This is a genomic window from Achromobacter sp. SIMBA_011, assembly GCF_046535435.1.
Lineage (GTDB): Bacteria > Pseudomonadota > Gammaproteobacteria > Burkholderiales > Burkholderiaceae_B > Achromobacter > Achromobacter dolens.
The window spans coordinates 55,061-165,162 of record NZ_JAWRWN010000005.1; the positions used below are offsets into that span (position 1 = coordinate 55,061).

At 68.6% G+C, this 110,102-nt stretch carries 110 protein-coding genes (1 of these 110 cut by a window edge); 61 read left to right on the forward strand and 49 right to left on the reverse strand.

Annotated features, from left to right (window positions below; translation table 11 throughout):
* The 3 genes from tgt to SB816_RS18495 all read right to left on the reverse strand — a co-directional run.
* Positions 1-959, reverse strand: the 5' portion of a protein-coding gene (gene tgt, locus SB816_RS18485) for a tRNA guanosine(34) transglycosylase Tgt (protein WP_054417124.1). Its footprint begins 178 nt before the window's first position; 959 of the gene's 1,137 nt are visible here — the first part of the coding sequence; the start codon lies at positions 957-959; the stop codon falls past the left edge of the window.
* Positions 956-2,011 carry a tRNA preQ1(34) S-adenosylmethionine ribosyltransferase-isomerase QueA gene (gene queA, locus SB816_RS18490; RefSeq protein ID WP_006386645.1) on the reverse strand — a complete coding sequence of 352 codons (1,056 nt, stop codon included), beginning with the start codon at positions 2,009-2,011 and terminating at the stop codon, positions 956-958. The genes tgt and queA overlap by 4 nt, the downstream gene beginning before the upstream one ends.
* 238 nt (positions 2,012-2,249) lie before the next feature.
* The gene (locus SB816_RS18495) at positions 2,250-3,083 is read right to left on the reverse strand and encodes an IclR family transcriptional regulator (RefSeq protein ID WP_064528201.1); all 834 of its coding nucleotides are present in this window, start codon (positions 3,081-3,083) and stop codon (positions 2,250-2,252) included.
* 120 nt (positions 3,084-3,203) lie between these two features.
* Here SB816_RS18495 and SB816_RS18500 point away from each other — a divergent pair, with 120 nt between their 5' ends.
* From SB816_RS18500 to upp, 5 genes are all read left to right on the forward strand, one after another.
* Complete coding sequence (locus tag SB816_RS18500; RefSeq protein WP_054500988.1) at positions 3,204-4,217, forward strand: LLM class flavin-dependent oxidoreductase; 1,014 nt, start codon at positions 3,204-3,206, stop codon at positions 4,215-4,217.
* A gap of 23 nt (positions 4,218-4,240) precedes the next feature.
* Positions 4,241-4,744, forward strand: coding sequence for a flavin reductase family protein (locus tag SB816_RS18505; RefSeq protein ID WP_054500989.1), 504 nt, complete (start codon positions 4,241-4,243; stop codon positions 4,742-4,744).
* Between the two features lie 66 nt (positions 4,745-4,810).
* A complete protein-coding gene (locus SB816_RS18510) occupies positions 4,811-5,965 on the forward strand; it encodes an ABC transporter substrate-binding protein (RefSeq protein WP_410547363.1) in 1,155 nt (384 codons plus the stop codon).
* A gap of 109 nt (positions 5,966-6,074) precedes the next feature.
* Positions 6,075-7,523, forward strand: coding sequence for a D-alanyl-D-alanine carboxypeptidase/D-alanyl-D-alanine-endopeptidase (gene dacB, locus SB816_RS18515; RefSeq protein ID WP_049075599.1), 1,449 nt, complete (start codon positions 6,075-6,077; stop codon positions 7,521-7,523).
* Positions 7,524-7,646: 123 nt separating this feature from the next.
* Positions 7,647-8,285 carry a uracil phosphoribosyltransferase gene (gene upp, locus SB816_RS18520; protein ID WP_020926674.1) on the forward strand — a complete coding sequence of 213 codons (639 nt, stop codon included), beginning with the start codon at positions 7,647-7,649 and terminating at the stop codon, positions 8,283-8,285.
* Between the two features lie 49 nt (positions 8,286-8,334).
* On the opposite strand, the gene cysG is transcribed toward upp, so the two are convergent.
* Entirely contained in the window at positions 8,335-9,750 is a 1,416-nt protein-coding gene (gene cysG / locus SB816_RS18525; RefSeq protein ID WP_064528211.1) for a siroheme synthase CysG, read from the reverse strand.
* Between the two features lie 598 nt (positions 9,751-10,348).
* On the opposite strand from cysG, the gene SB816_RS18530 reads away from it, so the two are divergent.
* The 7 genes from SB816_RS18530 (at position 10,349) to SB816_RS18560 (ending at position 15,525) form a co-directional block, all read left to right on the forward strand.
* The gene (locus SB816_RS18530; RefSeq protein ID WP_410547364.1) at positions 10,349-11,644 is read left to right on the forward strand and encodes a CmpA/NrtA family ABC transporter substrate-binding protein; all 1,296 of its coding nucleotides are present in this window, start codon (positions 10,349-10,351) and stop codon (positions 11,642-11,644) included.
* Positions 11,645-11,690: 46 nt separating this feature from the next.
* Positions 11,691-12,542: a nitrate ABC transporter permease gene (gene ntrB / locus SB816_RS18535; protein ID WP_372414776.1), complete on the forward strand. Its 852-nt coding sequence runs from the start codon at positions 11,691-11,693 to the stop codon at positions 12,540-12,542.
* Between the two features lie 4 nt (positions 12,543-12,546).
* Complete coding sequence (locus SB816_RS18540) at positions 12,547-13,416, forward strand: ABC transporter ATP-binding protein (protein ID WP_054500994.1); 870 nt, start codon at positions 12,547-12,549, stop codon at positions 13,414-13,416.
* Positions 13,417-13,570: 154 nt separating this feature from the next.
* Positions 13,571-14,296, forward strand: a complete 726-nt coding sequence (locus SB816_RS18545; RefSeq protein ID WP_054500995.1) for a hypothetical protein — start codon at positions 13,571-13,573, stop codon at positions 14,294-14,296.
* Positions 14,297-14,379: 83 nt separating this feature from the next.
* Entirely contained in the window at positions 14,380-14,697 is a 318-nt protein-coding gene (locus SB816_RS18550) for a YqjD family protein (RefSeq protein ID WP_054428548.1), read from the forward strand.
* 67 nt (positions 14,698-14,764) lie between these two features.
* Entirely contained in the window at positions 14,765-15,181 is a 417-nt protein-coding gene (locus tag SB816_RS18555) for a phage holin family protein (RefSeq protein ID WP_054500996.1), read from the forward strand.
* Positions 15,178-15,525, forward strand: coding sequence for a hypothetical protein (locus SB816_RS18560; protein ID WP_064528217.1), 348 nt, complete (start codon positions 15,178-15,180; stop codon positions 15,523-15,525). Before SB816_RS18555 ends, SB816_RS18560 begins: the two co-directional genes overlap by 4 nt.
* 89 nt (positions 15,526-15,614) lie before the next feature.
* On the opposite strand, the gene SB816_RS18565 is transcribed toward SB816_RS18560, so the two are convergent.
* Positions 15,615-17,159 (reverse strand): UbiD family decarboxylase, encoded by a 1,545-nt coding sequence (locus tag SB816_RS18565; RefSeq protein ID WP_410547365.1) that lies wholly within the window; start codon positions 17,157-17,159, stop codon positions 15,615-15,617.
* Between the two features lie 83 nt (positions 17,160-17,242).
* Here SB816_RS18565 and SB816_RS18570 point away from each other — a divergent pair, with 83 nt between their 5' ends.
* A complete protein-coding gene (locus SB816_RS18570; RefSeq protein WP_054500999.1) occupies positions 17,243-18,061 on the forward strand; it encodes a lytic transglycosylase domain-containing protein in 819 nt (272 codons plus the stop codon).
* Between the two features lie 30 nt (positions 18,062-18,091).
* Here the strand turns inward: SB816_RS18570 and SB816_RS18575 are convergent, their stop codons facing one another.
* A complete protein-coding gene (locus tag SB816_RS18575) occupies positions 18,092-19,201 on the reverse strand; it encodes a hypothetical protein (protein ID WP_064528221.1) in 1,110 nt (369 codons plus the stop codon).
* A gap of 300 nt (positions 19,202-19,501) precedes the next feature.
* Entirely contained in the window at positions 19,502-20,662 is a 1,161-nt protein-coding gene (locus SB816_RS18580) for a pyridoxal phosphate-dependent aminotransferase (protein ID WP_054501001.1), read from the reverse strand.
* Between the two features lie 44 nt (positions 20,663-20,706).
* Between SB816_RS18580 and SB816_RS18585 the strand changes: the two genes are divergently transcribed.
* The 4 genes from SB816_RS18585 (at position 20,707) to SB816_RS18600 (ending at position 25,759) form a co-directional block, all read left to right on the forward strand.
* The gene (locus tag SB816_RS18585) at positions 20,707-21,651 is read left to right on the forward strand and encodes an FAD-binding protein (protein WP_410547366.1); all 945 of its coding nucleotides are present in this window, start codon (positions 20,707-20,709) and stop codon (positions 21,649-21,651) included.
* Between the two features lie 142 nt (positions 21,652-21,793).
* The gene (locus tag SB816_RS18590; protein ID WP_064528227.1) at positions 21,794-24,082 is read left to right on the forward strand and encodes an NADP-dependent malic enzyme; all 2,289 of its coding nucleotides are present in this window, start codon (positions 21,794-21,796) and stop codon (positions 24,080-24,082) included.
* Positions 24,063-25,295 (forward strand): patatin-like phospholipase family protein, encoded by a 1,233-nt coding sequence (locus tag SB816_RS18595; protein ID WP_081273653.1) that lies wholly within the window; start codon positions 24,063-24,065, stop codon positions 25,293-25,295. The genes SB816_RS18590 and SB816_RS18595 overlap by 20 nt, the downstream gene beginning before the upstream one ends.
* Entirely contained in the window at positions 25,292-25,759 is a 468-nt protein-coding gene (locus tag SB816_RS18600; RefSeq protein WP_026385200.1) for a barstar family protein, read from the forward strand. The genes SB816_RS18595 and SB816_RS18600 overlap by 4 nt, the downstream gene beginning before the upstream one ends.
* A 73-nt stretch (positions 25,760-25,832) precedes the next feature.
* Here the strand turns inward: SB816_RS18600 and SB816_RS18605 are convergent, their stop codons facing one another.
* Entirely contained in the window at positions 25,833-26,564 is a 732-nt protein-coding gene (locus tag SB816_RS18605; RefSeq protein ID WP_054501003.1) for a 16S rRNA (uracil(1498)-N(3))-methyltransferase, read from the reverse strand.
* 102 nt (positions 26,565-26,666) lie between these two features.
* Positions 26,667-27,173: a hypothetical protein gene (locus SB816_RS18610; RefSeq protein ID WP_064528230.1), complete on the reverse strand. Its 507-nt coding sequence runs from the start codon at positions 27,171-27,173 to the stop codon at positions 26,667-26,669.
* Positions 27,174-27,433: 260 nt separating this feature from the next.
* Here SB816_RS18610 and tkt point away from each other — a divergent pair, with 260 nt between their 5' ends.
* The 4 genes from tkt to SB816_RS18630 all read left to right on the forward strand — a co-directional run bounded on the left by tkt (position 27,434) and on the right by SB816_RS18630 (position 33,657).
* On the forward strand, positions 27,434-29,470 hold the full coding sequence (gene tkt / locus SB816_RS18615) for a transketolase (RefSeq protein WP_054501005.1): 2,037 nt from the start codon (positions 27,434-27,436) through the stop codon (positions 29,468-29,470).
* Positions 29,471-29,485: 15 nt separating this feature from the next.
* A complete protein-coding gene (gap, locus tag SB816_RS18620) occupies positions 29,486-30,496 on the forward strand; it encodes a type I glyceraldehyde-3-phosphate dehydrogenase (RefSeq protein ID WP_049075573.1) in 1,011 nt (336 codons plus the stop codon).
* Positions 30,497-30,594: 98 nt separating this feature from the next.
* On the forward strand, positions 30,595-31,788 hold the full coding sequence (locus tag SB816_RS18625) for a phosphoglycerate kinase (protein WP_049075572.1): 1,194 nt from the start codon (positions 30,595-30,597) through the stop codon (positions 31,786-31,788).
* Between the two features lie 177 nt (positions 31,789-31,965).
* Positions 31,966-33,657, forward strand: coding sequence for a SulP family inorganic anion transporter (locus tag SB816_RS18630; protein WP_081273654.1), 1,692 nt, complete (start codon positions 31,966-31,968; stop codon positions 33,655-33,657).
* 29 nt (positions 33,658-33,686) lie between these two features.
* Here SB816_RS18630 and fabI read toward each other — a convergent pair whose 3' ends face one another.
* The 8 genes from fabI to SB816_RS18670 form a co-directional block, all read right to left on the reverse strand.
* Positions 33,687-34,460, reverse strand: a complete 774-nt coding sequence (gene fabI, locus SB816_RS18635) for an enoyl-ACP reductase FabI (RefSeq protein WP_269874460.1) — start codon at positions 34,458-34,460, stop codon at positions 33,687-33,689.
* Entirely contained in the window at positions 34,457-35,641 is a 1,185-nt protein-coding gene (locus SB816_RS18640) for an acetate/propionate family kinase (RefSeq protein WP_269874459.1), read from the reverse strand. Before SB816_RS18640 ends, fabI begins: the two co-directional genes overlap by 4 nt.
* 77 nt (positions 35,642-35,718) lie before the next feature.
* On the reverse strand, positions 35,719-36,663 hold the full coding sequence (locus SB816_RS18645; protein ID WP_054501009.1) for a phosphate acetyltransferase: 945 nt from the start codon (positions 36,661-36,663) through the stop codon (positions 35,719-35,721).
* Positions 36,660-39,062: a DUF3141 domain-containing protein gene (locus SB816_RS18650; RefSeq protein ID WP_269874457.1), complete on the reverse strand. Its 2,403-nt coding sequence runs from the start codon at positions 39,060-39,062 to the stop codon at positions 36,660-36,662. Before SB816_RS18650 ends, SB816_RS18645 begins: the two co-directional genes overlap by 4 nt.
* A 185-nt stretch (positions 39,063-39,247) precedes the next feature.
* Entirely contained in the window at positions 39,248-39,649 is a 402-nt protein-coding gene (locus tag SB816_RS18655) for a VOC family protein (RefSeq protein ID WP_054501011.1), read from the reverse strand.
* A gap of 19 nt (positions 39,650-39,668) precedes the next feature.
* Positions 39,669-40,304, reverse strand: coding sequence for a glutathione transferase (gene yfcF, locus SB816_RS18660; protein ID WP_116792896.1), 636 nt, complete (start codon positions 40,302-40,304; stop codon positions 39,669-39,671).
* Positions 40,305-40,389: 85 nt separating this feature from the next.
* Complete coding sequence (locus SB816_RS18665) at positions 40,390-40,719, reverse strand: DHCW motif cupin fold protein (protein ID WP_054501013.1); 330 nt, start codon at positions 40,717-40,719, stop codon at positions 40,390-40,392.
* Between the two features lie 53 nt (positions 40,720-40,772).
* On the reverse strand, positions 40,773-41,258 hold the full coding sequence (locus SB816_RS18670; RefSeq protein WP_054501236.1) for a GNAT family N-acetyltransferase: 486 nt from the start codon (positions 41,256-41,258) through the stop codon (positions 40,773-40,775).
* Positions 41,259-41,447: 189 nt separating this feature from the next.
* Here SB816_RS18670 and SB816_RS18675 point away from each other — a divergent pair, with 189 nt between their 5' ends.
* The 3 genes from SB816_RS18675 (at position 41,448) to SB816_RS18685 (ending at position 43,467) form a co-directional block, all read left to right on the forward strand.
* Positions 41,448-42,395, forward strand: coding sequence for a DnaJ C-terminal domain-containing protein (locus tag SB816_RS18675; protein ID WP_054501014.1), 948 nt, complete (start codon positions 41,448-41,450; stop codon positions 42,393-42,395).
* Positions 42,396-42,397: 2 nt separating this feature from the next.
* On the forward strand, positions 42,398-42,715 hold the full coding sequence (locus SB816_RS18680; protein ID WP_064528244.1) for a chaperone modulator CbpM: 318 nt from the start codon (positions 42,398-42,400) through the stop codon (positions 42,713-42,715).
* 137 nt (positions 42,716-42,852) lie between these two features.
* On the forward strand, positions 42,853-43,467 hold the full coding sequence (locus SB816_RS18685; protein WP_144655338.1) for a glutathione S-transferase family protein: 615 nt from the start codon (positions 42,853-42,855) through the stop codon (positions 43,465-43,467).
* On the opposite strand, the gene SB816_RS18690 is transcribed toward SB816_RS18685, so the two are convergent.
* The 4 genes from SB816_RS18690 to SB816_RS18705 all read right to left on the reverse strand — a co-directional run bounded on the left by SB816_RS18690 (position 43,468) and on the right by SB816_RS18705 (position 47,122).
* Entirely contained in the window at positions 43,468-44,118 is a 651-nt protein-coding gene (locus tag SB816_RS18690; protein ID WP_410547367.1) for a DsbA family protein, read from the reverse strand. It abuts the gene before it with no gap.
* Between the two features lie 101 nt (positions 44,119-44,219).
* The gene (locus tag SB816_RS18695; protein WP_054501018.1) at positions 44,220-45,695 is read right to left on the reverse strand and encodes an inorganic phosphate transporter; all 1,476 of its coding nucleotides are present in this window, start codon (positions 45,693-45,695) and stop codon (positions 44,220-44,222) included.
* Between the two features lie 133 nt (positions 45,696-45,828).
* Complete coding sequence (locus SB816_RS18700; RefSeq protein ID WP_020926707.1) at positions 45,829-45,954, reverse strand: hypothetical protein; 126 nt, start codon at positions 45,952-45,954, stop codon at positions 45,829-45,831.
* A gap of 43 nt (positions 45,955-45,997) precedes the next feature.
* Positions 45,998-47,122 carry a D-alanyl-lipoteichoic acid biosynthesis protein DltD gene (locus SB816_RS18705; protein ID WP_175189424.1) on the reverse strand — a complete coding sequence of 375 codons (1,125 nt, stop codon included), beginning with the start codon at positions 47,120-47,122 and terminating at the stop codon, positions 45,998-46,000.
* 279 nt (positions 47,123-47,401) lie between these two features.
* Here SB816_RS18705 and mog point away from each other — a divergent pair, with 279 nt between their 5' ends.
* Genes mog through SB816_RS18720 form a run of 3 tightly spaced genes read left to right on the forward strand, consistent with a single transcriptional unit; the run spans position 47,402 to position 49,320 of the window.
* The gene (mog, locus tag SB816_RS18710; protein ID WP_054501020.1) at positions 47,402-48,049 is read left to right on the forward strand and encodes a molybdopterin adenylyltransferase; all 648 of its coding nucleotides are present in this window, start codon (positions 47,402-47,404) and stop codon (positions 48,047-48,049) included.
* 39 nt (positions 48,050-48,088) lie between these two features.
* A complete protein-coding gene (locus tag SB816_RS18715) occupies positions 48,089-48,436 on the forward strand; it encodes a hypothetical protein (protein ID WP_054501021.1) in 348 nt (115 codons plus the stop codon).
* Positions 48,436-49,320, forward strand: a complete 885-nt coding sequence (locus SB816_RS18720; RefSeq protein WP_175167517.1) for a peptidoglycan DD-metalloendopeptidase family protein — start codon at positions 48,436-48,438, stop codon at positions 49,318-49,320. The genes SB816_RS18715 and SB816_RS18720 overlap by 1 nt, the downstream gene beginning before the upstream one ends.
* Positions 49,321-49,408: 88 nt before the next feature.
* Here the strand turns inward: SB816_RS18720 and SB816_RS18725 are convergent, their stop codons facing one another.
* The 5 genes from SB816_RS18725 to SB816_RS18745 all read right to left on the reverse strand — a co-directional run bounded on the left by SB816_RS18725 (position 49,409) and on the right by SB816_RS18745 (position 52,160).
* Positions 49,409-49,723 (reverse strand): hypothetical protein, encoded by a 315-nt coding sequence (locus tag SB816_RS18725; RefSeq protein ID WP_269874453.1) that lies wholly within the window; start codon positions 49,721-49,723, stop codon positions 49,409-49,411.
* A gap of 175 nt (positions 49,724-49,898) precedes the next feature.
* Positions 49,899-50,165: a translation initiation factor IF-1 gene (gene infA / locus SB816_RS18730; RefSeq protein ID WP_054501024.1), complete on the reverse strand. Its 267-nt coding sequence runs from the start codon at positions 50,163-50,165 to the stop codon at positions 49,899-49,901.
* A 612-nt stretch (positions 50,166-50,777) separates the two neighbouring features.
* On the reverse strand, positions 50,778-51,317 hold the full coding sequence (locus SB816_RS18735; protein ID WP_054501025.1) for an SRPBCC family protein: 540 nt from the start codon (positions 51,315-51,317) through the stop codon (positions 50,778-50,780).
* Complete coding sequence (locus tag SB816_RS18740; protein WP_064528257.1) at positions 51,310-51,675, reverse strand: ArsR/SmtB family transcription factor; 366 nt, start codon at positions 51,673-51,675, stop codon at positions 51,310-51,312. The genes SB816_RS18735 and SB816_RS18740 overlap by 8 nt, the downstream gene beginning before the upstream one ends.
* A 53-nt stretch (positions 51,676-51,728) precedes the next feature.
* A complete protein-coding gene (locus SB816_RS18745; RefSeq protein ID WP_054501027.1) occupies positions 51,729-52,160 on the reverse strand; it encodes a GFA family protein in 432 nt (143 codons plus the stop codon).
* A gap of 200 nt (positions 52,161-52,360) precedes the next feature.
* Between SB816_RS18745 and phnC the strand changes: the two genes are divergently transcribed.
* The 3 genes from phnC (at position 52,361) to phnE (ending at position 55,084) form a co-directional block, all read left to right on the forward strand.
* Entirely contained in the window at positions 52,361-53,203 is an 843-nt protein-coding gene (phnC, locus tag SB816_RS18750; RefSeq protein ID WP_144655336.1) for a phosphonate ABC transporter ATP-binding protein, read from the forward strand.
* A 29-nt stretch (positions 53,204-53,232) separates the two neighbouring features.
* Positions 53,233-54,213, forward strand: coding sequence for a phosphonate ABC transporter substrate-binding protein (phnD, locus tag SB816_RS18755; RefSeq protein ID WP_144655335.1), 981 nt, complete (start codon positions 53,233-53,235; stop codon positions 54,211-54,213).
* A gap of 76 nt (positions 54,214-54,289) precedes the next feature.
* Positions 54,290-55,084 (forward strand): phosphonate ABC transporter, permease protein PhnE, encoded by a 795-nt coding sequence (gene phnE / locus SB816_RS18760; RefSeq protein WP_020926712.1) that lies wholly within the window; start codon positions 54,290-54,292, stop codon positions 55,082-55,084.
* Positions 55,085-55,116: 32 nt separating this feature from the next.
* Here the strand turns inward: phnE and SB816_RS18765 are convergent, their stop codons facing one another.
* Genes SB816_RS18765 through SB816_RS18775 form a run of 3 tightly spaced genes read right to left on the reverse strand, consistent with a single transcriptional unit; the run spans position 55,117 to position 58,465 of the window.
* Positions 55,117-55,608 carry a GAF domain-containing protein gene (locus SB816_RS18765; protein WP_054501030.1) on the reverse strand — a complete coding sequence of 164 codons (492 nt, stop codon included), beginning with the start codon at positions 55,606-55,608 and terminating at the stop codon, positions 55,117-55,119.
* A complete protein-coding gene (locus SB816_RS18770; protein WP_054417151.1) occupies positions 55,605-56,576 on the reverse strand; it encodes a Bug family tripartite tricarboxylate transporter substrate binding protein in 972 nt (323 codons plus the stop codon). Before SB816_RS18770 ends, SB816_RS18765 begins: the two co-directional genes overlap by 4 nt.
* Before the next feature lie 56 nt (positions 56,577-56,632).
* Entirely contained in the window at positions 56,633-58,465 is a 1,833-nt protein-coding gene (locus SB816_RS18775; RefSeq protein ID WP_410547368.1) for a gamma-glutamyltransferase family protein, read from the reverse strand.
* A 108-nt stretch (positions 58,466-58,573) separates the two neighbouring features.
* Between SB816_RS18775 and SB816_RS18780 the strand changes: the two genes are divergently transcribed.
* Positions 58,574-59,533 (forward strand): LysR family transcriptional regulator, encoded by a 960-nt coding sequence (locus tag SB816_RS18780; RefSeq protein ID WP_054501032.1) that lies wholly within the window; start codon positions 58,574-58,576, stop codon positions 59,531-59,533.
* 61 nt (positions 59,534-59,594) lie between these two features.
* Here the strand turns inward: SB816_RS18780 and phnN are convergent, their stop codons facing one another.
* The 4 genes from phnN to phnF all read right to left on the reverse strand — a co-directional run bounded on the left by phnN (position 59,595) and on the right by phnF (position 62,933).
* Positions 59,595-60,173 (reverse strand): phosphonate metabolism protein/1,5-bisphosphokinase (PRPP-forming) PhnN, encoded by a 579-nt coding sequence (phnN, locus tag SB816_RS18785; protein ID WP_175167521.1) that lies wholly within the window; start codon positions 60,171-60,173, stop codon positions 59,595-59,597.
* Positions 60,170-60,913: a DUF1045 domain-containing protein gene (locus SB816_RS18790; RefSeq protein WP_410547369.1), complete on the reverse strand. Its 744-nt coding sequence runs from the start codon at positions 60,911-60,913 to the stop codon at positions 60,170-60,172. Before SB816_RS18790 ends, phnN begins: the two co-directional genes overlap by 4 nt.
* 2 nt (positions 60,914-60,915) lie before the next feature.
* Positions 60,916-62,112 carry an alpha-D-ribose 1-methylphosphonate 5-triphosphate diphosphatase gene (locus SB816_RS18795; protein WP_054501035.1) on the reverse strand — a complete coding sequence of 399 codons (1,197 nt, stop codon included), beginning with the start codon at positions 62,110-62,112 and terminating at the stop codon, positions 60,916-60,918.
* 98 nt (positions 62,113-62,210) lie between these two features.
* Positions 62,211-62,933 carry a phosphonate metabolism transcriptional regulator PhnF gene (phnF, locus tag SB816_RS18800; protein ID WP_054501036.1) on the reverse strand — a complete coding sequence of 241 codons (723 nt, stop codon included), beginning with the start codon at positions 62,931-62,933 and terminating at the stop codon, positions 62,211-62,213.
* Between the two features lie 184 nt (positions 62,934-63,117).
* Between phnF and phnG the strand changes: the two genes are divergently transcribed.
* From phnG to SB816_RS18840, 8 genes are all read left to right on the forward strand, one after another.
* Complete coding sequence (phnG, locus tag SB816_RS18805) at positions 63,118-63,588, forward strand: phosphonate C-P lyase system protein PhnG (protein ID WP_144655331.1); 471 nt, start codon at positions 63,118-63,120, stop codon at positions 63,586-63,588.
* 1 nt (position 63,589) lies between these two features.
* On the forward strand, positions 63,590-64,207 hold the full coding sequence (gene phnH, locus SB816_RS18810) for a phosphonate C-P lyase system protein PhnH (RefSeq protein ID WP_064528275.1): 618 nt from the start codon (positions 63,590-63,592) through the stop codon (positions 64,205-64,207).
* A 1-nt stretch (position 64,208) separates the two neighbouring features.
* The gene (locus tag SB816_RS18815) at positions 64,209-65,324 is read left to right on the forward strand and encodes a carbon-phosphorus lyase complex subunit PhnI (protein ID WP_410547370.1); all 1,116 of its coding nucleotides are present in this window, start codon (positions 64,209-64,211) and stop codon (positions 65,322-65,324) included.
* Complete coding sequence (locus tag SB816_RS18820; RefSeq protein ID WP_175167524.1) at positions 65,321-66,211, forward strand: alpha-D-ribose 1-methylphosphonate 5-phosphate C-P-lyase PhnJ; 891 nt, start codon at positions 65,321-65,323, stop codon at positions 66,209-66,211. The genes SB816_RS18815 and SB816_RS18820 overlap by 4 nt, the downstream gene beginning before the upstream one ends.
* Positions 66,208-66,984 carry a phosphonate C-P lyase system protein PhnK gene (phnK, locus tag SB816_RS18825; RefSeq protein ID WP_054417160.1) on the forward strand — a complete coding sequence of 259 codons (777 nt, stop codon included), beginning with the start codon at positions 66,208-66,210 and terminating at the stop codon, positions 66,982-66,984. The genes SB816_RS18820 and phnK overlap by 4 nt, the downstream gene beginning before the upstream one ends.
* A 2-nt stretch (positions 66,985-66,986) precedes the next feature.
* The gene (gene phnL / locus SB816_RS18830) at positions 66,987-67,703 is read left to right on the forward strand and encodes a phosphonate C-P lyase system protein PhnL (protein WP_064528281.1); all 717 of its coding nucleotides are present in this window, start codon (positions 66,987-66,989) and stop codon (positions 67,701-67,703) included.
* 2 nt (positions 67,704-67,705) lie between these two features.
* On the forward strand, positions 67,706-68,905 hold the full coding sequence (locus tag SB816_RS18835) for an alpha-D-ribose 1-methylphosphonate 5-triphosphate diphosphatase (RefSeq protein WP_410547371.1): 1,200 nt from the start codon (positions 67,706-67,708) through the stop codon (positions 68,903-68,905).
* A 118-nt stretch (positions 68,906-69,023) separates the two neighbouring features.
* Complete coding sequence (locus SB816_RS18840; RefSeq protein WP_049075499.1) at positions 69,024-69,458, forward strand: hypothetical protein; 435 nt, start codon at positions 69,024-69,026, stop codon at positions 69,456-69,458.
* 111 nt (positions 69,459-69,569) lie between these two features.
* Here the strand turns inward: SB816_RS18840 and SB816_RS18845 are convergent, their stop codons facing one another.
* Positions 69,570-70,877, reverse strand: coding sequence for a dicarboxylate/amino acid:cation symporter (locus SB816_RS18845; RefSeq protein ID WP_054501043.1), 1,308 nt, complete (start codon positions 70,875-70,877; stop codon positions 69,570-69,572).
* 301 nt (positions 70,878-71,178) lie between these two features.
* Between SB816_RS18845 and SB816_RS18850 the strand changes: the two genes are divergently transcribed.
* Together SB816_RS18850 and fba are read left to right on the forward strand one after the other, a co-directional pair.
* The gene (locus SB816_RS18850; RefSeq protein WP_054501044.1) at positions 71,179-72,078 is read left to right on the forward strand and encodes an SMP-30/gluconolactonase/LRE family protein; all 900 of its coding nucleotides are present in this window, start codon (positions 71,179-71,181) and stop codon (positions 72,076-72,078) included.
* A gap of 200 nt (positions 72,079-72,278) precedes the next feature.
* A complete protein-coding gene (gene fba, locus SB816_RS18855; protein ID WP_049075489.1) occupies positions 72,279-73,343 on the forward strand; it encodes a class II fructose-bisphosphate aldolase in 1,065 nt (354 codons plus the stop codon).
* A 90-nt stretch (positions 73,344-73,433) separates the two neighbouring features.
* Here the strand turns inward: fba and SB816_RS18860 are convergent, their stop codons facing one another.
* Positions 73,434-73,889 carry a GFA family protein gene (locus tag SB816_RS18860; protein ID WP_054501045.1) on the reverse strand — a complete coding sequence of 152 codons (456 nt, stop codon included), beginning with the start codon at positions 73,887-73,889 and terminating at the stop codon, positions 73,434-73,436.
* Positions 73,890-74,061: 172 nt separating this feature from the next.
* Between SB816_RS18860 and SB816_RS18865 the strand changes: the two genes are divergently transcribed.
* From SB816_RS18865 to SB816_RS18890, 6 genes are all read left to right on the forward strand, one after another.
* Positions 74,062-74,943: a phosphoribosylaminoimidazolesuccinocarboxamide synthase gene (locus SB816_RS18865; protein WP_049075485.1), complete on the forward strand. Its 882-nt coding sequence runs from the start codon at positions 74,062-74,064 to the stop codon at positions 74,941-74,943.
* 247 nt (positions 74,944-75,190) lie between these two features.
* Positions 75,191-75,349, forward strand: coding sequence for a DUF5993 family protein (locus tag SB816_RS18870; protein ID WP_006390808.1), 159 nt, complete (start codon positions 75,191-75,193; stop codon positions 75,347-75,349).
* Between the two features lie 10 nt (positions 75,350-75,359).
* Positions 75,360-75,932 (forward strand): disulfide bond formation protein B, encoded by a 573-nt coding sequence (locus tag SB816_RS18875; protein WP_054501046.1) that lies wholly within the window; start codon positions 75,360-75,362, stop codon positions 75,930-75,932.
* Positions 75,933-76,006: 74 nt separating this feature from the next.
* Entirely contained in the window at positions 76,007-76,528 is a 522-nt protein-coding gene (purE, locus tag SB816_RS18880; RefSeq protein WP_054501047.1) for a 5-(carboxyamino)imidazole ribonucleotide mutase, read from the forward strand.
* A 5-nt stretch (positions 76,529-76,533) separates the two neighbouring features.
* Positions 76,534-77,724, forward strand: a complete 1,191-nt coding sequence (locus SB816_RS18885) for a 5-(carboxyamino)imidazole ribonucleotide synthase (RefSeq protein WP_054501048.1) — start codon at positions 76,534-76,536, stop codon at positions 77,722-77,724.
* 4 nt (positions 77,725-77,728) lie between these two features.
* Positions 77,729-78,775: an L-threonylcarbamoyladenylate synthase gene (locus SB816_RS18890; protein ID WP_054501049.1), complete on the forward strand. Its 1,047-nt coding sequence runs from the start codon at positions 77,729-77,731 to the stop codon at positions 78,773-78,775.
* Positions 78,776-78,788: 13 nt separating this feature from the next.
* On the opposite strand, the gene SB816_RS18895 is transcribed toward SB816_RS18890, so the two are convergent.
* Genes SB816_RS18895 through SB816_RS18910 form a run of 4 tightly spaced genes read right to left on the reverse strand, consistent with a single transcriptional unit; the run spans position 78,789 to position 82,016 of the window.
* Positions 78,789-79,616, reverse strand: coding sequence for an IclR family transcriptional regulator C-terminal domain-containing protein (locus tag SB816_RS18895; RefSeq protein WP_054501050.1), 828 nt, complete (start codon positions 79,614-79,616; stop codon positions 78,789-78,791).
* Complete coding sequence (locus SB816_RS18900; RefSeq protein WP_144655326.1) at positions 79,616-80,257, reverse strand: 3-oxoacid CoA-transferase subunit B; 642 nt, start codon at positions 80,255-80,257, stop codon at positions 79,616-79,618. The genes SB816_RS18895 and SB816_RS18900 overlap by 1 nt, the downstream gene beginning before the upstream one ends.
* A gap of 10 nt (positions 80,258-80,267) precedes the next feature.
* Complete coding sequence (locus SB816_RS18905; protein WP_064528297.1) at positions 80,268-80,948, reverse strand: 3-oxoacid CoA-transferase subunit A; 681 nt, start codon at positions 80,946-80,948, stop codon at positions 80,268-80,270.
* A 51-nt stretch (positions 80,949-80,999) separates the two neighbouring features.
* Positions 81,000-82,016 carry a Bug family tripartite tricarboxylate transporter substrate binding protein gene (locus SB816_RS18910; RefSeq protein WP_269874448.1) on the reverse strand — a complete coding sequence of 339 codons (1,017 nt, stop codon included), beginning with the start codon at positions 82,014-82,016 and terminating at the stop codon, positions 81,000-81,002.
* A gap of 356 nt (positions 82,017-82,372) precedes the next feature.
* Here SB816_RS18910 and SB816_RS18915 point away from each other — a divergent pair, with 356 nt between their 5' ends.
* From SB816_RS18915 to SB816_RS18945, 7 genes are all read left to right on the forward strand, one after another.
* Positions 82,373-83,395 carry an amino acid ABC transporter substrate-binding protein gene (locus SB816_RS18915; protein WP_006385546.1) on the forward strand — a complete coding sequence of 341 codons (1,023 nt, stop codon included), beginning with the start codon at positions 82,373-82,375 and terminating at the stop codon, positions 83,393-83,395.
* Positions 83,396-83,552: 157 nt separating this feature from the next.
* Positions 83,553-84,413: an IclR family transcriptional regulator gene (locus SB816_RS18920; RefSeq protein WP_054501054.1), complete on the forward strand. Its 861-nt coding sequence runs from the start codon at positions 83,553-83,555 to the stop codon at positions 84,411-84,413.
* 426 nt (positions 84,414-84,839) lie between these two features.
* Positions 84,840-85,748, forward strand: a complete 909-nt coding sequence (locus tag SB816_RS18925; RefSeq protein ID WP_064528353.1) for an arginase family protein — start codon at positions 84,840-84,842, stop codon at positions 85,746-85,748.
* A gap of 41 nt (positions 85,749-85,789) precedes the next feature.
* Positions 85,790-86,581, forward strand: coding sequence for an ABC transporter substrate-binding protein (locus SB816_RS18930; RefSeq protein ID WP_064528307.1), 792 nt, complete (start codon positions 85,790-85,792; stop codon positions 86,579-86,581).
* Positions 86,582-86,625: 44 nt separating this feature from the next.
* Positions 86,626-87,318 (forward strand): amino acid ABC transporter permease, encoded by a 693-nt coding sequence (locus tag SB816_RS18935; protein WP_049075464.1) that lies wholly within the window; start codon positions 86,626-86,628, stop codon positions 87,316-87,318.
* Positions 87,319-87,322: 4 nt separating this feature from the next.
* On the forward strand, positions 87,323-88,075 hold the full coding sequence (locus tag SB816_RS18940) for an amino acid ABC transporter ATP-binding protein (protein ID WP_081273656.1): 753 nt from the start codon (positions 87,323-87,325) through the stop codon (positions 88,073-88,075).
* A 191-nt stretch (positions 88,076-88,266) separates the two neighbouring features.
* A complete protein-coding gene (locus SB816_RS18945) occupies positions 88,267-89,823 on the forward strand; it encodes an acetolactate synthase large subunit (protein ID WP_144655323.1) in 1,557 nt (518 codons plus the stop codon).
* 39 nt (positions 89,824-89,862) lie between these two features.
* Here the strand turns inward: SB816_RS18945 and SB816_RS18950 are convergent, their stop codons facing one another.
* The 8 genes from SB816_RS18950 to SB816_RS18985 all read right to left on the reverse strand — a co-directional run bounded on the left by SB816_RS18950 (position 89,863) and on the right by SB816_RS18985 (position 97,497).
* The gene (locus tag SB816_RS18950; protein ID WP_144655322.1) at positions 89,863-90,573 is read right to left on the reverse strand and encodes an ABC transporter ATP-binding protein; all 711 of its coding nucleotides are present in this window, start codon (positions 90,571-90,573) and stop codon (positions 89,863-89,865) included.
* Positions 90,561-91,334: an ABC transporter ATP-binding protein gene (locus SB816_RS18955; RefSeq protein WP_395501247.1), complete on the reverse strand. Its 774-nt coding sequence runs from the start codon at positions 91,332-91,334 to the stop codon at positions 90,561-90,563. The genes SB816_RS18950 and SB816_RS18955 overlap by 13 nt, the downstream gene beginning before the upstream one ends.
* Positions 91,327-92,379, reverse strand: coding sequence for a branched-chain amino acid ABC transporter permease (locus SB816_RS18960; RefSeq protein WP_410547372.1), 1,053 nt, complete (start codon positions 92,377-92,379; stop codon positions 91,327-91,329). Before SB816_RS18960 ends, SB816_RS18955 begins: the two co-directional genes overlap by 8 nt.
* Positions 92,380-92,381: 2 nt before the next feature.
* Positions 92,382-93,263 carry a branched-chain amino acid ABC transporter permease gene (locus SB816_RS18965; RefSeq protein ID WP_410547373.1) on the reverse strand — a complete coding sequence of 294 codons (882 nt, stop codon included), beginning with the start codon at positions 93,261-93,263 and terminating at the stop codon, positions 92,382-92,384.
* Between the two features lie 13 nt (positions 93,264-93,276).
* Positions 93,277-94,437 carry an ABC transporter substrate-binding protein gene (locus SB816_RS18970; protein WP_020926741.1) on the reverse strand — a complete coding sequence of 387 codons (1,161 nt, stop codon included), beginning with the start codon at positions 94,435-94,437 and terminating at the stop codon, positions 93,277-93,279.
* Positions 94,438-94,456: 19 nt separating this feature from the next.
* A complete protein-coding gene (locus tag SB816_RS18975) occupies positions 94,457-95,302 on the reverse strand; it encodes an alpha/beta fold hydrolase (protein WP_064528319.1) in 846 nt (281 codons plus the stop codon).
* Positions 95,299-96,858 carry a benzoate-CoA ligase family protein gene (locus SB816_RS18980; protein WP_049075451.1) on the reverse strand — a complete coding sequence of 520 codons (1,560 nt, stop codon included), beginning with the start codon at positions 96,856-96,858 and terminating at the stop codon, positions 95,299-95,301. The genes SB816_RS18975 and SB816_RS18980 overlap by 4 nt, the downstream gene beginning before the upstream one ends.
* A gap of 168 nt (positions 96,859-97,026) precedes the next feature.
* Positions 97,027-97,497, reverse strand: a complete 471-nt coding sequence (locus tag SB816_RS18985) for a DUF4863 family protein (protein ID WP_144655319.1) — start codon at positions 97,495-97,497, stop codon at positions 97,027-97,029.
* 178 nt (positions 97,498-97,675) lie between these two features.
* Here SB816_RS18985 and SB816_RS18990 point away from each other — a divergent pair, with 178 nt between their 5' ends.
* The 7 genes from SB816_RS18990 (at position 97,676) to SB816_RS19020 (ending at position 107,531) form a co-directional block, all read left to right on the forward strand.
* Positions 97,676-98,587 carry a helix-turn-helix transcriptional regulator gene (locus SB816_RS18990; protein WP_054501062.1) on the forward strand — a complete coding sequence of 304 codons (912 nt, stop codon included), beginning with the start codon at positions 97,676-97,678 and terminating at the stop codon, positions 98,585-98,587.
* Between the two features lie 238 nt (positions 98,588-98,825).
* On the forward strand, positions 98,826-100,487 hold the full coding sequence (gene boxC / locus SB816_RS18995) for a 2,3-epoxybenzoyl-CoA dihydrolase (protein ID WP_410547374.1): 1,662 nt from the start codon (positions 98,826-98,828) through the stop codon (positions 100,485-100,487).
* Positions 100,488-100,597: 110 nt separating this feature from the next.
* Positions 100,598-102,025: a benzoyl-CoA 2,3-epoxidase subunit BoxB gene (gene boxB / locus SB816_RS19000; protein ID WP_049075447.1), complete on the forward strand. Its 1,428-nt coding sequence runs from the start codon at positions 100,598-100,600 to the stop codon at positions 102,023-102,025.
* Between the two features lie 51 nt (positions 102,026-102,076).
* A complete protein-coding gene (gene boxA / locus SB816_RS19005) occupies positions 102,077-103,324 on the forward strand; it encodes a benzoyl-CoA 2,3-epoxidase subunit BoxA (protein ID WP_144655317.1) in 1,248 nt (415 codons plus the stop codon).
* 60 nt (positions 103,325-103,384) lie between these two features.
* A complete protein-coding gene (locus tag SB816_RS19010; RefSeq protein ID WP_054417183.1) occupies positions 103,385-103,825 on the forward strand; it encodes a MaoC family dehydratase in 441 nt (146 codons plus the stop codon).
* A gap of 294 nt (positions 103,826-104,119) precedes the next feature.
* Complete coding sequence (locus SB816_RS19015; RefSeq protein ID WP_410547375.1) at positions 104,120-105,742, forward strand: phage tail protein; 1,623 nt, start codon at positions 104,120-104,122, stop codon at positions 105,740-105,742.
* A gap of 136 nt (positions 105,743-105,878) precedes the next feature.
* Complete coding sequence (locus SB816_RS19020) at positions 105,879-107,531, forward strand: phage tail protein (protein WP_410547376.1); 1,653 nt, start codon at positions 105,879-105,881, stop codon at positions 107,529-107,531.
* A 52-nt stretch (positions 107,532-107,583) separates the two neighbouring features.
* Here the strand turns inward: SB816_RS19020 and SB816_RS19025 are convergent, their stop codons facing one another.
* Complete coding sequence (locus SB816_RS19025; protein ID WP_049075440.1) at positions 107,584-108,570, reverse strand: TRAP transporter substrate-binding protein; 987 nt, start codon at positions 108,568-108,570, stop codon at positions 107,584-107,586.
* Positions 108,571-108,822: 252 nt separating this feature from the next.
* A complete protein-coding gene (locus SB816_RS19030) occupies positions 108,823-110,016 on the reverse strand; it encodes an acyl-CoA dehydrogenase (protein ID WP_020926750.1) in 1,194 nt (397 codons plus the stop codon).
* Between the last annotated feature and the right edge of the window lie 86 nt (positions 110,017-110,102).

Genomic DNA, 110,102 nt, shown 5'->3' on the forward strand with positions numbered 1-110,102 from the left:
CGCGAGAAGTTGGCGCAGGTGTGGCAGGCGCAGCTCGGGTCCAGCGGGCGGGTGTCGTCTCGGTACTTGGCGTTGCGGATCTTGACGTCGCCGAAGCGGGTGAACAGCCAGCCGTTGCGGGCGTTGCGGGTCGGCATGACGCAGTCGAACATGTCGACGCCGCGGCTCACGCCCTCGACCAGGTCTTCCGGCGTGCCCACGCCCATCAGGTAGCGCGGCGCCTGGGCCGGCAGCTTGGGCGTCACGTGCGCCAGGATGCGCATCATGTCTTCCTTGGGCTCGCCCACCGACAGCCCGCCGATGGCGTAGCCGTGGAAACCGATGTCCTGCAGGCCGGCCAGGGACTCGTCGCGCAGCGATTCGTACATGCCGCCCTGCACGATGCCGAACAGCGCGTTGGGGTTCTGCAGCCGGTCGAATTCCTCGCGCGAGCGGCGCGCCCAGCGCAGCGACATGCGCATCGAGCGGGCCGCTTCCTCGACGGTCGCGGGGCGGCCGTCGATCTCGTAGGGCGTGCACTCGTCGAACACCATGACGATGTCCGAGTTCAGCGAGCGCTGGATGCGCATCGATTCCTCGGGCGTCAGGAACAGGCGGGCGCCGTCGATGGGCGAAGCGAACTTCACGCCTTCCTCGGTGATCTTGCGCATGCCCTGCAGGCTGAACACCTGGAAACCGCCCGAGTCGGTCAGGATCGGCTTGTCCCACTGCATGAAGCCGTGCAGGCCGCCATGCTTTTCCATGATCTCCGTGCCCGGGCGCAGCCACAGGTGGAAGGTGTTGCCCAGCACGATCTGCGAACCGATCTCCTTGAGCTCGTGCGGCATCATGGCCTTGACGCTGCCGTAGGTGCCCACGGGCATGAAGATGGGCGTTTCCACCACGCCGTGGTTGAGCGTGATGCGGCCGCGGCGGGCGCCGCCGTCGGTGGCGAGCAGTTCGAAATTCAGTCCGGTCATGGGGCGGGGGATTCGATGAACATGGCGTCGCCGTAGCTGAAAAAGCGGTAGCGCTGGGCGACGGCGTGGGCGTAGGCGCGGCGGATCGGCTCGACGCCGGCCAGCGCCGAGACCAGCATCAGCAGGGTCGACTGGGGCAGGTGGAAGTTGGTGACCAGCGCGTCGATGACACGGTACTGGTAGCCGGGGGTGATGAACAGGCGCGTGTCGCCTTGGGCGGCGGCCAGCGGCAGGCCGGGGGCGGTGCGGCCCTCCGTCTGGGCGGCGGCCGATTCCAGGGCGCGCACGCTGGTGGTGCCGACCGCGATCACGCGGCCGCCGCGGGCGCGCGTTGCGGCGATGGCGTCCACCGTGGCCTGCGGCACGGTGAACCATTCGGCGTGCATGACGTGGTCGGCCAGGTTGTCCACGCGCACCGGCTGGAAGGTGCCGGCGCCCACGTGCAGCGTGACGAAGGCGCGTTCCACGCCCAGCGCCGCCAGGCGGTCCAGGGTGGGCTGGTCGAAGTGCAGGCCGGCGGTCGGCGCTGCCACGGCACCCGGCTCGCGGGCGTAGACGGTCTGGTAGCGGTCGTCGTCGCCGGCGTCGGCGGCGTGCGTGATGTAGGGCGGCAGCGGCGTCGCGCCGTGCGCGTCCAGCAACTCCAGCACCGGCCCGGGGAAGCGGATGTCGAACAGCTCGCCCTCGCGGCCCAGCACCGTGGCGTCGAAGGCGTCGGCCAGCCGCAGCACCATGCCGGCGCCGGGCGACTTGCTGGCGCGCACGTGCGCCAGGGCGCGGTCGGTGTCGGTGATGCGCTCGACCAGCACCTCGACCTTGCCGCCGGTGATCTTGTGGCCGGCCAGGCGCGCCTTGATGACGCGGGTGTCGTTGAACACCAGCAGGTCGCCGGGGCGCAGCAGTTTTTCCAGGTCGGCGAACTGGCGGTCATGCAGTTGGCTGGCGCCATCCAGGTGCAGCAGGCGGCTGCCCGTGCGCTGGGCGGCGGGCGTCTGCGCGATGAGCTCGGGAGGCAGCTCGTAGTCGAAATCGGAAACGGTAAGGGCTTGCACGCGGGTATCGGTATCAGGGGCGGGCGCGGCCTGGGCCGGCCGCCGGGCCGCCGGATGGGGCGGCGGCAAAAAAGCGAGCCGGACCTGTCGGCTCGGCTCTGGGCAACTGTCTATTGTAAAGGGGCTGGCGAAAAGGGCGGGGCGGCCGGCGATGGTGGCGTCCGCGCCAGCGAGGACGGCAGGACGGGGACGAGCGATTTCCAGGGGAAGGTGCGCCCCCGGGGGCCGGCGCGGCGCCTTAGCGCCCGCCGCGCCAGCCGAGCCGGCGCGAGCAATCGGCCGCGGCCGCCATCAGGGCCCGCAGCGGCGCGCCGTCCGGCGCCAGGTCGAAGCCGCCGTGCAGTCCCAGCCCGGTGATGGCGCCGGCCAACTGGCCCTGGGCGTCCAGCACCGGCAGCGCGGCCGAGTCGATGCCGTGCAGCAGGTGGCCGCTGACGCTGGCGTAGCCGCGCTGGCGCGTGGCCTGCCAGCGCGCCCGCAGCGCGGCGGCGGGGTCGGCCGGGTCGAGCGGCAGGCCGGCGGCGGCGGGATCGTCCAGCAACGCCGCGGCGTCGCCGCCCTGGCGCCGCGCCGTGTCCCATTCGGCCAGCGCGCGCGGCAGCGCCAGCGCCTCCGGCAGCCAGGCCGCGAAGACCCGCCCGGTGGCGCTGTTGAGCAGCGGCAGCACCGAACCCACGCGCACGTTGACCGTGACCGGCAGCCGCGCGTCGCGCCACTGCACGATGGTGGGTCCGTGCTGGCCCCAGACCGAGATGAAGACGGTCTGGCCGATGGCCGCGCTCAGGTCTTCCAGGCAGCCGGCCGCCAGCTTGACGAAATCCACTTCCGCCAGCGCCGCCAGTCCGGTGTGCAGGGCCTGCGGTCCGAGCCGGTAGCGGGCGCTGGCCGGATCCTGTTCGACGTAGCCGCGCCGTTCCAGCGACACCAGGTAGCGGTGCGCCTTGGCGCGCGGCATGTCCAGGCTGCGGCCCAGTTCCGACACCGACACGGCGCCGCCCAGTTCGGCCAGCCGGGTCAGGACGTCCAGGGCGATTTCGGCGGACTGGATCCCGGTGCTGCTATCTGTTGACATCAGTTTGTCTCTTATTAGAATACGTGTATCACTAAAAAATACATCAGCGTGCCGTGGCGGACAACCATTCGGGCCGGAAGACCGGCCCGGTGCGCGAACGGACAAAGACGGAGACAAGCAATGAAGATGTCCATCTTCTCGGTGCAGGACCACTACCCCGACCAGCCCCGCAGCCTGGGCCAGCTCTACGGCCAGGTGCTGGAGCAGGCGCGCCGCGCCGAACAACTGGGCTACGACACCTTCTGGGTGGCCGAGCACCACTTCCATGAATACGGCGCGGTGCCGAATCCGGCGGTGTTCCTGGCGGCGCTGTCGCAGCAGACGACGCGGCTGCGGCTGGGCACCGCGATCTCCATCCTCACCTTCCACAACCCGCTGACTGTGGCGGAAAACTATGCCCTGGTGGACCAGCTTTCGCAAGGCAGGCTGTCGCTGGGCGTGGGGTCGGGCTACCTGAAGCACGAGTTCGAGGGCTACGACGTCGATCCGGCCACCAAGCGCGAGCGCTTCGACGAGAACCTGATGCTGGTCGAGCGCCTGCTGGCCGGCGAGCGCGTCAGCCACGAAGGCAAGTTCAACCGCATCCACGCGGTGCGCCTGAACGTGCAGCCGGTGCAGCAGCCGGTGCCGGTGTACGTGGCGATCCTGCGCCGCGAGGCCGCCTACCACGTCGGCCGCCAGGGCCGCCGCATGCTGTTCGTGCCCTACGCGGCGGTGGACAACTTCGAGGAGATCGGCCTGATGATGCAGGACTACCGCCGCGGCCTGGCCGAGGCCGGCATCGAGGATGCCACCGGCATGGCTGCGGTGGCGCTGCACACCCACGTGGCCGCGACCGACGACGAGGCCCGCGAGCGCGCCGCCCGCGCCTTCGACCTGTATGTGGACACGCGGCTGTATGCGCGCAAGCAGGTGTACGACGACATCATCGCCAGCGGCCTGTCGCTGTTCGGCTCGGCCCGCACCGTGGCCGACAAGCTCGCGCGGCTGGCCGACATGGGCCTGGACCACGTCATGAGCCTGCACAACTTCGGCCTGATGCCGCAGGACCGGGTGCTGGACTCGATGCAGCGGCTGATGGCCGAGGCCCTGCCGCTGTCGGGCGTGCGCCCGGCCAGCACGGTGCCCGCCTGAGCGGCGGCCGCGGGGAAGCCTCCATGCCTGCCAGTGACGATCTCAGCCCACTTCGTCTGCGCCGGGCGCTGGGGCGCTACGCCACCGGCGTCACGGTGGTGACCGCCGCCGGCGCCGACGGGCCGATCGGCCTCACGGTCAACTCCTTCGCGCCCGTCTCGCTGGAGCCGCCGCTGGTGCTGTGGAGCCTGCGCCGCGCCAGCCTCCACTATGCCGACTTCACCACCCGCGGCGGCTTCGCCATCCATGTGCTGGGGGCGCCGCAGCGCGACCTGGCGCGGGTGTTCTCGCAGCCGGTGGCCGACCGCTACGCCGGACTGGACTGGTACGCCACCGAGGACGGCATCCCCGTGTTCGACGAGTGCGCCGCCCGCTTCGAGTGCGCCACCCGCCAGGTGCTGGAGGTGGGCGACCATGCCCTGCTGATCGGCGAGGTGCGCCGCCTGCACACCCCGGACGACCCCGGCGGCGCCCTGGTTTTCCATGATGGGTCATTCCTGTCGCACCTGGGGGATCCCGTCGTATAACGCTTTCCACGCCGTAGCGGATCGGCAAGACGCATAACGATATCCGCGCCCCAAAGGAGATACCGCATGACCCCTCGTAGCACTCTGACGGCCGCGTTGGCGGCCCTGCTGGTGGCGGGCGCCGCGCCCGCGCTGGCGCAGGTGAAGATCGGCGCCACCCTGTCCACCACCGGCCCCCAGGCCTCGCTGGGCATTCCCGAACGCAACACCATCAGCCTGTTGCCCACCGAGATCGGCGGCGTCAAGGTCGAATACGTGGTGCTGGACGATGCCTCCGACACCACCCGCGCGGTCAGCAATTCGCACAAGCTGATCTCGGAAAACCAGGCTGACCTCATCATCGGCTCCTCCACCACCCCCAATACCATGGCCATGCTGGACACGGTGGCCAGCGGCGCCACGCCGGTGATCACGCTGGCCTCGTCGGCGCGCCTGATCGATCCGGTGGACGACAAGCGCCGCTGGGTCTTCAAGACGCCGCATTCCGATTCCCTGATGGCCGAGGGCATCGCCCGCCACGCCGCCGCCAACGGCGTCAGGAAGCTGGCCTTCATCGGCTTCAACAACGCCCTGGGCGAGACTTTCTGGGTGGAAGTGGAAAAGGCCGCCAGGCAACACGGCATCGAGATCGTCGGCAAGGAAAGCTTCGCGCCCACCGACACCTCGGCGGTGGCGCAGACGCTGAAACTGGTCGGCGCCGCTCCGGACGCGGTGGTGGTGGGCGCCTCCGGCACGCCGGCGGCGATGCCGGCGCGGGCGCTGCGCGAACGCGGCTTCAAGGGCAAGATCTACTTCAACCACGGCGTGGCCAACAACGATTTCCTGCGCGTCTGTGGCGCCGCCTGCGACGGCGCCTGGGTGCCGGTGGGGCCGGTGATGGTGGCCGACCTGCTGCCGGACACCCATCCGGTCAAGGCCACGGCCCAGGCCTTCGCCAAAAAGTACGAGGCCGCCAACGGTCCGGGCAGCGTGTCGCTGTTCGCCGCCTACACCTGGGACGTCGGCCTGCTGCTGCAGCAGGCCCTGCCGGTGGCGCTCAAGAAAGCCAAGCCCGGCACCGCGGAATTCCGCGCGGCGCTGCGCGACGCCCTGGAGAACGTCAAGAACCTGCCGACCGCCACCGGCGTGGTCAACATGAGCCCGACCGACCACAACGGCCTGGACGAGCGCGCGCTGGTCATGGCCACCGTGGCCGGCGGCAAGTGGAAACTGCAACAGTAGTCACCTCGCGAGGGCGGCTGGCGCGCTTTCGGCGCGCGCCGCCGCCCGCAACCGTCCCAGGTTTTGTATGCTCACGGTTTTGCAGCACGAGCAACCGGGTGGACAGGGCATGACGGGACTAGGGAAAAAGCGGGTGGGCGGGCCGTGGCAATGGCTGGCCGGCGGACTGCTGGCCCTGGCCGCCAGTGCCGCCTGCGCCCAGGTGCCGGGGCTGCCGCCCAGCGTGGTCAACGCCTGGAAGGCCAGCAAGCTGCCCGACAGTTCGCTGTCGCTGGTGGTGCAGGAGGTCGGCGGCCCGCGGCTGGCGGCCCTGAACGCCAAGGAAGCGCGCAACCCGGCGTCGGTGATGAAGCTGGTCACCACCTGGGCGGCGCTGTCCGAGCTGGGCCCCAACTACGTCTGGCGCACCGCCTTCATGACCGAGCCGGGCGCCCGGCCCGACGCCAAGGGCGCGCTGCCCGGGCCGCTCTACCTGCGCGCCGGCGGCGATCCGCAATTCCTGATGCAGGACCTGTGGGTGCTGCTGCGCGAACTGCGCCTGCGCGGCGTCAAGCAGATCAACGACCTGGTGATCGACCGCAGCATCTTCGGCCAGGTTGCGACCGACCCCGGCGCCTTCGACGGCGCGCCGGACCGCGCCTACAACGCCAGCCCCGATGCCCTGATGGTGGGCTTTGGCGCCGTGCGCATCCTGTTCACCCCCGATCCGGCCGCCAACAAGTGGGTGCCGCTGATCGACCCGCCGCTGCCCGGCCTGAAGATCGAGGGCCGGGTCGAATGGAGCGACGCCCGCTGCCCGGGCGCGCCCGTCGTCAACACCGACCCGGTCATCACCCAGCAGGGCGTGACCCTGCGCGTCAGCGGCAAGGTGGCCGGTTCCTGCGGCGAATTCGACCTGTACCGGCTGGCGCTGTCGCAGACCGACTACGCCACCGAGCTGTTCCGCCTGTTGTGGAAGGAGCTGGGCGGCACCTTCAAGGGCCAGGTGCGCGCCGGCATGGTGCCGGGCGACGCCGTGGTGCTGGCCTCGCACGATTCGCCGACGCTGGCCGAGGTCATCCGCCAGATCAACAAGCGCAGCAACAACGTCATGGCGCGCACGCTGCTGCTGACCCTGGGCGCGGAAAAGGGCCGCCGGCCGGCCACCGTGGCCAGCAGTGGCAGCGTCGCCAAGGACCTGCTGGCCCGCCAGGGCCTGGACATGCCCGAACTGGTGATCGACAACGGCGCCGGCCTGTCGCGCGACGCGCGGGTGTCGGCCGACAGCCTGGCCTCGATGCTGACGCTGGCCTGGAATTCCCCCGTCATGCCGGAGTACATTTCATCCCTCGCGATCGCCGGCGTCGACGGCACGGTGCGCCGCCGCATGAAGGGCGACGGCACCCTCGGCATGGCCCACCTGAAGACCGGGTCGCTGCGCGACGTGCGCGCGATCGCCGGCTACGTGCTGGGCGCCAGCGGCAAGCGCTACGTGGTGGTCAGCATCGTCAACCACGAGCAGGCCGGCGCCGTGCGGGCCTTCGACGACGCCCTGATCGCCTGGCTGGCCGAACAATAAGGTTGACGCGGCCCCCTGCATCCACCCGGTAAACCGATTACGATTCTCGGGCGCGCGCCATGTTTGCGGCGGCGCCTGAGGCGAACCAACCCTGCCTATCAATAATCCTGGAGATTTACGCACATGCCCGTGCACGAAATCCGCCACCCGCTGATCCGCCACAAGCTCGGGATCATGCGCCGCGCCGACCTCAGTACCAAGAGCTTCCGTGAACTGTCGCAGGAAGTGGGCGCGCTGCTCACCTACGAAGCGTCCAAGGACCTGCCGCTCGCGCCCGCCACCGTCGAAGGCTGGTGCGGCCCCGTGCAGGTCGAGAAGATCGCCGGCAAGAAGGTCACCGTGGTGCCCATCCTGCGCGCCGGCATTGGCATGCTGGACGGCGTGCTCAGCCTGATCCCGGGCGCCAAGGTCAGCGTGGTGGGCGTGGCCCGCAACGAAGAGACCCTCGAAGCCCACACCTACCTGGAACGCCTGGTGGGCGAACTGGACCAGCGCCTGGCGCTGATCGTCGACCCGATGCTGGCCACTGGCGGTTCCATGGTCGCCGCGATCGACCTGCTCAAGCGCGCCGGCTGCAAGGAAATCCGCGCGCTGGTGCTGGTGGCCGCGCCGGTCGGCATCGACGCGGTGCTGTCCAAGCACCCGGATGTGCATATCTACACCGCGTCCATCGACGACGGCCTGAACGAGCATGGCTACATCATGCCGGGCCTGGGCGATGCCGGCGACCGCATCTTCGGCACCACCCAGAAGACCGACTGAGTCCTCCCGGGGGGCGGGGCCGGGCGCCTGTGGCAGCCGTCGCCGGCCGCTACGCCGCCAGTCTTTGCGGCGCGCCTTCCAGGTGCTCGCCGAACCAATGCAATGATTGCGCCAGTCCCGCCACCTCGCCCACGATCAGCAGGGCGGGGGAGCGGATGGCGTGCGCCCGCGCCAGACGCGGCAGGTCTTCCAGCGTGCCCGACAGCACCCGCTGCTCGGGCCGGCTGCCGTTCTCGATCAGCGCGAACGGCGTAATCGCGGCGCGGCCATGGCGGATCAGGCGCTGCGTCAGCAGTTCCAATTGGCCCACGCCCATGTAGAACGCCAGCGTCTGGCGTTCGCGCGCCAGCGCCGGCCAGTCCAGGTTGTCCTCGTCTTCGCGGCAGTGCGCGGTCACCAGGCGCACCGATTGCGCGTGCTCGCGATGCGTCAGCGGGATGCCGGCGTAGGCGGCACAGGCCAGCGCGGCCGTGATGCCGGGCACCACCTCATAACGCACGCCATGCGCGCGCAGGTGTTCCAGTTCCTCGCCGCCGCGGCCGAAGATGAAGGCGTCGCCGCCCTTGAGCCGCACCACGCGGCGGCCCAGGCGGGCGTGTTCGACCAGCAGGGCGTGGATGCGCGCCTGGGTGGCGTGATGGTCCTCGCCCGGCAGCTTGCCCACCGCAATGCGTTCGGCGTCGCGGCGCGCCAGCGACATGATGTCGTCGCTGACCAGCCGGTCGTACAGGATCACGTCGGCCTCGTTCAGCGCGCGCAGCGCCTTCAGCGTCAGCAGGCCCGGATCGCCAGGGCCGGCGCCGACCAGCACCACGCTGCCTTCGGCCGGCGCCAGCGGCTGGGCCAGGGCGGCTTCCAGCGCGGCTTGCGCGGCCTCGGGACGTTGTTGGCGCAGCAGGCCGGCCACCGGCCCGTCCAGCAGCCAGTCATAGAAACGGCGGCGCGCGCCCAGGTCGGGGTGGCCGGCGCGAATGCGCGCGCGGTAGCGTTCCGCCAGGCCCGCCAGGCGGCCCAGGCTGTGGTCGAACAGGGATTCGATGCGTTCGCGCAGGCGCCGCGCCAGCACCGGCGCCACGCCGGACGAGGAAATGGCCACGATGACCGGCGAGCGGTCGACGATCGACGGCACCTGGAACGACGACAGTTCGGGATCGTCCACCACGTTGCTGAAGATGCGGCGGGCCCGCGCGGCGTCGGAGACCGCCGCGTTGACGCCGCGGTCGTCAGTGGCGGCCACCGCCAGCCACGCGCCGTCGAGCCAGGCGGGGTCGAAGCGGCCCGCCAGGTGGCGGATGCGGCCCGCCGCCAGCAGGTCCGCCAGCGCTGGCGTCAGCTCGGGCGCGCCAACGGCGACATCGGCATGGGCTTCGAGCAGGGCGAGCGTCTTGCGCTCGGCCACCGCGCCGCCGCCCACGACCAGCACGGGCCGGTCCTTCAGATCGGCAAAAATCGGGAAAAGCTTCATTACGCGGCCTCGGGCGCACCCGGCAGTAGGTCAAACGATCATAGGGACCGGGTCTCATCCCCACAACTTCTGATTTCTTGAATCCATATAGCCACAACTTATTTGGCGCGGGCCGCTTGCGGGGCGCGCCGGCTCAACCATGCAAGTTCCATGCCCGCGCAGCGGCCTTGGCCAAGCCAGGAAAGCCGCGCATCCGGCAGCAGCGGCGAGGGCGAGGATGCCGGGCCGCTGGGGAGACGGAGCGCCGGCAAGGCGCCGCATTCGACGCCGCCTGCGCCGCCCGCACATCGATGGTGCGTTGCCGCATTCGTTTGCGCACCAAGTTGGATCGCCAGGCGCGCCGGCCATCATCGGGGCGGGGCGCCCCGGCCGGCCTTGCGGATCGCCGCAAACCCAATGGGCGCGCGGGTGCGCGCCGGCCGCGACGAGCGCGCCCGGCCACTTGGCACGCCGATTGCTTAACCGTTGATGGACGGTCCGCGCGCGGTCCGGCCACGCCAAGTGCCGCGATCCGCGGCAGGGAACAACGACGTTCCGCAGCGCCAACGGGTTGTCCCCGATCGGCGCGCGGGACGTTTTTTTTTGCCAGGAGCCTCGTATGACGCCAGTGAAACCCCGCCTTCCCGCCGCCACGGGGCCGGATTCGACCACCGACGCCAGCCGCCGCAAGTGGCTGGCCGGCACCGCGCGCGCCGTGGCCGGCGCCGGCCTGCTGTCGCTGGTCGACCCGCTGGTGCGCGCCGGCGCCTGGGCCGCGGGCAGCGACGCGCCCGAGAAGGCCGAGGTCAAGATCGGCTTCATTCCGCTGACCGACTGCGCCTCGGTGGTGATGGCCTCGGTGCTGGGCATCGACAAGAAGTACGGCGTCACCATCACGCCGTCCAAGGAAGCGTCCTGGGCCGCCGTGCGCGACAAGCTGCTCAACGGCGAACTGGACATGGCCCACGTGCTCTACGGCCTGATCTATGGCGTGCAACTGGGCGTGGGCGGGCCGAAGAAGGACATGGCCGTGCTGATGAGCCTGAACCAGAACGGCCAGGCCATCACCCTGTCCAACAAGCTGCTGCAGGCCGGCGCCCGCGACGGCGAATCGCTCGCCAGGGTGATGGCCTCCGAGAAGCGCGAATACACCTTCGCCCAGACCTTCCCGACCGGCACCCACGCCATGTGGCTGTACTACTGGCTGGCCGCCTACGGCATCGACCCGATGAAGGACGCCAAGGTCATCACCGTGCCGCCGCCGCAGATGGTGGCCAACATGCGGGTGGGCAACATGGACGGCTTCTGCGTGGGCGAGCCGTGGGGCGCGCGCGCCATCCTCGACAAGATCGGCTTCACCGCCGTGACCACCCAGGCCATCTGGACCGACCATCCCGAAAAGGTGCTGGGCACCAGCGCCGACTTCGTGGCGCGCAATTCGAACACCGCGCGAGCCGTCACCGCCGCCATTCTGGAGGCGGGCAAGTGGATCGACGCCTCGCCCGAAAACCGCCGCAAGACCGCCGAGACCATCGCCGCCAAGTCGTACGTCAACACCGACGCCAGCGGCATCATCGACCGCATGCTGGGCCAGTACGACGACGGCCTGGGCAAGCGCTGGAGCGACGCGCACGCGATGCGCTTCTCGGGCGACGGCGCGGCCAACTTCCCGTACCTGAGCGACGGCATGTGGTTCCTGACCCAGCACAAGCGCTGGGGCCTGCTCAAGGAGCATCCCGACTACCTGGCCGTCGCGCGCCAGGTCAACCGCATCGACATCTACAAGCAGGCCGCGCAGGCCGCCGGCCTCGCCGTGCCAGGCAGCGAGATGCGCAGTTCCAAACTGGTCGACGGCGTGGTCTGGGACGGCAGCAACCCGGCGGCCTACGCCGACGGTTTCAAGGTCAAGGCCTGAGCGCCGCCACGCATAGGAGAAGCTCGCGATGTCTACCGTAACGAGTATGGAGCGGGCCGCGCCCGTGTCCGCCACCCCCGCCCCGGCGCCGCGGGCCGCCCCCTGGACCGATGCCTGGCGCGAACGGCTGGAAGCGGCGCTGCGCGCCGTGGTCGGCCCGGTGGCCGGTTTCGCGCTGTTCGTGCTGGTGTGGCAGGTGGTCGCCATGCGCATCCCGGAGATTCCCACACCGGGCGTGACGTGGCGCGCGGCGGTGGAACTGTTCTCGGACCCGTTCTACGACAACGGCCCCAACGACAAGGGCATCGGCTGGAACCTTCTGGCCTCGCTGCAGCGGGTCGGCATCGGCTTCGGCCTGGCCGCGCTGGTGGGGATACCGATCGGTTTCGCCATCGGCCGCTACGCGCCGGTGCGGGCGATGTTCTCGCCCATCGTCAGCCTGCTGCGGCCGGTGTCGCCGCTGGCGTGGCTGCCGCTGGGGCTGCTGCTGTTCAAGGCCGCCAACCCGGCCGCGATCTGGGCCATTTTCATCTGTTCGATCTGGCCCATGATCATCAACACGGCGGTCGGCGTGTCGCGCGTGCCGCAGGACTACCTGAACGTGGCGCGGGTGTTGAACCTGTCCGAATGGAAGGTCACCACCAAGGTGCTGCTGCCGGCCGTGCTGCCCTACATGCTGACCGGCGTGCGGCTGTCCATCGGCACCGCCTGGCTGGTGATCGTCGCGGCCGAGATGCTGACCGGCGGCACCGGCATCGGCTTCTGGCTGTGGGACGAGTGGAACAACCTGAAGGTCGAGCACATCGTCATCGCCATTTTCGTGATCGGCATCGTCGGGCTGATCCTGGAAACGCTGCTGGTCGCGCTGGCCCGCCGCTTCACCTACACCGAGGAGTAGCGCCATGAAGAAATTCGTACGCATCGAGCGCGTGGGCCAGACCTTCGCCACCCGCAAGGGCGCCTTCGTCGCGCTGCGCGACATCGACCTGACGGTGGAGCAGGGCGAGTTCATCACCCTGATCGGCCATTCCGGCTGCGGCAAGTCCACCCTGCTGAACCTGATCGCCGGCCTGACCCGCCCGACCAGCGGCGTGCTGCTGTGCGCCGAGCGCGAAATCACCGGGCCCGGCCCGGATCGCGCCGTGGTGTTCCAGAACCACTCGCTGCTGCCCTGGCTGACCTGCTTCCAGAACGTGCACCTGGCGGTGGAACGGGTTTTCGGCGCGTCGGAAAAGCGCGCCCAACTGGCCGAGCGCACCCGCGCCGCGCTCGATCTTGTCGGCCTGCTGCCGGCGCAGAACAAACTGCCGCGCGAGATCTCCGGCGGCATGAAGCAGCGCGTCGGCATCGCCCGCGCGCTGGCGATCGAGCCGGGCGTGCTGCTGATGGACGAGCCGTTCGGCGCGCTCGACGCGCTGACCCGCGCGCACCTGCAGGACGAATTGCTCAAGATCGTCGCCAAGACCCGCACCACCACCATCATGGTCACGCACGACGTGGACGAGGCCGTGCTGTTGTCCGACCGCATCGTCATGCTGACCAATGGGCCGGCCGCGACCATCGGCGAGATCCTGCCGGTCCCGCTGGCGCGGCCGCGCGACCGGGTGCGGCTGGCCAATGATCCGGTCTACCTGTCGTGCCGCGCCGCCGTGGTGGACTTCCTGCACCGGCGTCACGGCAATCCCGAACGGACGCCGGCGCCCGTGGCGTTGGCGGCGCTGCCCGATGCCGAGGACGAGCCGGTGGCGGCCGGGGCGCGCGCCGTGGCCTGACGCGGGGAGCCGACGCCCGCCGGCCGGCGCGGCAACGCGTCCGTCGCGCGGCTGACACGTTCCGTCATGCGTGTGATTTGCCAACCGGTGTAGTATCAAGCCAGCCGGGCGCGCAGCGCCGGCGTGTCCTGGATTTCTGGAGTGGCTTGTGGCATTGCGAAAATTGGCATCCCTGGTTTTGGTGACCGGCGCGCTGGGCGCGGCCGGCGTGGCGCAGGCCGGTGTCTGCGATGCGAAGTTCATGCACGAGGGCGGCGCGGTGCAACTGACCGGCTCGGGCAATATCGCCCTGGGCGCCGACCTGGCCTTCACCGAGGTTACGAAAAGCAATGGCGACAACTGCCGCGCCCGCGTGCAGGGCGTGGCCCGCTTCAGCTATGCGGGCCTGCCGCCGGGCAAGTCCAAGCTCGATTACCTGATGACCGTCAAGGGCGGCCAGGCCACCTTCCTCAAGTACGCCTCCGCCGGCGAGGCGCCACAGCCGTCCGAGGGCCAGTTCGACCTGCGCATGCTCGGCCTGTTCGCCTACGACGGCAAGCTCAACCCCGGGCAGAAGCTGCCGGGCTCGTCGTTCCGCCTGAAGATCGGCAAGGAAGCGCCGGTCGGCGGCCAGCCCAGCACCACGGTGCGCATCGGCGAGAAGACCGTCGGCCGCTCCACCAGCATCGGCACCGCGCTGGGCCAGCAGGCCTGCCATCCCGTCACCTACACGCGCAATTCCGATCCCACCATGGCCACCTTCCAGGGGTTGACCATCCCGATTCCCGGCATGAACACCACCGTCACCGACTGGTACTGCCCGGCGGTCAACCTGGTCATGAAGCAGGATATCGACCAGGGCGGCGTGAAGTCCGCCGTTGAGATTACGCAAATCAAGTAGCACACGGTAGCAAGCCGGCCTGGACCCTTGCGGAGCGGCTGGTATGATGGTTTTGTCATAGACACACTACAGGAGCTCAAAAAATGGCCACGAGAAAATCCGAAGACGTCGCAAAAGAAAAACTCATCGACAGTGTCAAGACCAGCCTGAATGACGCTGAAAGCCTGTTGCGCGAAGCCGCCAGCAGCACCGGCGACAAGGCCGCCGAACTGCGCGAACGGGCCATGACCTCGCTCAAGCGCACCCGCGAAGCCCTGTACGAAGCCCAGGACGCGGTGCTCGAACGCGGTCGCAAGGCGGCGCGCGCCACCGATGACTACGTGCACGACAATCCCTGGCAAGCCATCGGCATCGCAGGCGTGACCGGCCTGCTGCTCGGCTTGCTGATCAGCCGCCGCTGACAAGGCAGGACTTCCGGGCGGGCGGCGCCGGCCTCTGGCCGGCTCGCCCGCCCGGCGTCCTTTGGCCATGGGTCTACGCAAATCTGTATTTGGCGTGGCGTCCAGCCTGGTCGGGCTGATGCGCACGCGCCTGGAACTGCTGGCATTGGAAGCGGCGGGCGAAAAGGCGCGCCTGCTCAAGCTGCTGGGCATGGCGTTCGCCGCCTTGCTGTTCCTGACGCTGGCGGTGCTGGTGTTCACCATCACGATCGCGGTGGCCTTCTGGCCCACCGAAGACCGCTATCTGGCCCTGGGCCTGCTGGCGGCCTTGTACCTGGTGGTCGGCGTGGTGCTGCTGCTGGTGGTGCGCCATGGCCTGGTCTACGGGCCGCCGCCATTCGCGGCCACGCTGGAAGAACTGGGCCGTGACGCCGAGCTGCTCGAACGGGTGCGCGACGCGCAGGACGATGACCGCGCGCAGCGGCGCCAGGAGGACTTGTCATGACGAAAAGGTCTCCCACCGTCGACCGCGCCGTGCGCATCGAGCTGCTGCGCGCCCGCGCCGCGATCGAGCGCGAGTCGCTGGCCCAGGGCATCGTGTCCACGGGGCGCAGGCTCGAGCCGGCCGCGCTGCTCAAGAGCTTCGTGCCGGGTCTCGCGTCCGGCGGCGCCTCGCGCTGGGCCATGCAGGCCATCGGCCTGGCGCGGCGCTATCCCATCATCAGCTCGTCGCTGTCGGCGATGTTCATGCGCGGCGGCGGCAAGTCCAAGCTGCTCAAGCTGGCTGGCGGCGCGCTGGTGGGCTGGCAGTTGTTCAAGCTGTGGCGCGATTCGCGCGACGACCGCTGATTCCGGTCTGCGCGCCCGCCCAGATGAAAAACCCCGCCGTATCCGGCGGGGTTTTTCATGGGCCGGGCGGCTTGCCGCGCCACCGCGGGCTACAGTCCCAATTGCCCCCAGATGTCATCCACCCGCTTCTTGACGTCGGCATCCATGGTGATGGGCGTGCCCCATTCGCGCTGGGTTTCGCCCGGCCATTTGTTGGTGGCGTCCAGGCCCATCTTGCCGCCCAGGCCGGACACCGGCGAGGCGAAGTCCAGGTAGTCGATGGGCGTGTTCTCGACCAGCAGCGTGTCGCGCACCGGATCCATGCGCGTGGTCATGGCCCACACCACTTCCTTCCAGTCGCGCGGATTGATGTCCTCGTCGACCACCACGATGAACTTGGTGTACATGAACTGGCGTAGGATGCTCCACAACCCGAACATGACGCGCTTGGCGTGGCCCGCGTACTGCTTGCGGATCGACACCACCGCCAGGCGGTAGCTGCAGCCCTCGGGCGGCAGGTAGAAGTCGACGATCTCGGGCAGTTGGCGCCGCAGCAGCGGCACGAACACCTCGTTGAGCGCCACGCCCAGCACCGCGGGTTCATCGGGCGGCTTGCCGGTGTAGGTGGAGTGATAGAGGGGATTGCGGCGCATGGTGATGCGCTCGACCGTGAACACCGGGAACCAGTCCTGCTCGTTGTAGTAACCGGTGTGGTCGCCGTAGGGGCCTTCCAGCGCCATCTCGTAGTCGCTGTTGGGCGGCGGGTTGACGCCGTCGGGCACCGCCGGCGCTATCGCGCGCGGGTCGGATGACGGCAGCAGGTGGCCTTCCAGCACGATCTCGGCCCAGGCTGGCACCGACAGGTTGCTGCCCAGCGCCTGCGCCACCTCGGTGCGCGAGCCGCGCAGCAGGCCGGCGAACTGGTATTCGGACAGGCTGTCCGGCACCGGCGTGACCGCGCCCAGCGTGGTGGCCGGGTCGGCGCCCAGCGCCACGGCGATGGGGAAGGGCGTGCCGGGATGCGCCAACGCGTGGTCGCGGAAATCGAGCGCGCCGCCGCGGTGCGAGAGCCAGCGCATGATGAGCTTGTTTGGGCCCAGCAACTGCTGGCGGTAGATACCCAGGTTCTGGCGGCGGGCGTTGGGGCCGCGCGTGATCACCAGGCCCCAGGTCAACAGCGGCGCCACGTCGCCCGGCCAGCAGGTCTGGATCGGCAGGCGCGTCAGGTCCACGTCCTTGCCTTCCCAGACGATCTCCTGGCAGGCCGGGCTCTTGACGTTCTTGGGGCTCATGTCCCACAGCGCCGACTTCAGCATCGACACCTTGGCCAGCGCGTCGCGCAGGCCCTTGGGCGCTTCGGGCTCGCGCAGCGAGGCCAGCAGTTCGCCGATGTCGCGCAGCGCGCTGACGTCGTCGGCGCCCATGCCGCGCGCCACCCGCGAGGGCGTGCCGAACAGGTTGGCCAGCACCGGCATCCCGGCCGGCGTGCCGTCGTGCTGCGCTTTCTCGAACAGCAGGGCAGGGCCCTCGGCGCGCAGCACGCGGTCGGAAATCTCGGTCATTTCCAGGCGCGTCGAGACCGGCGCGGCGATGCGTTTGAGCTCGCCCATGCGTTCGAGTTGAGCGAGGAAGTCTCTAAGGTCGCGGTATTTCACTACAGATCCCGGCTATTTGGTTACATCTTGGGGAGGAAGAGAGGTTAACATTGACTCCCTCTTTTTTAACGCAGGAGGTTTTCATGCCCGATGCGTCAGTGGCCAGCCTGTTCAGGAACATGGCCCAAGGAGTGCACCAATATCTTGCCGAATCGCTGCGCATCTGCTCCGTATACCTGGGCATCGCGGTGATCGTGACGGTAAGCATGGGATTCGCCCTGCCTGGTTTGCGCGACCAGGCATTGCAAGTGCACAAAGCCTTGTTGACCGCCCTCGCGCCTTCATCCATGCAGACCGGCGTCGAATCCGAAGCCGGGTCCGAATTCGGCGCCGATTCCTCGTCGGCGATTGCCATGGCCGTACCCACCGCGCCGTCCAGCAATGCGACCGGCATGTTGGGGCCTGCCCGCGCCGCGCCCGCGACGCCCAAGAAGCCTGCCATGGTCGCCACCGGGCCGCAGGCCGAAGCCTTGCGCAATTACATTTCGCGCAAATACAAGGTCGCCTATGACGCGACCGGTCCGCTCTTGAACACGGTGTACAAGGTGGGCCGCGAGAAACAGTTGGATCCGTTGCTGCTGCTGGCCGTCATTGCCATCGAATCGCGCTACAACCCGCTGGCCGAGAGCCACGTCGGCGCGCAGGGGCTGATGCAGGTGATGACCAGCGTGCACCAGGATAAGTTCGATGCCGTTGGCAAGAATCCGCTGGACCCGGGCGCCAACATCGCCGTGGGCGCCACCATCCTGAAGGACTGCATCAACCGGCGCGGCTCGGTCGATGGCGGCCTGGCCTGCTATGTCGGCTCGACCGGGCCGGACGACAATGGTTACGGCGCCAAAGTGCAGGCCGAGCGCCGGCGCCTGGCGCTGGCCTCGGGTATCGCGCTGGCCCGCGATTGAGCCCGCTGATCCCCGGGGCGGAACCGGGGATCAGCGGAAGGTCACGAGTATCGTGACTTGCTGGTTGAACGCCCCCGGCACCACCGCCGTGCCGGTCTTCACCAGTTCCGCCGAGTAATTCAGGCTCCTGGGACGCAGCGTGGTGGTCAGTGACTCGGCCACCGGGCGCCATTGATTGAAGGCGATCGGAATGGCGCCGTTTTCGTTGACCCGCAACGCAAGGCCGTTCGGCGTGCCATCGGTGTTTTTCAACTCGATGTTCCGGTCGCTGGACGTCAGCACCGGGCTGCCTTCGGGCTGGAACTTGATCTGCAGAGGAACCACTATGCTGCCCAGGTCGGCGATCTGGAAGCCGCCATCGCAGGCTTCGTTGAAATCCGCGACGATGGTGAATGGCGTCGGCGGCGGCAGCGGCAGATTGCCCAGGCTGTATGCCCTGCCCAGGTAGACCGAAGCGGGCGTCGAGATTTTCGCGATGCAGGTCGGAATCAGGCTTACGGCCGTTGCGTTGCTGGAGCCGATCGCGATGTGATTTGTATTGATGAATGCGTAATGCATCCTGACCAGGTCGTTGTACGCGGGGAAGAAGGCCCTGACAGGTCTGGTCGGAGGCGTTACGGTGACCAGTTGCAGCTTGCCGAGCAGCACCCCTGTCGCCGTGAGCGTGGGGTCGGTCGCGGACTTGGGGGCGTAATGCTCGGCGCTCAAGCGGAATCGGTCATCGGTGGTGCTGCCCGTAGGTTCCCAGGCCGGGTAACCATTGATCTGGATGACGAGTTTCAGGCCGACCCTGCGCAGCTCGTTCAGTACCGAGGCCATGTTGCCCCCGGACACCAGGAAAGGCGCCATGCTCGCGCTGTTGCTGACACACACCCAAGGCACCGGCGGCAAGGGGGCATCGTAGACGACCGTGCCTGGCGGATTGGATTTGTCCAGCGTCAGGAGCGGTGGCGCGAATTGCCCGGGCGCCGCTTGCGCCCCCATGTCCTGTGTGTAGTTGCCGGCCCGCGTCGGGTCGAGTTGGCATCCCGGGCCCAGCGCGTGGGCCGCCAGAGGAAGCAGACAGGCGGTGAGCCATCCCGCCACCGCCAGCGCGCCACGCCCCGGGCGGCGGACCCTTGCCGCGATCCGCTTGATCATGAATTGACTCCTGGATAGGCGCGATCCGGCCGCGCGGCCGCCCGCCCCCGACCTTGGTCGGGGAGCGGAAAAGACTCCAGGGAATATAGGTGCGCGGGCTCGGCAAATGGCGCTTCACCATAGGCTCGGCTATTGTGTCCGGGCGATTTCGGCGGCCGGGAATGTCCGGCCATGGTTGTGGCTTCACAGCGGCGCCTAGCGCGGGAATGCGTGGCGCCGGCGGGTGGCCCGGGCGCCAGCCCGGCAGTCCGTGGCTGGGCCCCTTTGCGTGGCCGCGCCAGGGCGGTGTGGGGGCGCGCCTCAGCGGCCCAGCAGCCTGCCCAGGCGGGCCACCGCTTCTTCCAGCCGGTCCAGGCCCGTGGCGTAGGAAAAGCGCATGGTGTGATGGCCGTGGGCAGGGCCGAAGTCCAGCCCGGGAACGGCCGCGATGCCGGCTTCCAGCAGCAGGCGTTGCGAGAAGGCGGCGCTGTCGCTCGCCAGGTCGCTGATGTCGGCGTAGATGTAGAACGCGCCATCCGGCTTGACCGGCACCTTCAGGCCCAGGCGTTCGAACTCGGGCAGCAGGTAGTCGCGGCGCTGCCTGAAGGCTTCGCGGCGGTGTTCGAAGGTGCGCAGGGCGTCGGGCGTGAAGCAGGCCAGGGCGGCGTGCTGCGCCAGGGTCGGCGCGCAGATGGCCAGGCTGCCGGCGATCTTCTCGACGGGGGCCACCATGGCCTCGGGCACGATCATCCAGCCCAGGCGCCAGCCGGTCATGTGGAAGTACTTCGAGAAGCTGTTGATGACGATGATGTCGTCGTCCAGCGTGAGCGCGGAGCGCGGCCGGCCTTCGTAGGACAGGCCCAGGTAGATTTCGTCGACGATGGCGAAGCCGTGGCGGGCGCGCACCTCGGCCAGCAGCCTGGACAGTTCGTCGTGGTCGATGGAGGTGCCGGTGGGGTTGCTGGGCGACGCCACCAGTACGCCCTGGGTGGCCTCGGTCCAGTGCCGGGCCACGTCCTGCGCGGAAAGCTGGAAGCGCTTTTCCGCGGAACTGGGGATCAGGCGCGGCTGGCCGCCGGCGGCGAGGACGAAGTTGCTGTTGGCGGGATACGAGGGGTCCGGCATCAGCACTTGCGCGCCCGGGTTGACCAGGGCGGCGCAGGCCAGGGTCAGGGCGCCCGAGGCCCCGGCCGTGACGATGACGCGGCGCGGATCGATCACGGCGCCGAACTGTTCGTGGTAGAACCGGGCGATGGCCTCGCGCAGCGGCATCAGGCCGGCGGGCGCGCTGTAGCCGCTCTGGCCGGCCTGGGCCGCGCGCTGCAGCGCTTCCACGACCTGGGGCGGCGCGGTAAAGTCCGGTTCGCCGATGCCCAGGCTGATGATGTCCTTGCCCGCCGCCTGCAGCGCTTGCGCCTGCTTGAACAGTTCAACCACCTGGAAGGTCAGGAAATCGTTGGTACGGGCGGCAAGGCGGGGCATCGGAATCTCGAAGGCTACTTGAAGCGGAAAAAGGAATTGTAGTCATGCAGCCATCGCGGCGCGCTTTCCTCCTTGGCCGACGGCCGGTCCAGACCCCCTGGGCCACCTTCCTGCAACGGCTGGGGCTGTTGTGCCAGGGGACGGTGCGCGACCTGGGCGCGACGGCGGACGGACAGGCGCGGGCGGTGCTGACGCCGCTGCGAGAGGGCGATGTGGCGCATGCGCGCGCGCTATGCGCCGAATACGGGGTGGTGTTGGCGCTGGACGATGCCGACGGGCCGTTCGCGCCGGTCGACGGCCCGCTGCTGGCGGTCGATCCCGGCCGCCTGGCGGGACTGGCGCGCCTGGCCGGACCCGCGCCGCGCTGGCGCGCCCAGCCTGGCGTGCCGCTGGCGGCGCTGGCGCGGGCCGGGCTGCGGCAGTTCGCGGGCCTGCCGCAAGCGATGACGCTGGCTCAATGGCTGGCCGCGCCGGCCGCATGGCCGGCGGGGGGCTGCGCGGCGTCGGGCGTGCTGGCCGTGGACCTGCTGCTGGCGGACGGCGTCGAGGAAACCCTGGGACCCTTCGGCGCCGACGACCTGCAACCGTTGCGGTCGGCGACGGTGCAGCGGCTGGTGCCGGCGCTGTTCCAACTGGTGAACGGGGATCTGGCCGCCGCCTGCCGCGACGGGGACGCGTGGCTGGCGCGCTACCGGCTCGACGCCCTGGCGCCGCGGGCGCCGGCGACGGTCAACCTGGCGCATCTCATGCTGGGGCAGGGCGGCACCCTGGGATGGGTGCAGGGGGTGACGCTGGCGGACAGTCCGCCCGTCGCCGATGTCGGGGCCGCTGGCGCGTCTCGGGCAGACGGACCGGCGCCGCGCGATGTCGGCCCGACAACTGCTGCGCCGCGGCAGGCTGCCGCCCTGCAGGCGCGCATCAAGACGCTGTTCGACCCGTATGGGCGTTTTCCCGCATTCGCCCCGTCGCCGAATAGCGACAGTTTGTAAGGCGGGGGTAAGATGGGCGGCGCCCGCGGCCTGGCCGGGGATGCGCGTCCCGGGGGGCCGCGCAGGGAACGTTTCGCGCGGTCCGCCATCGGAATAGAATTGCCCCCTTTCGTGTTCCTCACTCCAGCCAGTAGCCGCCCCTATGGATGCCAACCTCCGCAAAGCCGCCCTTGAATACCACGAGCACGGCCGTCCCGGCAAAATCTCGGTCACCCCGACCAAGCAGCTCACCAACCAACGCGACCTGGCCCTGGCGTACTCGCCCGGCGTGGCGGCGGCCTGTGAGGAAATCGTGGCGGACCCGGCCAACGTGTTCCGCTACACCGCGCGCGGCAACCTGGTCGGCGTGATCACCAACGGCACCGCGGTGCTGGGCCTGGGCAACATCGGCGCGCTGGCATCCAAGCCGGTGATGGAAGGCAAGGCGGTGCTGTTCAAGAAGTTCGCCGGCCTGGACGTGTTCGACATCGAGATCAACGAAACCGACCCGGACAAGCTGGTCGAGATCATCGCCGGCCTGGAAGCCACCTTCGGCGGCATCAACCTGGAAGACATCAAGGCGCCGGAATGCTTCACCGTCGAGCGCAAGCTGCGCGAACGCATGAAGATCCCCGTCTTCCACGACGACCAGCACGGCACCGCCATCTGCGTGTCGGCGGCCTTCATCAATGGCCTGAAGGTGGTGGGCAAGCAGATCGACAAGGTCAAGGTGGTCACGTCCGGCGCCGGCGCGGCCGCGCTGGCCTGCCTGGACCTGATGGTGGACCTGGGCCTGCCGCTGGAGAACATCTGGGTCACCGACATCGAGGGCGTGGTCTACGAAGGCCGCACCACCCTGATGGATCCGGACAAGGCGCGTTTCGCGCAGAAGACCGACGCCCGCAAGCTGGCCGAGGTGATCGAGGGCGCGGACGTGTTCCTGGGCCTGTCGGCCGGCGGCGTGCTCAAGCCCGAGATGGTCGCCAAGATGGGCCCGCGCCCGCTGATCCTGGCGCTGGCCAATCCCACGCCGGAAATCCTGCCCGAACTCGCCCATTCCGTGCGCGACGACGTGGTGATGGCAACGGGCCGTTCGGACTACCCGAACCAGGTCAACAACGTGCTGTGTTTCCCGTACATCTTCCGCGGCGCGCTGGACGTGGGCGCCACCACCATCACCCGTGAAATGGAAAAGGCGGCGGTGTACGCCATCGCCGAGCTGGCCGAGGAAGAGCAGAACGAAGTGGTGGCGGCCGCCTATGGCACCTTCGACATCTCGTTCGGCCCTGAGTACCTGATTCCCAAGCCGTTCGATCCGCGCCTGATCGTGCGCATCGCGCCGGCGGTGGCCAAGGCCGCCATGGAAGGCGGCGTGGCCACGCGTCCGCTGGCCGACCTGGAAGCCTACGAAGAGCAGTTGCAGCAGTTCGTGTACCACTCCGGCGCCTTCATGAAGCCGCTGTTCTCGGCGGCCAAGCGCATCGTGCGCGAAGGCGGTCCGGCCCGCATCGTGTTCGCCGAGGGCGAAGACGAGCGCGTGCTGCGCGCGGTGCAGGTGGTGGTGGACGAAGGCCTGGCCCGTCCCATCCTGGTGGGCCGTCCGTCGGTGCTGCTGACCCGCATCGAGAAGCTGGGCCTGCGGCTGCGCCTGGGCGAGGACGTCGAGGTCACCAACCCCGAATACGACGAGCGCTTCCACCAGTACTGGACCACGTACTGGGAACGCATGTGCCGACGTGGCATCACCAAGGAAATGGCGCGCGTGGAAATGCGCCGCCGCATGACCTTGATCGGCGCGATGATGGTGCACCTGGGCGATGCCGACGGCATGGTCTGCGGTTCGGTCGGCGCGTACCATGATCACCTGCGCTTCATCGACGAAGTGATCGGCCGCCGGCCGGGCCGCAACGTCTACGCCGCCATGAACATCCTGCTGCTCAACGAGCGCACGGTGGTGCTGGTGGATACGCACGTCAACGACGAACCCACCGCCGAGCAGATCGCCGAATTCACCATCGCCGCGGCCAAGGAAATGCAGCGCATGTTCCTGGCGCCCAAGGTGGCGCTGCTGTCGCGCTCGAACTTCGGTTCGGGCAGCTCGGCCTCGGGCGCCAAGATGCGGCGCGCGCTGGAACTGGTGCGCCAAGCCGAGCCGGAGCTGGAGATCGACGGCGAGATGCACGGCGACTGCGCGCTGGACGAGGCGCTGCGCCTGCGGATCCTGCCGTCCTCCACGCTCAAGGGCGAGGCCAACCTGCTGGTGTGCCCGAACGTGGACGCCGGCAACATCGCCTACAACCTGCTCAAGACGGCGGCCGGCGGCAACGTGGCGGTGGGCCCGTTCCTGCTGGGCGCCAATGCGCCGGTGCACATCCTGACCTCCAGCTCGACCGTGCGCCGCATCGTCAATATGACCGCGATGACGGTGGTCGATGCCAATACCCCGCGTTGAAGTCACCAATGGCGGTCCGGCGTGCCCGCGCACGCCGACCGGCCTGGTCCTGACCGGGGGCGGCGCCCGCGCCGCCTACCAGGTTGGCGTGCTCAGCGCCATCATGGAGCTGCTGGACCCCGACTGGCATTCGCGTTTCAAGAATCCCTTCGACATCATCTGCGGCACGTCCGCCGGCGCCATCAATGCCGCCGCGCTGGCATGCCGGGCCGAGCGGCCGCACCTGGGGGTGCGCCGCATCCGCCGCCTGTGGTCGTCGCTCAATACCGACATGATCTACCGGGCCGACGCGCCGGGTTTGATCCGCACCGGCGTGCGCTGGCTGGGCCTGCTGTCGCTGGGATGGATGTATTCCGGCCTGACGCGCAAGCGGCCGCAGTCGCTGCTGGACAACAGCCCGATGCAGGAGCTGCTGGGCCGGGTGCTGGATTTTGGTCACCTGCAGGCGAATCTGGAGAGCGGTGCGCTGTCGGCGCTGGCGATCACGGCCTCCGGCTACACCAGTGGCGAGCACCTGACGTTCTATCAGGCGCACGCGCCCATCGAGCCCTGGCACCGCTACCTGCGGCTGGCCATTCCCACGCCGATCACGGTCGACCACCTGATGGCTTCGTCCGCCATTCCCTTCGTTTTTCCGGCCCGGCAGATCACGGTGCACGGCAAGGGCGAGTGGTGCGGCGATGGCTCCATGCGGCAGTTGGCGCCGATCAGCCCGGCCATCCACCTGGGCGCGCACCGGGTGCTGGTGATCGGCACCGGGTTCCGCGACGACACCCACCCCGAGCACCGGGAGGCGGCGCCGCCGTACCCCTCGCTGGCCCAGGTGGGCGGCCATGCCCTGTCCAGCATCTTCCTGGACGGCCTGTCAATGGACGTCGAGCGCCTGGAGCGGATGAACTACCTGGTCGACCACGCCGCGCCGCCAGAGGGCGACGAGGTCACCGTGCGCCGTATCGAGGTGCTGACGATCACCCCCAGCCGCTCCCTGGACTCCCTGGCGCTGGAACACCTGGGCGACATGCCGGCGCAGGCCCGTGCCCTTTTTCGCGTACTCGGTGTATCGTCCGATCCAGGCCGCCCCGGGGGCGGCGCGCTGATGTCCTACCTGTTGTTCGAGTCCAGCTACACCAAGCGATTGATCGAACTGGGTTATGCCGATACGATGCAGCGTAACGATGAAGTGATCGCCTTTTTCAAGGAGGCACAGGCATGACGCGCAATGCCCAATCTACCCTGCACAAGCAGTTGAAGCGAGGTGGAGCGCTGGCCCATGACGGGCTGGACAAAAAGGCCGTGGTCGACGCCGCGCATGAGCTCGGCCTGGCACTGTTTGTGGCCAATTGCGACCCGGCGCGCAGCCGCTCCGCGGTGCTGCGCGCCATCGTCAAGGCAGTGGACTTCCCCGAGTATTTCGGCGGCAACCTCGACGCGTTGTACGACTGTCTGTGCGATACCGTGCTGGATCACAAGACCGGCGTGGTGCTGTGGCTGTACAAGCTGCATTCGGGGGACCCGGCGCTGGAAGAGGACGCCGCCCGCATCGAGTCGGTCTGCGCCGACGCCGCCGAATTCGCCCACGAGAATGGCCGCACGTTTGCGTATGTGGTGGAGCACGCCGGCAAGCACCCCGATCCGGAACCGGGCGTGGCCGCCGCGCCCTACGGCGACAACGACTGAAGACCCGGGCTGGGGCGCTCGCGCCGCCGGCCGGTGGGGCAATGGCCTGTCATGTCCCGGGGCGGGACGCCGATCACCAGCCGAGCAAGGCGCCGGCCGCTGAAATCAAGGCCAATCCCGCCGTTTCCGTGCGCAGCACGCGCGGGCCGAACCTGACGGCCTGGACCCCCGCTTCGCGCGCCTGCGCCAGTTCCTTTTCCGACCAGCCCCCTTCGGGGCCGACCAGCAGCGTCAACGATTGCAGGCCCGGCGTCGCGTCGAGCCGGCCGGCCAGGTCGGCGTTGGCGTCCGGATGACACAGCAGGCGCAGGCCGTCGGCCGGCAGGGCCAGCCAGTCGGCCAGCGTCACGGGGGCGTCGACCGCCATCAGCCGGTTGCGGCCGCATTGCTCGGCCGCCGATTGGGCGATGCGCTGCCAGTGCGCCACCCTTTTTTCCAGCCGCGGCCCGGACAACTGCAGCACGCTACGCTGCGCGGCGATGGGGCAGACCCGGGCGGCGCCCAGCTCCACGGCTTTTTCCACCACCCAGTCCATCTTGTCGCCGGCGGGCAGGCCCTGTACCAGCGTGATGCGGCCGGCCAGCTCGGCTTCGCGCGGATCGAACGCCCCCAACTGGGCGAAACCGGCCTTGCCCTCGATTTCCAGCGCCGCCGGGTATTCGCCGCCGTGGCCGTTGAACAGCACCATGGGTTCCCCCGCGCGCAGTCGCAGCACGCGGATGGCGTGGTGAGCCAGGGCCTCCGGCAGGGCGATGCGGGCGCCGGGGGACAGGGGAGCGTCGCAGAAGAAGCGGGGAGCGGACATGGGTAACGCGGTGGCGGACGGAAAGCGAACGTGGGGCCGGGCGCAGACCCGGGGCGCGGCGCCGGGCAAGCGGCCCGGCTCAGGGGCGGGCCCGTGGCCCGGTCACCTGAGCGCGTAGCCTACCACCTTGATGCCCCAGTCGATCAGGTTGGGGGCGCTGGACGCCAGTTGCAGCGTCAGCAGGGTCAGGAAACCCACCGTCATTTTCTTGTCCAGGCGCATGAGGTCGTGACGCACCTCGGCCAGGTCTTCGTGGGTGGCGAAACGCTTGAGTTCCTCGCGAGTGGGCAGTTGCGCGACGACTTCGACGAGTTTGTCGAATTGTTCCTGGGCGGCGCGCGTGGCGATTTCGCGTTCGAGTGCGGCGCGTTCGCGGGCGATGTCGCGTTCGAGCTCGGCGCGTTCGCGGGCGAAGTCGACGCGTGACAGGGCATAGGCCTGGAGCTCGGCGCGCGCCTCGTCCTGCGAGCGCTTGAGCAGGTCGGCCTCGCCCTGCAGGCGGGCGTGTTCCAGCGCCTGCGCCACCGCGATGGCGCGTTCCTCGCCGAGCGCGTTGCGCAGGGCCAGGATGCCGGCGGCGGGAATGGTGAAGCTCAACATGGCAAGCATGATACGGAATCCGACATAGGGCTAAGCCAGGCCATCATGAATCTCGGACCGCCCCGCCGCAATTGTGGCAACTACGCCATGACATGGCTGTCCTCCCCTGGGGACAATCACGATTCTGCCGCGGGCCATCGTCCATCTGGCGGACCCCGCTACCCGGCGTCGGCCGGGTCATCCCCAGGTGTTAAAATCGTCTGCTTCGCAACCTACTCAACTGGCCCCCATTTCCTGCGTGGGCGCGCCAGCCACAAAGAGCCTTCCGAATGAGCAATCCGACCGCCCCTAAACTTGCCTTGGCGGATGCCATCCGCGCCCTCGCGATGGATGCCGTGCAACAAGCGAACTCCGGGCACCCGGGCGCTCCCATGGGCATGGCGGAAATCGCCCAGGCCCTCTGGATCGGCAACCTGCGCCACAACCCCAAGGATCCCGCCTGGGCCAACCGCGACCGCTTCGTGCTGTCCAACGGCCACGGCTCGATGCTGATCTACGCGCTGCTGCACCTGACCGGCTACGACCTGCCGATCGAAGAACTGAAGAACTTCCGCCAACTGCATTCCAAGACGCCGGGCCACCCCGAAGTGGGCATCACCCCGGGCGTGGAAACCACCACCGGCCCGCTGGGCCAGGGCCTGGGCAATGCCGTCGGCATGGCGCTGGCCGAAGCGCTGCTGGCCGCCGAGTTCAACAAGCCCGGCCACACCATCGTCGACCACCACACCTATGCCTTCACCGGCGACGGCTGCCTGATGGAAGGCATCTCGCACGAAGTGTGCTCGCTGGCCGGCACGCTCAAGCTGTCCAAGCTGGTGGTGCTGTATGACGACAACGGCATCTCGATCGACGGCCACGTCGAGCACTGGTTCGCCGACGACACCGCCAAGCGCTTCGAGGGCTACGGCTGGAACGTCATCCGCGGCATCGACGGCCACGACGCCGCCGCCGTGGACGCCGCCATCAAGGCCGCCCGCGCGCAATCGGAAAAGCCCACGCTGATCGTCTGCCGCACCGTCATCGGCAAGGGTTCGCCCAACATGGCCGGCACCCACAACGTGCACGGCGCCCCGCTGGGCAAGGACGAGATCGCCGCCACCCGCGCCGCGCTGGGCTGGTCGGCCGAGCCGTTCCAGATCCCGCAGGACGTCTACGACGGCTGGGATGGCCGCAAGACCGGCGCCGCCGCGCAGGCCGAATGGCAATCGGCCTTCGACGCCTACGCCGCCGAATTCCCGGCCGAGGCGGCCGAGTTCACGCGCCGCATGAAGGGCGAGCTGCCCGCCGGCTACGCCGACCAATTCAAGGCGTTCCTGAACGCCACGCTGGAAAAGGCCGAAACCGTCGCCACCCGCAAGGCCTCGCAGTTCGCGATCACGGCGCTGGCCGCCGCACTGCCGGAAATGCTGGGCGGCTCGGCCGACCTGACCGGCTCCAATTTCACCGACTGGAAGGGCGTGGGCGCGGTGCGCGCCGGCGACAAGGGCATCCAGTTCGGCCGCCACATCAACTACGGCGTGCGCGAATTCGGCATGGCCGCCATCATGAACGGCGTGGCGCTGCATGGCGGCTACCTGCCGTTCGGCGGCACCTTCCTGACGTTCTCCGACTACTCGCGCAACGCCATCCGCATGGCCGCGCTGATGAAGCAGCGCGTGGTGCACGTGTTCACGCACGACTCCATCGGCCTGGGCGAAGACGGCCCGACCCACCAGTCCATCGAACACGCCGCCAGCCTGCGCCTGATCCCCAACCTGTCGCTCTGGCGTCCCTGCGACACGGCCGAAACCGCCGTGGCCTGGAACGCCGCCGTGACGCGCCCGGCCAGCATCGGCATGGACGTGCATGACGGCGGCCCGACGGCCCTGCTGCTGTCGCGCCAGAACCTGCCGTTCGTGCAACGCGACGCCGCCACCGTGGACGCCATCGCCCGCGGCGGCTACGTGCTGCGCGACGCCGACGGCGCCCGCGCCGTGATTATCGCCACCGGTTCCGAAGTCGCCATCGCCCTGGACGCGCAAGCCCAACTGGCCAAGGAAGGCATCGCGGTGCGCGTGGTGTCCATGCCGAGCACCGACGTGTTCGACAAGCAGGACGCCGCCTGGAAGCAATCGGTGCTGCCCAAGGGGCTGCCGCGCGTGGCCGTCGAGGCCGGCGTGACCGCCTTCTGGCATAAGTACGTGGGCCTGGAAGGCGCCGTGGTCGGCATCGACCGCTACGGCGAATCGGCCCCCGCGGGCGCGCTGTTCAAGTTCTTCGGGCTGACCGCCGACAAGGTGGCCGAGACCGTCAAGCAAGTTCTGTAAAAAAGGAGCCTAGTCATGACCATTCGCGTCGCCATCAACGGTTACGGTCGCATCGGCCGCAACATCCTGCGTGCCCACTATGAAGGTGGCAAGAAGCACGATATCGAAATCGTCGCCATCAACGATCTGGGCGATCCCAAGACCAACGCCCACCTGACCCGCTACGACACCGCCCACGGCAAGTTCCCGGGCACCGTCGAAGTCGACGGCGAGTACATGGTCGTCAACGGCGACAAGATCCGCGTGCTGGCCAACCGCAACCCGGCCGAACTGCCGTGGGGCGAGCTGAAGGTCGACGTGGTGCTGGAATGCACGGGCTTTTTCACGACCAAGGAAAAGGCCGGCGCGCACATCAAGGGCGGCGCCAAGAAGGTCATCATCTCGGCCCCGGGCGGCAAGGACGTTGACGCCACCGTCGTCTACGGCGTCAACCACGGCGTGCTGAAGTCGACCGACACCGTCATCTCGAACGCGTCGTGCACCACCAACTGCCTGGCCCCGCTGGTCAAGCCGCTGAACGACAAGCTGGGCCTGGAAAACGGTCTGATGACGACCGTCCACGCCTACACCAACGACCAGGTCCTGACCGACGTCTACCACGAAGACCTGCGCCGCGCCCGTTCGGCCACCATGAGCATGATCCCGACCAAGACCGGCGCCGCCGCCGCGGTCGGCCTGGTGCTGCCGGAACTGAACGGCAAGCTGGACGGCTACGCCATCCGCGTCCCGACCATCAACGTGTCGATCGTCGACCTGTCCTTCGTGGCCAAGCGCGACACCACCGTCGAGGAAGTGAACAGCATCCTGAAGGCCGCCTCGGAAGGCGAGCTCAAGGGCATCCTGGACTACAACACCGAACCCCTGGTCTCGGTGGACTACAACCACAACCCGGCCTCCAGCACCGTTGACGCGTCGCTGACCAAGGTCTCGGGCCGCCTGGTCAAGGTTTCGTCCTGGTACGACAACGAGTGGGGCTTCTCGAACCGCATGCTCGACACCACCGTCGCGCTGATGTCGGCCAAGTAAGCATCGCTGTCGAACCGAAGGGGACGAACAGGTTTTCCGCCACGGCGGAAAGCGGGTTCGTCCCCTTCGTTCGCCAACTCTAGGAGACGCAAAGCATTATGTCCAAGGTCAATACCCTGTCCGCGCTGGCCAAGGCCGGCGCCCTGTCCGGCAAGCGCGTGTTCATCCGCGCCGATCTGAACGTGCCGTTCGATGACGCCGGCCGCATTTCCGAAGACACCCGCATCCGCGCCTCGGTGCCCGGCATCCGCCTGGCGCTGGACGCCGGCGCCGCGGTGATGGTCACCTCGCACCTGGGCCGCCCGAAAGAGGGCGTGCTGACCGAGGCCGATTCGCTGGCCAAGGTTGGCCAGCGCCTGTCCGAGCTGTTGGGCATGCCCGTGCCGCTGGTGCGCGACTGGGTCGACGGCGTCAAGGTCGAGCCGGGCCTGGTGGTGCTGCTGGAAAACTGCCGCGTCAACGTCGGCGAGAAGAAAGACGACGAGGCGCTGTCGCGCAAGATGGCGGCGCTGTGCGACGTCTACGTCAACGATGCCTTCGGCACGGCGCACCGCGCCGAGGCCACCACGCACGGCATCGCGCGCTTCGCGCCGGTGGCCTGCGCCGGTCCGCTGCTGGAAGCCGAGCTGGACGCGCTGGGCCGCGCGCTGCACGAGCCGAAGCGTCCGCTGGTCGCGATTGTCGGCGGCTCCAAGGTGTCGACCAAGCTGTCGATCCTGCAATCGCTGGCCGACAAGGTCGACCAGTTGGTGGTGGGCGGCGGCATCGCCAACACCTTCATGCTGGCCGCCGGGCTGCCGATTGGCAAGTCGCTGGCCGAGCCGGACCAGGTGGAGCAGGCGCGCGCCGTGATCGAGCTGATGAAGCAGCGCGGCGCGGATGTGCCGATCCCGGTGGACGTGGTGTGCGCCAAGGCGTTCGGCGCGGACGCCGAGGCCACCGTGAAGGCGGCCGATGAAGTCGCCGCCGACGACATGATCCTGGACATCGGCCCGCAGACCGCGCAGCAATTGGCCGAGATCCTCAAGCAGGCCGGCACCATCGTCTGGAACGGCCCGGTCGGCGTGTTCGAGTTCGACCAGTTCGCCAACGGCACCAAGGTGGTGGCGCAGGCGATCGCGGATTCCGAGGGCTTCTCGATCGCGGGCGGCGGCGACACGCTGGCCGCGATCGCCAAGTACGGCATCGGCGAACAGGTCGGCTACATCTCGACCGGCGGCGGCGCGTTCCTGGAGTTCCTGGAAGGCAAGACCCTGCCGGCGGTGGCCGTGCTGCAAGAGCGGGCCAAGTAGTCTTTCCGCCCGGGCGATCCGAAGCCGCTCCTTCCGGGGCGGCTTTTTTTCATCGGCCCGAGCTGGGTGGCTGCCGTCGGCTGGGGCGCTTGGCGCTTATTCCATAGACTGGTGTAGGCTTGACGCTCGCCCGCTTCCCGCGGTTTCCTTTCCCCGTTTCCTCCGCTTCGCCGCCCCATGAACCTACGATTTCTTCCTGGCCTGAACAACTTCCGGGGCATCACCCGGGAGTCCGCCGGCCGCGATATCGCCGCGGGATTGAGCGTGGCCGCGGTGGCGTTGCCGGTAGGGCTGGCCTATGCGGCGATGATGGGAGTGCCGCCGGTTGCCGGGCTGTGGGCGGCGATCGCCGGCATGTTGGGTTACGCGCTGTTCGGTTCCTCGCGCACGCTGATCGTGGGGCCGGACACGGCCACTTGCACGCTGATCGCGGCGACGCTGACGGGCATGGCGCTGACCTCGCCCGAGGACCGGCTGGTGGCCGCCACCGGGATCGCGCTGACGGTCGGGCTGGGTTGCCTGATCGCGCGGGTGCTGCGCCTGGGCGTGCTGGCCAACCTGCTGTCGCGGCCGGTGCTGATCGGCTACATGGCGGGGGTGGCGGTGACGCTGGCGCTGTCGCAATTGAGTGGCCTGACCGGCGTGGGGCTGCGCAACAGCGGGCTGGTGCATCCCTTCCTGGAGTTGTCGCGGCGCGTGTCGGAGATCCGCATTCCCACGCTCTGCCTGGGGCTGGCGTCGTGCCTGCTGCTGGTGGCGATCAAGCGCTGGAGGCCGAATTGGCCGGGGCCGATCATGCTGGTGGTGGGCGCCTGCCTGCTGTCTTGGCTGTTCGATTTTCCCAGCCTCGGCATCGCCGTGGTGGGCGAGGTGCCGGCGGGCCTGCCGGCGCTGCGCGTGCCGGTGCGGCTCGAGGGCCTGGACAACATCCTGCTGGGCGCGGCGGGCGTGCTGGTAGTGAGCTTTTCCAGCGGCATCGTGACGGCGCGCAGCTTTGCCGCGCGCACCGGCGAGCACGTGGATCCGAACCGTGAACTGGTCGGCTTCGGCGCGGCCAATGTCGCGGCCGGGCTGTTCCAGGGCTTCGTGGTGACCGGGGCCGATTCGCGCACGGCGGTGGGACTGGCGGCGGGCGGCTCTTCGCCGCTGGTCGGCGTCAGCGCGGCGGCGGCGCTCGCGCTGGTGGTGGGCCTGCTCAGCGCGCCGCTGTATTGGCTGCCGCAGGCGGTGCTGTCGGCAATCCTGCTGCTGGCGGCCGCCAGCCTGTTCGACGGCCAGGCCTTCCTGCGGCTGGCGCGCATTTCGCGCATCGAGCTGGCCTTCGGCATCCTGGCCGCGGTCGGCGTGGTGGGTTTCGGCGTGCTGCAGGGCGTGGCGGTGTCGGTTGGCGCCACGCTGCTGTACGCCATGTACGTGTCCGGCAATCCGCGCGATGCCCTGCTGGGCCGTCTGCCGGGCGAATCGGTGCTGGGCAAGATGCATCTGAACCCGCAGGCGCAGCCGGTGCCGGGCGCGGTGATCTGGCTGTTCGAGTCGTCGGTGTGGTTCTTCAACGCCGACGCGTTCCGGCGGCGCGCCCGCGAGATCATCGAGCAGGCGGGCGACATCACCTGGTTCGTACTGGATGCCGAGGCCATGACGCAGGCCGACGCCGACGCCATCGAAGCCTTGTACGAACTGCGGCGCGAGCTGCGCGACCGCGGCATGGTGCTGCTGGTGGCGGGCGGCCACGGCCAGTTCCGCATGGCGCTGGAGCGCTCTGGCCTGGCCGACCGCATCGGCCGCGACAAGATCTTCCCCTCGCCCGAACAGGCGGTCGAGGCGATCGAGCGCTGGCGCCAGGGGCCGGCGCCGGCCACGCTTTCCTGATACTTGGCGCGGGCCGTGGCGCCCGCGCCTCAATCGATGATGTGATAGCCGCCGTCGATGTACAGCGTCTGCCCGGTCATGCGGCGGGCGGCGTCGGTGGCGAGCCAGGCGGTGGCCTCGCCGACGTCGTCGATGGAGACCAGGCTGCGCGCCGGGGCCTTGGCCTGGGCGCGGTCGAGCAGCGCGTCGAATTCGGCGATGCCCGAGGCCGCGCGGGTCTTGAGCGGCCCGGGTGAAATCGCGTGCACGCGGATGCCCTGCGGGCCGAGTTCGGCCGCCAGGTAGCGGGTGGCCGATTCCAGCGCGGCCTTCACCGGACCCATCATGTTGTAGTGCTCGACCACCATCTGCGAGCCGTAGTAGCTCATGCAGAACAGCGCGCCCCCGCCGGGCATCAGCGGCTCTGCCAGCTTGGCCATGCGGATGAACGACCAGCACGACACATCCATGGCCGTCAGGAAGCCGGCGCGCGAGCAGTCCGTGACGCGGCCGTGCAGATCGTCGCGCGGGGCGTAGGCGATGGAATGCAGCACGAAGTCCAGGCTGCCCCATTCGGCGGCGATGCGCTCGAACACCGCCTCCAGCTCGCCCTCGCGCAGCAGGTCCAGCGGCATCAGCAGCGACGCGTCCACCTGGCGCGCCAGCGGCTCGACGTGCGGGCGCGCCTTGTCGTTCAGGTAGGTCACGGCCAGTTCCGCGCCCATGGCGCGGAACGCCTTGGCGCAGCCCCAGGCGATGGAGTCGGCGTTGGCGATGCCCGTGACCAGGCCGCGCTTGCCGGCAAGAGGGAGGGCGGCGCTCATCGTTGTTTCACCAGGGCCAGCGTGTGCTGCGCGATGATCAGTTCTTCATTGGTGCGCACCACGTACACGCCTATGCGGCTGTCGTCGCTGGAAATGCGCGGCCCGTGATGCGCATTGCGCTCGGGATCCAGCTTGATGCCGAGCCAGCCCCAATGCTCGCTGATGGCCTGGCGGATCTCGGCCGAGTTTTCGCCGACGCCAGCGGTGAAGACGATGCCGTCGATGCCGTTCATGGCGCAGCCCAGGCCGATCATGCCTTCGGCCACGCGCCAGGCGAAGTACTTCAGCGCCAGCCTGGCCGACGGCGCGTCGCTGGCCAGCAACTCGCGCATGTCGTTGCTGATGCCCGACAGGCCCTTCATGCCGCAGTCGTGGTACAGCACGTGCTCGATGTCGTCGTGCGACATGCCCTGTTCCATCATCCACAGCACCACGCCGGCATCCAGCCGGCCCGGCCGCGTGCCCATCGGCAGGCCTTCGAGCGCGGTGAAGCCCATGGTGCTGTCGACGCTCTTGCCCTGGTGCATGGCGCAGGCCGACACGCCCGAACCCAGGTGCGCCGCGATGATCCTGCCCATGGCGATCTCGGGCAGCGCCTGGCGCAGCCGCTGCGCGATGTATTCGTACGACAGGCCGTGAAAGCCATAGCGCCGCACGCCCTGCTGGTACAGATGCTCGGGCAGGGCGTAGCGGTCGGCCACGTCCGAATGGCTGCGGTGGAACGCGGTGTCGAAGCAGGCCACCTGCGGAATCCACGGTCGCCGCTCGCGGATCACGCGGATCGGCGCCAGGTTGTTGGGCTGGTGCAGCGGCGCCAGCGGCGTGAAGGTGTCCAGTGTGGCGAGGATGGCGTCGTCGATCAGCACCGGCTCGGCCAGGTCGGGGCCGCCGTGCACCACGCGATGGCCCACCGCCAGCGGCGCGCCGCCCAGGTGGCCGCTGAGCCAGGTGCCGACCACCTCCTGGCCGTTGGGCACATCGGGCGCGTGGCTGGGCGCGATGTCGCGTTCCACCAGCGTCTGGCCGGCGGCGTCGCGCACCCGCAGGCGCGGATGGCTGGTGCCGATGCCTTCGAGCTGGCCGCCCAGGCGCGGCGCCAGCGCCTGTTTGGCGTCGATGTCGTACAGGTAGAACTTGATGCTGGAACTGCCGGCGTTGATGACGAGAATGGTGTCGGACATGGAGTCGATCGCCTCTTGATGCAAGGGACAAGGCAGGGCCGGGGCCCCGCCGCTCATTCACGGCCTGTCGGCCGGCCCTAGGCCAGCGGACGCGCCTGCTGCGTGGCCAGGTGGTGCGCGTAGATCGCCGCCACCGCGCACGACGCCAGGCGCGAGCGCGGGCTGTCGGCGCGGCTGGTCAGGATGATGGGCACGCGCGCGCCCAGCACGATGCCTGCGGCCTCGGCGTTGGCCAGGAAGGTCAGGTTCTTGGCCAGCATGTTGCCGGCTTCCAGATCGGGCACCACCAGCACCTGGGCGACGCCCGCCACCAGCGAGCGGATGCCCTTGATGCGGGCGGCATCGGGGCTGATGGCGTTGTCCAGCGCCAACGGGCCGTCCAGCACGCCGCCGGCGATCTGGCCGCGGTCGGCCATCTTGCACAGCGCGGCCGCCTCGATGGTGCTGGGAATGCTGGGCGTGACCTGCTCGACCGCCGACAGGATCGCCACGCGCGGCTCGCCCAGGCCCAGGCCGTGGTGCAGGTCGATCACGTTGCGGATGATGTCGGCCTTGGTTTCCAGGTCCGGAAAGATGTTGATGGCCGCGTCGGTGATGAACAGCGGCTCGGCGTAGGTCGGCACTTCCATGATGAACACATGGCTGATGCGGCGGCCGCTGCGCAGCCCGGTGGCGCGCGCCACCACTTCGTGCATCAGCTCGTCGGTGTGCAGGCTGCCCTTCATCAGCAGCGAGGCCTCGCCGCCGCGCACCAGCGCCACGGCGGTCTCGGCCGCGGCGTGGCTGTGCGGCGCATCGACGATGCGGGCATCGCCCAGGTTCAGCCTGTGCTGCGCGGCCGTGTCGCGGATCTTGTGTTCCGGGCCCACCAGGATGGGTCGCAGCAGGCCCAGGTCGCGCGCTTCCAGCGCGGCCGACAGCGACGGCTCGTCGCAGGGATGGGCGATGGCGCAGGCCGCGGGCGCCAGGGTCTGGGCGCGCGCGATCAGTTTGTCGTAGTGCGTGGAGGTGGGCAGGCTCATTCCGGTTTGGCCTTGGCGGTGGCGGGTTTGCGGACGCGCGCGGGCGCGGCTTCCTTCTTGCGGGCGGCGGCCTTGACCGCGGCCTGCGGCGTGGACTTGGCGGCGGCCGCCGTGGCGGCGCGGCGCGCACGGGCGGCGGGCGGCGCCGGGGGCGACGGTTGCAGTTTCGCGGTGGCGGCGCGCACGGCCTTGCGCGCGCCCGGCGCCGGCTCATGCTTTTGCGCGCGGCGCGCGGCGGTTTCGAAGATCTGCTCCATCTCGGCCAGGCTGGCGCGCGCGGCGGGACTCAGCGGCTCGGCCGCTTCCAGCACGTGCTTCATCGCTGCCAGCGCCTCGCGGATGGCGGCCGGCGACGAGCCTTCCAGCAGCTTCGGCATCGTCTGCAGCACGGCGGTCGAGTCCAGCCGCATCATCATGGCCTGGTCGCGGGTGATGTCCTTGAATTCCTGCAGCGTCATGGCGTTGCCGGCCTCGGCGCGCATCTTGCGGATCAGCGCGAAGCTGCGCTCGTCCAGGCCGCCCTCGGCGCCGGCCACGTACAGCAGCATGCGGATGGCGGCCACGCGCAGGCCGCCTTCCTGCAGCAGCGAGCGCAGTTCGGCGGCGCGCTCTTCCATGAAGCGGCGGTGTTCCGGCGACACGCCGGGGTGGCGGCGCGGCTGGCCGTCCTTGCCGCCCAGGCCGGCCAGGTCCTGCACCAGCGGCGAGCCATAGACGCTCATGAAGGTGCGCTCGTCGGCCGAATCGCGCAGTTCCTGGAAGATGTTCAGGCTGGTCTCGACCAGCTTCGAAAACATCTCCTGGGCCAGCAGGAACGGGTTGTCGGGCGATACGGGCTGCCGATGCTCCCGCACCTGCTCGGCCACCTGCGCGATCGGCGCGATCAGCGGATTGCGGTCGGACACCAGCTCATACGGCAGGCGCAGCGGGTGCAGGCGCTGGCTCCATTCGGCCGATTGCGGCGTCACCAGGGCGCGCACCCACGGCTGCACGAAGCTGCGGTACATGCCCAGGTTGATGTCGGAGATGCGGGCCACGGCGGCAAAGCGCAGGTCGTCGTCTTCCTTGCGCTCGACGATGGCGCGCACGTCGTCCATGCGGCGCTGCTCGAACGACAGCACGTAGTTGCCGTAGGCCAGGTCGGCGTTGGGCGTGTCCGGCGTCTTGTCGGTGATCTCGGCCTGGTAGATGCCGGGCGGCAGCACATCGATCATGTCGATGTTGGAGGTGAATTCCTGGTGTTCCTTGCGCGCCACGCTGCCGGACACGAAGATGCCCAGGTGGCCGATGCTCTCATGCACGGCATAGACGATGGTCTGGTCGTGCGCCAGCACCTCGGCGTCGTCCTGGTACAGGTCCGGGATCCAGCCCAGCGCCTGCGGCGGCGGGGTGATGTTGTCGCCCTTGGAGCAGAACACCACGATCGGCGAGCGGATGTTGCGCAGGTCGATGCGGATGCCGTCGGAAGTGACCAGCCCGGCGGTCGACAGGCGGTTGCCGACGAACAGGTTGTCGACGATGTACTGGATTTCCGGCCCGTTCAGGAACACGTGGCCGCCCCACCATTTCTCGAAGCTGAGGTAACGGCCGGCCTCGGTGTCGACCTTGGAGTACAGGTTGTACTGCTTGGACCAGAGCGTGTTGGCGGGGTTGAGGTTCTCGAAGTTCTGCACCAGCCAGGCGCCGTCGAACTTGCCGTCGCCCAGGTCGCTGGTCAGGGCGGTGAGCCAACTGCCGCCGAGCAGGCCGCCGGCGTAGCGCATCGGGTTCATGCCGCGCCAGCCGGCCCAGTAGGACAGCGGCGCGCCGGCGATGATGATGGGGCCGAACAGCTCGGGACGCACGGCGGCGGTCATCATGATCTGCCAGCCGGCCTGGCAGTTGGCCACCACCACCGGCTTGCCCTCGGCGTCGGGATGGCGCGCGATGATCGCTTCCAGGAAATGGGCCTCGGCCTTCATCACGTCTTCGACGGTCTGGGTGGGCACGGGCTGCGGCAGGAAGGTGGCGAAGTAGCAGGGATGGCCGGCGCGCACCGCCACGCCGATCTCGCTCTCGGGCTTGAAGCCGCCGATGCCGGGGCCGTGGCCGGCGCGTGGGTCGACCACCAGGAAGGGGCGCTTGATCGGATCGACCGCCACGCCCTCGGGCGGCTTGATGCGCAGCAGGCCGTAGTTGACCGGGCGCGGCAGTTCGCGGCCGTCCAGCACCAGTTCGTACTCCATGCTGAGCACGTTGGGGGCCCGCTTGGCCATATGCTCGTGGTACTGGTTGCCGCGCTGGCGCATGACGTCGGCGTACAGCACGCCGCGCTGCCAGGCGTCCACGGCGTATTCATAGGCGGCCGTCCAGGGGTTGAAGGACGGGGCGGGGACGCGATCGTTGCCGGATCCGGCCATGGCGATCTCCTATAGGTAGCACCCGGCAGCGGGTGCTACCGGACCGGTTCCTCGAATGGAACCAGTTGACTTGACCCCCCCATTACACCCGAATGGATGTTGCATCGCAACATGGGGACGGTTGATGCAAGTCAAACGCCCGGAATTATCTGTCCCTTCTTGATTGTCCGGTCCCGTGCCACCCTTCAGGGCGCGTTGTGGCACACGGCTTCGATGCGGTTGCCCGACGGGTCGGACAGGAAGGCGGCGTAGTAATGCGGATGATAGTGCGGCCGTGTCCCCGGCGCGCCCGCGTCGCCTCCGCCATGGGCCAGGCCGGCGGCATGGAAGGCGTCCACCGCGGCGCGGCTGGAGGCCTTGAAGCACCAGTGGCGGCGCGCCGGCGGAGTCGGTGACGCCGCGGGATCGGCCTGGATGCTGACGTAGGTATGGCCAGCGTCGCCGGGGCGGCAGCGCTCGCCGTAGCCGAGGGCGTCGGCATGGTCGTAGACCTTGGCCGCGCCCAGGGCCGCCATGACGGCGTCGTAGAACGGCCGGGCGCTATCGAGCCCGGCGACGCTGATGGAGACGTGATCCAGCAATTGCATGGCGGCTCCGGGGCGGGGGTCAGGCGCGCGCCGCCGCGTTGTGTTCCAGCCATTTGCGCACCGAGGGGCGCTGCCACTGGGCCTCGGCATAGTCGCGCAGCGGATCGGGCAGGCCGTCCAGCCACAGGCGGCGCAGTGCCACCGCCAGGTCCAGGTCGGCCAGGCACCATTGCTCGAACAGGGTCGACTGGCCCGCGCCGATCAGTGCGCCGGCCACGTGGATCAGTTTGGCCGCGGCCGAATGGCCGGCGTCCGACAGCGGTTCGCCGGCCCGGTCGTGGAAGACCGTTTCGGTGGGGCGTTCCTGGCGCAGGGCGCCCAGGTCACTGCGCAGCCAGGCCTGCAGTTGGCGGGCGCGGGCGCGCTCGCGCGGCTGGGCGGGGTACAGCGCGGTACAGGCGGGCGCCGGATACAGGTCTTCCAGGTACTCCGCGATCGCGGTGGATTCGGTCAGGTTGAAGTCGCCGTGGGTCAGGGCCGGCACGCGCGCGGTCAGGGCGCGGCATTGGTACGGCTGCATGCGCTGTTCGCCCGCGTCGAGGTCAATCATGCGGACCTCGAACGGCAACTGTTTCTCGGTCAGCGCCACATAGGCCGACATGGCGTAGGGGCTGAGGAACTGGGAATCGACGAACAGCGTAAACGGGGCGCCCAAGTGCATCTCCGGTCAGGCGGTGGATAAAAGGGGTCTATGACGCAAAGCGTAACGCAATTGAAATTTCGCGTGTCGCGCCGATGCGTCAGTCGACGATGAAGAGCTTGGCGCCGATGGCAGTGGACGAGCGGTGCGGCTCGGCCTGGTCGGCCACCTGGTAGCTCATGCCGGGGGTCAGCACGAAGGTGCGGCCGTCTTCCAGCTCGGTGTGCAGCTCGCCCTCCAGGCAGAACAGGATGTGGCCCTTGCTGCACCAGTGGTCGGCCAGGTAGCCGGGCGTGTACTCGACCATGCGCACGCGCAGATCGCCGAACTGGCGGGTGCGCCAGTAGGCCTTGCCGGTGTCGCCCGGATGCTCGGTGGGTTCGACCTCGGACCAGTCGGTGGTGCCGAAGGGGATGTTGCTCATCTTCATGTTGGTTCTTCCCTTGGGGTGTGCGTCCGCCACGCCGCGAAAAAGCGCTGTATTCAGGCGGCCAGCTTCTTCTGCCAGAACATGGCGCGGCCGGTGTCCTCGTCCAGCGAGTAGCCTTCGTAGCCCAGCTTGCGGTACAGGCCCTGGGCCACGTCGTTGCCTTCCAGCACTTCCAGCGTGATCTTGCAGCAGCCGAGCTGGCGGGCGCGGTCTTCCAGCGCGGCCAGCAACTGCTTGCCCACGCCCTGGCCCTGGAAGCGCGGCGACACGGCCAGGTCGTGCAGGTTCACCAGCGGACGGCAGGCAAAGGTCGAGAAGCCCTCGAGGTAGATGGCCACGCCGGCGGCCGCGCCGTCGATGCGCGCCAGCAGGGCGCGCGCCGTGGGCCGCTTGGCCAGTTCCGCGATCAGGTTGCGCTGCGCGTACTCGGGCAGGGGCGTGCTGCCGCCCATGGGGCCGCTGGCGTATTCGTTGAGCATGGCCAGCACCTGGCGGCCGTGTTCCGGGTTGTTGAAGTCGACGTCGATGATTTCCAGCACGATCGGTTCCTGTTCATGGGCGGCCCCGCCTTTGGCGGCGGGTGGCGCGACCGTCAATTATGCGCGAAGCCGCGCAACGGGTCGAAGCGCATTGAAAAATCGCGCAATAGCCCCTATCTTCTTTCTGTTCAGGGCCGAATCCGGCGCGAGCCGCCGCCTTTGGCTGCAACCCTCACCATGGGCTGGAAAATGGAGTTCAAGGACTACTACAGCATTCTTGGGGTGGAGCGCGGCGCCTCCGAAGACGAGATCCGGCGCTCCTACCGCAAACTCGCCCGCAAGTATCACCCCGACGTCAGCAAGGAAAGCGACGCCGAGGCCCGCATGCGCGACGTCAACGAAGCCTACGACGTGTTGCGCGACAAGGAAAAGCGCGAGGCCTACGACAACCTCGCCGCCGGCGTCTCGCCCGGGGGCGGCTTCCAGCCGCCGCCTGGCTGGGACGAAGGGTTCGAGTTCCATCGCGGCGCCGCCTCGGGCGAGGAGGCGCAATTCAGCGAGTTCTTCTCGTCGCTGTTCGGCGGCCGCGGCCGCCGCGCGCAGGGCGCGGGGCGCGAGCAGGAATTCCGCGCCCGCGGCGACGACCACCACGCGGCCATCGAGGTCGATCTCGAGGACGCGCTGCAAGGCGCCACCCGCGACATCAGCCTGCGCTCGATGACGGTCGACGACCAGGGGCGCCCGCAGGTGCAGACGCGCACGCTGAGCGTGCGGATCCCGCCGGGCGTGCGCGAGGGCCAGTTCATCCGCCTGGCCGGGCAGGGCATGCCGGGCTACGGCGGCGGCGAGAACGGCGACCTGTACCTGGAGGTGCGCTTCAAGCCCCACGCGCGCTATCGCGTCGAGGGACGCGACCTGTATATGACGCTGCCGGTGGCGCCCTGGGAGGCGGCGTTGGGCGCCAAGGTCAATGCGCCGACCCCGGGCGGCACGGTGGAGGTCTCGATACCCGCCGGTTCGGGCAACGGCCGCAAGCTGCGGCTGCGCGGCCGCGGTATTCCGGGCGACCCGCCCGGCGACCTGTATCTGGTGCTGGAGCTGGCGCTGCCGCCGGCCGACAGCGACGCGGCCAAGGCGGCCTACCGCAAGATGCAGCAAGACCTGCCGTTCAATCCGCGGCGCCACCTGGGGGTCTGATCATGAAAAAAGTCGTCATCAGCAGCGCCACCGTGGTGGGCAAATCGCAACCGCTCAGTGCCGACGATCTGGCGCGAGCCTGCGGCGCCGGGGTCGAATGGGTCGCGCAATTGGTCGAGGTCGGCATCGTCGACGCCAGCGGGTCGCGCCCGGCCGAATGGCGCTTCTACAGCATGGACCTGCAACGCGCGTTGCACGCGCGCCGGCTGGAGCGTGATTTCGGCGCCGGCCTCGATGCCGTGGCGCTGATCCTGGACCTGAGCCAGGAGGTGCGCCGCCTGAAGGCGCAATTGCGCGCGCTGGGCGCGACCGACGCGTAGCGCGGCGGCCCGCCCCGACCGGCTCGCGGGGCGTGGGCCGCATCAGCGACCGGGGCGGTCGGGGACGGTGCTGGCTCCGGCGGGGGCGCCTGCGGCACAATGGCCGCAGGGTCCGCCCCGGATCCAGGAGACAGACCATGTTGACCCTTTATCACGCGCCGCGCTCGCGTTCGTTCCGGATTCTCTGGTTACTGGAAGAGCTGGGCGTGCCCTATGACACCGAGATGGTGTCGATCCGCCGCCGCGACGGATCCGGCCATATCGCTCCCGACTACATCGACATCCACCCGCACGGCAAGGTGCCGGCACTGGTGCACGACGGCGTGCCGGTGTTCGAGACCCCGGCCATCGCGCTGTACCTGACCGACCTCTATCCCGAGGCTGGCCTGGGGCCCGTCGTGGGCGATCGGCAGCGCGGCCCCTACCTGACCTGGCTGGCGTATTCCACCGGCGTGTTCGAGCCGGCGATGACCGAGCGCGCCTTCAAGACGCCGCACCAGAGCGGCACGATGGGCTGGGGCTCGGCCGACGAGGTCGAGCAGGTCGTGACCCGCGTGCTGCAATCGCGCCCGTATTTCCTGGGCGAGCATTTCAGCGCGGTCGACATCGTGCTGGGCGGGACATTGCAGTTCATGATGCAGGTCAAGCTGATTCCCGAGAACCCGGTGTTCTCGGGCTATGCCGAGCGGTTGGCGGCGCGTCCGGCGATGCACCGCGCGCTGCAGCGCGACGGCGACATCGGCGAGCCCTGATTACCCCAGGCGTGCGCGCAGGTCCGCTTGCCACTGTGACGGTCGGCCCAGGTAGCGGCCCGGGTCGAGCACCGTGAAGGCGCCGTCGCGCTCGAGCGCCAGCGTCGGGAAGCCCGAGCCTCGCAGGCGCTCCAGCAGCGCGCGGCTTTGCGCGATGTGGCGATCGGTGGCGTCGCCAACCGTGGCGTCATAGGCGGCCTGGAAGGCCGCGCCATCCAGGCCGATGTCCTCGGCCAGGCGGCGCAGTTCAGCCGGGTCGGCAATGCGGCGGCCTTGGACGTAGTGGGCGCGTTGCAGGCGCTGCAGCATGTCCAGGCCGCGTCGGTCCAGGGCCTGGGCGGCCAGGATGGCGGTGGTGGGCGGGGCCGAGTCGAATACCGCGCCGCTGTCGCGCAGCAGGCCGTCGATGTAGTCCGGACCGAACACCTGGCCGGTCAGGCTCGCGATGCGTTCATCGTGCGGGATGACATAGCGCCGCAGCGCGTCGGTGACCGGCTGGCGGTTGCCGCCGGTCATCATGCCGCCGCCGTGCAGTGCGATGACCAGGCCATCGATGCCGCGGGCGGCCTGCAGCAGTGGCGCGGCGCCGTAGCACCAGCCGCACAGCGGGTCGTAGATGTAATGCAGGGAGGGAAGGGAAGAGGTAGCCATGGCGCCATGGTAGAGGCGCGCGCGCGCCGGACATAGCCCGGCGCGGTAGCCACAGTGTTGCGCCGCCCGTGCAGATGATCCGCGCGGCCGGCGCGCGGGCGTCAGCCCGCGATCTGCACGCCGATCCAGAACAGGCCGGCCGCCAGCAGCATGGAGGCGGGCAGGGTCAGGATCCAGGCCAGCAGGATGTTGCGCACCGTGCCGCCCTGCAGGCCGCTTTTGTTGGCGATCATGGTGCCGGCCACGCCGGACGACAGCACGTGGGTGGTCGACACCGGCAGGCTGAAGACGTTGGCCAGGCCGATGGCGCCGACCGCCGTCAACTGCGCCGACATGCCCTGGGCGTAGGTCATGCCCTGCTTGCCGATTTTCTCGCCCACCGTCAGCACCACGCGGCGCCAGCCGACCATGGTGCCGGCGCCCAGCGCCAGCGCCACCGCCACGATCACCCAGAAGGGCGCGTATTCGGTGGTGGCGGTCAGGTCGGCGCGCAGGCGCTGCAGGTCGGTGCGCTCGCGCGCCGGCAGGCCTTCGATGCGGGCCACCTTCTTGGCGGTGTCATCCAGGCACAGCAGGTAGCGGCGCACGTCGATGCGCTTGGCCGCCGACAGGTCGGCGTAGTTGCTGACGCCGTGCAGGTCGGCCTGCAGCGCGTCGATGGTGGGCAGGGTCAGTTCGGGATCGCAGCGGAAGGTGCGCGGCAGGTCCGAGGCCGAGCCGGCGCGCTTGAGCGCCAGGAAGTCGCCCAGCATGGCTTCGTTGCGCTGGTAGAACGCGCTCAGGTGGGTGGCTGCATCGCGCGTGCGCTCGATCTGGTAAGTGGTGCTGTTGGTGTCCAGCACGAAGTTGGCCGGCACGATGCCGATCAGCACCAGCATGATCAGGCCGATGCCTTTCTGGCCATCGTTCGAGCCGTGCACGAAGCTCACGCCCATGGCCGACAGCACCAGCACCAGGCGGTTCCAGAACGGCGGGTGTTTCTTGTTGTCGATGGCGCGGCGCTGCTCGGGCGTCTTGTGCATCTTCGACAGCGGCAGCCAGCGCTTGAGCGCCAGCAGCAGGCCGCCCGCGACCAGGAAGCCGGCCACCGGCGACACCACCAGCGAGGCGCCGATGTCGATCGCCTTGCCCCAGTTCACGCCCTCGGCCAGCGGCAGGTCGGTGATCAGCGCGTTGGCCAGGCCCACGCCCAGGATCGAGCCGATCAGCGTGTGCGAGCTGGAGGCCGGGATGCCGAAATACCAGGTGCCCAGGTTCCAGGCGATGGCCGCGGCCAGCATGGCGAACACCATGGCCAGCCCGCGTCCGGTATCGACGTTGATCAGCAGTTCCACCGGCAGCAGGTGGACGATGGCGTAGGCCACGCCGACGCCGCCCAGCAGCACGCCGAGGAAGTTGAAGATGCCGGAGAGCACCACCGCCAGGTGCGGCGGCATGGCCTTGGTGTAGATGACCGTCGCGACGGCGTTCGCCGTGTCGTGGAAGCCGTTGATGAATTCGAAGGCCAGGACGAACGTCAGGGCCAGTGCAAGGCTGAGGCCAACCCAGAGGTCTAGGCCATGAAAGAGGGTGGGCATGGAGGCGGGGGAGGTTCCGGCGGAGGCCCAGATTATTGCAGATTTGTGACCTGTCCCTGGTTGCTTCAGGCAACTCTCGCCGTTCCCCGGGTCCGGCAAACCGCTCGCGCGCCGTCGCCGTCGGCGCGGCCCGCTAGAACTTCTGGTACTGGAACTCGATCTCCAGGGGCTTGCCCAGGTTGGCCGAGGTGTCGGCCTGGATCATCATGACCGCCAGCAGGCCCAGGTAGAGCAGGCACAGCCACAGGGTTTTTCTCATCGCGCGGTGTCCTTGACGGCGTTCGGCGGGGGGGAGGGCGATTTCATGGGCGGAAGACCTCGGCGATGCGCTGGTTGACCCGCAGCCAGCCCAGTTCGCCCAGGTGCTGCACGTCGCGCAGGGTGCCGATCTCGTAGGGCGCATCGTACATGTCCATGCAGGCCATGGCGTAGCGCGCGCACAGCGCGTCGACCTGACGTTGCACGGGCGTGAAGCGGTCCAGGTCCCTGAAGACCATCGGGTGCAGCGGCTGCATCACGAACAGGGCATTGACGCCGTGGTTGCGCAGCAGCCGCATCAGCGCTTCCAGCTCGCGCAGTTCGTCCTTGCCGGTCAGCGGCTGGGGCTGGAAGGCGGTCTTGCCGCCGGCCGCGACCGTTTGCAGGTATTTGTCGAAGAAATCGTCGCGCACGGCGTAGCGGTTGCGCGTCATCTGCGCCTGTTCGGCTTCCTGGGCCTCGCGCGCCAGGGCGTCCCAGTCCACCACCCGGGCCGCCGCCGTCGGGCCGGCGGCTTCCTGCTCGGGCGCGGGGGCGGCGTGCGCGGGCGTCCACAGTCCGATCAGCCGCTGGCGGAAGACGTAGGCCTGCTCGGCCGCCATCGACCACGCCACCCGGGCGTCGCCCTTGTCGCGCAGCCAGCGCGCCACCTGTTCGCGGCCCTCGGGCTGGCGCAGCAGGCGCGGCAGCAGGGGATTGGCATGCTCGCGGAATTCATCCGGGCCCAGCCCGCCGTCGCCGTCGAACCAACCCGGCGACACCATGATGACGACGCGCGAGGCGGACGACAGGTCGTCGGCCAGCGCCGCCAGCACCAGTTGCATGCCCAGCGACTGGAAGCCGGAATGGCCGTAGGCCATGACCGGCATGCGCAGCTCGTCGGCCAGGAAGCGGTAGGGCACGAAGCGCAGGTCGGTGCTGGTCAACTCGGACGACCCCAGCACCACCAGCCGGTCGCCGGTGCGCAGCGCCTGGCTCAGCCGCGACAGGTTGCGGGTCTGGTCTTCCAGGGTGTTGCCGAGGTTATGGATGTAGACCCCGGTCGCCGCTTCGGCGCACGGGCCGGTGCGCAGGGCCAGCCAGTGCCAGGCGCCCCAGCCCGCGGCCAGCGCCACCGACAAGGCCAGCGCCGCCGCCAGCGCATGCTGCCCGAGGGTGCGTGTGAACATGAGGAACCAGGAAGGCGCGGAGCGCGGATCGGGGTGAAAGAGAGGATTGTGAGCGGATGTTATCCAGCCCCCATGACCGAGACAAGGGCGCAAACCCGCGGGTGCCCGCGGATTCCCCTTTTTGCCACAGGGGGACCGGCGCCCCCGGCCGGCCGCCGGGCGGAGAATGCGATAGCATCCCTGTCTGGCGGGGTCCTGGATTTCCAGGATTGACCGCGCCCCGGCCCGCCGGCGGCGCCCGTGCCCCGCGCCTTCCGTCCACCCCACGCCCGATCGCCCATGACCGCCCCTACCCGTATCGCCCGCCGCCATCCCGACGAACTGATCATCGGCCTGGTGTCGATTTCCGACCGCGCGTCGGCCGGCGCCTACCAGGACGAGGGCCTGCCGTCCCTGCGCGCCTGGCTGGGCGGTGCGCTGGCCTCGCCGTGGCAGGCGGTGGACCGGCTGATCCCCGACGAGGCGGCCCGCATCTCCGAGACGCTGATCGAGCTGGTCGACACCTGCGGCTGCGATCTGGTCCTGACCACCGGCGGCACCGGTCCGGCGCGGCGCGACGTCACGCCCGAGGCCACGCTGGCGGTCGGCACCAAGGAAATGCCGGGCTTCGGCGAGCAGATGCGCCAGATCAGCCTGCGCTTTGTGCCCACCGCGATCCTGTCGCGGCAGGTCGCCGTGGTCCGTGAACGGCCGGCGCATGCCGCCCTGATCGTGAACCTGCCGGGCCAGCCCAAGGCGATCCGCGAGACCCTCGAGGGCCTGAAGGCCGACGATGGCTCGACGCTGGTGCCGGGCATCTTCGCCGCCATTCCCTATTGCATCGACCTGATCGGCGGGCCCTATGCCGAGACCCGTCCCGAGGTCATCGCCGCATTCCGCCCCAAGTCGGCGCGCCGCCCGCAGCCGTCGCCGGACGCTGCGGTATAGTTGGCCGCCTCTTTCCATTCCTTGCCAGAGAGTCCCGATATGAAGGTCCGTACCGCCTTGTCCCTCACCGCCGTCGTGCTCGCCGTGTCCGCCTGCGCCAACGTCAAAGACGTCCGCGACCGCGATCCGGTGTTCTACGGCTCGACCCCGCGCACGGCCGAGGACTACACCAACTGCGTTGCCGCGGCCTGGAAGGACCAGGGCGTGCGCTTCGAGCGCAAGGCGGTGCGCAACGGCTTCGAGCTGATCCAGTCGGACAGCCTGGGCGTCGAGGCGGTGCTGACCACCACCACCTGGAAGGGCAAGACCGAGGCGCGCCTGTCGACCCGCATCGCGCGGCGCGACCAGACCCTGATCGAACCCGCCAACCTGTGCCTGCAACAGTGATGCCGCGACGCCGAGACATGCTGCGGCTGGGCCTGGCCGCGGCCGCGGTGGGCCTGGCCCTGCCGGTGCGCGCCAAGCAAGCGCCGGCCGCGCAGCAGGGCGGCTTCATCAGCCGCAAGCTCAATGCGCCGGTGCCGGGCGGCGTCGCCGTGCTGGCGCTGGGCGACGCGGCGACGGCGCCCGAGGTCACCTACCGCGACCGCCGCGTGCTGGTGGTGCGCGAAGATGGCAAGCAGTGGATCGCCGTGGTCGGCATCCCGCTGGCGGTCAAGCCGGGCCCACAGGAAATCTCCGTGCGCGACGGCGCCGGCACGCGCCAACTGCCGTTCACCGTGCGCGCCAAGGAATACGTGGCGCAGCACATCACGCTGAAGAATCCGCGCCAGGTCAATCCCGATCCTGAAGACATGAAGCGCATCGAGCGCGAGATGACCGAGCAGAGCGCCGCCAATCGCGCCTATCGCGCCGGCGTCACGCCCAGCAACCTGCTGCTGGACCGTCCGGTCAGCGGCGGCCGCCTGTCCAGTCCGTTCGGCCTGCGCCGCTTCTTCAACGGCGAGGAACGCAATCCGCACTCCGGCCTGGATTTCGCCGTGCCGGCTGGCACGCCGATCAAGGCGCCGGCCGCCGGCGTGGTGTCGTTGGTGGGGGATTATTTCTTCAACGGCAAGACCGTCTTCCTGGACCATGGCCAGGGCTTCGTCAGCATGTTCTGCCACATGTCGGCCATTGACGTGAAGGTCGGCGATGTCGTGCCGCGCGGCGGGGTGGTCGGCAAGGTCGGCGCGACCGGCCGGGCGACGGGCCCCCACTTGCATTGGAACGTCAGCCTGAACGATGCGCGGGTCGACCCCGCGATCTTCATCGGCGCCTTCAAGCCCTGACCCGGCTCGGATCCGTCGGCGCGGCAAGGCCGCGCCGGGCGCGGGCGCCGCTTGAAACCCGGAAGGCCTGGGAAAGGGCCGGCCGCCCTCAGGCGGTGGCCGCCTGCGGCGCGGGCGCGTCCTGCGCTTGTTGCAGGGAGATGCGGTGCAGGATGTACTGATGCATGCGCTCGGCGTACATCATCTTGTCCAGCATGCCGTGCAACTGCACTTCCTGTTCATCCAGGCAGTTGTCGTATTTGGTCTTGGCCTCGGCATAGGTCAGGCCGGTGTTGCGCAGGCTGTTGATGAACGATTCCCGCGATTGATGCAGCAGGCGCAGGCCTTCTTCCCCCTTGGCGAATCGTCTTCGCGCCAGGGAGAGCTGGTCGGCCGCTTCTTTCAATTCCTGTGTCAGATCCATCTTGCTGCTTCATGCGTGTTCCGCCGGGCCTGGCGCCGGGGGAGCGCCATTCTTTCACGAACCGGGGTCTTGCGCATTACTACGGCAGGGCGTGCGCGAGTTTAAGGTCACGGGGCAACCCGCGGCGGCGCGCCCGCCGTGGCGGCAGGCCGGCGCGAACGCCGGCCACCGCGGCTCAGCGGCGGTGGTGCTGGGGGCGGCTCGCCGGGGCCGGGCCGCGCTCATCCTTGTGACGGAAGTTGATGCGGCCCTTGGTCAGATCGTACGGCGACATTTCAAGCGTGACGCGGTCGCCGGCCAGGATGCGGATGCGGTGCTTGCGGATGCGGCCGGAGGCGTAGGCGCCCACTTCGATGCCGTTGTCCAGGGTGACGCGGTAGCGGCTATCGGGCAGCACTTCGTCGACGATGCCGTCCAGTTCGATGAGTTCTTCTTTAGCCATTCTCTACTCCTTGATCAATACGCGCCGCCATGCCGTCGGCATGGCGCGCCACCCGGGGATGGCGAGCGCGTCGGACTCTGTTGGCCAGGTCCAGCGGTTGAACGTAAAACGTCCGGGCAAGCGCGGGTATGGGCCACGGCATCCCAAGCGGATGTCTGAAATGACGGATACTCGCGCCGCGAGGGCAGGGTGCGCGTGATGCGCAGCTTGGTCGCGGGTCGGCGCTTGTGGCGCGTCGCCGGAAGAAGCGGGTTGGAGTGTCTGCTGCGATGCCGGGCGACGCGGGTCGCGCCACGGGGCAAGGGCAGGTTTCACCCAAGAAAACCGGTTGCAGCGTTGCGGGAATGCCGGGCGTAAGTCCGGCCAGACCCGCCACTGCGGGTAGGTACTCAGACTGCCACCGTGGGTTGGCACTCAATGTTGTGAACGAAGCCCGGTTTTTGCGGAAAAATCACGGACTTATGTTACTGCAAAGCGCAATGATTAGCCAGTTTTTATCCGGCCTGGCGGCGTGATAGTTGCTATTGAACGACTGCGCCGCGCCCGATCCGGGCATTGGAAAGGCGGGCGGCGCTCGCCCCGCGCCGCCGGAGGCGGGGCGGAGGGCGTCCCTCATTGCGCCGCGATGCGCGCCTGGTAGTCCGTTTCCCAGCGCTGCAGCGCCGACCAGAACGGGCCTGGCGCGCGGCCGGCCTGGCGCGCCGCCAGCACGCCCAGGTGCGCATGCCAGCCGGCGGCCACGTCGATCATGTCGGCACGCGAGGCCAGCTTGCGGTGTGTCAGCACCAGGCGTGTGCCTTCGCCTTGCGGCGACAGCTCGAACGTGACTTCAGACGGCTGGCCCTGCGAGCCGCCCCAGGTGAACGCAAGCAGCCTGGGCGGTTCGCAGCGGGTGATGATGCCGTGGGTGGTGACGCCGTTCTCATAGGGCTTGTAGGGCGCCGGCGTGGGCTCGGCCACGGATGACAGATCGGCGTGCACGAAGCGCAGCGTGACGCCGCCGCCTTCGCGCAGCTCCATGTCGCCGCTCGCCAGCCACAGCCCGCGCTTGTCGGATTCGGTCAGGAAGGCCCAGACCTGTTCCACGCTGCCGGGCAGGACGCGGGTGAAGCAAAGGGAGGTGGGGCTGGTGACGACAGCGTAATCACTCATGTTGGCTCTCCGAAGATGCGGTCGGGGGCGCATGGGCGGCCAGCGCGGCTTCGAGCGCGTCCAGCCTGCCCGACCAGAAGTGTTCATAAAAGCGCAGCCATTGCATGGCTTCGGCCATCGGGGCCGGATTCAGGCTGCATACATGGCTGCGGCCGTTGACGGTCCGCCGCAGCAGGCCGGCCCGTTCCAGCGCCTGCACGTGTTTGGAGGCGCCGGCAAAACTCATGCGCAGGGGCGCGGCCAGTTCACCGATGGTCCTGTCTCCGCCGGCCAGGCGCCGCAGCATGTCGCGGCGCGTGGGATCGGCCAGCGCGCGAAAGACGGCATCGAGGGATGGAGGAGGCAGTGGTTCAACCATGAGGTTGAATATAGCCGTGCTTCTCGTCCAAGCTCAACTGTATGGTTGAATTTTTATGTAACGGCGTGGGGCAACGCCGTTTCCGCGTCCTCGTAGGCCTCGGAATACTGCGGCAAGGTATCGGTGATGTCGAACCAGGGCGCCTTGCTGGCGACGTGGCAATGCGCGCCGGGCTTGACGCCGGGGTCGTCGTCCAGCGCGCCCAGGGGCAGGCCGTAGATGTCGGGCGTCTGGTCGAAGCGGCTGAGCAGCGGCGTGCCGCAGGCTTCGCAGAAGCCGCGGTAGTTGCCCGGCGACGAGCAGTACCAGGTGACGTGGTTTTCCCCTTTGGTCCAGGCGAAGTCCTTGGCCTGCACGGTGGCTCGGCTGCGGAAGGCGGCGCCGTGCGACTTGCGACACATGGCGCAATGGCAGTTCAGGGCGTCGGTGAGCGGCCCGGTGATCTGGTAGGTAACGCGGCCGCAGAGGCAGGAACCGTTGAGCATGATGACCGCCTGTCGGAAGGGGGGGCGAGACTTTGAATATACCCGCCGCCCGCGACCGTGGCGCGGGCCTATATGACGGATGTCTTTCAGTCGGTTGCCGTGACCCCTATTTTCAGCCAAATGATTCGATCGCCAGGTCATCGCGCTGTCATGCCGCGAAAACAGAATGCGCGAATGAACCAATCCAAGGGGATTCAACGATGACCTACGCCATCGAAGTACAGGGGCTGAGCAAGTCCTTCCATCCCGGCGCCCGTGCGCTGGACAACGTCGACCTGCGCGTGGCGGACGGCGAGATGGTGGCGCTGCTGGGCGCCTCGGGCTCGGGCAAGTCGACGCTGCTGCGCCATCTGGCAGGCTTTGTGGTCGGCGACGCGGGGCAGGGCAGCGTCACGGTCAACGGCCAACTGATCCAGCGACATGGCCGCCTGTCGCGCCAGGTGCGCGGCGCGCGCGCCAGCATCGGCTTCGTGTTCCAGCAATTCAACCTGGTGGGCCGCCTGCCGGTCATCACCAATGTGCTGACCGGCCTGTTGCCGCGGGTGCCGCTGTGGCGCAGCCTGACGCGCGTGTTCCTGCGCGACGAAGTGCGCCAGGGGCTCGACGCGCTTGCCCAGGTTGGTATAGACGACTACGCATTTCAGCGCGCATCGACGCTGTCCGGCGGCCAGCAGCAGCGCGCCGCCATCGCCCGCACGCTGGTGCAGAACGCCCGCGTGATCCTGGCCGACGAGCCGATCGCCTCGCTCGACCCCGAATCCTCGCGCCGCGTGATGGACACGCTGGCGCACATCAACCGCAGCCGCAAGGTGGCCGTGGTGGTCTCGCTGCACCAGGTTGATGTGGCGTTGCGCTACTGCCCGCGGGTGGTGGCGCTGCGCCACGGCAAGGTGGTCTACGACGGCCCCTCGGCCGACCTGACGCCGGCCATGCTGCGCGACCTGTACGGCTCGGAACTGAGCGAGCTGCTTCCCGAATACACGCCGCAAGCCCAGCCCCTGCCGGGCCTTGCGTCGCTTTCCCGACAGGCCTGCGCGGCCTGACCCCGCCCGTTTCCTACCCGGAGCTTTCCATGCTACGCAGAACCTTTGTGGCCCTGATCGCCGCTGCCGCCTTGTCCACGCAAGTCCATGCGCAAGAGGCCAAGCCGTTGAACTTCGGCATCATTTCGACGGAGTCGTCGACCAACCTGAAGTCGGTGTGGCAGCCCGTCATCGACGACCTGAGCCGCGCCATCGGCGTGCCGGTCAAGCCGTTCTTCGCTTCCGACTACGCCGGCATCATCGAAGGCATGCGCTTCAACAAGGTGCAGATGGCCTGGTACGGCAACAAGGCGGCCATCGAGGCGGTGGACCGCGCCAGCGGCGAAGTGTTCGCGTCCGTCATCGACAAGGATGGCAACGCGGGCTACTGGTCGCTGCTGATCGTCAACAAGGACAGCGACATCAAGAGCCTGGATGACCTGCTCAAGCGCCGCGGCCAATTGACCTACGGCGCCGGCGACCCCAACTCGACCTCGGGCACCGCCGTGCCGGGCTACTACCTGTGGGCCGCCAACAAGATCGAGCCCAAGACCTTCTTCAAGGCCGTGCGCGTCAGCAATCACGAAACCAATCTGCTGTCGGTCATCAACAAGCAGGTCGACGTGGCCGTCAACAACACCGAGGCGCTGGAGCGCTACCGCCTGAGCACTGGCAAGGACGCCAACGACAGCGTGCGCATCCTGTGGAAGTCGCCGCTGATCCCGGCCGACCCGCTGGTCATGCGCACCGACCTGCCGGCCGACATGAAGGCCAGGATCCGCGATTTCTTCGTCAACTACGGCAAGGGCAAGGATGCCGCGCGCGAAATGGCCAACCTGAAGGCGCTGACCTACCAGGGCTTCCGCGCCTCGGACAACCAGCAACTGGTGCCGATCCGCCAGATCGAACTGGCACGCGAGAAGGCCAAGATCGAAGCCGACGCCACCATCGGCCAGGCCGAGAAGCAGAAGCAACTGGCCGACCTGGACGCCAAGCTGGCCAGCCTGGGCCAGCCCACCGCCAAGCAGTAACGATGCCGCGCCGCGCCGGCGCCTTTCCGTCAAGCGCCGGCGCGCGTCCATCCGATTTCCCTACTCCGGAATTCTCATGACCCTGGCCGTGCCTTCTTCCCGTTCCCCCGCCGCCCCGCGCTCGTCGTTGCCGGTCCTGCTCGTATGGGCCTTTGTGCTGGCGCTGCTGGTCATGTCTTGGCGTGGCGCCGACATGCGGCCGCTGGACCTGTTGCGGGACTCGGGCAACATGGCCCAGTTCGCGGCCGACTTCTTCCCGCCCAATTTTCGCGACTGGCGCATGTACCTGGACGAGATGATCGTGACGGTGCAGATCGCGGTGTGGGGCACGTTCCTGGCGATCGTGGTGGCCGTGCCGCTGGGGCTGCTGTGTTCGTCCAACATGGTGCCGGCCTGGGTCTACCAGCCGATGCGGCGCCTGATGGACGCCTGCCGCGCCATCAATGAAATGGTGTTCGCGATGCTGTTCATCGTGGCGGTGGGCCTGGGGCCCTTCGCCGGCGTGCTGGCGCTGTGGGTGCACACCACCGGCGTGCTGGCCAAGCTGTTCTCCGAGGCGGTCGAGGCCATCGACCCGCGTCCGGTGGAAGGCGTGCGCGCCACCGGCGCCAACGCGCTCGAAGAGATCGTCTACGGCGTGATCCCGCAGGTGCTGCCGCTGTGGATCTCGTACTCGCTGTACCGCTTCGAGTCGAACGTGCGCTCGGCCTCGGTGGTGGGCATCGTCGGCGCCGGCGGCATCGGCACCGTGCTGTGGGAAATCATCCGCAGCTTCCGCTACGCCGAGACCTGCGCGGTGATGATCATCATCGTCGGCTTCGTGGTCGTGATCGACATGGCCTCGGCCCGCATCCGCCGCGCGCTGATCTGAGCCACGGGGCGCGCCGAGGCGCGCCCCGCATTTCAACCGGCCGGCGTCAGCGCCAGGAAGGCCGGCAGGGCCAGCAGGCCCGCCAGCCGGGCGGCGGCGATGTCGGCCGGCGTCAGCGCCGCGCGCGGCATCAGGAAGTTGACGGTGCCCAGGCAGGCGCCGTCGAACACCACCGGCACGTTGATCACCGATTGCAGGCCGAGCGCCTGGATCGCGTCATGGTCGTCGAAGAATTCGCGGATCGCGTCGACGCCCTCGCCGATGAAGACCTGGCGTTCGAGCAGCACGTGGCGGCCCCAGGCCGTGCCGCGCTTGTCCTTGCTGCCGCCGGGCGGATAGGCGGCGGCGTTCGAACTGTACAGCCGCACCACCCGCATGCGTTCGGCGTCATGGCGGTTGATGGTGCACAGCGTGTGCCCCAGCGTGGCGTGGGCATGCGCGTCGAGCGCGGCGAAGGCGGCCGGGGCCGAGGCCCCGTCATAGGCCAGCGCCAGGCGTTCGAGGGTGTCGGACGTGAGGCTCATTCGGCGGTGATTCCCAGTTCCTTGATCAGCTTGCCGTACTTGTCGGCGTCGCGCGCCAGCACCTGGCCGAACTGCTCCGGCGTGGTGTCCAGCAGCAGCACGCCCATGTCGCCCATCTTCTTGACGACGTCGGGGCGCTTGAGGATCTTGTTGATCTCCTGGTTCAGGCGCGTGGTCAGTTCGGGCGGCATGCCGGCCGGGCCGAAGGCGCCGTACCAGACCGACAGTTCATAACCAGGCAGGGTCTCGGCCACGGTCGGCACCTCGGGCAGCAGCGGCGAACGCTGTTCCTCGGTGACGGCCAGCAGCTTGAGCTTGCCGGTCTGCACGTGCGGCAGGGTCTGGGTGCCGGCGCTGAACAGCACCTGGGTGCGGCCGGCCACCGTGTCCAGCACCGCGGGCGCGCCGCCGCGGTAGGGGATGTGCATCATCTTCACGCCGGCGGCCTTCTCGAACAGCGCGGCGCTCAGGTGATTGGTCGAGCCCTGGCCGGCCGAGGCGTAGGCCACCTTGTCGGGGTTGGCCTTGACGTAGTCGATGAACTCCTTGACGTTGCTGGCCGGCACCGAGGGATGCACCACCATCGTATTGGTGACCAGCGCCAGTTCGGCGATGGGCGTGAAGTCCTTGACGCCGTCGAACGGCATGTTGCCGTAGAGCGCCTGGTTCATGGTGTGGGTGCTCATCGAGCCGACCAGCAGCGTATAGCCGTCGGGCTTGGCGCGCGCCACGAAGGTGCTGCCGATGTTGCCCGAGGCGCCCGAGCGGTTCTCGACGATGACGGGCTGGCCCAGCGACTGCGTCAGGCCTTCGGACAGCACGCGCGCCAGGATGTCGGTGGAGCCGCCGGCGGCCCATGGCACGATCAGCGTGATCGGCTTTTCGGGCCAGGCCGCGTGCGCCAGCGCGGGCGCGGCGCAGGCCAGGGTCAGGGCGCAGGCGCGCAACAGTCGTCGGATGGTCTTCATGGTGTTTACCCCTTGTGATGTGGCCGGTCTGTGCGCCGGCTGGATGGAAAAATGGTTCATCGGCCGACCGCGTAGCCCTGCATGCCGCGCGGGTTGGCGGCGGCGCGCAGCAGCAGGCCGCCGCCGGCCGCCGGTTCGCGGGTGCAGGCGCTGATGCGGCCTTCGGACCAGTCGGGGCCGACGCGCAGGTCATGGCCGGCCTCGCGCAGCGCTTGTTGCGTGGCTTCGGGCAGGCGGCCCTCGACGGTCAGGCGGTTCAGCGTCAGCGAACGCGGCCAGAACGAGCCCGGGAAATGGTCGATGTGCCAGGACGGCGCGTCGATCGCCTGCTGCAGGTTCAGGCCCATGGCGTGGCGCAGGAAGAAGGACACGGTCCACTGGTCCTGCTGGTCGCCGCCGGGCGTGCCGAAGGCCATGTAGGGCAGGCCGTCGCGCAGCGCCAGGCCGGGCGACAGTGTGGTGCAGGGCCGCTTGCCGGGTTGCAACTGGCCGGGCACGCCCTCGTCCAGCCAGGTCATCTGCAATCGCGTGGTGAGCGGAAAGCCCAGCGCCGGCACCACCGGGCTGGACGACAGCCAGCCGCCGGACGGCGTGGCCGCGACCATGTTGCCGTCGCGGTCGATGACGTCGATCTGGCAGGTGTCGCCGACGAAGATCTCGCGGGCGGCCCATTCCGCCACCGGCGGCAGCGCCGCGAAGGTCGGCTCGCCCACGCCGAAGCGGGTGTCGGACGCGGCCAGGGTGCGGGCGGCGGCTTCCAGGTCGGGCAGGCGTGGCGCGCGGCCATCCGGGGATCCGGGCTGCAGCGTGGTGGCGGCGCGCGGGCCGATGGCGGCGGCGCGCGCGCGGGCGTAGTCGTCGCTCAACAGCGCGGCCAACGGCACGTCGACGAAATCGGGATCGCCGTACCAGGCGGCGCGGTCGGCGAAGGCCAGCTTGGCGGCCTCGGCGATGCGGTGCACGAATTGCGGCGAGGCCGGGTCCAGTCCGTCCATTTGCAGGTGGCGCAGCAGCGCGAGCTGCTGCAGGTGCACCGGGCCTTGCGACCAGACGCCGCATTTGGCAACCGTGTAGCGGCCGTATTGCAGCGTGACCGGATCGTCGTAGCGGGCGCGCCAGTCGGCCAGGTCGGCCTTGCGCAGCAGGCCGCGATTGCGCTGGCCGGTGGTGTCGCGCACGGCTTCATGGGTGTAGTAGGCGTCGATCGCGTCGGCCACGAAACCGCGGTACCAGACGGCCAGCGCGGCGTCGATGCGGCCATTGCGGTCGGTCGCCGCCGCGTGCGCTTCGTCGAGGATGCGGGTGTAGGTGGCGGCGATGGCCGGCGTGCGCAGCAGCGCGCCGGGCGCGGGCACCTTGCCGTCGGGCAGCCAGACGGCGGCCGAGCTGGTCCACTCGTCGCGGAACAGGGCCTGCACCGCCAGGATGGCCTGCGAGATGCGCGGCACCAGCGGGAAGCCGTTGCGGGCGTAGTCGATGGCCGGGCGCAGCACGTCGGCCAGTTCCCAGGTGCCGTAGTCGCGCAGCATCGTCAGCCAGGCGCCGAAGGCGCCGGGCACGGTGGCGGGCAGCAGGCCGATGCCGGGCACCAGGTCCACGCCGAGTCCGCGGAAGTAGGCCGGCGTTGCCAGCGCCGGCGCGGGCCCCTGGCCGCACAGCGCGCGCATGCGGCCTTCGCGTTCGCTCCACAGCAGGATCGGCACTTCGCCGCCGGGGCCGTTCAGGTGCGGCTCGACGATCTGCAGCGTGAAGCCGCCGGCCACCGCGGCGTCGAAGGCGTTGCCGCCGCGCTCCAGCACGCCCATGGCGACCTGCGACGCCAGCCAGTGGGTGGACGAGGCGACGCCGAAGGTGCCGCGGATTTCGGGGCGGGTGGTGAAGTCGGACATGGGCGGGGTCGGGCGAGGTGGGGATACGGCGCAGTATAGGATCGTGAAATAACTGATGTGTCCGTTGTTGGCATAATTGAATAACCAATCAGTTATGAGTAGACCGCCTTGACCTGGGACGCCGCCCGACTCGCCAACCGCCTGCGCCACCGCCACCTGGTGCTGCTGGCGAATATCGCCAAGCACGGCACGCTGACCCGCGTGGCGGCCGCCACCGGCATCAGCCAGCCCGCCGCCACCAAGGCGCTGGCCGAGCTCGAAGACATCTTCGGCGCGCCGCTGTTCCTGCGCACCGGGCGCGGCATGCAGCCCACGCCGCTGGGCGAGCTGGCGCTGGTGCGGGCCCGCCGCATGCAGGGCGACCTGGACCTGTGGGCGCGGGAGGTCGAGGCGCTCCACGACGGCCGCGCGGCGCATCTGCATGTCGGCGTGGTGCCTTACGTGTCGAGCGCGCTGCTGACCGCCGCCATCGGCCGGCTGCACCAGCGCCACGGCGTGACCCTGACGCTGCACCGCGCCACCACCGACCACCTGGTGCCGATGCTGCGGCGGCACGAGCTCGATTGCATCATCAGCCGGGCGACCTCGACCCTGGCGCAGGACGACCTGACCCATCGCGTGCTGTACCGCCAGCGGCCGCGCCTGATCGCGCACAGCCGATTGGCGCAGCGCCTGGCGCGGCGCGAGGCGGACTGGGCGGCGGTGGCGCGGATGGATTGGGTGCTGCCGGCGGTCAACACGCCGACGCGCCAACTGATCGTCGAACACTTCATCCGCGCCGGCCTGCGTTCGCCGGCGCCGGTGCTGGAAGCCTATTCCACCGATGTGATCGAGGGCATGCTGAGCGCCAACCCCGCGCTGATGTCGGTGGTGCCCGAGGACATCGCGCGCGAGCTTTGCCAGCGCGGCAAGCTGGGCATGGTGCCGTGGGACTTCGGCTGGGAGTTGCCGCCGATCAACCTGATCCGCCGCCGGCGCGAGCAGGCGCTGGCGGCCGAGGAGTGTTTTTCCGACATCCTGCTGGAGCTGTGCGCCGACCTGGGGCCGGACGCTCGACCGCGGGAGTGAGGCGCCCGGCCGGCGCGGCCGTGGCTCCGCGGCGGCCGTTTCGCGGTGATGCCGGCGCGGGCTACGCGATCAGCCGGCCGCGGGCAATATCCAGCAGTTCGGCGGTGGCGGCTTCCGGCGCGCCGTTGTTGCCGACGCGCAGCAGGCGGCATCCCTCGGGGACAGGGAAGTCCTGCGCGGCGCGTTGCAGGCGCAGCGCGATCTGTTCGGACGTTTCGCGGCCGCGCGCCGCCAGCCGCCGCGCCAGTTGCGCGGGGTCGACCGTGACCTCGACAGCCGTCAGCGCCGGATAGCGCCGGTGCGCCTCGGCCAGGTGCGCGCGCGAGCCGTTGATGATGACGGCCGCGCCGCCGTCCAGCCAGGCGTCGACCTCGATGCCAATGCCGTACTGCAGGCCGTGGCTGGTCCAGCGCAAGGCGAAACAGCCCAGGGCGGCGCGGCGCGCGAATTCTTCGGCGCTCAGGCACAGTGCGTCTTCGGTGGCGCCGCTATCGCGCGTGATGTAGCGGTGCGCCACCAGCACCGGTTCGTTGTCGCGCAGCCCGGCGCGCAGCAGCCGCAGCAGGGTGTCCTTGCCGCTGCCGGAGGCGCCCATCAGGTAGACCAGGCGTTCGCCGCTGGCGGGAACGGGCGGGTTCATGCCGTCGCCGATCCTTGCAGGTAGGCCGCGCCCGCCGCGTCGATGTGGCCGCCATCGAAGGGATAGTGGCGCGCGACGATGAAGTCGGCCCCCGCTTGCGGCTGGACGTAGACGCTGACGCCGGGCACCTCCATGGGCTGGCCGCGCAGCGGATCGGCGAACGCCGCGATGCCGGCCCGCGCCTGCTCCAGCGCGGCGCCGTCGAGCTTGCCGGTCAGCGTGATGTGGAAGGTGAAGGTGTCGAACACATAGGGGTAGCCCCAGCGCGCCAGCATGGCCTGCTGTTCGGGCGACAGCGCGTGCGCCTGGCGCCGGGCCAGTTCGGCGGGGGTGGCGGGCGCGCGCAGGTCGTCCAGGCCGCGCACGGCGGCGGCGGCCAGGGCGTTGATGCGGGCCTGACCGTCGGTGTCGGCGGCGGCGATGCGCCACGCCAGGAAGCCGCGCAGCGGCTCGCATTCAAGCTGGATGGCAAAGGCGCTTTCGCCGGCGGCAAGTCGGCGCGCGGCGGCGTCCACGTCCTGCGGCGCGGCGCCGGGGCGCAGCCGGAACGGCGGCTTCAGCGTGGCGTGCAGGCCGTAATGGCGCGGCGCCTCGGTCCAGTCGCGCGCGGCCTCGGGCTGGCCGGGCAGCGGCGGCAGGGCCTGGCCGGTATCGGCGCAACGGCCCAGCCAGCGGCTGCCCAGTTCGCGCCAGGGGCCGGCGGGGGCGAGATACAACGCATAGCGGTGGGCCGACGGCATGATCAGGCCGCCATGCGCTGATTGTGGTCGTCGCCGAAGGCACGGGTGGCGTAGCGCAGCTCGCCGCCGACGATGGCGGCGCAGACGCGCGGCAGGCCGGGCACGTGATCGTCGACCACGATGGCGTCGGCGATCAGTCCGGGCGCCAGCGCGCCGCGATCCTGAAGGCCCGCGGCGCGTGCCGGGTTCAGCGACACCAGGTTCCAGGCCTGCTCCAGCGGCAGCACGCCGTCGTTCACCAGGCGCAGCGCCGCCGCCAGCGGCGCGGGGTAGTAGTAGTCGGAGGTCAGGACGTCGCACAGGCCGGCGCGCACCATTTCGGTGGCGCTGGGGGCGTTGGTGTGGCTGCCGCCGCGCACGACATTGGGAGCGCCGAACACCACCGAGTTGCCCAGGTCGCGGGCCACGCTGGCCGCCTCGCGCGTCAGCGGGAATTCCGCCACGCCGCAGCCCAGTTGGTGGTAGTAGCGGCGGGTGGCGGCGTCGGGATCGTCGTGCGAGGCGACCCGCAGTCCGGCCGCCTGGGCGCTGGCGGTCAGCTCGCGCATGGCGTCGGCCACGGAGTCGGCCGCGCCCATGGCGCGGCGGATGCGTTCCTGGAAGGTGTCCAGGTCGCATTCGGCGCGGTCGGCGTATTGCAGCAGCTTGCGGTCGTCGCCCAGGCGGCGGGCCATGCTGGGCAGGTGGTCATTGAGCGCGACGAAGCGCACGCGGCCGTCGCGGATCCATTGCTGCGCGGTCTCGACCCCGCCGACGTGATGGGTCTCGAAGCGCAGGTGCACATAGTGGCGCGCGCCCATGATGTGTCCCATGCGTTCCAGTGCGGCGAACATGCGCTCGGCGTAGGCCTCGCCGCGCAGGCCGCCTTCCCACGACAGCGTGACGCCGTGGAATTCGGTGGTGATGCCGTTGGCCAGCAGTTGGCGGTCGACGTCGAACAGGGCGCCGTCGTAGGGGAAAGTGACGCTGGGGCGCGGCATGATGGCGCGTTCGAAGGCGTCGCCATGCAGGTCGACGATGCCGGGCAGCACCAGCAGGTTGCCGGCGTCGAACCAGGCCGCGCCGCGCGCGGCCGCGTTGCTGGCGTCGTCGATCAGTCCTCCATGGAATCGCAGGCTGGCGTGCTCGATGCCGCGCGGGGTCAGGATACGTTGGCCTGTGACACCGGCCAGGGGCGAGGGGGCGTGTGCTTGGTTCATGAATGGAAAGTTAGCGGCGTAGCATTACAACCAGATGTCTAGATGAGTGAAATCGCAGGGCGGCGCAAGCGGCCGCGCGCGGCCGCCGCGCACCGGCCTCAACTGTCGTCGGCCACCATGAGCTGGACCAGGTCGCCGACGAAGCGGGTGATGCTGTATTGCAACGGCGCGCCGGCCTGGTCCACGTTCAGCGCCTCGACCTGCAGGATCGGGCGCGTCTTGGGCTGGCCGAGGATGCGCGCCACTTCCGGAGACGGCAGCGTGGCGGTGATGCGCGACCATTTGCGCGTGTAGTCGCCGATGCCGTAGTGGGCGTAGACCTTCGAGACCGAGCGCAGCGCGTTCATGCGCTCGATGAAGTCGGGGAAGCGCTTTTCGTCGAAGTAGTGTTCGGAGGTGCTGATGGGGCGGTTCTCGGCCTTGCCCACCATCTGCACCCGCAGCAGCGGGGCGTTGCGCGCCAGGCCCAGGTGCTTGGCGATGTCGGCGGCGCGCAGCGTCTGGCTGCCCAGGGCTTCGAGGTGGCCCAGCATGCCCTGGCTGCGCAGGTTCTCGGAAAAGCGCGTGCGCTTGCCGATGGCGTAGTCGATGGCGTGTTCCTGCACGAAGGTGCCGCGCCCCTGCTCGATGCGCACCAGCCCGCTCTGTTCCAGCTCGCCCATGGCGCGCCGGATGGTGTGGCGGTTGACGGAGAACTTGGCGGCCAGCTCCGGTTCGGAGGGCAGTTGCTCGCCCGCCATGTACAACTTGTTGCGGATGTCGTCCGCCAGCGACTCGCCGATCTGTCGCCACACGGCGATACCGGAACCTCTTTCGACCATAGGATGTGCTCGTGCTGTCATATCAGCTTCATCAAGAATGGCTGTGATTGTGCACCAAGCGGCGGACGCGGGATAGGCAATGCGTCCCCGCCGCAACTGTCATCAAAAATTCACGCCAGGCTGTTGAACTTCCACTTGAACGCGATCATACTCCATCCAGTCGTCTAGACGTTTAGAGGAAATAATGGACCATCCACAAACCGCGCAGGGTGAAATCCAGGCGCAACGGGCCGCCTGGATGCGGGTGTTGGCGCTGGCCGATCCGGCCATGCTGGAAGGGGCGTTCGGCGCGCTTGGCGGCGTGCCGCCGTATCAGATGCTGCGCCCGGCGCAGACCGGCATGGCCATGGCGCGGGCCCGCAGCGGCGGCACCGGGGCGCGTTTCAACCTGGGCGAAATGACGGTGACACGTTGCGCCGTCAGCCTGGACAACGGCGTGGTCGGCATCGCCTACGTGCAGGGCCGTTCGCTGCGCCATGCCGAGCAGGCCGCGGTGGCCGACGCGCTGCTGCAACTGCCCGACTGGCACGACACGGTGCAGGCGCAGTTGATCCAGCCGCTGGCGCGCGAACGCGCCGAGCGCGTCGAGCGCCAGGCGCGCGTCGCCGCGCAGACCAAGGTCGAATTCTTCACGATGGTGCGAGGCGAGGACTGACATGCATCAAGAACTTCTTGGCGCGGCCGCCGCGAGCCGCAAGCTGCTGCCGGGCTTCGCGGACCCGGTGAACGACGCCCAGGCCACCTTCCGCACCGCGCTCGACGCCATGGCGCATCCGGGCCGCGTGTATGAAGTGGCCGCCGCCAGCGGCGTGCCGGCCGGCCTGTCGCCGGCGCTGACCGCGCTGCTGCTGACGCTGGTGGACGTGGACACGCCGCTTTGGCTGCCGCAGGGCCTGGACGCCGGCGTGCTCGATTTCCTGCGCTTCCATTGCGCCTGCCCGATGGTGCCGTCGGCCTCTCTGGCGCGCTTCGCGGCAGTGCCGGCTGGCGGCAGCGCGCCCGCGCTGGCGTCGTGCCATCCCGGCGACCCGGCCTATCCGGATCTGTCCACGACGCTGCTCATCGAGGTCGCGTCGCTGGACGCAGGCGCCGAGGTCACGCTGACCGGCCCCGGCATCCAGAGCCGCCAGGCGCTGCGCGCCGCCGGCCTGCCGGACGGTTTCTGGCGCGACTGGCGCATCAACCATCAACGTTTTCCGCTGGGCGTCGACGTGTTCCTGACGCACGGGCGGCAACTGTGCGCGCTGCCTCGCGGCACGCGCGTGGAGAGCTGACATGTATGTGGCCGTCAAAGGGGGCGAACGCGCCATCCTCAATTCCTACAGAATGCTGGACGACTATCGGCGCGGCGACCGGGCCCTGCCCGAACTGAGCCTGGACCAGATCCGCGAACAGATGCCGCTGGCGGTGTCGCGCGTGATGGCCGAAGGCTCGCTCTACGATCCGCAACTGGCGGCGCTGGCGCTCAAGCAGGCCGCCGGCGACGTGATCGAAGCGGTGTTCCTGCTGCGCGCCTACCACACCACGCTGTCGCGCTACGGCTACACCCAGCCGATCGACACCGGCGCCATGCGCCTGCAGCGCCGCATCTCGTCGACTTTCAAGGACGTGCCCGGCGGCCAGATCCTCGGGCCGACCTACGACTACACCCAGCGCCTGCTGGACTTCTCGCTGGAGGCCGAGCGTGAGGCCGACGCCCTGCCGGCGGGCGGCGAGCCGCTGGACAGCGCCATGCCGCGCGTCACCGACCTGCTGGCGCACGACGACCTGATCGACGCCGAGGCGGTGCCCGAGGGCGATCCCGAGCCGTTCGACCTGACGCGCCAGCCGCTGGACTTTCCTGCCTCGCGCGCCGCTCGCCTGCAGAATCTGGCGCGCGCCGACGAGGGCTTCCTCTTGTCGATGGGCTATTCCACGCAGCGCGGCTACGGCAACACGCACCCGTTCGCCGCCGAGATCCGCTACGGCTTCGTGGAAGTCGAGATGCACATCGAGGAACTGGGTTTCGCCGTCACGGTGGGCGAGATCGAGATCACCGAATGCCAGATGGTGAGCCAGTTCGCCGGCAACGCCGAGGCAGGCCCCAAGTTCACCCGCGGCTATGGCCTGACCTTTGGCTACGGCGAGCGCAAGGCCATGTCGATGGCGCTGGTGGACCGCGCCATGAAGGCGCAGGAACTCGGCGAACGCGCCGACTCGCCTGCCAATGACCACGAGTTCGTGCTGTACCACAGCGACAACGTCGAGGCCTCCGGCTTCGTGCAGCACTTGAAGCTGCCGCACTACGTGGACTTCCAGGCCAACCTGGAACTGCTGCGCCGCCTGCGCGCCGAGCGCGCCGCGCCGGCCCCCGAGAACACCCGCCAGCTCGACGAGGCCATTTCCTCATGACGACTTCCCCCACTCCCGGCGCCGCGGTCGAACGCGACGAGCACTACAACTTCGCCTACCTGGACGAGTCCACCAAGCGCATGCTGCGCCGCGCGCTGCTCAAGGCGGTGGCGATTCCCGGCTACCAGGTGCCGTTCGGCAGCCGCGAGATGCCGCTGCCCTATGGCTGGGGCACGGGCGGCATCCAGGTGACCGCGTCGATCATCGGCCCGGGCGACGTGCTCAAGGTGATCGACCAGGGCTCGGACGACACCACCAACGCCATCAACATTCGCCGCTTCTTCGGTCGCGTGACCGGCGTGGCCACCACCGAATCGACCCGCGACGCCAGCATCGTGCAGACGCGCCACCGCATTCCGGAAACGCCGCTGCGGGCCGACCAGATCATGGTGTTCCAGGTGCCGATCCCCGAGCCGCTGCGCTGGCTCGAACCGAGCGAGACCGAGACCCGCACCATGCACGCGCTGGCCGAATATGGCGGCATGCACGTCAAGCTGTACGAGGACATCGCCCAGCATGGCCACATCGCCACTACCTACGACTACCCGGTGATCGTCAACGACCGCTACATGATGCGGCCGTCGCCGATCCCGAAGTTCGACAACCCCAAGCTGGACAACAGCCCGGCGCTGATGCTGTTCGGCGCCGGCCGCGAAAAGCGGGTCTATGCGGTGCCGCCTTACACCCGGGTCAAGAGCCTGGATTTCGAGGACCATCCCTTCACCGTGGAGAAGTGGTCGGAATGCTGCGACGTGTGCGGCTCGCGCGACAGCTTCCTCGACGAGATCATCCTGGACGATGCCGGCACCCGCCGCTTCGTCTGCTCCGATACCGAATACTGCAACGACCGCCAGGCCGCGCAGGCCGCAAAGGAAGCCACCGCATGAACGCCCAACCCTTGCTTTCCGTGCGCGGCATGACGCGCACCTGGGACGGCGTGCACGGTTGCCGCAACGTCAGTTTCGACCTGTTCCCCGGCGAGGTGTTGTGCGTGGTGGGCGAGTCCGGTTCCGGCAAGAGCACGCTGCTGTCGGCCGTGTCGTACCAGACCGCGCCCGACGCCGGCAGTGTCTGGTACGACACCCGCGACCAGGGTTTCACCGACCTGGCCGCGCTGTCCGGCGCGCGCCTGCGGCTGCTGGCCCGCACCGACTGGGGCTTCGTGCGCCAGAACGCCCGCGACGGCCTGCGCATGCAGGTCAGCGCCGGCGCCAACATCGCCGAACGCCTGATGGCGGTGGGCGACCGCCACTACGGCGAACTGCGCCAGGCCGCGAGCGGCTGGCTGCGGAAGATGGAGATCGACGCGGGACGCCTGGACGACGCGCCGGCTTCTTTCTCCGGCGGCATGCAGCAACGCCTGCAGATTGCCCGCAACCTGGTGACCCATCCGCGCCTGGTGTTCATGGACGAGCCGACCGCGTCGCTGGACGTGTCGGTGCAGGCCCGCCTGCTGGACCTGTTGCGCCAACTGGTGACCGACCTGGGCCTGGCCGCGATCGTGGTCACCCATGATCTGGCGGTGGCGCGCCTGCTGGCGCACCGCACCCTGGTGATGCGCGGCGGCGAGGTGGTCGAAAGCGGCCTGACCGACCAGATCCTCGACGACCCGCAGCATCCCTACACCCAGTTGCTGGTGTCTTCCATTTTGCAGAGCTGACCATGACTGTCGCGAAACCCATGATCGAGGTGCGGGGCCTCGGAAAGATGTTCACCTTGCACAACCAGGGCGGCATCCGCCTGCCGGTGCTGGAAGCGGTCGATTTCGACGCCGCCGCTGGCGACTGCCTGGTGCTGGCCGGCCCGTCGGGCACCGGCAAGAGCACCTTGCTGCGCTGCCTGTACGGCAATTACCTGGCCACCGAAGGCAGCATCCGCGTGCGCGCCGGCGATGACTGGGTGGAACTGGTCGGCGCGCCCGAGCAGCGCATCCTGGCGTTGCGGCGCGACGTCCTCGGCTACGTCAGCCAGTTCCTGCGGGTGATTCCGCGCGTGTCGGCGCTGGACGTGGTGGCCGAGCCGCTGCGCATGGCCGGCGTCGAGCCGGACGAGGCCCGCGAGCGCGCCGGCGCCATGCTGCGGCGCCTGAACGTGCCGCAGCGCCTGTGGGGACTGGCGCCCGCCACCTTCTCGGGCGGCGAGCAGCAGCGCGTCAACATCGCCCGCGGTTTCATCGCCCAGCATCCCATCCTGCTGCTGGACGAGCCGACCGCCTCGCTGGACCCGGACAACCGCGCCGTGGTGGTGGAGCTGATCCGCGAAGCACGCGCCGCCGGCCGCTGCCTGCTGGGCATCTTCCACGATGAAGAAGTGCGCGACGCGGTGGCGTCGCGCGTCCTGGCGCTACGCCCCGCGCAAGCCGCCGTCGAACTGGAGTAAGCATGACCCGTACCTACTTGACCCACGCCCGCGTCGTGCTGCCGGACCGCGTGCTGCAAGACGGCGCCGTCATGATCGAGGACGGCGTCATCGCCGCCATCGCGCCTGACGGCGCCCGTGGCGCGCACGAGATCGACCTGCGTGGCCTGACGCTGGTGCCGGGCCTGGTCGACCTGCATTGCGACGCCATCGAAAAGGAAGCCGAGCCGCGCTCGAAGGTGCTATTCCCGCTGGACTTCGCGGTGGCCCAGGTGGACCGACGCAATGCCGCGGCCGGCATCACCACGCCCTACCACGCGCTGTCGTTCGCCAACAGCGACCTGGGCGTGCGCAACAACGAGACCGCCGCCCAGGTGGTGCGCGGCGTGCGCGCCTTCCGCCAGCACAGCCTGGTCGACAACCGCGTGCATTGCCGCTACGAAGCCACCGACGCGACCTCGGTGCCGGTGCTGCGGCAGTTGATGGACGAGGGCGCGGTGGACCTGCTGTCGGTGATGGACCACTCGCCCGGGCAGGGCCAGTTCAAGACGCTGGAGTCGTACCTGCAGTACATGATCGGCAACCATTCCATGAGCCGCGAGCAGGCCGAAGCGGCCGCGCACGCCAAGGCCCGCGCCCAGGACGGCGCGGTGCAGCGGGTCGAGACCCTGCTGGCGCATGCGCGCGGCCTGGGCATCCCGACCGCCAGCCATGACGACGATTCGATCCATCGCATCGCCACCATGCGCAACCTGGGCGTGGCGATGAGCGAATTCCCGATCACCCTGGACACCGCCCGCGCCGCCGTCTCCTGCGGCCTGCCCACCATCCTGGGCGCGCCCAACGTGCTGCGCGGCAAGAGCCAGAGCGGGTCGATGCGCGCCATCGATGCGATCCGCGCCGGCGTGGCGAGCTGCCTGTGCTCGGACTACCAGCCCTCGACCCTGATCGCCGCGGCCTTCGCGGTCGCGGCGCAGACCGAGCTGACGCTGTCGCAGGCGATCGCGCTGGTGACGGCGAATCCGGCCGACGCCTGCGGCCTGCGCGATCGGGGCCGTATCGCGGTCGGCCAGCGCGCCGACCTGGTGGCGGTGGCGCAGGTCGGCGCGCTGCCGCTGATCAGCCATACCTGGAGCGCCGGCCGCCTGGTGTTCTCGACGCACTACGCGCCGGCTCGCGTGCCGGCGCCGGTGGCCGAGGCCAACGGCCTGGTGGCTGCCTGAGCAAACCGCCGAAGCTTGTCGATGGACAAGCGGCGGACACGCGCATCTGGTTAAATGGGTGGACGAGGACGCCGCCAACGAGCGGGCGGCCTGTCTGCCTTATTTTCCGGAGCACGCAATGGCACGATTCAACTTCACCCAGGACCCCGAAGAACCCGATCTCTGGGCCGCGGAAAACGTGCCCGTGGGCGAGGGCCGCCCGCCGATCCACGTCATGGTCCAGACCGACGGCGAAGAGCCGGATGGCGCGGCTTCCAAGGTGGTCAAGGCCATCATCGGCAATCTCGACGAGCAGATCCTGGCCGCGGCGGACTTTCTGCTGGACAACTACTCGTACGAGCACTACAAGAAGCTCGGCATCGAGGACGACCAACTGCTGCGCGAGGAAACCGCCGAAGCCATGGCCGAGAAGGCCGTGCTGCGCGCGCTGTGGCTGTTCGACGAAGACGGCGATGGTTACGAGCTGTGGTTCACGCTGCCGTGGGACCCGGTCCATACCTACGACGTCGAATTCGAGGACGGCGCGCCGGTGTCGTGCTCGGTCAACGATTGAGTTGGCGCGGCGGTCCCTGGCGGGCTGCCGGCCGATCCATGAGAAACGGGCCCCGCGTTGGATGCGCGGGGCCCGTTTTTCATGGGGCGTGAAGGTATTGGCGCGTTCCGTTCAGGCCTCGCGCGAGGCCGTCCGCACCGGCGTCGAGTCCGTGTCCGTGGCAGGGCTGGACGGGGCGCCGGCCGCCAGATCCTCTTCCTTGCCTTCCATCTTGGCGATGACGGCGGTGGCCAGGCTGTTGCCGACCACGTTGGTGGCGGTGCGGCCCATGTCGAAGAACTGGTCGATGCCCATGATCAGCAGCAGGCCGGCCTCGGGCAGGTGGAACATCGGCAGCGTCGCCGCCACCACCACCAGGGAGGCGCGCGCCACGCCGGCCATGCCCTTGCTGGTGACCATCAGCACCAGCAGCAGCGTCAACTGCTGCGAGAAGCTCATCTCGATGTTGTAGGCCTGCGCGATGAACAGCACCGCGAACGACTGGTACATCATCGAGCCGTCCAGGTTGAACGAGTAGCCCAGCGGCAGCACGAAGCCCGAGATGCGCTTGGACACGCCGAAACGCTCCAGCGCCTCGATGGTCTTGGGGTAGGCCGATTCGCTGCTGGCGGTCGAGAAGGCCAGCAGGGTCGGTTCCTTGATCAGGCCGCCCAGGCGGAAGGTGGACTTGCCCAGGAACAGGTAGCCGACGCCGAACAGGATGGCCCACAGCAGCGCCAGGCCCAGGTAGAACTCGCCGATCAGCTTGCCGTAGCTGACCAGCACGCCCAGGCCCTCGGTGGTGATGGCGGCGGCCATGGCGGCGAACACGCCCAGCGGCGCAAAGCGCATCACGTAGTCGGTGACGCGGAACATGATCTTGGCCAGCTCGTCGATCATGGTGTAGATGGTGTTGTGGCCCTTGCCGCGGATGAACGACAGCGCCGCGCCGAAGAACAGCGAGAACACCAGGATCTGCAGGATCTCGTTGTTGGCCATGGCTTCGGCGATGCTCTTGGGGAACACGTGCGCGATGAAGGCCTTGAGGGTGAAGTCGCCGGTCTTCAGGCCGGCGCTGGCGGCCGCGTCGGGCAGCGCCAGGTTCAGGTGCGCGCCGGGCTGGAAGATGTTGACCAGCGCCAGGCCCAGCAGCAGCGAGATGGCCGAGGCCGCGATGAACCAGAACATGGCGCGCAGGCCGATGCGGCCGACGGCGCTGGCGTCGCTCATGCTGGCCAGGCCGGACACCAGGGTGGCGAATACCAGGGGCGCGATGATCATCTTGATCATGCGCAGGAAGATGTCGGTGATGAGGCTGAAGTACGAGGCGATGTCCTTGGCCTCTTGCGCGTTCTGCGCGTACTTGTTGCAGAAATAGCCCACCACGACGCCCAGCACCATGGCAATGCCGATGTAACGCGTCAGCTTCTTAGTATTCATCTTCAAAAACGGAAAACAGGGACCTGGTCGGTTGGCCGGATAGGCCTTACCCGCCGGCATGGGGCGGGGCGAAACGGTCCAATGAAGGATATGCCGGAGGGGACCCGGAGTGGCGCGGGTTAACCCTTGGGGCGCGATGTTAACGCCGCCAACCTGACAGTTAGTTGTCAGGTTGGGGACGGGTCATACCTGACTGCCAGGGCGGCCGGAGCATGACAAAATGGTCCGGCCTGGCCGCCTGTGCGCCGCCGGGCGACACAAAAAAGGGTCACACAGGCCCCCCCTTATAGGAGACAGAGCTATGCCGAAACGCGAATTGTCCGTGCTGGTGTCGGGGTATACGTTCCTGGAGGGCCTGCGCTGGCACGACGGGCGCCTGTGGGCCTCCGATTTCTATACGGGCAAGGTGATCGCCGTCGACCTGCTGGGGCGGGCGGAGGTGATCTGCCGGGTGCTGGAGCAGCCCTCCGGCCTGGGCTGGCTGCCAGACGGGCGGCTGCTGATCTCCTCCATGAAGGACCGCAGGCTGCTGCGGCGCGAGCGGGATGGCCGACTGGTGCCGCACGCGGACCTGTCGGCATTGACCGGCGGCCCCATCAACGACCTGGTGGTCGACGCCCAGGGCCGCGCCTATGTGGGTAACTTCGGTTTCGACCTGATGGCCGGCGAGCCCTTTGCCACCACCACCCTGGTGCGGGTGGACCCGGACGGGGTGGCCCAGGTGGTGGCGGATGGGCTGTGGTTTCCCAATGGTTCGTTCATCACCCCCGACGGCAAGACCCTGATCGTCAACGAGACCTTCGGCAACCGGATCTCGGAATTCGACATCCTGCCTGACGGCGCCCTGGGGCCTCGGCGCGACTGGGCCCATTTCGGCGCGCTGCCGGATTCCGATGACCTGTCGGTGCTGATCGCGGCCTCGGCCATCGGCCCGGACGGCGGCGCGCTGGACGCCGAGGGCGCGCTGTGGGTGGCCGACGCCATCGGCAAGCGCATCGTGCGGATGGCCCGCGGCGGCCGGATCCTGGAACAGATCGATACTGGCGACCTGGGCATCTTCGCCGCGGCCCTGGGCGGGCCGGACGGCAAGACGCTGTTCATGGCGGCGGCGCCCGATTTCATCGAGGCCAACCGCCGCGCCAAACCAGAGGGGCGGATTCTGGTGGCCGAGGTGGACGTGCCGCACGCGGGACGGCCCTGAGCGGGGCTGCCCGGCCGCGTCCCGGGCCGATCCTGGCCGGACGGCGGACGCGGTTCGCGCGCGGCTCCGGCGGCCGGTTTAGTCCTGGTGGATAGGGATACCGGCCGTTTCAAGACCTTTCTTCGAATCCCCCGTAAAATCCCACCATCCCGCTCGATTTCAACCATCTTTCAATCGACAGTACCTAAGGAGGACCACACATGGCCCTAGTCTCCATGCGCCAGTTGCTCGACCACGCCGCCGAGCACGGCTACGGCATTCCGGCATTCAACGTCAATAACCTGGAACAGGTCCAGGCCATCATGGAAGCCGCGGCGGAGACCGACAGCCCGGTGATCATGCAGGCCTCGGCCGGCGCCCGCAAGTACGCCGGCGAAGGCTTCCTGAAGCACCTGATCCAGGCCGCCGTGGAGTCCTACCCGCACATCCCCGTGGTCATGCACCAGGACCACGGCCAGTCGCCGAAGGTCTGCCAGGGCGCCATCGACCTGGGCTTCTCCAGCGTCATGATGGACGGCTCGCTCAAGGAAGACGGCAAGACCATCGCCGACTACGACTACAACGTCGAAGTCACCAAGAAGGTGGTGGACGTGGCCCACAAGCTGGGCGTGACGGTCGAAGGCGAACTGGGCTGCCTGGGCTCGCTCGAAACCATGGAAGGCGACAAGGAAGACGGCCACGGCGCCGACGGCAAGCTGACCATGGACCAACTGCTGACCGATCCGGAGCAGGCCGCCGACTTCGTGCGCCGCACCCAGCTCGACGCCCTGGCCATCGCCATCGGCACCAGCCACGGCGCCTACAAGTTTACGCGCAAGCCCACCGGCGACATCCTGTCGATCGCCCGCATCAAGGAAATCCACGCCCGCCTGCCCAACACCCACCTGGTGATGCACGGCAGCTCCAGCGTGCCGCAGGAACTGCTGGCCGAGATCCGTGAATTCGGCGGCAACATGAAGGAAACCTACGGCGTGCCGGTCGAGGAAATCCAGGAAGCCATCAAGTACGGCGTGCGCAAGATCAATATCGACACCGATATCCGTCTGGCCATGACCGGCGCCATCCGCCGCTTCTTCGCCGAGAACCCCGAGAAGTTCGACCCGCGCGAATACCTGAAGCCGGCCCGCGCCGCCGCCAAGGCGATCTGTGTGGCTCGCTACACCGAGTTCGGCACCGCCGGCAACGCCAGCAAGATCAAGGCCCTGCCGCTGACCGAGATCGCCGCCCAGTACGCCTCGGGCAAGCTGGCCCAGGTGGTGCAGTAAGCCGCCGGCCGCCTTCCTTTCATGGAAGGCGGGCAGCAAAAAGGCGGGCCCGCGAGGGTCCGCCTTTTTTTCGTGCCTGTCGCGCGCGCCTCAGGCGGGCGGGGCGTTGCGGGGGAAGTTCGGCACGGTCCGGTCCACATGGTGCCAGGACGGCGCCGAATCGGTCCACATGCTGACGCGGGTGTGGAAGGCCTCGGGATCGTCCAGGGATCCGGCCCGCACCACTTCGTAGCCCATGCCTTCCGAGCCGCCGAACAGCGGCGTGCCACAGTCCGCACAGAAGCTGCGCATCACGGTATGGCCGGAATCGCCCTGGTAACGGTGTTCGCGCGCCTGGCCGCGCAGCAGGGTGACCGAGCCGGCCGGCAGGATCAGCGCGTGGGCCGGCGCGCCGCCGCTGGAATACTGGCAATCGCGGCAATGACAGGTGGCCGCCATGATGGGTTCGTCGGTTACCGCGTAGCGCACCGCCCCGCATTGGCAGCCGCCGGTCAGGTGGACCTGCGCGTCGGCGTGGGGCGGGCGTTTCTGGGTTGCATCCTGCATACGACTGTGTCTCCTCCAGGTGAAAAGGGGGCGCCGTGACGCGGTGCGCGGCCGGCGCATTTTTTGGCATCCGGCCAGACTAACCCGCGGCCCGACGCGCGGCAAGACGGGGCTATTTGCAGTAACCTATGCGCTTTGCGCGACCCCCATTTTTGCCATAGGCCATTTTTCCGTGACTTCTGCTTTGCATCAATCCAGCATCAAGTCCTTGCCGCTGCTGGGCCGCGGTAAGGTCCGCGACATGTACGCGGTGGGCGACGACAAGTTGCTGATCGTCGCATCGGACCGCATTTCGGCGTTCGACGTCATCCTCGACGATCCCATCCCCGGCAAGGGGCAGGTGCTGACTGAACTGACCGAGTTCTGGCTGCAGAAGCTGGCCCACATCCTGCCGAACCACTCCACCGGCATCAAGCCCGAAGACGTGGTGGCGCCCGATGAAGTCGACCAGGTGCGCGGCCGCGCCGTGGTGGTCAAGCGCCTCAAGCCGATCCTGGTGGAAGCGGTGGCCCGCGGCTACCTGATCGGTTCCGGCTGGAAGGACTACCAGGCCACCGGCGCCGTCTGCGGCATCAAGCTGCCCGCCGGCCTGCAGCAGGCCAGCCAACTGCCCGAGCCGATCTTCACGCCGGCCGCCAAGGCCGAGTTCGGCATGCACGACGAAAACGTCGATTTTGCCCACGTGGTCAAGGAAGTCGGCCAGGAAATGGCCGAGCGCATCCGCGACGTCACGCTCAAGCTGTATGCCGAGGCGGCCAAATTCGCCGCCACCAAGGGCATCATCATCGCCGACACCAAGTTCGAGTTCGGCCTGGACGACGACGGCACGCTGTACCTGATGGACGAAGTGCTGACGCCGGATTCCTCGCGCTTCTGGCCGGCCGACGGTTACCGCGTGGGCATCAGCCCGCCTTCCTTCGACAAGCAGTTCGTGCGCGACTGGCTCGAGACCCAGACCTGGGACAAGACCCCGCCCGCGCCGCGCCTGCCGCAGGACGTGCTGGAAAAGACCGCCGCCAAGTACCGCGAAGCGCTCGACCGCCTGGTCGCCTGACGCGCGCGCCGCGCCCCGAGAGCCGCCCGTGAACCGGGCGGTTTTTTTTGTCCGCGTCGGCCGGACGGTCAGGGAAATCCCTGCTTTTCCGTAAAAATTATTGCGTATTGTTACGCTATACTCGCCGGCAACCTGCATCCGGAGGCCGGCGGCGTGCTCGCGCGGCCTCCTTTCCGCCAACTTGCCGGACGCGGCCCGCAGCCGCCGCCTGGGCGCATCGCCCACCGGACGAAGAAAGGAGCTGCGCATGATCATGATGTTGCCTTTCCTGACCGGATTGGTCGCCGTGTGGTTCGGTCTGCTGGGCAAGCGCCGTCCCTGCGTCGCCTTCTGGCTGATCACCCTGGGCGTGTTCGCCGCCTGGTGCCAGTTCCACATGACCAGCCCGCTGGCGCTGTCGCTGTAGGCCCGCCGACATGATCTTTTCCCGCAATCCCGCGCGCGGCTCGCGCGTGCTCAATGCCCTGGCCCTGCTGGGCGTGACGACGATCCTGGGACTGGCCTTCGCCTGGCAATTCGCCTACGACGAGCCGCCTTGCCCGCTCTGCCTGCTGCAACGCGTGGCCTTCATGCTGGCCGGGGTGGGGTTGCTGCTGAACCTGCGGCTGGGCCCGTCACCCATGCACTACGCCATGACGATTGCCGCCTCGCTCGGCGGCATGGTGGCGGCGGGCCGCCAGGTGCTGCTGCACATCGCGCCGGGCGACCCGGGCTATGGCACGCCGTTCCTGGGCCTGCACTTCTACACCTGGGCTTTTATCGCCTTCAGCGTCCTGATCGTGTTCTGCGTGCTGATGCTGTCGGTGGATCGCAAATGGGGCGACAACATGCTCAAGCGGCCGGTGTCGGCGCTGGGCGTAATCATCATGGCCCTGTTTTTCATCATGGTGCTCGCCAACCTGGGCAGCACCACGCTGCAATGCGGTTTCGGGCCCTGCCCGGACAATCCCACCGGCTATCTCTGGCTGGGTTCGGGCAATACGCCCTAGGGGTGGCGCCGGCGCCGGGTAAAATACCGGGTTTCGCGGCACGGCCGCGGCCTTTCAACGACTCGACACCGGTTATGACAGCCAAGACTTCCGCAGCGGCGCAGGCCACCCCCGTGGTGGGCGTGATTATGGGTTCCTCCAGCGATTGGGAGGTCATGAAGCACGCCGTCACCATGCTCGAAGACTTCGGCGTGCCGTACGAGGCGCGCGTGATTTCCGCGCACCGCATGCCGCAGGACATGGCCGAGTACGGCGCCGCCGCGTTTGATCGCGGCCTGCGCGGCATCATCGCCGGCGCCGGCGGCGCGGCCCACCTGCCGGGCATGATGGCGGCCCTGACCGAAGTGCCGGTGTTCGGCGTGCCGGTGCCGTCCAAGTACCTGCGCGGCGAGGATTCGCTGCTGTCCATCGTGCAGATGCCCAAGGGCGTGCCGGTGGCCACCTTCGCCATCGGCGAGGCCGGCGCCGCCAACGCCGCGCTGCACCTGATCGCCACGCTGGCGGGCACCGACGCTGGCCTGCACAAGAAGCTGGTGGCATTCCGCGCGCGCCAGACGCAGGCCGCGCGCGACATGAAGGTTCCGCCCGAGGCCTGATCCCCATGACGCAATCGACTGCTTTCACCATTGCCCCGGGCGGCTGGCTCGGCCTGCTGGGCGGCGGCCAACTGGGCCGCATGTTCTGCCACGCGGCGCAAAGCCTGGGCTATAAGGTCGCGGTGCTGGACCCGGCCGCCGAATGCCCGGCGGGCATGGTGGCGGACCTGCACATCCAGGCCGCCTATGACGACGAAGACGGCCTCGCGCGCCTGGCGCAGACCTGTCAGGCCGTCACCACCGAATTCGAGAACGTGCCGGCCGACAGCCTGCGCGCGCTGGCGACCCGCTGTCGCGTCAGCCCGGCCGCCGACGCGGTCGCCATCGTGCAGGACCGCATCGCCGAGAAGGCCTTCATCGCCAGCCAGGGCATCCCGGTCGCGCCGCACGCCGCCATCCGCAGCGAGGCCGACCTGCGCGCCGCGCCCGACAGCCTGTTCCCCGGCATCCTCAAGGTCGCGCGCCTGGGTTACGACGGCAAGGGCCAGGCCCGCATCGATTCGCGCGAGGCCGCGCTGGCCGCGTTCGCCGAGTTCGGCGGCGTGGCCTGCGTGCTGGAAGCGCTGATGCCGCTGGACTACGAAATCTCGGTCGTGCTCGCGCGCGGTTTCGACGGTTCCAGCGTGGTGTTCCCGGTAGCGCGCAATGTGCACCGCGACGGCATCCTGGCCGTGTCGACGGCGGCGCCGGTCAAGCTCGACGCCGCCCACGCCGAACGCCAGGCGCAGGCCACCGCGGCCGCGCAGGCCATCGCGCAGGGCCTGGGCTACCACGGCGTGCTGTGCGTGGAATTCTTCGTGCTCCGGGACGGCAGCCTGATCGTCAACGAGATCGCGCCGCGTCCGCACAACAGCGGCCACTACACCATGGACGCCTGCCTCACCAGCCAGTTCGAGCAGCAGGCGCGCGCCATGGCCGGCCTGCCGCTGGGCGGCACCGACCTGCTGGCGCCCGCCGTGATGCTGAACCTGCTGGGCGACATCTGGTATCCGTCGGCCTCCGGCGACGCGCAGCGCGAGCCCGACTGGGCCGCCGCGCTGGCGGTGCCCACGGCCAAGCTGCACCTGTACGGCAAGCGCGAGGCGCGCCGCGGGCGCAAGATGGGCCACGTCACCATCGTCGCGCCGACGCTGCAGCAGGCCCAGGCCGACGCGGCGCGTGTCGCCGCCGCGCTGGGCATGCAGGCGCCCGAGTAACGCCATGTCCGCTTCGCCCGACTCCGCCAGCGCCGCGGACATCGCCGACGCCGCCCGGCGCCTGCTGGCCGGCGAGCTGGTCGCGTTCCCGACCGAGACCGTCTACGGCCTGGGCGCGGACGCCGAGAACCCGCAGGCCGTGGGCAGGATCTACGCCGCCAAGGGCCGGCCGTCGAACCACCCGGTAATCGTGCACATCGCGCCGCAGGGCGACCTGTCGTACTGGGCGGCCGAGGTGCCGCCCGAGGCGCGTCTGCTGATCGACGCCTTCTGGCCCGGTCCGCTGACGCTGATCCTCAAGCGCGCGCCGCACATCGCCGACACCGTCAGCGGCGGCCAGGACAGCATCGGCATCCGCTGCCCCTCGCACCCGGTGGCGCAGGCGCTGCTGGCGGCGTTCGCGGCCGGCAAGCCGAACGGGCAGGGCGGCGTCGCCGCGCCGTCGGCCAACAAGTTCGGCCAGGTATCTCCCACCCGCGCCGACCACGTGCGCCACGAATTTCCCGACGAGGTCGCGGCCGGCATGCCGGTGCTGGAAGGCGGCGCCGCCGAGGTCGGCATCGAATCGACCATCCTGGACCTGTCGCGGCTGGACCGCGGCGCCGGCCCGGTGCTGCTGCGTCCCGGCCATATCAGCGCCGCGCAGATCGAGGCCGTGCTGGGCGTGCAGGTGTTCGCGCCAGACGCCGCCGCGCCGCGCGCCTCGGGCACGCTCAAGGCGCACTATGCGCCGCGCACGGCGTTGGAACTGGCGTCCGACGCGCGCCTGCAAGCCGCGCTGCAAGGCCGCGGCCTGCCGCCGGGCAAGGTCGTGGTGGTGGCGTACACGCCGCCGCCGACGGCCGTCGATGCGCGCATCCAGTGGCAACAGGTGGCGGCCGATCCGGCGCGCTACGCCCAGGCGCTGTACGCGTTGTTGCGCGACCTGGACGGCCAGGGCTTCGCGCGCATCATCGTGCAGGCGCCGCCGGACAGCGAGGCGTGGCACGCGGTCAACGACCGCATCGGCCGCGCCGCCGCCGCGTTCACGCTCGACACCACCGACCTGTAGGGGGGGCGGCCGTTCAGGCCGCCAGGAATTCCCCGATCCTGGCCACCGCCTGGCGCATCGGCGCCAGGAATTCTCCCGTCAATCGCTCCAGCGGCACCCGCGCCGCCTTGACGCTGACGTTGACGGCGCCGCAGGCCTTGCCGCTGGCCGAGCGCACCGGCACCGAGATGGCGCGCACATTCAATTCGAGTTCCTGGTCGACCACCGCGTAGTCCTGCTCGCGGATGCGCGCCAGCTCGGCCCGCAGCCGCGCTTCGGTGGTGATGGTGAACTCGGTGTAGGGTTGCAGTTCGATGGCGGCGAAGTAGCGCGCCAGCGCCGGCTCGGACAACTGCGCCAGCAGCACGCGGCCGATCGAGGTGCAATAGGCCGGCAGCCGGCTGCCCAGCCCCATCGAGGTGGCCAGCAGCCGGTTCACTTCCGAGCGCGCCAGGTAGAGCATTTCGTGCCCTTCCATGATGGCCAGCGCGCAGGTCTCGTTGACGCTGGCGCTCAGTTCTTCCAGCACCGGTTGCGCCAGCGAGACGAACGGCGTGGACGAGAAGTAGGCGTAGCCCAGCCCCAGGATGCGCGGCGTCAGGATGTACTGGCGGCCATGCTGTTCGGCGATGCCCAGCAGGATCAGCGTGTGCAGGCAGCGCTGCACCACCGCGCGCGGCAGGCCGGCGCGGCGCGCCAGTTCGGCCGCGGTCTGCGGATGGCGGCGGGTGCCGAAGGCGCGGATCACGTGCAGGCCGCGCGCCAGCGTCAGCATGTAGTCGGGATCCCCGCGCAACTGATCGGGGTGATCCTCGGGAGCGAGAGGCGCGGCGTAGCCGGGCGGGGGAAGGTTGGGCAGCATCAGCCTGCGCGCAGCGGCGCGCCGGTGCGTGCCTGTAGCGCTGTCAATGTCATGCCGTCGATCATATCCCGGACCCACAAGCCGTCGGGCGTGACGTCGATCACGGCCAGGTCGGTGTAGACGCGGTCGACCACGCCGGCGCCGGTCAGCGGATAGGCGCAGCGCTCGACGATCTTGGGCGAGCCGTCCTTGCTGTTGTGCTCCATCAGGATGTAGACGCGGCGCGCGCCCACCGCCAGGTCCATGGCGCCGCCCACGGCCGGCGCCTCGCCGGGCTTGTTGAGCGACCAGTTGGCCAGGTCGCCGTTGGCCGCGACCTGCATGCCGCCCATGACGCAGATGTCCAGGTGGCCGCCGCGCATCATGGCGAAGGAGTCGGCGTGGTGGAAATAGGCGCCGCCTTCGAGCAGCGTCACCGGCTGCTTGCCGGCGTTGATCAGGTCCAGGTCGATGTCGTCCTCGGCCGGCGGCGGGCCCATGCCGAGAATGCCGTTTTCACTGTGCAGCACGATCTCGCGGCCGGCGGGCAGGTGCGCGGCTACCAGCACCGGCATGCCGATGCCCAGGTTGACGTAGCTGCCGTCGGGAATGTCCTGGGCCAGGCGCCGCGCCATGGCTTCGCGGGTCAGGGGAGTGGGCATGGGGAATCCTTCAACTGGAGAACGCGGAGTGCGCCACCTGGGTGACGCGCTTGACGAAGATGCCTGGCGTCACCACGGCCTCGGGCGACAGCTCGCCCAACGCCACCTTGGCGCGCACCTGCACGATGGTGGTTTTCGCGGCCATGCACATGATGGGGCCGAAGTTGCGGGCGCTCTTGCGGTAGGTGAGATTGCCCCAGCGGTCGGCCAGGTCGGCCTTGACCAGCGCGAAGTCGCCGTGCAGCGGCCTCTCGAATACATGGCCGCGGCCGTCGATGATGCGGGTCTCCTTGCCGGCGGCCAGTTCGGTGCCATAGGCCGTGGGGGTGAAGAAGCCGCCCAGGCCGGCGCCGGCGGCGCGCAGCCGTTCGGCGATGGTGCCCTGCGGCACGCATTCCAGCTCGATGGCGCCGCGCCGGTACAGGTCGTCGAAGACCCACGAATGCGAGGCCTTGGGAAACGAGCAGATCACCTTGCGCACGCGGCCGGCCTTGATCAGCGCGGCCAGGCCGGTCTCGTGGTTGCCGGCGTTGTTGCTGACCACGGTGAGCTCGCGCGCGCCCTGCTCGATCAGGGCGTGCAGCAGTTCGGTGGGCATGCCGGCGCCGCCGAAGCCGCTGACCAGCACGGTGGCGCCGTCGTGGATGTCGGCCACGGCGGCGGCGGGGGTGTCGATGAACTTGTCGATCATGGTTGCCTTCGTATCAGGCGGGGCGCGGGTTGCCGGCGCGCCCCGCGGCCATCAGTCCACGGTGATGCGGGCCTGCTCGATGATCCCGGCATAGCGCGCCGAATCCTGCTTCATCAGTTCGGCGAACTGCGCCGAGGTGCCGCTGGCCGGCAGGAAGCCCGCGTCCAGGAATTTCTGGAGCACGTCCGGTTCCTGCACGATCTCGCTGATCTCGCGCGCCATGCGTTCGATGATCGGCCTGGGCGTGTTGGCTGGCGCCATCAGGCCGGCCCAGGAGCCGGTGACGAAGCCCGGCATGCCGGCCTCTTCCATGGTGGGAATCGACGGCTCTGTGGGCCAGCGCTGCTTGCCGGTGAAGCCGAGCGCCTTCAGGCGGTTCTGCTTGACGTACTGCATCGGCACCAGGATGGGATCGAACACCATCGACACCCGGCCGCCCAGCAGGTCGGTGAGGATCGGCGCGCTGCCCTTGTAGGCGACGTGCGTCATGGTGATCTTGTTGCGCAGCGCGAAATCGGCGCCGGTCAGGTGCGCGCTGGAGCCGTTGCCGCTGGAGGCATAGGTGAGCTTGTCGGGGTGCTTGCGGGCGTATTCCACCAGCTCTGCCACGCTGTTCACGGGCAGGTCCTGCGCCACGAACAGGAACAGCGGCAGGTCGGCCATCTGTGCCACGGGAACCAGGTCGTCCGGCTTGTAGCCCAGTTTGTAGAGATGGAAGTTGATGATGTAGGCCGGCAGGATCGACAGGAAGGTGTAGCCGTCCGGGTCGGCCTTGGCCGCGATCGCCGAGCCCACGCTGCTGTTGGCGCCGGGGCGGTTCTCGACAATGATGGTCTGCTTCAGGCGCGGCCCGAGCTTTTCGACCACGATGCGCGTGACGATGTCGGTGGAGCCGCCCGGCGTGTAGGGCACGATGATCTTGATGGGTTTGCTGGGCCAGTCGTCCGCGTGCGCGGGGCCGGCGACCAGCCCGCCCGCGGCGAGCGCGGCGTACAACAGGGTCTTGATGACATGGCGGCGGTGTTCCGCCGCGAAGCTGGGGGGCTGCGGTTTCCTTGCGGGTGCCATGGATTTGTCTCCTCCATGATTCGGCCGAATGCTGGCGCGCGTCCCGGGTTTTTATAGTGGCGCGGCCGGCTTTTTCTGAGGGATGGTGATCGCGTTGCCTGTCAGCCAGGACGCGAAAAAAGTATGGCACGCAGGGTCCAGCGATCCGCCCCGCGGGCCCGTCAATAAAGTTCGATCACCGGACTTGGAGGGCATTTCGCCAACGACTTTCTACTCGGGTTTCCACTAGGCCTCCGCGCGTTGTTCACGCCGTGGACATCGCGTAATCTGGCGGCCGGCCCGCAAAGCATGGGCTTGGTTTCAGCCGCGACGGGCCTACAGGACGGCGCGGGGCATCTAATTCAGGAGAAGCAATAATGAAGCGGTTGATTTCGTTTGCTGCCGGCGCGCTTGCCCTGGCGTGCGCATCCCAGGCGGCGGTGGCCGGCCCCACGCTGGATGCGGTCAAGAAGAAGGGGTACGTGCAGTGCGGCCTGACCGACGGCGTCTCGGGCTTCTCGGCCACCAACAGCAAGGGCGAATGGGAAGGCATGGACGTGGACATCTGCCGCGCCGTCGCCGCCGCCGTGTTCGGCGACCCGACCAAATTCAAGGGCACCGCGCTGTCGACCCAGCAACGCTTTACCGCGCTGCAATCGGGCGAAGTCGACGTGCTGCTGCGCACCGTCACGCTGACGCAGACCCGCGACACCTCGCTGGGCCTGTCGGCCGTGGCCGCCAGCTTCTATGACGGCCAGGGCATCCTGGTGAACAAGAAGCTGGGCGTGAAAAGCGCCAAGGAACTGAACGGCGCCACCGTCTGCGTGCAGCCGGGCACCACCACCGAACTGAACCTGGCCGACTGGTTCCGCGCCAACAACATCGAATTCAAGCCGGTCGTGATCGACAAGGTCACCGAAGTCGTGCGCGCCTTCGAGTCGGGCCGTTGCGATGCCTTCACCGACGATGCCTCGCAGTTGGCCGCCGTGCGCGCCACGCAGGTCGCCAAGCCGGACGACTACGAGATCCTGCCGGAACGCTTCTCCAAGGAGCCGCTCGGCCCCATGGTGCGCCAGGGCGACGAGAACTGGCTGGGCATCGTCCGGTGGACGCTGTTCGCGCTGCTGGAAGCCGAGGAATACGGCATCACGCAGAAGAACGTGGACGAGATGCTTAAGAGCAACAACCCCAACATCTCGCGCATCCTGGGCGTGACGCCGGGCGCCGGCAAGAACATGGGCCTGGATGAAAAGTGGGCCTACAACGCCATCAAGGCCGTGGGCAACTACAGCGAAGTGTTCGAGCGCAACGTCGGCAAGGACAGCAAGCTGGGCCTGCAACGCGGCACCAACGCGCTGTGGAGCAAGGGCGGCGCGATGTACCCGTGGCCGATCCGCTGATTGCGGTGACCTGAGCACGAACGGCCCGCCTTGCGCGGGCCGTTTTGTTTCCGGCATGCCGCCTGCGCGGCCGCGCAGAGCGTTGGATCGTTGAGCGATATGATCGAACCGTTATGCGGTACGCTATGCGCTTTTTCCACCGGACGCATCCCGCGCCATGACGCAGACCCGACCCGAGGATTCCCCCTTGTTCATCGCCGCGCTGGCGCGCGGCGTTTCCGTGCTGCGGGCCTTCAGCGAAGGCCGGCCGGCGATGACGCTGCCGGAACTCGCCGAGGCCACCGGCCTGAGCAAGAGTTCGGTACAGCGGTTCACGCACACCTTGTGGACGCTGGGCTATTTGCGCAAGGACCCGGCCAGCAAGAAATTCTCGCTGGGGCCGTGGTCGCTGGAATTGGGCATGAAATACGTGCAGACCAGCCCGCTGGTGCTGGGCGGCAATCCGTTCCTGCACACGCTCAATCGCAACTGCCAGGAAACGTGCAGCCTGGCCGAGCCTGACGGGTTGGACATGGTCTACGTGGCGCGCTTTGCGACCCATAAGGAAATGTTCGTCAACATGCCGGTGGGCATGCGCTTGCCGCTGTATTGCACGGCTGCCGGCCGCGCGGTGCTGGCGCGGCTGGATCCGGCGGTGGCGCGCGGCTTGCTGGAACGCTGCGACCGCAAGGCGTACACCGCGGCCACCATCACCGAGCTGGATGCGTTGCTGGCCGAACTGGAGTTCGCGCGCCGCCATGGCTACGCGCGTTCCAATGGCGAGTTCTATCCAGGCGACATCACTGTCAGCGCGGCGGTACTGGATGCGGGCGGCACGCCGCTGGGCGCCGTCAACGTCTCGGTGCCATCCAGCCGCTGGTCGTTCGAACAGGCGCAGGCCGTGTTCGGGCCGCAGGTGGTGGAGACGGCTCACGCCATCAGCGCCTCTCGCACCTTGGGACGCTCGCATCCGTTTTATGAACTCGAACCGCCGGGCGGCGCGTTGCGGGGCGCGCCCTTGGGCGACGACGAGGCCTGATCGGGGCCAGGCCCGACCGCGAACGCGGATGTTCGGGGCGACGAAGACGCGACGACATGAGACGCCAATTTGGAGCGCCAGCGCGACGCGCCAAATTGAGGCGGGACTTGAGGCGTCGACGGAAGATATCACCTTGAGGCAGCCCCTCGACCGGCCAACTTGAGGCGTCGGCGACGCACCGCCCTGGGGCGCCCCCCCCCTGTTAATTCCTTACTATCTCAATCGGGTATTAATTCGCCGATCAAGGGAAATTCCCTAATTGGCGGCATACCCGCACGCACGTTAATCTATTTTTGACACGATCGTATCGCATAGCGATTTGTGCAAATCTAAATTTTCACTCTGCCACAAGCTTGCCGCCTGTCGCCAAGGAGCCGCGCCGTGCCGTCGTCCGCCGAAGTCCGCTTTCATCCCGTGTCGGGATTCATGGGCCTGCCGCCGGCCCGCGCCGCCGGGAGCGGCGCCGCGCGCGCCTGTGTCGTGGGCATCCCGTTCGACTGCGGCACGCATCCGTTCCGGGTCGGTTCGCGGCAGGGGCCGGACGCGATCCGCGAACAGTCGCGCCTGCTGCGGCCGGTGGACATCTTCCGCCGCCACGGCATCGACAATCCGCCCGAGTTCCTGCGCGCCATCGACGTCGGCAACGTGGCCTGCCATCCCGGCGATCCCGACGCCTCGTATCCGTTGATCGAGGCGGGCATCGGCGCCATCCTCGATGCGGGCGCCATCCCGATCTCGATGGGCGGCGACGGCGCCGTGACGCTGCCGCAGTTGCGCGCCGTGGCCCAACGTCATCCTGACTTCGTGGTGCTGCATTTCGATTCGCACACCGACACCTACCCGATCCCCGGCTACAACACGGCCACCACCTTCACCCGCGCCGCCGAGGAAGGCCTGCTGGACGTGCGCCGCAGCTTCCACGTGGGCACGCGCGGCAGTTCGTTCATGCCGGGCGTCATCGAGTTCGGCCGCGAGGTCGGCTACACCATCGTGCCCTTCGACGAGTTCGACCAGGACCAGAAGGGCGCGCTCGACGCCATCAAGCAGCAGATCGGCGAGCGGCCGGTGTACCTGTGCTTCGACATGGACATCTTCGACCCGTCCTGCGCTCCCGGCGTCTGCACGCCGGAGTGGGGCGGCCTGTCGCCCAAGGAAGGGCTGGGCCTGTTGCGCCAACTGGCGGGCCTGAATTTCGTGGCGTTCGACGTGAACACCGTTTCGCCGCCGCAGGACGTGCAGGGCGCCACGGCGTTCCTGGCCGCCACCGTCATGCAGGAGTTCTGCGCGCTGGCGGCGGTGGCGGTACGGCAGTACCCGCAAGGACGCCCGGACTGAACCGGCGCATTGCGGCATCCATTTCATACAAGGGGAATTGCATGAAACTCAAATCCATCCTGCTCGGCCTGGCTTCGGCCGCGCTGCTGGCCCAGGCCGGCGCCAGCGTGGCGCGCACGCTCGACGAGGTGCGCGCCGACAAGACCTTGAACGTGGTCACCACCGCGTCCGCGCCGCCGCACGGTTTCAAGAACCCGAAGTCGAACCGGCTCGAAGGCATCATGGTGGACGTGGCCGCCGCGGTCGGCAAGCATCTGGGCGTGGCCGACAAGCTCACCGACGTGCCGTTCTCGGGCCTGATCCCGACGCTGACCTCGGGGCGCGCCGATCTGATGTCGGCGCCGTTGTTCATCACCGAGGAGCGGGCCCGCGCCATCGACTTCTCGGCGCCCGTGTACGAATGGGGCGAGGGCATCGTGGTCAGCGACAAGGCCACCCGCCGCTACGCCAAATTCGAGGACATGCAGGGCCAGAAGGTCGGCGTGCTGGTGGACTCGGTGCAGTTCAACATGATCAAGGACATGCCGGGCACCAAGGTATCGACCTACCAGGACTATTCCACGCTGCTGGCCGATGTGCGCGCCGGCCGCGTCGATCTGGGCATCGTCGATCCGCCCAGCATCATCTACCAGATCAAGACCAAGAACATCCCCGGCGTGAAGCTGGACACCGGCTACCAGCCGCAGCGCAAGTGGCAGGTGGGCATGGCGGTGCAGAAGGGCAATACGGCGCTGCTGGAGGCCGTCAACGCCGCGCTGGCCGAGATGAAGCGCAACGGCGAACTGGCCGCGATCGGGCAGAAGTGGGGCGTATCCGACCTGCTCAGCAAGTAATGCCGCCGCCGCGCGGATAAGCAGCACGAGTTAAGGAGCAAGCATTGGATCTCGCCACGTTGCGCATGTACCTGAGTCCCCTGGCCGAGGGCACGCTCTGGACCCTGGCGCTGTTTTTCTGTTCGGCTTTCCTGGCGGTGGCGCTGGGCCTGGTGGTGTGCCTGTGCCGCCTGTCGCGGCGGCCGCTGGTCAGCCGCGCGGCCCGCGTCTACATCGACATCATCCGCGGCACGCCGCTGCTGCTGCAACTGTTCTACATCTACTACGGCCTGCCGGAGCTGGGCGTGGTGATCAACGGCTTCGTGGCCGGCGTGCTGGGGCTGACGCTGAACTTCGGCGCCTACCTGGCCGAGCTGTTCCGCAGCGGCATCCAGTCGGTGGACGCGGGCCAGTACGAAGCGGCGCGGGCGCTGGGGTTGCGGCGCACGCAGCGGCTGCAGCGCATCGTGCTGCCGCAGGCGCTGCGCACCATATTCCCCGCGCTGGGCAACTACGCGCTGGTGCTGGTCAAGGAGACCTCGCTGGTGGCGGTGATCAGCGTGTATGAGTTGATGCGCGCCGGCGAGATGCTGGCGGGCGCCACCTTCCAGGCGCTGACGGTCTACACCATGGTGGGCGTCATTTATTTCGCCCTGTGCAGCGTGCTGGCCTACCTGTTCCGCCGCTCGGAAAAGCGCCTGACCGTGCCGGGCTACTGGAGCGGCGCCGGCGACAACCACGACATTTCCAAGGCCTGACGCGATGGACGGATTGAACGACTTGGCGCCGATCATCACGATGCGGGGCGTCTCCAAATGGTATGGCGACTTCAAGGTGCTGGACGGGCTGGACCTGGAGGTGCGGCCCGGTGAAAAGCTGATCCTGTGCGGCCCGTCCGGCTCAGGCAAGTCCACCACCATCCGGTTGCTGAACCGGCTGGAGGAACACCAGCAGGGCACGATCGTGGTCGACGGCATCGAGCTGAACGACGACGTCGGCAACATCGAACGCATCCGCGCCGAGGTGGGCATGGTGTTCCAGCACTTCAACCTGTTCCCGCACCTGACGGTGCTGGAAAACTGCACGCTGGCGCCGATGCTGGTCAAGGGCGTGGCGTCGGCGGAGGCGGAAAGCCGCGCCATGCAGTATCTGGAGCGCGTCAGGATCCCGCAGCACGCCGCCAAGTATCCGGGCCAACTGTCCGGCGGCCAGAAGCAGCGCGTGGCGATTGCCCGCGCGCTGTGCATGCAGCCCAAGATCATGCTGTTCGATGAGCCGACCTCGGCGCTCGATCCGGAGATGGTCAAGGAAGTGCTGGACACCATGGTGGCGCTGGCGCGCGACGGCATGACGATGGTCTGTGTGACCCACGAGATGGGCTTTGCGCGCGAGGTGGGCGACCGGGTGGTGTTCATGGACCAGGGCGCGATCGTCGAGACCGACACGCCGGACAACTTTTTCCGGGCGCCGCGTTCGGAGCGGGCGCAGGCTTTTCTGGGACAGATCCTGGCGTAGGCGCGGCCTTCTCCTGGCGGGACAGCGTTGGGGGCGGCGGCCTGAATTCCGGTTGCCGGAACCTGGGGAATGGTTCCATGCCGAGCCGCGCAAATGGCTCTACCCGGTTTGCGCTACGCTACCTATCATGCCAAATCGGGCCGGCGCGCCGCCGCCGGCACGAGCCTACGTAAAACAACCAGGGAAACACGATGAACGGCGCTGATAGTCTTTGCGATACCCTTCTGGCCAATGATGTGGACGTCTGCTTTGCCAACCCGGGCACGTCCGAGATGCACTTCGTCGCGGCGCTGGATCGCAAACCGAAGATGCGCTGCGTGCTGGGCCTGTTCGAAGGCGTGGTGACGGGCGCGGCCGATGGCTACGCGCGCATGGCCGACAAGCCGGCCGCCACGCTGCTGCACCTGGGGCCGGGCCTGGGCAACGGCCTGGCCAACCTGCACAACGCCAAGCGCGCGCGCACGCCGATGGTCAACATCGTCGGCGACCATGCCACCTATCATGTGCAATACGACGCGCCGCTGACCAGCGACGTCGAAGGCGTGGCGCGTCCCATGTCGCACTGGGTCAAGCGCGGCATGTCGGCCGAATCGATGTCGGCCGACGCCGCCGAGGCCATTGCCGTGGCGCGCCGCCATCCGGGCAACATCGCCACCCTGATCCTGCCGGCCAACTCCGCCTGGACCGAGCTGCCGGCCGACACCGCCGTGGCCAAGGTGGTCGACGAGGCCGTGCCGCACACCACCATCGAGGCGGTGCGCGCCGCCGCCAAGGCGATCCGCTCCGGCGAAACCACCACGCTGCTGCTGGGCAGCACCGCGCTGCGCGAACGCGCGCTCAAGGCCGCCGGCCGCATCGCCCGCGCCACCGGCGTGCGGCTCATGTCCGAAACCTCCAACCGCCGCATCGAGCGCGGCGGCGACCGCACGCCGGTGGACCGGCTGCCGTACCCGATCGACCTGGCCGTGGCCAAGCTCAAGGACGTGCGCCACCTGGTGCTGGTCGGCGCCAAGGCCCCGGTGGGCTTTTTCGCCTATCCCGGCAAGCCCAGCCTGCTGGCGCCCGAGGATTGCGAGAAGATCGTGCTGGCCACTGTCGAGCAGGACCTGGCGCACGCGCTGGAATGGCTGGCCGACGAACTCGGCATCGCCGCCGACGCGCCGCGCCTGGCGGCGCCCGCGCCGGCCTACGAGGTGCCGGCCAGCGGCAAGCTGACCGGCGCCGCCGTCAACATCCTGGTGGCGCACCACCTGCCCGACAACGCCATCGTCTGCGACGAGTCCATCACCCAGGGCCGCGAATTCCCGATCTACAGCGCCAGCAGCGCGCCGCATGACTGGCTGATGCTGACAGGCGGCGCCATCGGCATCGGCCTGCCGCTGGCGGCCGGCGCGGCGGTGGCCTGCCCGGACCGCAAGGTCATCACCCTGCAGGCGGACGGCAGCGGCATGTACACCTTGCAGGCGCTGTGGACGCAGGCGCGCGAGAACCTGGACTGCCTGACGGTGATCCTGGCCAACCGTTCCTACGCCACGCTGCATGGGGAGATGAAGAACGTGGGCGTGCAGGAGCCGGGCCGCAACGCGCGCCGCATGCTCGACCTGGAAGAGCCCTATCTGGACTGGACCCACCTGGCGCGCGGCATGGGCGTGGAGGCGGTCAGCGTCGATACCGTGGAAGGCTTCGCCCGCGCCTTGCAGGACGGCCTGAAGCGCCGCGGCCCGTTCCTGATCGAAGCGTTGATCTGACGCTTTTGCCCCGCGCGGCAAGGAGCAGGCGCGGGGCGGTCAGACGCCCAGGTAGCGCGTCAATTGTTCCGGCGCGGCGGCCAGCGCCGCGCTGTCGCCGTCCTGCACGATCAAGCCCTTTTCCATCACCAGGCAGCGGTCGGTGTGCGCCAGCACCGCGCGGTAGTTGCGGTCGACGATCAGCGTCGACATGCCGGTGGCGCGGATCTGCCGGATGATCTTCCAGATCTCGGCCACGATCAGCGGCGCCAGGCCTTCGGTGGCTTCGTCCAGGATCAGCAGGTCGGGGTTGGTCATCAACGCCCGGCCGATCGCCAGCATCTGCTGTTCGCCGCCCGACAACTGCTGGCCGCCATGGCCCAGCCGTTCCGTCAGGCGCGGAAAGGTCTCCAGCACCCGCGCATAGGTCCAGTCGCGCCGCCCCTGTTCGCCGGCGCGCGCCGCCACCAGCAGGTTCTCGCGCACGCTCAGGTTGGGGAAGATGCCGCGGCCTTCGGGTACGTAGGCCACGCCCATTTGCGCGATGGCGTGCGGCCGGGCGCGGGTGCAGTCGGCGCCGCGCACCGCCACGCGGCCCTGTGCGCTGCGCACCTGGCCCACCAGGCTGCGGATCAGCGTGGTCTTGCCCATGCCGTTGCGGCCCACCAGTCCCACGGACTCGCCCGCCCCGATGCGCAGGCCGACGCCGCGCAGCACGTGGCTGGCGCCGTAGTACACATGCAGGCCGTCGGCTTCGATCAGTGCGCGCATGTGAAGTCTCCGTCCAGGTCTTCGCCCAGGTAGGCGGTGCGCACCTCGGCATTGGCGCGGATCCGCGCCGGGTCGCCGCTGGCGATGCTGCTGCCGTTGACCATCACGGTGATGGTGTCGGCGATGCGGAACACCGCGTCCATGTCGTGCTCCACCAGCAGGATGGCGTGGTTGGCCTTGAGCGTTTGCAGCAGCGCCAGGATGCGGTCGGTTTCCTCCGGGCCCATGCCCGCCAGCGGTTCGTCCAGCAACAGCACCTGCGGTTCGCCGGCCAGGCACATGGCGATCTCGAGCTGGCGCTTGCGGCCATGCGGCAGCAGCCCCGCCGGTTGCATGGCGTCGGCCGCCAGGCCGGTGCGCTCTAGCGCCTGCGCGGCCAGGTCGGCGCTGACCGCGCAGGCCGAGGCCGGCCGCCACCAGTGCCAGAAGCGCTGGCGCCGCGCCTGCGCCGCCAGCCGGCAGTTCTCGAACACGCTCAGTTCCGGGAACAGGGTCGAGCGCTGGTAGCTGCGGCCCAGCCCGGCGCGCGCGCGTTCGGGCTGGCCCCAGGCGGTGATGTCGCGCCCGCCCAGCGACACCTGGCCGCTGCTGGGCGCCAGTTCGCCGGACAGGATGTTGATCAGGGTCGATTTGCCCGCGCCATTGGTGCCGATGACGGCATGCACTTCGCCGCGTCGCAGCGCCAGCGACACGCCGTTGACGGCGGTCAGGCCGCCGAAGCGCCGGGTGACCGCGTCGGCGGTCAGCAGGGGATCAGGCATGGGGCTCTCCTTGGATCGGCAGCGGGAGGGGCTTGGCGGCGCCGGCCGACGCGGCCGAGGCGACCGCGGTGGCAGGGGCCCGGCGCGCCCGGCGCCGGCGCCATTGCGCCGGCAGGCCGGCCAGCCCGTCGGGCAGCAGCGCCACCAGCGCGATGATGGCCAGGCCCAGCGGCAGGTGCCAGTGGCGCGCGTAGTCGCCGAACAGCGCCTGCGACTGGAACAGTTCCTGCAACAGCACCAGCGTCGCCGTCCCAAGCACCGCGCCGCCCAGGCTGCCCATGCCGCCCAGGATCACCATCAGCAGCACCAGCCCCGATTGTTCCCAGGCCAGCAGCTCGGGCGTGACGAAGCCGTCCTTGAGCGCGAACAGGAAGCCGGCCAGCCCCGCCAGCGCGGCGCCGATCACATACGCCGCCAGCTTGTACGGATAGGTCGAATAGCCGGCCGCCCGCATGCGCTGTTCGTTGATGCGGATGCCGGCCAGCGCCGCACCGAACGGCGAGCGCCGCAGCAGGGCGAGGAAGCCCCAGGTCAGCGCCAGGCAGGCCAGCACGAAGAAATAATAGGTATAGCCCTGGTCCAGGTCGAAGGGCACCCAGCCTGCGATATTGGCCTGCGGCCGGAAGTACAGGTAGATGCCGTCGCTGCCGCCGCCGACCTTGGTGTCATGGAACACGTAGTAGGCCATCTGCGCGAAGGCCAGCGTCACCATGATGAAGTACACGCCGCGCGTGCGCAGCGCCAGCGCGCCCGTCAGCGCGGCGTAGGCGGCGGCCGCCAGCAGCGCGGCCGGCAGCAGCCACCACAGGCTGGCCGCTTCCGAGGACGGCGACAGCAGCGCGGCGGCATAGGCGCCGATGCCGAAGAACGCCGCATGGCCCAGGCTGACCAGCCCGGCGCCGCCCACCAGCAATTGCAGGCTGAGCGCGAACACCGCGTAGATCATGATCTTCACGGCCAGGCCGGTGTAGTAGTCGCTGCCGCTCCAGGCGAAGGCGGCCAGCGCCAGCAGGGTCGCGACAGGCAGGAGTCGATTCACATTCATGGTCAGCCCTGTTTGAACAGCCCTTCGGGCTTGCACAGCAGAATCGCGGCCATCAGCACGTACACCAGCACGCCTGCGGCGGCGGGGAACAGCACCTGGCCGAAGGTCTCGACCACGCCCACCAGCATCGCCGCCAGGAACGCGCCGCGGATCGAACCGATGCCGCCGATCACCACCACCACGAAACAGATGATCAGCACGCCGTTGCCCATGCCGGGATATACGGACGACACCGGCGCGGCGATGCTGCCGGCCAGCGCCGCCAGCGCCACGCCGGCGGCGAACACAAGCCGGTACAGCTTGTTGACGTCGATGCCCAGCGACCCGGTCATCTCGCGGTTGCTGGCGCCGGCGCGCAGCATCATGCCGAGCCGCGTGCGCGCGATGACCCAGTACAGCAGCAGCGCCACCGCGATGCCCACCGCCGAGATGAACAGCCGGTACACCGGGTAGGTCATCACATCGCCCAGCGCGATGCTGCCCTGCAGCCAGGACGGCAGCGGCACGCCGTGCACGTCGTTGCCCACCAGGATGCTGCGCAGTTCCTCGAACACCAGGATCAGGCCGTAGGTCATCAGCACCTGCTGCAGGTGGTTGCGGCGATACAGGTAGCTGAAGAACGCCGCCTCCAGCAGATAGCCGAGCGCGGCCGCGGCCAGCACGCACACCGCCAGGGTGACGACGAAGCCGCCGCCGAGCCAGCGATCCACCGCCGGCCCCAGCGCGAACGCCATGTAGGCGCCGATCATGTAGAAGCTGCCGTGCGCCAGGTTGATGATCCCCATGATGCCGAAGATCAGCGTGAGCCCGCTGGCAACCAGGAACAGCAACAGGCCGTACTGGAAGGCGTTCAGGCTCTGGATGAGCAGGATGCCGAGGTCCATGGGGCCGCCGTTCCTAGAGCTTGCAGCCGCGGGCCGGGTCGGCCAGCTTGCGCACGGCCACGTCGACCACCTTGTTCTCCAGGCCGTCGACGCGGCGCAGGTAGATGTCCTGCACCGGGTTGCCGGCCTTGGACAGCGTGAACGCGCCGCGCGGGCTGTCGACCGTGGCGCCGCGCATGGCCTCGCGGAATTCCGCCTTCTTGCCGAAGTCGCCCTTGACCGCCGCCAGCCCCGACTGCATCAGTTGCGCGGCGTCGTAGCCTTGCACCGCGTACACGTCGGGCTGCATGTTGTAGGCCTTGCCGTAGTCGGCGCGGAAGGCGTTGTCGCGCGGCGTGTTCAGGCCGTCGGCGTAGTGCAGCGTGGTCAGCAGCCCTTGCGCCGACGCGCCCTGCGCCTGCAGCGTGCCGTCGGTGAGAAAGCCCGAGCCGTACAGCGGGATGGTCTTGTCCAGGCCGGCCGCGTGATAGTCCTGCACGAACTTGACCGCGCCGCCGCCGGCGAAGAAGGTGAACACCATGTCGGGCTTGAGCGCGGCGATCTCGGTCAGGAGCGACTGGAATTCGACGTTGGGGAAGGGCAGGCTCAGTTCCTTGACCACCTTGCCGCCCGCCTGCTCGAAGCCTTCCTTGAAACCGCCGATGGCCTCGTCGCCGGCCGCGTACTTCCAGGTGATGGTCACCGCCGTCTTGTGGCCGCGCGCCTTGGCCACCGGGCCCATGGCGTAGGCCGGCTGCCAGTTGGTGAACGAGGTGCGGAAAATGCCGGGGCCGCACAGCGGGCCGGTAATGGCGTTGGCGCCGGCGTTCGTCACGATCAGGGTGGTGTCGGCGTCCTTGGCGGCCTTGGCCAGCGCCATCGCCACGCCCGAGTGCACGGTGCCGATCAGCACGTCGACCTGGTCGCGCTTGATCAGGCGGTTGGCGTTCTCGGCGGCCTTGGACGGATTGGATTCGTCGTCCACCTTGAAGTACTCGATCTCGCGCCCGCCGAGCTTGCCGCCCTGTTCCGCCACATACAGCTTGAAGCCGTTCTCGATGGCGTTGCCGAGCGCGGCGTAGGTGCCGCTGTAGGGCAGCATGAAGCCGACTTTGAGCTTGTCGGCGGCCAGGGCGCCGCTTGCGGCCAGCATCAGTGCCGCGCTCAGCGCGGCCCGGGTCAGGGCGTGGGTCATGGTGGTGTCTCCGTGCTTGTCATGGGCTGCCGCTGGGGCGGCCGGGTTGGTCCAGCGCGCCGACGAAGCCGGCGATGGCCTGGATTACGGTGGCGGGCTGGTCCTTGTGCGGCGAGTGGCGGCAGTCGGGAATCTCCAGCAGCCGTGTCTGCGGCGCGGCGCGGCGGATGCCGCGTATCTGTTCGAGCGTGCCGTACTCATCGTCCACGCCCTGCATCGCCAGGATGGGGCAACCGATGGCGGGCAGGTGATCCTCGATGTTCCAACGGCGGAAGGCGGGGTCCAGCCAGACGTCGTTCCAGCCGCGAAAGGCCGAATCGACATCCTCGTGATGGCGCGCCAGCCGCGCGCGCAGGTCGGTGTCGCGGTAGGCCTGGCGCGCCTGTTCGATATGCGCCACGGTGCGGTCCTCGACGAAGATGTGCGGCGCGGCCACCGCGACGCCCGCGACTGCGTCGGGGTGCATGGCGGCGTAGAGCAGCGCGATGGAGCCGCCATCGCTGTGGCCGAACAGGATGGGCCGATCTCGCTTGGCATCGATGCCAAGCGCGGCGAGCAGCGCGGGCAGTACGTCGGCGGCCTCGCGGTGCATGAAGTCGACCGGGCGCTTTTCGCCCGCGGCCAGCGGCGTGGAGCGGCCGTAGCCATGGCGCGAATAGACCAGCCCGCGGCAGCCGGCGGCGGCGCAGGCCTGCCGCGGCCAGTCCTTCCACATCGACACGGACCCCAACCCTTCGTGCAGGAACACCAGCAGCGGCGCGTCCCGGCGCGCGGCCGCGATCCACTGGTATTCCAGGCGCAGGTCGCGTCCCGCCGCGCGCACGTCGGCCAGGGCGGTGGGCTCGGGGGCGGGCACGGCGCTCATGGCGTGACCTGTTCCAGTTGCCGCAGGCGGAATCGCTGGATCTTGCCGGTGGCGGTCTTGGGCAGTTCGTCGGTGAAGTCGATCTGGCGCGGATACTTGAAGGGCGCCAGGTGCTGCTTGACGTAGCGCTGCAGGTCGGCGCCGGTGTTCGCGTCCGGCGCGTAGCCCGGCCGCAGCACCACGTAGGCCTTGGTCTTGACCAGCCCGTCGTGGTCCGGCACGCCGATCACCGCCGCTTCCAGCACCGCCTCGTGCTGCACCAGCACGTTCTCCACTTCCACCGGCGACACGTACTGGCCGCTGACCTTGATCATGTCGTCGCTGCGGCCGGCATAGGTGTAGTAGCCGTCGGCGTCGCAGATGTACTTGTCGCCGCTTTTGAGCCAGTCCCCCAGGAAGCACTGGCGCGTCTTGTCGCGGTTGTTCCAGTACATCAGCGCCGCGCTCGGGCCCTTGATGTACAGGTCGCCAATCGCGCCAGCGGCCACCGGCGCGCCGTTGTCGTCGCGCAGTTGCACCTCGTAGCCGGGCACCGGCTTGCCGGTGGTGCCGTAGCGCAACTGGCCGGCGCGGTTCGACAGGAAGATGTGCAGCATCTCGGTCGAGCCGATGCCGTCCAGGATGTCACAGCCGAAATGGCGCTGGAAACGTTCGCCAATATCGCGCGGCAGGGCTTCGCCGGCCGAGGTGCAGATGCGCATCGCCACCTGTTCGCGCGGCGGCAGGTCGGGCGCGGCCAGCATGCTGGCGTACAGCGTCGGCACGCCGTAGAACACGGTCGGGCGGTGCCGCACCAGGCGCTGGAACACGGCCTGCGGCGTGGGCCGCTCGGCCATCAGCACGACGGTGGCGCCCACCGACAGCGGAAAGGTCAGGCCGTTGCCCAGCCCGTAGGCGAAGAACAGCTTGGCGGCCGAGAACGCAATATCGTCCTCGCGGATGCCCAGCACCGGCTTGGCGTAGAGCTCGGCGGTGTGCCACAGGTTGCCGTGGGTGTGGACCACGCCCTTGGGCTTGCCGGTGGAGCCCGACGAATACAGCCAGAAGGCGATCTCATCGGACAGCGTGCGCGCGGCCGGCGCCAGCGGGGCGGCGGCCAGCAGCGCGTCGAGTTCGTGCGCGCCGGCAGGCAGCGCCGCCGCGGGGCGCGACACCACCAGGTGTTCGACCTCGCCGGGCGCCTGCGCCAGCGCGGCCTGCAAGGTCGGCAGCAGGCTCTCGGAGACGAAGGCGGCGCGCACGCGGCTGTGGTTGAGGATATAGGCGTAATCGTCCGGCGTCAGCAGGGTGTTCACGGCCACGGGCACCACGCCGGCGTGCAGCGCGCCCAGGAACACCACCGGCCAGTCCGCCGTGTCCTGCATCAGCAGCAGGATGCGTTCCTCGCGCCGCAGCCCCAACTGGCGCAATGCGCCCGCCATGCGCGCCACGCGCTCGGCCAGTTCGCCGTAGGTGAGCTGGCGGGTGTCGTCGATGTAGGCCAGCTTGGCGGCGCGCGGCGCGTTCAAGGCGGCCAGGTGGCTGGCGAAGTTCAGTTCGGCGGGGCAGGCATTCACGGTTGTCTCCTGGTGTCCTGGCGGGCGGGGCGGCCTGTCCGGCGGTCCGCAAGCGTCTGGCGGCTTGTCGTGACCGGGGACATGCATGAGGCGCGGGTCAGCCCGCGCCGGCAGCCGGCCGGCCACGCGGGGCGCGGCCGGGGCGCTGTGGGGAAGCGGGGAGCGGATTCATGCGCGGGTGAACTCGATGGCGCCGCCCGGCAGCAGGTACAGCACCAGCGCGCGTCCCTGCGTCACCGTGGGGCGGTGGGCGCTGCCGGGGCCATAGACCAGCCAGCCAGCGCCGTGGCCGTCGAAGCGCGCCGCGTCGGTCAGCGGCATGATCATGTCGATCTCGCCGTTGGGATGGGCGTGGTGCGGGCCGGCCAGGTCGTCCATGTCGACCACGTCCACCGAACAGCCGCCCAGGTCCTCGGCCGGCTTGATGACGCGGCCGTAGCGGATGCCGCCGCCTTCGCGGTTGCACATCCAGCCGTCGGCCACGCCCTGCCTACAGGCGGCGAAGATGTCGGCGTACAACGCGCTGTCGGGGCCGGCCTGCTGGTTCAGGCGCTGCTGCAAGGCGCCGTCGAGCGCCTGGCCGGCCATCAGGTCCGTCACCTGGCGCATCAGCGCGTGGAATCGTTCTGGCGTGCTCACCCGGTCTCCTCCTATACACTGTCGGCGCTTCAGCGGCGGATGCAATCCAGTGCTGTTTTGTCGCACCTGACACGCTGTTGAAGCTGTTTGAGGAAAAATAGTGCTTCCATTGATATGGGTCAAGCACTATAGTGCATAAATCGGGTGTTATCAGGGTTTTTGCGGAGTCAGCTACACCATGAACCAAGCGCTAGAAGACGCGGCGCCAACTGAACCCAGGCGGGAAGCCTTCCTGGTGGCGCTGGGCGAGCGGGTGCGCCGCCTGCGGGCCATCCGCGGCATGACGCGCAAGGGGTTGTCGCAGGTGACCGGCGTGTCCGAGCGGCATCTGGCCAATCTCGAGCACGGCGTGGGCAATGCCTCGATCCTTGTGCTGCTGCAGATCGCCAAGGCCTTCAACTGCGCGCTGGCCGAACTGGTGGGCGATGTCACCACCGAATCGCCCGACTGGCTGCTGATCCGCGAGCTGCTCAGCGGCCGCACCGAGTCCGACCTGCAGCGCGCCCGCGAGGCGCTGACCCAGTTGTTCGGCGTGGGCGCCGGCGCGCAGCGCCCCAACCGCACCCAGCGTATCGCGCTGATCGGCCTGCGCGGCGCGGGCAAGTCGACGCTGGGCCAGATGCTGGCCGATGACCTGGGCTACCCATTCGTCGAACTGAACCGCGAAATCGAGCGCGTGGCCGGCTGCAGCATCCTGGAAATCCACAACCTGTACGGCCCGAACGCCTATCGCCGCTACGAGCGGCGCGCGCTGGAAGAGGCGGTGCAGATCTATCCGGAAATGGTGCTGGCCACGCCCGGCGGCCTGGTGTCCGAGCCGGCCACGCTCAACCTGCTGCTGGCGCACTGCTACACGGTCTGGTTGCGCGCCACGCCCGAGGAGCACATGGGCCGGGTGATGGCGCAGGGCGATTTCCGGCCGATGTCCGGCAACAACGAAGCCATGGCCGACCTGAAGCGCATCCTGGCCGGGCGCGAGGCGTTCTACGCCAAGGCCGACCTGACCTGGGTCACCAGCCACCTGGACGTGCAGGAGAGCTTCGCCGGCCTGCGTACCCAGGTGCGCAAGGCCTGCGGTCTCCCGCTGTAGCGCCCGCGGCATTTGCCGATCGCCTGGGCCGCCCGTTGAGGCGGCCTTTTCTTTGGCGGGGCCTCGGCCTGTCCGTTCGGAGAGCGGGCTTCATTGAAGGACGCTTTGATGAGTCCCTTGATGACCTGCACTTTTGTGCATCTTTTGCTTGACGCTGATTTTTGCCTGCACTAATCTGCATAATAATTCATGTCGTGCAGTATTTTTCCTATCCGGCTAGGGCATCAGGAGACAAGCAATGAGCAGCGCCGCCAACAAGGTCGACTTTCGGACCGATCCCTCCCAGTACCGCCATTGGCGCCTGTCGTTCGATGGCCCCGTCGCCACGCTGGCGATGGACGTGGCCGAGGACGGCGGCCTGCGTCCGGGCTACAAGCTCAAGCTCAATTCCTACGACCTGGGCGTGGACATCGAGCTGCACGACGCGCTGCAGCGCATCCGCTTCGAGCATCCCGAGGTGCGCAGCGTGGTCGTCACCAGCATGAAAGACCGCATCTTCTGTTCGGGCGCCAACATCTTCATGCTGGGCCTGTCCTCGCACGCCTGGAAGGTGAACTTCTGCAAGTTCACCAACGAAACCCGCAACGGCATCGAGGACTCCAGCCGCCATAGCGGCCTGAAATTCATCGCCGCGCTCAACGGCGCCTGCGCCGGCGGCGGCTACGAGCTGGCCCTGGCCTGCGACGAGATCCTGCTGATCGACGACCGCTCGTCCTCGGTCGCGCTGCCCGAAGTGCCGCTGCTGGGCGTGCTGCCGGGCACCGGCGGCCTGACCCGCGTCACCGACAAGCGCCGCGTGCGCCACGATCACGCCGACATCTTCTGCACCCTGGTCGAAGGCGTGCGCGGCCAGCGCGCCAAGGACTGGCGCCTGGTCGACGACGTGGTCAAGCCCGCGCAGTTCGAGGCCGCGGTGCGCGAGCGCGCGCTGGCGCTGGCCGAGGGCAGCAGCCGCCCCGCTGGTGAGGCGGGCGTGGCGCTGACGCCGCTGGCGCGCGAGGAAGGCGCCGATGCCTTGTCCTACCGCTACGTCGACGTGCAACTGGATCGCGCCAAGCGCCAGGCCACCTGGACGGTGCGCGCGCCGCAAGGCCCGGTGGAATCGGAACTGGCCGACATCGTGGCCGCCGGCGCGGCCTGGTGGCCGCTGCAGATGGCGCGCGAGCTTGACGACGCCATCCTGTCGCTGCGCACCAATGAACTCGACATCGGCACCTGGATCTTCAAGACCGAGGGCGACCCGCAGGCCGTGCTGGCCGCCGACGCCGCGCTGCAACGCCACGCCGATCACTGGTTCGTGCGCGAGACCGCCGGCCTGCTGCGCCGCACGCTGGCGCGCCTGGACGTGACCTCGCGCAGCCTGTTCGCGCTGGTCGAGCCGGATTCTTGCTTTGCCGGCACGCTGCTGGAACTGGCGCTCGCCGCCGACCGCAGCTACATGCTGGACAGCGAGGGCGAAGAGCACGACCCGGCCCGGCTGATCGTGGGCGAGGCCAACTTCGGCGCCTACCCGATGGTCAACGGCCAGAGCCGCCTGCAACGCCGCTTCCACGAGGAAACCGCGCCGCTTGAAGCGGTGCGGGCCCGCGCCGGCCAGCCGCTGGCCGCGCGCGACGCGCTGGCGCTGGGGCTGGTGACCTACGCGCCCGACAGCATCGACTGGGACGACGAGGTGCGCATGATGCTGGAAGAGCGCCGCGCGCTGTCGCCCGACGCGCTCACCGGCCTGGAAGCCAACCTGCGCTTCGGCGGCCGCGAAACCATGGAAACGCGCATCTTCGGCCGCCTGACCGCCTGGCAGAACTGGATCTTCAACCGGCCCAACGCGGCGGGCGAGAAGGGCGCGCTCAAACTCTACGGCAAGGGCGAGCAGGCGACATTCGACTGGAACCGCGTCTAGCGCGGCCCACGCAGCAAGTCCCCCATACACGGCGCCGGCCCGCGCAGCGCGGCCGGCGCCCCAAGACCCGACGCCGCCCCGACGCGGCCGTCCATCCAGGAGCAGAGACAATGTCAGGCATCAACTACAGCGACAAGATCCCCAATAACGTCAACCTGTCCGGCGACCGCACGCTGCAACGCGCGCTGGAACACTGGCAGCCCAACTACCTGCAATGGTGGCAGGACATGGGTCCGGACGGCTCGCACGGCTTCGACGTCTACCTGCGCACCGCCGTCAGCGTCGAGCCCGACGGCTGGGCCCACTTCAACCACGTGCGCATGCCCGACTACCGCTGGGGCATCTTCCTGGCGCCGCAGGACGGCCAGCGCAAGATCCACTTCGGCGAGAACATGGGCCGCGACGTCTGGCAGGACGTTCCCGGCGAACACCGCGCCAACCTGCGCCGCATCATCGTCACGCAGGGCGACACCGAGCCGGCGTCGATCGAGCAGCAGCGCCACCTGGGCCTGACCGCGCCGTCGCAGTACGACCTGCGCAACCTGTTCCAGATCAACGTCGAGGAAGGCCGCCACCTGTGGGCGATGGTCTACCTGCTGCACCGCTATTTCGGCCGCGACGGCCGCGAAGAGGCCGACGCGCTGCTGCAGCGCACCTCCGGCGATTCGGACAACCCGCGCATCCTCGGCGCCTTCAACGAGAAGACGCCGGACTGGCTGGCGTTCTACATGTTCACCTACTTCACCGACCGCGACGGCAAGTTCCAGTTGTGCGCGCTGGCCGAGTCCAGCTTCGACCCGCTGGCCCGCACCACCAAGTTCATGCTGACCGAAGAGGCGCACCACATGTTCGTGGGCGAATCCGGCATCTCGCGCGTGATCCAGCGCACCTGCGAAGTGATGAACCAGTTGAAGACCGACGACCCGGCCGCCGTGCGCGCCGCCGGCGTCATCGACCTGCCGACGATCCAGCGCTACCTGAACTTCCACTACAGCGTCACCATCGACCTGTTTGGCGCCGACCAGTCGTCCAACGCCGCCATCTTCTACGGCTCGGGCCTGAAAGGCCGCTACGAAGAGAGCAAGCGCAACGACGACCACCAGCTCAAGAACGACACCTACCGCGTGCTGTCGGTCGACAACGGCAGGCTGCGCGAGATCGAGGTGCCGATGCTGAACGCGCTCAACGAGGTGCTGCGCGACGACTTCATCCGCGACTCGGTGGCCGGCATCGGCCGCTGGAACAAGGTCATCGAAAAGAGCGGCATCGCCTTCCGCCTGCAGGTGCCGCACAAGGCCTTCAACCGCCAGATCGGCACGCTGGCCGGCATCCGCATGTCGCCCGAGGGCGAGATCCTGTCCGAGGCGCAATGGCAGGCGCACCGCCATCAATGGCTGCCCACCCCGGAGGACCGTGAGTTCGTCGCCTCGCTGATGGGCCGCGTGACCGAGCCCGGCAAGTTCGCCAACTGGATCGCGCCGCCGGTCATGGGCATCAACCGCCAGCCCGTGAACTTCGAGTACGTTCGTTTCAACTAAGGCCCCGTGGCGGCGCCATGCGCCGCCGCGCCGCGCATTCGGATGACCGCGATGAACGCCGCCCTGCCCATGGAAGTCCTGAAGCAACACCTGATCGATCCCGAGATCTGCATCCGCTGCAACACCTGCGAAGAAACCTGTCCGATCGACGCGATCACGCACGACAGCAACAACTACGTGGTCGACCCGGACATCTGCAACGGCTGCATGGCCTGCGTGCCGCCGTGCCCCACCGGCTCGATCGACAACTGGCGATTGGTGGTGCGCAGCGACGCCTATTCGGTGCAGGACCAACTTAGCTGGGACGAACTGCCGCGCGAACAGCCCCTGCCGGAAGCCGCGGCCATCGTGGACGAGGCGGCGAACGCGGTCGTCGAGCCGGCGTCGTCCGCCGGGGTGGCGGCCATGCCGTCCGCCACGCCCGGCGCCAGCGTGCCGCCGTGGTCCGCCGCGCATCCCTACGTCAACCTCTACACCCACAAGACGCCGGTGACCGCCACCGTGGTCGGCAACTACCGCGTCACCGGCGCCGATACCGACAGCGACATCCATCACATCGTGCTGGACTTCGGCGAGCTGCCGTTCCCGGTGCTGGAAGGCCAGTCGATCGGCATCCTGCCGCCCGGCACCGACGCCCAGGGCCGGCCGCACCACGCGCGCCAGTACTCGCTGGCCAGCCCGCGCGACGGCGAACGCGCCGGCTACAACAACCTGTCGTTGACCGTGAAACGCGTCACCGAGGACCACCAGGGCCAGTCGGTGAACGGCGTCTGTTCCAACTACCTGTGCGACCTGGCCAAGAACGACACCGTGCAGGTGATCGGTCCGTTCGGCCATACCTTCCTGATGCCGAACCACCCGCGCGCCAACCTCATCATGATCTGCACCGGCACCGGTTCGGCGCCGATGCGCGCCATGACCGAGCGCTACCGGCGCCGCATCGAAACGGGGGAGAATGGCCGCCTGATGCTGTTCTTCGGCGCCCGCACCGAACGCGAGCTGCCGTATTTCGGCCCGTTGATGAAACTGCCGCGCGACTTCATCGACATCAACCTGGCGCTGTCGCGCGAAGCCGGCCAGCCCAAGCGCTACGTGCAGGACCTGATCCGCGAACGCGCCGCCGCCGTGCGCGAACTGCTCGCCGATCGCAACACCTGCATCTATGTCTGCGGCCTGAAGGGCATGGAAGTCGGCGTGCTGGACGCCTTGCGCGAGGTGACGGTGCAAGCGGGACAGGATTGGACTATCCTGCATGATGTGCTGCGCCGCGAGGGGCGGCTGCACTTCGAGACCTATTGAACGGGCGGCCGGCTTCCGGCAAGCCCTCCAAGGGTCATCCATGCGAGGGGAAGTCCACCAATGAAGTTCGCTGATTTCAAGGACGGCATGCTGATCAAGGCCGGTCCGGTCACCATCACGGAAGCCGAAATCCTCGAGTTCGCCCGCAAGTACGACCCGCAGTGGTTCCACACCGATCTCAAGCGGGCCGCCGAGGGCCGCTGGGGCGGCCTCATCGCCAGCGGCTGGCATACCTGCGCGCTGGCCATGCGCATGGCGGTGGATGCCGCGTTGCACGATTCCGAGTCCTTCGGCTCGCCCGGCCTGGGCGAAGTGCGCTGGCGCACGCCGGTGCGTCCTGGCGACCAGTTGCGCCTGGAAGCGCGGGTGCAGGGCGTGCGTACGTCTTCGTCGCGGCCGGACCTCGGCATCATCACCTGGGCCTGGACGGTGATCAACCAGCATGACGAGGGCGTGCTGGAATTGGACGCGACCAGCTTGTTCGATCTGTCGGGCGACTAGCCTGCGGTTGCGCTCCGCCCGCGCCGAGGGCCTCGCCAGTGTCGCAGTTGCCTTGTCCGGTAGCACGGATGCTCGTAACATGAACGCGTCGTGGGAGAATTGTGCCCAGCGACATTGAAGGCCCGCCCGGGGAACCGGGCGGGCCTTTCGTATATGGGTACGCCCAATGGCCCAAGCCATCGAGCACCCCCTTCCTGCTCTGACCCCGGCATTTCTCTCAGGCCCACCCGCATCCGCCGGTGGGCTTTTTCTTGCGCAGCGCCGCTGCTTTCATCCGTCATCGAGGTTCCCTTCATGCAACTCCTCAAACCCATCAACGTCGGCCATGCGCCGAACGACCAGACCGGCGACACGCTGCGCGACGCCATGGCATTGGTGAACGAGAACTTCACCAAGACGCGCTCCGGCGTGGAAGCCGTCGAAGTGGCCGCCGCCGCCGCGCAGCGCAAGGCGGACGCGGCGATTGCCGACATCGAAAAAGGCGCGGCTGGCGGCGTGGCGCCTCTGGACGCGACGGGCAAGGTGCCGGCCGTGCACCTGCCTCCGCCTGCAATTCCGATGACGCAGAAATCGGCGCCGGGGGGCGTGGCACCGTTGGATGATGACGGCCGTGTGCCTGCCGATCATCTGCCGGTGCCGCAGCCGTCGGTACCCCTGGCGCAAAAGGGCCAACCCAATGGCGTGGCGACGTTGGCCGCTGACGGCAAGGTACCTTTCGCACAACTGCCTGAGCTTGTTCCAGCCTCGGCGAGGGCGCAGCCTAATGGCATAGCAACCCTGGGCGAGGATGGCCGGATCGTCGCTAATCAATTACCGCCGTTGATCCCCGCGGCCGACAAGGGGCGTCCGGGCGGCATCGCGACTTTGGACGCCGAGGGGCGAGTGCCGGCACTCCAACTGGCCGCAGTGCTGCCGGACGAAAAGGGCCGGCCGGGTGGCGTTGCGACGCTGGACGCGGAGGGCAAAGTACCCGTGGGCCAAATTCCGCCTCTGCCCAGTGGACCACCGGTCGGCTCGGTAGCATGGTGGCCGCTGCGCACTTCCATCCCGTCGGGCCAGATTCCCGCCGATGGGCAGACCATTTCTCGCGACACGTTTCCCGATCTCGCAGCGATGGTGATCAGCGGTAAGTTGCCGGTGGTACCGGAGGCGGACTGGTTGGCGGATCCGCTCAAGCGGGGAAGCTACACCTTGGGAGACGGATCCACCACCTTCCGCGTGCCCGATTTGAACGCCAGGGCCGCAGGGTCTCTGGCGGCGGCGGTGTTGCGAGGCGACGGCGCGAAATCCTCGGGCGTGCCTGGCAGGTTGCAACCGGACCAGCTCGGGCCGATGGACTACCGTGTCGTGAGCGGATTCAATCAAGCCACCAATGTGTTGGCGGATGCCTCCATGAATGCCGTGATGGCATCGGGGAATTTTGCGGGCTACACGTTCACCACGGCGAGACAGACTACCAACGGCACACGTTGGATCGTCAATACCGGCGACGAAACGCGGATGGCGAACGTTACCGGCGTGTGGACGATTCACGCTTTCGCTGCCGCGATCAATCCCGGCAACGTGGATATGGCACAACTGGCCAGTGATCATGCGGCGCTCAGTGCAGCGTTCCAGACGTTGCGCGCACAGGTTTTCGGCGTCGGCCAGACGCTTCAAGACGTTAGCGCGTCGCGGGCATTCGGGGTGACATACACCAACAGTACCGGGCGGCCGATCTCGGTTTACATCGTCGGCTCGTCCAACAGTAGCGCCGGGGGCAACATGTACGTGATGGTGGGCGGCATCGCGGGTACGCGTTCCATTACCTCATATAACGGCGTCTCACTGTCGCTCACTGCCGTTATTCCGCCCGGAATCACTTACCGGGTGGTAGCCGACAGCATGACGCAGAATTTCTGGACCGAATATCGGTGAGTCGTCATACAGGCTCGCAACGACGCTGGCAGCCTCAAGTTCCACGTGCCGCGCAAACCCATCTTCCGCCACTACTCCAATACGTGGCCGGCTTTTCATTCTGTGACGCATTCACCCCCATCAGAGCCTTTCTCCTATGCAGATCCTAAAACCCATCAATATCGGCAGCGCGCCTAATGATCAAACAGGCGACACGTTGCGCGCAGCCATGGCGATCGCGAACGAGAACTTCGCCAAAACGCGCGCCGGCGTGGACGCGGTCGAGGTTTCCGCCGCCGCCGCCCAACGCAAGGCGGACGCCGCCCTGCCAGCCGCCGAGAAAGGCGCGGCGGGCGGTGTCACGCCGCTGGATGCTGCGGGCAAAGTTCCGGCCGCGCACCTGCCCCCGCCGGCCGTGCCGCTGTCGCAGAAGTCGGCGCCCGGAGGCGTGGCGCCGCTTGACGACGATGGCCGCGTGCCTGTCGATTACCTGCCGATTCCGGTACCCGCCGTGCCCCTCGCGGAAAAAGGCCAGCCGAACGGCGTCGCCACGTTGGACGCCGATGGCAAGGTCGCGCCGGTGCAATTGCCCGACCTGATCCCTGCCGCCGAAAAAGCCCGGCCCAATGGAGTGGCTACCCTGGCGTCCGACGGTCGGATCGTTCCAGGTCAACTTCCAGCGCTGATCCCCGCCGCCGACAAGGGGCGTCCTGGCGGCGTGCCGACACTGGACGAGGAAGGCCGTGTTCCGGCCGCGCAACTGCCCGCGGTACAGGATGCCGTGCCGTTGGTGGAAAAGGGCCAGGCAGGCGGCGTCGCAACCTTGGGCGGAGACGGCAAGGTACCCGCCGGGCAGTTGCCGGTGATGGACAGCATCCCGCTGGGCTTCGTGTCCTGGTGGCCGAGTCGCGCCGCGATTCCCGCGGGGTGGGCACCCTTGGACGGCCAGACGCTCAGCCGGGCAGCTTTCCCCGACATGGGGGCTCGCGTGCTGGCTGGCGATTTCCCGCTGGTGTCCGAGGCCACTTGGCAGAGCGAGGTGACGGCGCGGGCCAGCTATACGGACGGAGATGGCTTGACCACGTTTCGCGTACCGGACCTCAATGGCAAATCGTCCGGTGCGTTGGGCGCCGTGATGCTGCGCGGAGACGGCGCTCGCTCGACCGGCTCGGATGGCGTGATTCAGCAGGATGCGCAGCAGAACATCACGGGCATTATTCAGTACAGCATCAATCCTGGCTCGGCAGCTGTCGCCAGCGGCGCGCTGGGGGTGCAGGCGAGAGGGACTGGTGTCTACGCGTTCGGAGCATCGGGCGCCGCCTATGACATTACGCTGGATGCTTCCCGCGTGGTGCGTACCGCTTCCGAAACGCGTCCCTTGAACGCCACCGGCTGCTGGGTGGTGAAGATCGCCGGCGCGGCGGTCAATACGGGCAAGCTGGATGCCTTGCAATTGGCATCGGACCTGGCGAACGTGAACGCGCAGATGCAAGCACTGCAAGGCCAGTTGGGCAGTGTCCTGGGCATCGGGCAGACGCTGCAGGATGTGACGGCGCAACGGGCCTTGGCCACGAACTACACGAATCCGACGGCTCGTCCCATTGTCGTGTATGGCGCAGGGACATCCGCCGCGGCGGGGGCAAGCATGGCGCTGGTGGTCAACGGCTCGGTCGTGTCCACCAGTTCCTATGCGGGTGTCGGCGCCGAGTTCGGCGTGTCGAGTATTGTGCCCTCGGGGGCATCCTATTGGATTGTTGCCGCAGGCTTGACTAATGGGAACACGCTCAAGAAGTGGATGGAATATCGTTGATCGGGTTTGCTGAAGACCGGGCCATCACATCTGCGGGATGGCCCGTGCCGCGCTACGGCCGCCGCATCGCCTTCAGGATATTCACCCCCTCCGGCCCCGCCGCGGCCTCCCACTGCTTCACCGAATCCACCGCCGCGTTCTTCAGCGCCTGGCGCACCGGCATTGGCACGGCGGTGTCGATCGTCACGCCGTTCTTGCGCATGTTGGCGTAGTTCTGCTGCAACCGGCCTTCGATGCGCTTCCACTGCTCGGCCTCGGTCTGCGCGGCGGCCTGGTCGATCGCCTTGCGCGACTTCGCGTCCAGCGCCTGATAGGCCTGCAGGTTCATCGTCGCCACCGAGATCGGCATGGCGTAGTTGATCTCGGCGAAGCGCGGCAGGTGTTCCCACAGCTTGCGGCCGGCGCCGCCGTCGCCCGAGGACAGCACCGCGTTGACCTCGCCGGAGGCGATGCGCGGCATGGCGTCGGCGAACGAGATGTTCTGCGCGCGCGCCCCGGCCTTCTGCATCACGTCCTGCGAGGTCGCGTCATAGGTGCGGATGCTCAGCGCCTTCAGCGCGGCGACGCTGTCCACCTTGTCCTTGGACCAGATGCCCGAGGCTGGCCAGGGCGTGGTGTAGAGCAGCTTCTGGCCATGCGCGGCCAGCAGTTTCTCGTAGGCCGGACGGGCCGATTTGTTCAGCGCGCGCGCCTTGGCCAGCGAGTCGGCCAGGAATGGCAGCGAGGACACGCCGAAAATCGGATACTTGGTCGCCAGCGCGCCGGCGAAGGCGTCGCCGGCATCGACTTTGCGCGCCTGGACCGCGTCGATCATGTCGCCTGACTTGATGCCGCGCGCGGCGTCGAAGCTGGCGTCGATCAACACCTGGCCGCCGCTCTTGCCGCGCACCAGGTCGGCGAAGGTGGACACGCCTTGTCCCGGCATCGAAGTGGCCGGGTACTCGGTGGTCATGGTGAGGGTAGTGGCGGCGAATGCGCCGTGACTTGCAAAAGCGATGGCGATGCCCGCCCACAGGCGGAACGAGGGACTGCCTTGCATGCGCGACTCCTGGTCGTGACGAAAAATCCGGGGTCGGGCAGGCGGATACAGCGGGCCGGCACCAGGCCAATTGCAGGCAGCGTAAGCCATGAGCCGCGCGCGGGCTAGTTCCTGATAACCCTAAGACGCGCCGGGAGTGGGCATCGCCCGCGCAAAAAAAACGCCCCTCGAAAGGGGCGCACAGTCTTCGCCACGCCGGCGAACCGCGCGTCGGGAGCAGAGCCGGGCTCCGTCCGCGCGGCGAACTGCAAATCAATAGAAAGCCTGGATGCCGGTCTGCGCGCGGCCCAGGATCAGGGCGTGCACGTCGTGGGTGCCTTCGTAGGTGTTGACCACTTCCAGGTTGACCAGGTGGCGGGCCACGCCGAATTCGTCGGAGATGCCGTTGCCGCCCAGCATGTCGCGGGCCAGGCGGGCGATGTCCAGCGCCTTGCCGCAGGAGTTGCGCTTCATGATCGAGGTGATCTCGACCGCGGCGGTGCCTTCGTCCTTCATGCGGCCCAGGCGCAGGCAGCCTTGCAGCGCCAGCGTGATTTCGGTCTGCATGTCGGCCAGCTTCTTCTGGATCAACTGGTTGGCGGCCAGCGGGCGGCCGAACTGCTTGCGGTCCAGGGTGTACTGGCGGGCGGTGTGCCAGCAGGCTTCGGCGGCGCCGACCGCGCCCCAGGCGATGCCGTAGCGGGCCGAGTTCAGGCAGGTGAACGGACCCTTCAGGCCGGACACGCCGGGCATCATCTGGTCGGCGGACACTTCCACTTCGTCCATGACGATCTCACCGGTGATCGAGGCGCGCAGGCCGACCTTGCCGTGGATGGCGGGGGCGGTCAGGCCCTTGGTGCCCTTCTCGAGGATGAAGCCGCGGATCTTGCCGTCGAACTCGCCGCCGACGCACTTTGCCCACACCACGAACACATCGGCGATGGGCGAGTTGGTGATCCACATCTTGTTGCCGGTCAGCTTGTAGCCGTCGGCGGTCTTGACCGCGCGCGTTTCCATGCCGCCGGGGTCGGAGCCGTGGTTGGGTTCGGTCAGGCCGAAGCAGCCGATCCACTCGCCGCGGGCCAGCTTGGGCAGGTACTTCTGCTTCTGCGCTTCGCTGCCGAATTCGTTGATGGGCACCATCACCAGCGACGACTGCACGCTCATCATCGAGCGGTAGCCGGAGTCGATGCGCTCGACTTCACGGGCGATCAGGCCGTAGCTGACGTAGTTCAGGCCGGCGCCGCCGTATTCGGCGGGGATGGTGGCGCCCAGCAGGCCCAGCTCGCCCATTTCCGAGAAGATTTCCGGGTCGGTCTTTTCGTTGCGGAAGGCGTTCAGCACGCGCGGGGCCAGCTTGTCCTGCGAGTAGGCGTGGGCGGCGTCGCGCACCATGCGTTCTTCTTCGGTGAGCTGCTGGTCCAGCAACAGGGGATCTTGCCAATGGAACGAGGGATTCGAGGACATGCTGGGTCTCCGCTATGGATTTCCGTTTTCGGAATCTGGAAAGTTTAAACCTAAAATAATTGGCGCGGCAACCCGGGGTTTACGCG

Excerpts from the sequence above, each read along its gene's own strand:
- SB816_RS18495 (WP_064528201.1), bottom strand. The coding sequence starts at position 3,083 with ATGTCAACAGATAGCAGCACCGGGATCCAGTCCGCCGAAATCGCCCTG.
- SB816_RS18500 (WP_054500988.1), top strand. The coding sequence starts at position 3,204 with ATGAAGATGTCCATCTTCTCGGTGCAGGACCACTACCCCGACCAGCCC.
- SB816_RS18505 (WP_054500989.1), top strand. The coding sequence starts at position 4,241 with ATGCCTGCCAGTGACGATCTCAGCCCACTTCGTCTGCGCCGGGCGCTG.
- SB816_RS18510 (WP_410547363.1), top strand. The coding sequence starts at position 4,811 with ATGACCCCTCGTAGCACTCTGACGGCCGCGTTGGCGGCCCTGCTGGTG.
- dacB (WP_049075599.1), top strand. The coding sequence starts at position 6,075 with ATGACGGGACTAGGGAAAAAGCGGGTGGGCGGGCCGTGGCAATGGCTG.
- upp (WP_020926674.1), top strand. The coding sequence starts at position 7,647 with ATGCCCGTGCACGAAATCCGCCACCCGCTGATCCGCCACAAGCTCGGG.
- cysG (WP_064528211.1), bottom strand. The coding sequence starts at position 9,750 with ATGAAGCTTTTCCCGATTTTTGCCGATCTGAAGGACCGGCCCGTGCTG.
- SB816_RS18530 (WP_410547364.1), top strand. The coding sequence starts at position 10,349 with ATGACGCCAGTGAAACCCCGCCTTCCCGCCGCCACGGGGCCGGATTCG.
- ntrB (WP_372414776.1), top strand. The coding sequence starts at position 11,691 with ATGGAGCGGGCCGCGCCCGTGTCCGCCACCCCCGCCCCGGCGCCGCGG.
- SB816_RS18540 (WP_054500994.1), top strand. The coding sequence starts at position 12,547 with ATGAAGAAATTCGTACGCATCGAGCGCGTGGGCCAGACCTTCGCCACC.
- SB816_RS18550 (WP_054428548.1), top strand. The coding sequence starts at position 14,380 with ATGGCCACGAGAAAATCCGAAGACGTCGCAAAAGAAAAACTCATCGAC.
- SB816_RS18555 (WP_054500996.1), top strand. The coding sequence starts at position 14,765 with ATGGGTCTACGCAAATCTGTATTTGGCGTGGCGTCCAGCCTGGTCGGG.
- SB816_RS18560 (WP_064528217.1), top strand. The coding sequence starts at position 15,178 with ATGACGAAAAGGTCTCCCACCGTCGACCGCGCCGTGCGCATCGAGCTG.
- SB816_RS18570 (WP_054500999.1), top strand. The coding sequence starts at position 17,243 with ATGCCCGATGCGTCAGTGGCCAGCCTGTTCAGGAACATGGCCCAAGGA.
- SB816_RS18575 (WP_064528221.1), bottom strand. The coding sequence starts at position 19,201 with ATGATCAAGCGGATCGCGGCAAGGGTCCGCCGCCCGGGGCGTGGCGCG.
- SB816_RS18580 (WP_054501001.1), bottom strand. The coding sequence starts at position 20,662 with ATGCCCCGCCTTGCCGCCCGTACCAACGATTTCCTGACCTTCCAGGTG.
- SB816_RS18585 (WP_410547366.1), top strand. The coding sequence starts at position 20,707 with ATGCAGCCATCGCGGCGCGCTTTCCTCCTTGGCCGACGGCCGGTCCAG.
- SB816_RS18590 (WP_064528227.1), top strand. The coding sequence starts at position 21,794 with ATGGATGCCAACCTCCGCAAAGCCGCCCTTGAATACCACGAGCACGGC.
- SB816_RS18595 (WP_081273653.1), top strand. The coding sequence starts at position 24,063 with ATGCCAATACCCCGCGTTGAAGTCACCAATGGCGGTCCGGCGTGCCCG.
- SB816_RS18600 (WP_026385200.1), top strand. The coding sequence starts at position 25,292 with ATGACGCGCAATGCCCAATCTACCCTGCACAAGCAGTTGAAGCGAGGT.
- SB816_RS18605 (WP_054501003.1), bottom strand. The coding sequence starts at position 26,564 with ATGTCCGCTCCCCGCTTCTTCTGCGACGCTCCCCTGTCCCCCGGCGCC.
- SB816_RS18610 (WP_064528230.1), bottom strand. The coding sequence starts at position 27,173 with ATGCTTGCCATGTTGAGCTTCACCATTCCCGCCGCCGGCATCCTGGCC.
- tkt (WP_054501005.1), top strand. The coding sequence starts at position 27,434 with ATGAGCAATCCGACCGCCCCTAAACTTGCCTTGGCGGATGCCATCCGC.
- gap (WP_049075573.1), top strand. The coding sequence starts at position 29,486 with ATGACCATTCGCGTCGCCATCAACGGTTACGGTCGCATCGGCCGCAAC.
- SB816_RS18625 (WP_049075572.1), top strand. The coding sequence starts at position 30,595 with ATGTCCAAGGTCAATACCCTGTCCGCGCTGGCCAAGGCCGGCGCCCTG.
- SB816_RS18630 (WP_081273654.1), top strand. The coding sequence starts at position 31,966 with ATGAACCTACGATTTCTTCCTGGCCTGAACAACTTCCGGGGCATCACC.
- fabI (WP_269874460.1), bottom strand. The coding sequence starts at position 34,460 with ATGAGCGCCGCCCTCCCTCTTGCCGGCAAGCGCGGCCTGGTCACGGGC.
- SB816_RS18640 (WP_269874459.1), bottom strand. The coding sequence starts at position 35,641 with ATGTCCGACACCATTCTCGTCATCAACGCCGGCAGTTCCAGCATCAAG.
- SB816_RS18645 (WP_054501009.1), bottom strand. The coding sequence starts at position 36,663 with ATGAGCCTGCCCACCTCCACGCACTACGACAAACTGATCGCGCGCGCC.
- SB816_RS18650 (WP_269874457.1), bottom strand. The coding sequence starts at position 39,062 with ATGGCCGGATCCGGCAACGATCGCGTCCCCGCCCCGTCCTTCAACCCC.
- SB816_RS18655 (WP_054501011.1), bottom strand. The coding sequence starts at position 39,649 with ATGCAATTGCTGGATCACGTCTCCATCAGCGTCGCCGGGCTCGATAGC.
- SB816_RS18665 (WP_054501013.1), bottom strand. The coding sequence starts at position 40,719 with ATGAAGATGAGCAACATCCCCTTCGGCACCACCGACTGGTCCGAGGTC.
- SB816_RS18675 (WP_054501014.1), top strand. The coding sequence starts at position 41,448 with ATGGAGTTCAAGGACTACTACAGCATTCTTGGGGTGGAGCGCGGCGCC.
- SB816_RS18680 (WP_064528244.1), top strand. The coding sequence starts at position 42,398 with ATGAAAAAAGTCGTCATCAGCAGCGCCACCGTGGTGGGCAAATCGCAA.
- SB816_RS18685 (WP_144655338.1), top strand. The coding sequence starts at position 42,853 with ATGTTGACCCTTTATCACGCGCCGCGCTCGCGTTCGTTCCGGATTCTC.
- SB816_RS18690 (WP_410547367.1), bottom strand. The coding sequence starts at position 44,118 with ATGGCTACCTCTTCCCTTCCCTCCCTGCATTACATCTACGACCCGCTG.
- SB816_RS18695 (WP_054501018.1), bottom strand. The coding sequence starts at position 45,695 with ATGCCCACCCTCTTTCATGGCCTAGACCTCTGGGTTGGCCTCAGCCTT.
- SB816_RS18700 (WP_020926707.1), bottom strand. The coding sequence starts at position 45,954 with ATGAGAAAAACCCTGTGGCTGTGCCTGCTCTACCTGGGCCTGCTGGCG.
- SB816_RS18705 (WP_175189424.1), bottom strand. The coding sequence starts at position 47,122 with ATGTTCACACGCACCCTCGGGCAGCATGCGCTGGCGGCGGCGCTGGCC.
- mog (WP_054501020.1), top strand. The coding sequence starts at position 47,402 with ATGACCGCCCCTACCCGTATCGCCCGCCGCCATCCCGACGAACTGATC.
- SB816_RS18715 (WP_054501021.1), top strand. The coding sequence starts at position 48,089 with ATGAAGGTCCGTACCGCCTTGTCCCTCACCGCCGTCGTGCTCGCCGTG.
- SB816_RS18720 (WP_175167517.1), top strand. The coding sequence starts at position 48,436 with ATGCCGCGACGCCGAGACATGCTGCGGCTGGGCCTGGCCGCGGCCGCG.
- SB816_RS18725 (WP_269874453.1), bottom strand. The coding sequence starts at position 49,723 with ATGGATCTGACACAGGAATTGAAAGAAGCGGCCGACCAGCTCTCCCTG.
- infA (WP_054501024.1), bottom strand. The coding sequence starts at position 50,165 with ATGGCTAAAGAAGAACTCATCGAACTGGACGGCATCGTCGACGAAGTG.
- SB816_RS18735 (WP_054501025.1), bottom strand. The coding sequence starts at position 51,317 with ATGAGTGATTACGCTGTCGTCACCAGCCCCACCTCCCTTTGCTTCACC.
- SB816_RS18740 (WP_064528257.1), bottom strand. The coding sequence starts at position 51,675 with ATGGTTGAACCACTGCCTCCTCCATCCCTCGATGCCGTCTTTCGCGCG.
- SB816_RS18745 (WP_054501027.1), bottom strand. The coding sequence starts at position 52,160 with ATGCTCAACGGTTCCTGCCTCTGCGGCCGCGTTACCTACCAGATCACC.
- phnC (WP_144655336.1), top strand. The coding sequence starts at position 52,361 with ATGACCTACGCCATCGAAGTACAGGGGCTGAGCAAGTCCTTCCATCCC.
- phnD (WP_144655335.1), top strand. The coding sequence starts at position 53,233 with ATGCTACGCAGAACCTTTGTGGCCCTGATCGCCGCTGCCGCCTTGTCC.
- phnE (WP_020926712.1), top strand. The coding sequence starts at position 54,290 with ATGACCCTGGCCGTGCCTTCTTCCCGTTCCCCCGCCGCCCCGCGCTCG.
- SB816_RS18765 (WP_054501030.1), bottom strand. The coding sequence starts at position 55,608 with ATGAGCCTCACGTCCGACACCCTCGAACGCCTGGCGCTGGCCTATGAC.
- SB816_RS18770 (WP_054417151.1), bottom strand. The coding sequence starts at position 56,576 with ATGAAGACCATCCGACGACTGTTGCGCGCCTGCGCCCTGACCCTGGCC.
- SB816_RS18775 (WP_410547368.1), bottom strand. The coding sequence starts at position 58,465 with ATGTCCGACTTCACCACCCGCCCCGAAATCCGCGGCACCTTCGGCGTC.
- phnN (WP_175167521.1), bottom strand. The coding sequence starts at position 60,173 with ATGAACCCGCCCGTTCCCGCCAGCGGCGAACGCCTGGTCTACCTGATG.
- SB816_RS18790 (WP_410547369.1), bottom strand. The coding sequence starts at position 60,913 with ATGCCGTCGGCCCACCGCTATGCGTTGTATCTCGCCCCCGCCGGCCCC.
- SB816_RS18795 (WP_054501035.1), bottom strand. The coding sequence starts at position 62,112 with ATGAACCAAGCACACGCCCCCTCGCCCCTGGCCGGTGTCACAGGCCAA.
- phnF (WP_054501036.1), bottom strand. The coding sequence starts at position 62,933 with ATGGTCGAAAGAGGTTCCGGTATCGCCGTGTGGCGACAGATCGGCGAG.
- phnG (WP_144655331.1), top strand. The coding sequence starts at position 63,118 with ATGGACCATCCACAAACCGCGCAGGGTGAAATCCAGGCGCAACGGGCC.
- phnH (WP_064528275.1), top strand. The coding sequence starts at position 63,590 with ATGCATCAAGAACTTCTTGGCGCGGCCGCCGCGAGCCGCAAGCTGCTG.
- SB816_RS18815 (WP_410547370.1), top strand. The coding sequence starts at position 64,209 with ATGTATGTGGCCGTCAAAGGGGGCGAACGCGCCATCCTCAATTCCTAC.
- SB816_RS18820 (WP_175167524.1), top strand. The coding sequence starts at position 65,321 with ATGACGACTTCCCCCACTCCCGGCGCCGCGGTCGAACGCGACGAGCAC.
- phnK (WP_054417160.1), top strand. The coding sequence starts at position 66,208 with ATGAACGCCCAACCCTTGCTTTCCGTGCGCGGCATGACGCGCACCTGG.
- phnL (WP_064528281.1), top strand. The coding sequence starts at position 66,987 with ATGACTGTCGCGAAACCCATGATCGAGGTGCGGGGCCTCGGAAAGATG.
- SB816_RS18835 (WP_410547371.1), top strand. The coding sequence starts at position 67,706 with ATGACCCGTACCTACTTGACCCACGCCCGCGTCGTGCTGCCGGACCGC.
- SB816_RS18840 (WP_049075499.1), top strand. The coding sequence starts at position 69,024 with ATGGCACGATTCAACTTCACCCAGGACCCCGAAGAACCCGATCTCTGG.
- SB816_RS18845 (WP_054501043.1), bottom strand. The coding sequence starts at position 70,877 with ATGAATACTAAGAAGCTGACGCGTTACATCGGCATTGCCATGGTGCTG.
- SB816_RS18850 (WP_054501044.1), top strand. The coding sequence starts at position 71,179 with ATGCCGAAACGCGAATTGTCCGTGCTGGTGTCGGGGTATACGTTCCTG.
- fba (WP_049075489.1), top strand. The coding sequence starts at position 72,279 with ATGGCCCTAGTCTCCATGCGCCAGTTGCTCGACCACGCCGCCGAGCAC.
- SB816_RS18860 (WP_054501045.1), bottom strand. The coding sequence starts at position 73,889 with ATGCAGGATGCAACCCAGAAACGCCCGCCCCACGCCGACGCGCAGGTC.
- SB816_RS18870 (WP_006390808.1), top strand. The coding sequence starts at position 75,191 with ATGATCATGATGTTGCCTTTCCTGACCGGATTGGTCGCCGTGTGGTTC.
- SB816_RS18875 (WP_054501046.1), top strand. The coding sequence starts at position 75,360 with ATGATCTTTTCCCGCAATCCCGCGCGCGGCTCGCGCGTGCTCAATGCC.
- purE (WP_054501047.1), top strand. The coding sequence starts at position 76,007 with ATGACAGCCAAGACTTCCGCAGCGGCGCAGGCCACCCCCGTGGTGGGC.
- SB816_RS18885 (WP_054501048.1), top strand. The coding sequence starts at position 76,534 with ATGACGCAATCGACTGCTTTCACCATTGCCCCGGGCGGCTGGCTCGGC.
- SB816_RS18890 (WP_054501049.1), top strand. The coding sequence starts at position 77,729 with ATGTCCGCTTCGCCCGACTCCGCCAGCGCCGCGGACATCGCCGACGCC.
- SB816_RS18895 (WP_054501050.1), bottom strand. The coding sequence starts at position 79,616 with ATGCTGCCCAACCTTCCCCCGCCCGGCTACGCCGCGCCTCTCGCTCCC.
- SB816_RS18900 (WP_144655326.1), bottom strand. The coding sequence starts at position 80,257 with ATGCCCACTCCCCTGACCCGCGAAGCCATGGCGCGGCGCCTGGCCCAG.
- SB816_RS18905 (WP_064528297.1), bottom strand. The coding sequence starts at position 80,948 with ATGATCGACAAGTTCATCGACACCCCCGCCGCCGCCGTGGCCGACATC.
- SB816_RS18910 (WP_269874448.1), bottom strand. The coding sequence starts at position 82,016 with ATGGCACCCGCAAGGAAACCGCAGCCCCCCAGCTTCGCGGCGGAACAC.
- SB816_RS18915 (WP_006385546.1), top strand. The coding sequence starts at position 82,373 with ATGAAGCGGTTGATTTCGTTTGCTGCCGGCGCGCTTGCCCTGGCGTGC.
- SB816_RS18920 (WP_054501054.1), top strand. The coding sequence starts at position 83,553 with ATGACGCAGACCCGACCCGAGGATTCCCCCTTGTTCATCGCCGCGCTG.
- SB816_RS18925 (WP_064528353.1), top strand. The coding sequence starts at position 84,840 with ATGGGCCTGCCGCCGGCCCGCGCCGCCGGGAGCGGCGCCGCGCGCGCC.
- SB816_RS18930 (WP_064528307.1), top strand. The coding sequence starts at position 85,790 with ATGAAACTCAAATCCATCCTGCTCGGCCTGGCTTCGGCCGCGCTGCTG.
- SB816_RS18940 (WP_081273656.1), top strand. The coding sequence starts at position 87,323 with ATGGACGGATTGAACGACTTGGCGCCGATCATCACGATGCGGGGCGTC.
- SB816_RS18945 (WP_144655323.1), top strand. The coding sequence starts at position 88,267 with ATGAACGGCGCTGATAGTCTTTGCGATACCCTTCTGGCCAATGATGTG.
- SB816_RS18950 (WP_144655322.1), bottom strand. The coding sequence starts at position 90,573 with ATGCGCGCACTGATCGAAGCCGACGGCCTGCATGTGTACTACGGCGCC.
- SB816_RS18955 (WP_395501247.1), bottom strand. The coding sequence starts at position 91,334 with ATGCCTGATCCCCTGCTGACCGCCGACGCGGTCACCCGGCGCTTCGGC.
- SB816_RS18960 (WP_410547372.1), bottom strand. The coding sequence starts at position 92,379 with ATGAATGTGAATCGACTCCTGCCTGTCGCGACCCTGCTGGCGCTGGCC.
- SB816_RS18965 (WP_410547373.1), bottom strand. The coding sequence starts at position 93,263 with ATGGACCTCGGCATCCTGCTCATCCAGAGCCTGAACGCCTTCCAGTAC.
- SB816_RS18970 (WP_020926741.1), bottom strand. The coding sequence starts at position 94,437 with ATGACCCACGCCCTGACCCGGGCCGCGCTGAGCGCGGCACTGATGCTG.
- SB816_RS18975 (WP_064528319.1), bottom strand. The coding sequence starts at position 95,302 with ATGAGCGCCGTGCCCGCCCCCGAGCCCACCGCCCTGGCCGACGTGCGC.
- SB816_RS18990 (WP_054501062.1), top strand. The coding sequence starts at position 97,676 with ATGAACCAAGCGCTAGAAGACGCGGCGCCAACTGAACCCAGGCGGGAA.
- boxC (WP_410547374.1), top strand. The coding sequence starts at position 98,826 with ATGAGCAGCGCCGCCAACAAGGTCGACTTTCGGACCGATCCCTCCCAG.
- boxB (WP_049075447.1), top strand. The coding sequence starts at position 100,598 with ATGTCAGGCATCAACTACAGCGACAAGATCCCCAATAACGTCAACCTG.
- boxA (WP_144655317.1), top strand. The coding sequence starts at position 102,077 with ATGAACGCCGCCCTGCCCATGGAAGTCCTGAAGCAACACCTGATCGAT.
- SB816_RS19010 (WP_054417183.1), top strand. The coding sequence starts at position 103,385 with ATGAAGTTCGCTGATTTCAAGGACGGCATGCTGATCAAGGCCGGTCCG.
- SB816_RS19015 (WP_410547375.1), top strand. The coding sequence starts at position 104,120 with ATGCAACTCCTCAAACCCATCAACGTCGGCCATGCGCCGAACGACCAG.
- SB816_RS19020 (WP_410547376.1), top strand. The coding sequence starts at position 105,879 with ATGCAGATCCTAAAACCCATCAATATCGGCAGCGCGCCTAATGATCAA.
- SB816_RS19025 (WP_049075440.1), bottom strand. The coding sequence starts at position 108,570 with ATGCAAGGCAGTCCCTCGTTCCGCCTGTGGGCGGGCATCGCCATCGCT.
- SB816_RS19030 (WP_020926750.1), bottom strand. The coding sequence starts at position 110,016 with ATGTCCTCGAATCCCTCGTTCCATTGGCAAGATCCCCTGTTGCTGGAC.